The organism is Ignavibacteriales bacterium (assembly GCA_016214905.1).
Taxonomy (GTDB): Bacteria; Bacteroidota; Ignavibacteria; order UBA10030; family SZUA-254; genus PNNN01.
Genome location: JACRMQ010000007.1, coordinates 1268772 through 1376773 on the forward strand (window position 1 = coordinate 1268772; position 108002 = coordinate 1376773).

The following is a 108002-nucleotide window of genomic DNA, read 5'->3' on the forward strand; positions in this document are numbered from 1 at the left end:
AATGGAAACCAATTCGTTGATATCTTATTTTATTGAATTTGTTTTTCAAACAGAATTTGGATATACTTTTTAATAGAAATGAACACATTACTGAGAAATATCATGAAGAATCGTTTTTCAATTACAACAGTCGGATTTATTTTTCTTGTTGCATTACTTTTAGGGATGCAAATTGAAAATCTTATTTCCGGAGATAATCTTTTTGAACAATTAAGTAAATTTAAAGATGTCCTGAGCTATGCTGAAAAATATTATGTGGAAGACGTTGATACACCTAAGCTCGTCGAATCGGCTATCAACGGCATGTTATCAAGTTTAGATCCGCATTCTGTTTACATCCCTGCTTCCCAGCTTCAACGGGTAACGGAAGATTTCCAGGGAAGCTTTGAAGGAATCGGAGTGGAGTTTGAAGTCCTTCACGACACTTTAATTGTTGTGACACCCATTCCTGGCGGACCCAGCGAAATGTTGGGGGTTTTACCCGGAGATAAAATTGTTAAAATAAACGATTCCACTTCTGTGGGAATCAAGCGCGAAGATGTACCTAAAAAACTCAGAGGACCCAAAGGCACTCATGTAAAAATCAGCGTATACAGGCAAGGTGAGAAAGAACTGATCGAGTTTGATATAGTTCGTGATAAAATTCCGATTTATAGCGTGGATGTTTCGTATATGCTCGATGATGAAATCGGCTACATCGCTGTGAATAGATTTTCAGCAACAACTTATGCGGAGTTCCGGAATGCATTGGATAAGTTAGATAGCTCCGGCATGAAAAAACTTATACTCGATTTGCGCGGCAACAATGGCGGTTACATGGATCAGGCGATTCGTATGGTCAACGAATTAATTCCCGATAGCGGCAAGCAGATTGTTTATACCAAAGCTCGCAGACCTGAGTTTGTTGAAGAACATATCAGTAATGGTCGCGGCAAGTATGGAAAAATTCCGATTATTGTCCTTGTTAATGTGAACTCAGCTTCGGCGAGCGAAATTGTATCCGGTGCGGTTCAGGATTTGGATCGCGGACTGATAGTGGGCGAAACAACATTTGGTAAAGGACTGGTTCAGCGCCAATTCGATTTGCCGGATAAATCGGCATTTCGTCTGACTATCGCTCGTTATTACACGCCATCCGGCAGGTTAATACAACGCGCTTACGGAAAAGATTCAGACGCGTACAGAAGAGCCGCCTATGAGCGCGAAGAAATAGAAGGTGAGAATGTAGAACATAAAGAAGAAGGAGATTCTACAAAGCCGAAATTTAAAACTACATCGGGAAGAACGGTTTTTGGCGGCGGCGGGATTACACCTGATTATATCATCAAGGCAGAAACAACCTCTACTCTCTTCAGAAAAATTTGGGGTAAAGGGCTCTTCAGAGAATATCCGCTTAGTTATTTAGATAAGCATGGCAAAGAGATTCACTCGGAATATGGAAAAAATCTAAAAAAATTCCTCAACGAATTTAACGTATCATCGACTATGATGGATGAATTCAAAAATCTCGCTATAAAAAAGGAAGTTCCTATCGATCCGGCGCTGTTCGATAAGGATGCCTCGATTTTCAAGATGAGGATTAAAGCGGAAATTGCCCGACAACAATGGGGAAATGAAGGCGCATATTCCGTTTTTGAAAATGAAGATAATCAACTCAAAAAAGCGTTGACACTATTCCCCGAAGCCGCAAAAATTGCACGGCTCCAATAATAATTTTGGTGTTGAGGATTAACGTGAATATTATACTACGCTCGATTTCTTTATTGATTCTTTTTCTGCTGTTAACCGGTGTTTTGAATGCCGGTAATTTAAAACCGACGCGCGATCCATTACCGACCTCGACTGTTCCCGATTCGGTATTTCAAATCGGAGAAGAGTTGGTGTACAATGTAAGTTATGCCTCAATCGATATCGGTCAGGTGCGGGTAAAGCAGATCGAAGAGATAGATAAGGATGGCAATAAATTATTTAAAGCGATCGCTTACATCGATTCATATAAAGGAATCCCGTTTGTCGACCTTCATGCCGTGTTTCAGAGTTTAATTCATTCGAACGGATACTCAACATGGTTCAGCGCTCGCGATAAACAAGACGAGACATGGAAATCATTGATCTATAATTTTGATTATCATAATCATTCAATGTATCTCGAAGAAGGTATCTGGAAGAGTGGTAAAGTTGATAAAAGAGATACTGTAAGAATAGATACGTTATATCAAGATGGACTCTCATTGTTTTTTTGTGCTCGCAGACATCTCTTCGATCAGAAAAAGATTTCAATTCCCGTTGTGGTAAACGAAAAAAAATTCACAACTACCATTGATTTTCTTGGGAAGAGAACTCAAGACGAAATTGATGCGGTGAAATATCCTGTCGATCTGATTTATTTTGAGGGTGAAACCGGATTTGTAGGTATCTTCGGACTGACAGGCGGATTCGAAGGATGGTTCAGCAACGATGCAGCACGGGTCCCGGTTATTGCTAAAATGAAAGCGATTATCGGCAAAATACGTATAGAATTGATGAGCTGGAATCGTTCGGGTTGGGTTCCTCCAAAAGCAATTATCGAATAGTGATTGAGATACTTGACAAAGCGGTTAGAAATTGTTATACTTGCCTTGTATGATTCGCATATCAATATTTAAGGTAAAGCGATGAAAGTTATTTTTTGGGGGACTCGTGGCTCCATTTCAACTCCGGGGAAGCAAACCGTCCGATATGGTGGAAATACTCCTTGTGTTGAGGTTCGGTTACCGAATGATAAATTAATAATTCTTGATGCCGGGACAGGTATTCGTAATTTAGGCGAAAAGTTGATGGAGAAGGGTGAATCGATTAAAGCGTTTGTGTTAATCACCCATCCGCACTGGGATCATATCCAGGGTTTTCCGTTTTTTAAACCGGCATTCATTTCCGGGAATGAATTAACTATTATAGGCGGTACAACAGAACGGGTCTCGTTGCAGAAAATGATTTCTGATCAGATGAATAAAATATATTTCCCCGTCCAGTTGAAAGAACTGAAAGCGGCAATTAATTTTCGTTCTGTCGGCGAAGAAGAGATTTCGGTTTTTGATGCGACCGTAAAATCTATTTACGTCAATCACCCGACATTCGCAATGGGTTACAGAATTACCCACGGCGGTAAATCAATCGTTTATATAAGCGATAACGAACCGTTCGATAGAAACGTTGCGCAAGCCATGAAAAATGTGGAAAAATTCATCGTCGATAAATATGCTCGCACTAAAGGAGAACCGAACCAATGCGTTTTCGATTTCGTTCAGAACGCTGATCTGTTGATTCACGATGCCACATATACTCCTGAAGAATATGTAGACCGGGTTGGTTGGGGGCATTCACATTATCTATTCAGTTTAAAAGTTGCCGCAGAAGGAAAAGTTGAACGTCTAGTTCTTTTCCATCACGATCCTGCGCATAGCGACGATAAAATTGATGAAATTTTACAAAAATGTAAAAAAGAAATCAAAACTCGTAAATATAAATTCGACTGTGTTGCGGCGGCAGAAGGTTTAGAAATCGAAATTTAATGAAAATTTACTTGACATTAATAGTAAGCAGTTCGTATATTCCACAGTTAATTCCCTTATTCAATAATATTAAGGAGTGTTCCGCGTTATGTCAACAGGTAAAGTAAAATGGTTTGATGGTAAAAAAGGTTTCGGTTTTATTACCCCAACGGACGGATCAGCAGATGTGTTCGTTCACTTCTCTGCTATCAAATCTGACAATGAGTTTAAAACATTGAAGGAGGGAATGATGGTTGAGTATGAGCTTACTCAAGGAGCTAAAGGATCGCAAGCATCTAATGTAAAATTGGTACAATAACAAATTGAAAATCGTGATGGATGGTATTTAATAACCATTTACGTGGTACATTCGCAGATTAAGGAAGCAATTAGATTAGAAAATGTTTTCATTTAAAAAAACCGATATAAATAAGTTAGGCGCACTACTTGGAACCAAGGCGAAGCATAAAGGTAACAACTACCGATTTGAGCTAACCGCTAAAAAGAGTACGCATAAGCTTTCTTTAGAAATATATCCGGGGATTATTATTGGGAAAAAACGCGGAAATTTAATAAGCGTTTATACCGGCAATGCAAATCTCCAATTGCATTTTTGTTCCGGATATGTTATAAGTCCGATGTTGAAAGAAGTAACATTCATAGGTGAATCGGATGGTAAACTGACAGGTTTGATAGTTGAAAAGGAAGGAGGATGTTCACTCTATGCCAACGTCGATAGAGAAATTTTATCCGGAGATTTTACACGGTTAGGACCTGAAGTAATGCTGTCCGGTATAGCGCTTTCACTGACCGAATCGATTCTTCCGGAAAAGAAGGAAAAAAGAACCGGACGATGATACGCGTCGGGGTGTTTCATCCACAAAAAAAGATCAAAATTCATGTGACTGGAACCAGACGCCTTGTGAGATATGTTCTGAAAAATGAAACGCGGCATAATGCGGAGATAAATATAATTTTTATCAATGACGCAATGATGATTCAAATGAACCGTAAATACCTTCGCCATAACTATCCCACCGATGTATTATGCTTTCTACTGGATGAGACGAAAAACCTGCTCAATGGAGAAGTATACGTTAACATCGATCAGGCACGGCGCCAGGCGGTGGAATATTGCGCCACATACCGCGATGAATATGCTCGCCTTATCATCCATGGTGTGTTGCACCTCGCGGGATACGATGATGCAACGAAAAACGAACGGGAAATAATGACCGAACTCGAAAACAATTATTTATCTAAAATTAGAAAAAAAAATATTTTACTTTGAAATAGAAACAATAGATGAAAAAATCTTTAATTATCGTCGAATCTCCGGCAAAAGCCAAAACGATCAACAAATATCTTGGTAAAGAATATGAAGTCCATGCCTCCGTGGGACATATTAAAAACCTTCCCAAAAGTAATTTAGGTGTTGATATAGAGGATAACTATCGTCCCACATTCTATACTATTGAGGGAAAAGAAGAAATAGTTGAGAAATTACAGTCGATTGCGTCCAAATCCGATAAAATATACGTTGCAACCGATCCTGACCGTGAAGGAGAGGCGATAGCCGCCGATATAGCAGAAGAAATTGAAGGGAAAAATTCTAATATCTACCGTGTGCTTTTTCACGAAATCACCGAGCGCGGTGTGCAAGAGGCAATGCAATCACCGCAGAAGATCGACAACCATTTGGTATCAAGCCAGCGAGCCCGCAGGGTGATGGATCGGATAGTGGGATATATGATCAGTCCGTTTGTTTGGAAAACTCTATACTACGGATTATCGGCCGGAAGAGTTCAATCTGTAGCGCTGCGATTGATTTGCGAACGCGAAGAACAGATAATGAATTTCATACCAACAGAGTATTGGTCTGTCATCGCCGAATTTACGACCAGTAATAATGAGACTTTCTATGCGAAATTATTCAAGATCGATAAACGCGAATTAATTGTTCCTGCAAAAGATACACTCGAAGAAATACACCGCAAAGGTACCGGAGATAAATATTATTTTATCCCCTCTGAAGAAGAAGCGCGTAACTATATCTCTGAGATCCAAAAACAAATTTATAAAATTATCAGTGTCCAAAAGCGCGATACCCGCAGGAACCCGGCTGCACCGTTTATTACCAGCACGCTTCAACAAGAGGCGTCGAGGAAACTTCGTCTTTCCGCCTCCCGAACAATGAAGCTCGCACAAAAACTTTATGAAGGTATTGAAATCGGGACGGAAGGTTTGGTAGGACTTATCACATACATGCGTACAGATTCAACCCGTTTAAGCGATGACGCCGTCGCCGATGTTCGTGAATACATATATAATAATTACGGGAAGGAATATGTACCTAAGCATCCGAATGTATACAAGAAAAAGAAAACATCACAGGACGCCCACGAAGCTATCCGTCCAACATCAATAAAATATGCGCCAAATGTTATCAAGAAATATCTCGATAAAGATTTATTCCGTGTTTACGAATTAATTTGGAACAGATTTGTTGCATGCCAGATGGAAGCGGCTATTATGGAAACGACCTCTGTTACTGTTGAAGGCGGTAAATTTGAATTTAGGGCGGCTTCGTCTGTTTACAAATTCCGCGGTTTCTTACAAATATACGATGATTCAATCAACGGAGATGGGGAATTAATAGAGGAAGAAGATGCCGAGGTGAAGGATGAAAAATTACCCGCCAATTTGCGGGAAGGTCAATCAACAGGTCTGAATAGCGTTGTTCCGCATCGCCACGAAACATCACCACCACCGCGATTTACCGAGAGTAGTCTCGTAAAAATACTTGAAGCGTTAGGAATCGGACGTCCGAGCACTTATGCTATGATTGTTGGAACGATTATCGATCGCAAATATGTAGAGCAAAAAGATAGGAAGCTATACGCGCTCTCTTTAGGAATGGAAGTGAACAAACTGTTAACGACTTATTTCCCACATATTTTCAATGTAAAATTTACGGCGAAAATGGAAGAAGAACTCGACACAATCGCATCAGGAAAGTATAGTTACAAAAAAGTGATGGACGATTTTTATATACCATTCCATGAATCATTGGAAAAGGTGAGTAAGAAAACCACAGCTATAAAAAAATCTTTGCAAGAAGAAACTGAAGAAATATGTGAATTATGCGGAAAACCGTTGTTGATCAAATGGGGAAGAAACGGCAGATTTATGGCGTGTGTTGGTTATCCCGCTTGTAAAAATACCAAACCATTGCCCGAGGATAGAGAAAAAGTACAACATCTTGCGGGAATAAAGTGCGAACTTTGCGGCGGAGATATGCTGGTTCGCTCGAGTCGGTTTGGGACATTCCTTGGCTGTTCGAATTATCCGAAATGCAGTAACACAAAACCTATATCGATGGGAATAAAGTGTCCGAAATGTAAAAAGGGTGATATCATCGAAAGAAAGACGAAAAGGAAAAGAACATTTTACGGTTGTTCTCAATATCCTGAATGTGATTTTGCCTCTTGGGATAAACCGCTGGATCAACCTTGCGAGACTTGCGGTTCACTTTATGTAGTTGTGAAATATTCAGAGAAGCGTGGAGAATATATTAAATGTCCTTCATGCAAAGCAGAGATGACAAAAGTAGAGTCAGTTGTAGAGGCAAGCTAGTTTAAATATATGCAGGAATTATTTGAACAATATTTAAGGTATCTAAGCAGTGAGCGGAATTATTCACCGCATACCATTGCAGCGTATCAAGACGACTTAACGCATTTCATCGGATATCTTAGAGAATCTTGGTCAGAAAATAAAATTGATCCGACGAATATCAATCAAACGACAATTAGAAATTATTTGGGGAATATTGTAGAAAGCGGATTGGGAAATCGTACCATTGCACGGAAGTTATCTGCAATTCGCTCGTTCTTGAAGTATCTGGTCAAACTTAATAAAATTACGACAAATCCTTGTGCAAATATTATTACGCCAAAACTTCCGAAGAAATTACCTTTGTATTTAGACGAACAAGCGATAATGCGCATGATGGAATTGCCTGATATTTCAACAAATACGGGTCAGCGAGATCGAGCCATACTCGAATTATTTTACAGCACGGGTATGCGGTTTGGTGAATTGATTTCGTTGAAGACGACCGATATTGATTTTAAAAATAACACGGTGAAGGTTTTGGGAAAGGGGCGGAAGCATAGGATTATTCCAATTGGAAGTAAAGCTAAAGAGGCGATTAAGAGATATCTTACCATTCGGGAATCATTCTATACGAAACACACAGACGATCTGTCCAGAAAATTATTATTTCTCTCCCCGCGCGGTAAAATGTATTCAGTAAAGTCGCGCGGTGTTTATGATATCGTGAATAAATATATCGGCCTGGTTTCCGAGATCGAAAGAAAGAGCCCGCATATTCTAAGACATTCATTCGCAACTCATCTCTTGAACCGAGGTGCCGATCTTCGGGCAGTTAAAGAATTACTAGGGCATGAAAATCTTTCAACAACGCAGCTATACACACATGTAACTGTTGATAGGTTGAAGCGTATATACGAAAAAGCACATCCAAAAGCGTAATATTAACAGAAAGGAGATATTATGGAAGTACATTTTACAGCAAGGAAATTTAAGGCACACGATACATTGAAAGATCATGCGCTCAATTCGGTGAAAGCGCTTGAGAAATATTACGACGGAATAATGCGAGGTGATGTTATTTTAAGTTATGAACGCACGGCGAATAGTTTGAAATCCGCAGAGATAAATCTCCATGTCCATGGATCTATCCTTTCTGCTGAAGAAAAATCGGAAGATTTCGATAAGTCGATTGAACTGGCTATAGGCAAATTGGAGCGACAGTTATCGAAGTATAAAACAAAAGTTAGAAAGAAAAATAAAAAAACATTACGCCGCGTTAAAGAAACTTTGCCTGAATCGGAGAATGAATAATGAGTTTCAAGCAAGGTACTGAAACGATCAAGGAAGAAATCTCCGTCGAATTTTTATATCATACGAATAAAGACCGGCTGAAACTTGAAGCGTTAACAGGAGAAGTTGGTTTCGATCGGTCGATCAAAGATAAGAATATTCATCGGCCGGGATTGGCATTAGCTGGTTATGTTCAACTCTTCAGATTCGACCGGGTTCAGGTTTGCGGTAACACCGAGATGCGCTATCTGTCGCAGATTGATCCGAAGCAACGTGAAGATACACTTAATACGATTTTTCAGTTCAAAGTTCCGTGTTTAATTATTACGAATGATAATGAGGTTGACGAACTCTTCCTTCGGATAGCGCGTGAACATGGTGTAGCAGTTTTCAAAACACCATTCGAAACGACAAAACTTGTTTATTTCCTCAGCGATTTCTTGGATGATCAGTTCGCACCTCAGACAGCTATTCATGGATCGTTTGTAGATGTGTACGGAATCGGATTACTGCTTGTCGGTCGTTCCGGTATCGGTAAAAGTGAAATCGCTCTCGATCTTGTTGAAAGGGGACATCGGCTTGTCGCGGATGATATCGTAATGGTAACGAGGAAAGGCGAAGGAATATTGATGGGAGCCGGCACCGATCTTGTAAAACATTTTATGGAGATACGAGGACTCGGATTGATCGATGTTAGGAGTATGTTCGGGATCAGGGCTATCCGATTTCAAAAACGAGTAGAAGTTGTTGTTGAGTTGATGGATTGGGATCCAAGCGCAGATTATACACGCACCGGTCTTGATGAAGAAGGAATTTCTTTGCTTGATGTTCAGGTCTTAGGAATTAAACTGCCGATTTTTCCGGGGAAAAATGTCACTGTGATTTGTGAAGTTATAGCGTTAAATTATCTTCTAAAGCATTACGGATATGATGCCGCCAAGGAGTTCGCTAAGCGTCTTGAAGCCGTTATCTCAGAAAAGAGTAAGCAAATTGGTGAAAGAAGGGTAGATTACTTCGAACATGACTTTGAGTAAAATATCACACGTTAAAAAAAATTATCTTGACAAACATCGAAATATTTTTTAATTTTGAGCCATCATGTTCAAAAAGAATAAACATATAACATTCTATTTCTCTGATAAACGGCTCCAAATTCGCGAAATTAAGTGGTTTCGGACGAAAGTGGTTGGTATCGTCTTTAGCTCCACTACCATCGGTTTGTTATTAATTCTCTCTATTAATTATATTTTTAATAATTTCATAGGTTTTGGATCTAATAAAACTAAAGCCCTGATTCAGGAGAATCAGCTTCTACAGCAGCAATTGGTTAGAATGGAGTCTAAGATGAACGAACTTCAATCTTTTGTAGGTTCGATCTCAGATCAGGGCGATCATCTGCGGCTCATGGTCGATTTACCTTCACTTGACGAAGAAACTAAGAAAGCCGGTACAGGCGGCGCATTGATTGAGAGCGAATTTAACTCGGCATCAAATAACACTTCGCTGCTTCTACAATCGACTGAACAACTACTCACTCGTTTAACAAGCGAAGTAAAAGTACAACAGCAAAGTTATGAACAGGTTGTTAAGCAGTTGGAATTCAACAAAGAATATTTTAGGGCAATGCCGGCAATCAAACCGATGACCGGATTTTATTCGCGACAGGAATTCGGTATCCGTGTTCATCCGGTATTAGGCATAAAAAAACCGCATGAAGGAATTGATATAGTGAACGACGTCGGAACTCAAATCGCGGCAACCGGCGACGGTGTTGTTCAAATGGCCGGGCACAGTGGCGGTGGATTCGGTTTTGTAGTTGTAATAAATCATGGTTACGGATTTCAAACTATCTACGCGCATCTCTCGAAAATATTAGTGCGAGAAGGTCAACGCGTGAAGCGCGGCGATCTAATTGCCCGAAGTGGAAAGTCGGGTCTTGTCAGCGGTCCGCATCTGCATTATGAAGTACGCCGTAATGGAGTGTGCCAAAACCCGATGGACTATTTCTTCGACGACTTAACAATTCAAGAGTACAAAAAACAAATAGCCGCTGAGGAATCGTTAAAAAAATAATGATTCAATATGTTATTAATATGATCCTTGAGGAGATAGAATTATGATATGGACGATGGATCTTGCTTCGTATTTAGACGACGCCCCATGGCCCGCAACAAAAGAAGAATTGCTCGATTATGCTTCTCGTACTGGTTCACCCGCAGAAGTTATAGAGAATCTTCAGGAATTAGAAGATTCGGATGAACCGTATGAAAGCATGGAAGAAATCTGGCCCGACTATCCGACGGAGAGCGACTTCTTTTATGAAGACGAAAACGAATATTAATCAGAATCTTTGCGGCTGAGAAGAAAACACGGGATTCTCATAACACCCATCCTGCTGCGTTGGTGGATGGGTTTTTTATTTCCAATCATGACTGAAATTCGGAAAAATATCTCTATAAAATTATCACATCAAATATTATTTTCGGCAATCAGTTTTCAATTGTTATTGAGCGTGCAAAATGCTCAAGTGCTGATCGATGAAGAGACTCAGTTCGAGATCAACAAGATCGAAATAATAGGGAACCAATCTATCGATTCCGATATATTGAAAGATGTCCTTATCTCAAAAGAAACCCCTACCGGATTTTCCCAATTTATTTACAATAGCATCAGTGAAAAGCTCGGATCAAAACCTGAATATTTCAACGAAGATATTTTCACAGAAGATGCAGTCAGGTTGGAAAAATATTATCGCTCGAACGGTTATTATCATTCCATAATATCTTCTTCATTCATAAAAGATTCTACCGCAAAATCAGTGAATTTGCGGTTCACTATAAAAGAGAATCATCATTCATACGTCGATAGTATTACTTATGTCGGACTCGATTCAATTGATCCTGTATTGAAAGAAAAACTGATCGCCGACGCAGTGATAAAAAAGGGGATGCCGTATTCCGGCAACAAAGCGTCGGCTGAAATCTCCCGTGTTTTAAATTATCTGGCGAATAATGGTTATCCGACAGCCACATTCGATGCAGAAAATTCGTACGAATATGAGTTCGCATCGAGTCAAAATTTCATGCTTAAGATTGTTTTCATTCCAGGAAAACATTATATATTCGGAGGTCAAAACATACACATCGACCCTCCTCGACCCGACATTTACGATCGATTAACATTGCGTCATCTTGATTTTCAGGAAGGCGAAACATACAGTAGAGAAAAAATTAATTCAAGCGAGCGGAATTTAAATCGTTTGGGTATTCTTGAAACCGCACGAATAGATCATGGTACAATCTCCGATACTTCGTCGCAAACAACAATTCCGATTGATATTTACCTTCGTCCCCGGGCACGCAATGAATTATCTCCGGAATTTATCTTATCCGACGAGGGTGGATTTTTCAATATCGGTATCGGGTTAGGATATACCAATCGGAATTTCCTTGGTGATGCGCGAATATTCGACACTCATATCCGTTTGCGAACCCAAGATATCCAGCGGTGGGATTTTAAAAATGTGTTCGGTGGTAAAGGTTTGAAAGATTTGTCCGTACGCGGAGCCGTAGAATTGCAATTCCAAATCATTCAACCATATCTCATCACAAGAACACTCAGTGCCACATGGACATCTACCATCAGCGCCGAAAAGCAGCAACCATATATTTTATCAATCCTCAGAAATAAGATCGGATTTAATAAACAGTTTGCCACATATACTAACGGTTATTTCGATTGGACGCTAGAACGGGTCAGCCCTGAAATTCTTCAGGATACTCTAAATACGCAAGCGCTTCTTGGCGCATTGCGCGAAGAAGATCAACCGCAGTTTAACTCTATTTTTACCGTTACCCTTCAACGCGACAAAACGAACGATTTATTCTCCCCAACAAATGGATTTTATCACAGTATATCGTTCGAAGAATCAGGTATTCTTCCAAAAATTTTACCCGGTATCAGATCAGGTTTACCATTTACGCAATATTATAAAGTATCGATGTTGGGCAGGTGGTATCAAGATTTAACCTGGCGAAGGTTTAACATACTTGCTTATAAGTTGCGATCCGGATATCAAAACAAATATGGTGAAAGTCGTTCGTCCGATGTCAGAATTCCGCTTAACCGACGTTTCTATGCAGGTGGCAGCGGAAGCGTTCGAGGTTGGAACGCGCGCGAGCTTGGCAACATGCCAGCCGATTTAATTCAGTTTGGCGGTAATTTTATTTTTGAAGGAAGCGCTGAAATGAGGGTGAGTCATTTCCAGGGATATGGAAATATTTGGTTCATCAAATTGGAAAACATTTTGGGAGTTTATTTTTTGGATATCGGCAATGTTTGGAAAGATATCTCTGATTTCAGCGTTAAAGATATCGCCATTGCCGCTGGTTTCGGCATCCGCTACGAAACATTTTTTGGTCCGTTTAGAATCGATTATGGAATAAGAATTTATGATCCGAACGGAAATCCGGGACAAAAGACTATATTTCAGAAAAGATTTTTCAATGAAACACTGTCGCGCGGTGTGTTCCATTTCGGTATCGGTCATGCATTTTAAAGAAGAAATATGAGTTGGTCATCGGTCATAGGGCATGAACGGGAGAAAGAAATTATCATCGGTTCGCTTAAGAGAAATCGACTCGCACACGCATATCTTTTTACCGGACCGGAGGGGATTGGGAAATATTCGTTCGCTCTCGAGCTCACCAAAACCGTGAACTGTGAAAAACAACTTCACGAGGCATGCGATGAGTGCGCGAGTTGTAAAAAATTCGCGACGCTTCAACATCCAAATCTCCATCTAATATTCAATCTTCCTGTCGGGAAAAATGAAAACGCTGATGATTCGCCTATTGAGAAATTATCGCAAGATGAAATATCGGGAATTCAGGATCAACTCCGGTTGTTGGCGGAGAATCCATTTTACAAATTAAAAATATCGCGGGCGAATGCAATAAAAATCAATAGTGTGAGAGAAATTCGGAGAGAAGCCGCCCTTACTATGTTCGGTAAAGGTAAGAAGGTTTTTATAATAATCGACGCCGAGAAGATGAATGATCCGGCGGCAAACGCCCTTCTAAAAACTCTCGAAGAACCGCATCCTGATACGATGTTGATACTTCTCTCAAATGTACAGGACGCTCTTTTACCTACGATTGTATCTCGCTGTCAGCACTTACGCTTCGTGTCGCTTAGCGAAGATGTTATAGGGAAAGCTCTTGAAGAAACAAAACTTTTGGATAAAAAAACGGCACGTCAGATATCCCGCCTGGCTAATGGTAGCTACTCAAAAGCTCTTCAACTTGTTGGTACCGAATATCAAAATGAGCAAAAGCAAGCGTTGGACCTTCTCCGATTGTTAATTACCCGTTCACGCTCTGAGATAATAGCTGCGGCAGAACAAATCGCCAAGGAAAAAGAACGTCCGGAGATTGAAACCACAATACGATTGTTGCAGCATTGGTTTAGAGATGGAATGGTGATCAAGGAAAACATTGTTTTACCTGATGCTGAAGCCGACGATATCACCTTGAGCAAATTTATCCGGGCTTATCCTCGGTGGGATTACCAACACTCGGTGGAAATTTTAGAGAAAGCAGTTTCACTTCTCGACAAAAATGTTTATATTCCGCTTATCATAATCGACATGGCAATAAATTTAAGATCGGCAGTCGGCACAGCTTCGATTGCCCGCTAAATCATCAGTCACCGATTTTTTTTCGACACGGCAATATTTGAAAGGTTATATGTGAGTCGGCAATTCAATAAAATTCTTGTAACAGCGGCTTTGCCATACGCGAACGGCAAAATTCACTTAGGACATCTCGCGGGTGCGTATTTACCTGCCGATGTTTATGTCCGCTACCAGCGATTGCTAAAACGCGATATAATATTTATCTGCGGTTCCGATGAGCATGGCGTACCGATTACAATAACCGCCGAACAAGAGAAAACAACTCCTCAAGCTATCGTCGACCGGTACCATGAGCTGAATAAAAAAGCGTTCGAACAATTCGGGATGAGTTTTGATAATTATTCCCGAACATCCTTATCTCTTCATCACGAAACAGCAAGTGAATTCTTTTTGAAGTTGTATCAAGCGGGAATTCTAAAAGAGAAAAAAGAAAAGCAACTTTACGATATGAAAGCCGGAATGTTTTTACCGGATCGCTATGTTGAAGGAACCTGCCCGGTTTGCAGCAATCCCGATGCCCGCGGCGATCAATGCGAAAAGTGCGGAACGTTTCTGAATCCGATTGAACTGAAAAATCCGAGAAGCAAGATTTCAGGTGAGACGCCTACTGTCAAAGAAACAACACATCTGTATTTTCCGCTCGGAGATTACCAAAAAAAATTGGAAGATTACATCGCAGCGGCTGACGCGAGAGACGGATGGAAAGATAATGTGTTGCAATATTGCAGGAGCTGGTTTAAGGATGGATTGCAGGATCGCGCGGTTACAAGAGATTTACAATGGGGAGTTAAGGTCCCACTCGAAAATTTAAATGATAAAGTACTTTATGTTTGGTTCGATGCCGTCCTCGGATATATATCTTCCACGAAAGAATTATCTATGAATAAAGGAACACCGGACCTCTGGAAAGATTACTGGCTCGATCCGAAAACTAAGTATGTCGCTTTTATCGGCAAAGACAATGTAGTTTTTCATTGCATCGTTTTTCCTGCCATGCTTATGGCATGGAATGAACAAAAGGATTTAACCTACATTCTTCCTGAAAACGTTCCAGCAAATGAATTTCTGAATTTTGAAGGACAAAAATTTTCAAAGAGCAGGGGATGGGGAATTGATGTAGACGAATTCCTGGCGGAGTTTCCTGCCGATGCACTGCGTTATACATTGACAATGAATTTACCGGAATTGCGCGACGCCGATTTTTACTGGAAAGATTTTCAGGCGCGTGTCAACAATGAGCTTGCAGATATACTCGGCAACTTCATAAATCGTACCGTAACATTTGTTCACAAGAACTTCGAAGGAAAAATTCCGGAGAGGGGGATTCTTACAGAATCTGATGATAACCTTGTCTCTCTTATTAATTCTACATCGAAGACAGCCGGTGAACTTTTTGAAAAATATAAATTGCGCGACGCAACGCTTGAAATAATGAACTTAGCCCGTGCGGCGAATAAATATTTCAACGATAATGAGCCATGGAAAACGCTAAAAACCGATCGTCAGCGTTGTTCAACCACGTTGCACATTTGTCTTCATACTGTGCGGGCGTTATCGATTCTATTCGAACCGATTTTACCATTCAGTGTTGAAAAGATATGGAAGATTATGAACCTTCAGGGTTCTGTTCACAATGCTGAGTGGGAAACCGCCGGTGCGTTGGTTCTCAAAGCAGGTGATAAACTCAATCAGCCCGAAATATTATTCACCAAAATTGAAGACGAGACTATTGACAAACACATATCGCAGTTGCCGAGTAAGCAAACAACCGATAAAAAACCTATAAACTTCAAACCTACAATAGCGATTGAGGATTTTCAAAAAATAGATCTTCGAGTCGCTGAAGTTATCCAAGCCGAAAAAGTTCAAAAATCCGACAAACTTCTGAAGTTGATGGTGAGGATAGGAACCGACGAGCGACAGGTAATAGCCGGGATCGCACAGTACTATAAACCTGAGGAACTGGTGGGGAAAAGGATTGTTGTTGTGGTAAATCTGGCTCCTGCCAAGCTAATGGGGCAAGAATCGAGGGGGATGCTCCTTGCCGCATCGGATGACCAGGGACAACTTGCCGTCCTTATTCCCGAAAAAACCGTTCTGGATGGGGGTATCGTAAAATGATCGATATAAAATAAATGGGAAAAGCTTAACTTTTATCTTGACAATAGTTTGCTAATTTCTTATTATTCATAAAATAATTCCCTCTCAAGGTAGCCCGCAAATATCTACCATGACTTGAATACTCTATTTCCAATTGAGTAGTATCTCCAAAAACCTAATTAACAATTCTCATCATATATTCATGGAGGGATTATGCATAATCCTTTTATAAAATCAACATTGTTTGTTGTAGAGGTTATAGCGGCTATTGCGGTTCTGTCTATTGCGGGATGCAGTGAATCACAAGATATAAGTGGCACCGCTACATCGACTCAAATAACATCTTTCACAAAATTAAGCATAGATGATCCGGCGGTTCAGGAGGTCATGGCGGTGCAAAATAAGCATACCACCGTTTTGATGACCGACAAAAATATAATTGGAACTGCAACCGGCATGACGGCAGATGGTCGGTTAGCAATTCTTGTTTATTTAAAGGAAGGATCATCGTCACCAAAAGGCGTTCGTTCGCTTTCATCAATACCTAAAGATCTCGAAGGTATTCCCGTGCTTCCGGAAGTAACCGGAGAAATCAAAGCGATGGCAGTGCTAGATCATCAAGTAAAACAAACTCCACCGATTCAGCTTGGCACTTCGGGCGGCTGGAGGTACGATCTTGCTAACGGTTATTGTTGCGGCGGGACACTCGGCTCAATGATTCAAAAGAGCGGTGTCCAATATGTTCTCAGCAATTACCATGTTCTGATGGCAGATATAGTTGCAGGCGGTAACAGCAGAATTGCCACCGCAGGTGATCCGGTAATCCAACCGGGTCTTATCGATGTCGGATGTGTCGCAACTTCTGCACAGGATGTTGCAACGCTCGTGGGAAATTGGAGCTTACCAGGCTCTAACGTTGACGCTGCGATCGCACAAGTCATCCCCGGAATGGTGATGACTAACGGCGCTATTCTAGAAATTGGCACGATCAGTGCAACAACTGTGAATGCGTTCATTGGCCAGCTTGTGAAGAAAAGCGGCCGCACAACCGGTTTAACGAGAAGCAGTGTTTCGGGATTGAATACAACCGTGAGCATCACTTATGAAAACGAGTGTGCAGGTGGAACCGCATTTACAAAAACATTTACCGGACAGATAACGATGAAAAACCGGGCGAGCAAATTCCTTGATTCTGGTGATTCCGGCTCGTTAGCGGTAGAAGATATTGTAACAAATCCACGCGCAGTTGGATTGCTCTTCGCTGGCGGTAGTCAAACAGCTATTGCTAACCCGATCGGTGCAGTTTTAACGTATTTTGGCGCGTCGATGGTAGGCAACTAATTTTATCCCCCCTAATCCACCAACACTCACTCCAATTCCACGGAGTGAGTGTTTTTTTTATCAATTTTTGCCAAATTACCTTTTATAGGTGACATGCACAGCTTAAAACAGGGGTGGAGTTAGGTGTGGATATCGAATATATTTTTAAAGAAAATATGAGAAAAACAAAAATTTCACTTGACAAAGGTGAAATTATTTTGTATTCTTTTGATTAAGCATCTCACATGTTTGGGACATTTAGATGAGAGTCCCTTGTGCCCGCGTGGGGTGAATGTTATCAGAATTAAATTAATTAAATTTCTGTTTTACATATTTCACCTAATTCACAATCTCTAACAACCAAACAAAGGGGGTTTATATGAATAAACCTTTTTCAACGTTAATTGTTCTTACTCTAATTGCCGCATCAGCAATTATTTATTTTGTCGGATGCGAATATCAACAGAATGTAAGCGAGCCGGCATCTCAAATTACATCGTTTACAAAATTATCTGTCGATGATCCAGCCGTAAAAGAAGTAATGGCGGTTCAAAATAAGCATACGGCGAATCTGATGGCAGATAAAAATATCATCGGAACTGCAACCGGTTTAACCGAAGATGGTCGCCTCGCGGTTTTAGTATTTTTGAAAGAAGGAGCTTCAAATCCCAAAGGGATAAAGAGCATCTCTTCAGTACCTAAGAGTCTTGATGGTGTTCCGGTAGTTGTCGAAGTAACCGGAGAAATAAAAGCTATGGCAGCACATACTGCGAAACAAACTCCACCGATTCAACTGGGAACATCAGGCGGATGGCGTTATGATCTCGCGAATGGTTATTGCTGCGGCGGAACACTCGGTTCTTTGATCCAAAAGAACGGTACACAATATGTGTTAAGTAACTATCACGTTCTTTGGGCTGATATCGTTTCCGGTGGTAATGGTAGAGTCGCGGTTGCCGGCGATCCGGTTATTCAACCTGGTTTAATTGATGTTAGCTGCAATGCTGCGAACGCTCAAAACGTTGCAACACTTTCCGGTTCCGGTAGTCTACCCGGCGCCAATGTGGATGCAGGTTACGCTCAGGTAATTACCGGTATGGTTCGTACCGATGGCGCAATTTTGGAAATCGGAACGATCTCTGCTACCACAGTTGCGGCTAGTGTCGGACAGTTAGTTAAGAAATCTGGCCGCACAACCGGTTTAACCAGAAGTTCAGTAAGTGGTCTTAATGCTACCATCAGTGTCGCATATGATAATGAGTGTGCCGGCGGTGCAGCGTTTACAAAAACTTTCACCGGGCAAATCGTTATTAAGAATAAAGCAAGTAAATTTTTAGCCGGCGGTGATTCCGGTTCTCTGATGGTTCAAGATCTTGCAACTAATCCAAAAGCTATCGGTCTATTGTATGCCGGAAGTACATCTACGGCAATTGCCAACCCGATTAATTCAGTATTAAGCTGGGCTGGTAATGCAACTATGGTTGGTCAGTAACAAATTTAAGTATTGATTTCAAATCATTAATAACCCGCTCATTATTAATATTGAGCGGGTTTTTTTTTATTTAAATGATGAATTGTTTTAGGTATAAAATAAAACTTTTAAGCATCTCTATTTGTTTCTTATTGATTTTTATTTCGATTAATTGTAACGGGAAAGATGAAGTTAAAAATGAAGATTCCACCGTGGTAAAAAGCGATATAAATTTCGTAAAAGATAAATATACTGATGGCTTAATGAAAATTCCCGGAGTTGTGGGTGTTTACGTTGGTGAGACTGAGCAAAAACAACCATGTATCACCGTGATGGTTAAAGAAGAAACCGAAGTTATAAAAAAGGAAATACCTAAAGAACTCGAAGATTATCCGGTTATCATCGAGGTTACAGGTGAGATCAAGCCGATGTAAAACTTTAGTATCTCATTCCACTTAAGGCAGATAATCTTTCGGTACTTTCCAGCTAGATTGCTTCAAACGATCTATGATTAACAGTGAAGGTGGTTTTTCATCTGTTAGAATTACGCCATTTTTTTCATCAGTAATAAAACGGTTATCCCACGCATGGACTTTTTGATATCCTGGACCATATCGCCAGAAAGGATTCAAATCGTCGTTTCGTTCAAGGTCTCGAATTAAATCGTTGTGCGGCGTATTAGAAGCCATTAACACTATACTCCCGAATACGTTCGGTGGTTCGCTGATTGGATAAACATATACCTCTTTAAAATTTTGTTTCAATGTCGTAGAAACAGAAGTAACTATTTCATCGTACCATCCTTCCGATTCGAATGCTATTGCGAAGATCCCGTCGGTAGTTAGTTTACTGGAGGCAAGAGCGAAAAATTCTTTTGTCATCGATTTTACCGAATACTCCGCTGAACTAATACCGTCAATCATGATGATATTGTACGGTTCGATGGAGTCGTTCATATATTCGCGCGCATGTTGATGATAGACCGGTAAAATGCTCTGATTAAAACTAAAATAATTCTGAACCAAGTTCGTAAGAGCAGTATCTGTTTCAAATATATCGACGCTCCAACCTTTGGAATTGTATTCACGCGCTAAAGATCCAACACCTAAACCGCATAACATAATCTTTCCCGGATTGACGAACATATGCATCGGAAGTTCCATGACGGCAGTATAACGGGTATATGATTTCATGTCCGAAAGATCGATGAGTTGTTTTGCCTGTCCGTTTATGAATAAATATCTTCCATCATCTCTATCAACAACTTGGTATCGATCGGCCGAGTAAGCTCCGGTCTTAATGCTAAGTGAAGAATTAAAGAGGGAGGCGAGGGCAAATAAAGCAGTGCATACAACGATAACAAAACCGATATATATTAGATATTTCGGGGTGGAGGTTTGTGTATAATTATTTAGTGTTGAGTTATGACTATCCATTGAATGCCTTTCGTTGAAAAATAACGGTCGATATTGTTGCAATAATATAAGAAAATTCTCTGAAATGAACGAGTTACGTCATTATCTTTTTTCAAAATCACTTAATAATCATCTTGAATCTGCTAATATCATTTTGTATATTCAATCATGCAAAAACAACTGCCTAAATTAAGCATATCCCAATAAAGTTTAATTATCCTGAAGGAGAATCACATGATCCAATTCAAAGATAGTATGTTAAAATTGATTGCAGAAACATCATCCGATTTACCACCCGATGTACGGAGAGCCATTGAACAAATGATGAAAATAGAAACACCGAAAACACAATCATCACTTGCTCTTGAGACTGTTGCAATCAACGTCGATATGGCGAAGGATAGTGTTGCTCCTATCTGCCAGGATACCGGTATGCCTACATTTGAAATCCGAACACCTGCCGGCATTAACCAAATTATTATGGAAAAACAAATTGAAGAAGCGGTTGCAGAAGCCACGAAACAGGGCAAACTCCGCCCGAATTCTGTTGATTCTCTTACCGGAAAAAATAGCGGGAATAATCTTGGACCCGGCACTCCGGTTATACATTTTCATCAATGGCAAAACGATGATGAAATTGAAATCAAGCTTTTACTTAAAGGTGGCGGATGCGAAAATAAGAATATTCAATATTCCCTTCCCGCTGAGTTACCGAATTTAGGCAGAGCCGATAGAAGTATCGATGGTATCAGAAAATGTATCATGCACGCTGTATGGCAAGCACAAGGTCATGGTTGCAGCGTGGGCGCGATAGGTGTTGGAATAGGCGGCGATAGAACAACCGGTTACGCATTAGCGAAACAACAACTATTTCGTCTGCTTGATGATGTAAACCCTAATCCGGAACTTGCGAAACTTGAAAACTACATCATGGATAACGCGAATAAACTTGGTGTTGGTATGATGGGATTTGGCGGGAAATCGACACTGATTGGTTGCAAAATTGGAATGTATAACCGATTACCTGCCAGCTTTTTCGTATCGGTTGCTTATGATTGCTGGGCATTTAGACGGCTCGGTGTTGTCGTCGATGCAAAAACCGGTTCGATAAAAAGATGGTTGTATAAAGATGAAAAACCATCACCGCGCATGACAAAAGAAACTCAACTTCCGCTCACCGGTAAAGAAATATCACTGACGACGCCGCTTAAGGAAGATCAAATAAGAAAATTAAAAGTTGGAGATATTGTTTTATTGAATGGTACGATTCACACCGGGCGCGACGCATTGCATCATTATTTAATGGTGCACGATTCTCCGGTTAATTTGCGCGGCGGAGCAATTTATCATTGCGGTCCTGTTGCCTTGAAGAAAGATGATAAATGGTTTATGAATGCGGCAGGTCCAACAACCAGCGGCCGGGAAGAACCGTATCAGGCAGATGTCATTAAAAAGTTTGGTGTCCGTTTGGTGATCGGGAAAGGTGGCATGGGCGCGAAAACACTTGCCGCTCTTAAAGAACATGGCGCGGTTTATTTGAATGCGATCGGCGGTGCGGCTCAATATTATACAAAATGTATTACCGAAGTTACAGGTGTAGATTTCCTTGAGTTCGGAATACCCGAAGCAATGTGGCATATAACAGTTAAAGATTTCCCGGCAATTGTCACAATGGATTCTCACGGAAATAGTTTGCATGCGGATGTGGAAAAGGCAACTGCAGTAGAACTTGCGAAGCACGCGGAACCCGTAAAATTATGAACTAAATAAAATGAACTGATTGATTTTTAAATCATTGTTTATATTTGTTCGGAAAGGAAAATAATGTCGGATTTGATCATGATAAAAAATTTTCCAAACCGATTGACTGCTGAGATGGCACAACAATCTCTCGAAGCCGAAGGCATTCATTCGATAATTAAAGCTCCCGATTATGGCTTCGCGGGTGCAGCAGCCGGCGGGGGCTTCGATTTATTCAGCGGTCAGGGGGTTGATTTATACGTTGAAGAACAATTCGCGGAGGTTGCAGAGGAAATTGTCAGAGAACAATATGATGGAATTTAATCTATGAACTGTTTAATTTCACAAACAACCGACGATTTTCTGTATAGTGTTTGAATAGCAAGAAATGAATTAGTAATTATCGATAATGTTTTCTAAGATTCCATACAAATTAAATAAAACTTGGATTATCAAATGCGTTATTCTAAATTCTTATTATCCCTTTTGTTGGGATGCATCATGCTAAACAGCAGTTCTTGCGCAGACGCCGATGTTTCTGTAACGATTATTGTTAAAGTACCCCCAGCAACACCAGCCGAAAGTAAATTGTATATCGCCGGTAATCACAAACTCGCCGGTGATTGGAATCCCGCACAAATAAAAATGGATAAGATATCTGATTCCACCTGGAGTATCATTCTCAAATTACCAAAAGAATTCTTTTTCGAGTTCAAGATAACACGCGGATCATGGACAACTCAAGCGATTTATAACGAAGGAATAATATCATCTAATAATTCGTTATTGGTAAAATCTGATACTACATTAACTTTGGCACCTTTATCCTGGCAAGATATTAATTTCAAATTGTCGGGAGGTATCAAAGGGACTGTTGAATATCATAAACAATTAATCGGGGAAGGATTGAACTATCCCCGCGATTTGATCGTGTGGCTGCCACCTTCGTATGAAACCGATACACTTAAATATTACCCGGTTCTTTACATGCATGACGGGCAAAATGTTTTCGATCCGGCAACATCATTTATCGGGTACGATTGGCATGTTGACGAGGTTGCTGACAGTTTGATTAAAGCGGGTAAGATTCAAGAAATGATTGTTGTAGGAGTGTATAACACACCGGATCGCAGTGATGAATACAGCGATACAAAATTAGGTCGTGCTTACATGAAATTTATTATTGAAAAAGTTAAACCTTTGATTGACACAACATATCGTACCTTCCCGGATCGTGTCAATACATCCACAATGGGTTCATCTATGGGCGGATTGATTTCTTTTTTGTTAGTATGGAATCATAGCGAAATATTTTCGCAGGCTGGCTGCATATCGCCCGTATTCCGGGATGCCCTGACGAATGCAGTGGAGAAATACGAAGGTTACGATAAACAAATTCGCATTTATATCGACAATGGCGGTATTGGTTTAGATAAAGAACTTCAACCCGGTTGCGATAGGATGTTAGTATCATTACAGACGATTGGTTATTCAATCGGTAAAAATCTTGAATGGTATCTTGATGCGAACGCCGAACATAATGAGCATGCTTGGGCTGCCCGTGTATGGCGCCCATTGCTGTTTATGTACGGAATAGACAAATAGAGTAACATCTGATGTATTCGTCATCCGTCAAAGTGAAAGACCGATATCGGATAATCCTTGACAGTGTGGGAAAAATTCCGAAAGGAAAAGTTGTAACCTATGGTGATATTGCCCGACTAAGTGGCTTGATTAATTGTGCAAGGATTGTTGGTTATGCTTTGCGGTCACTGCCTGAAAATTCAAAGATCCCCTGGTATCGTGTTGTGAACTCTCAAGGTAAAATATCTTTCCCGATCAATTCATCAAACCATCAGATGCAAAGAATGTTGCTTGAGGATGAAGGAATAATTTTTAGGAATAATAAGATAAATTTAGAAAAATACGGTTGGTTAAAATATGTAAAAGGAAAAAGGAGACGGTGAAAAAAGTCGAAATTCCAATCACACACGCGGTACGCTTTCTTCGTGATAATAAAATTCCATTTGAGCCACATTTTTATACATACGAAGAACGTGGCGGAACGAAAGTTGCGGCGCGGGAGTTAAATGTTGCCGATCACCTGGTTATCAAAACAATCTTATTTATGACAGATGAGAAAAAACCGCTTATAATGTTAATGCACGGCGATATGGAAGTTTCTGCAAAAAACCTGGCGCGAAATATTGGTGTGAAATCGGTTATACCTGCGGATGCCCGGAATGCGGAAAAGCTGACCGGTTATCAATTCGGGGGGATGTCACCGTTCGGACCTCGGACAAAGATAAATATTTATGTTGAGGAATCTATTTTAAAAGAAGAAATAATTTATATCAATGGAGGAAAAAGAGGATTTCTTGTGGCAATTCAACCTCATTGGCTTGAAACGCTAAATCCGATAATGATTTCCGTTGGGATTGATGAACATCCGAAGTGCATTGTTTGAATACTTCTTTTTAGAATGCCAACCTCCCTGAGTTGTATATCACGCATAGTGATTCATATCAAATAAACAGTTTAAAAATGTCTTAAATTAATATCAGTAAAAATTTGAAAGGCACAGATGGAATTTATCAACTATATATCGATGATTGAGAATACAATTTTAATCGGAACGCTTCTGTTCTTAATCGGAAGCGGAGTGGCGAAGTTTATGAATACCGTGGTTGTACGACTTAGCAAGGATTTTGTCAGCATCTTCTTCTAACCTAAACCCTTATACGTACGAATAATCAATCCCGGAGCGAAAGATCCGGGATTTTTTATTTCCCGAAAAATCTTTGTAAATTAATCTGTTAATTATGCTTCACAGTTGTCCTGGGAGTCATTTCGATAATATTTCAATGCTGAAGTAGCTCAGTGGTAGAGCAGCTGATTCGTAATCAGCAGGTCGTGGGTTCAACTCCCACCTTCAGCTCTCATTTTATTTTGGTTCACCAATTAAATTAATTAATTAAGAATAGGTTTCGGGATAAACTGTTTCGCCATAAGCGGGATGGGTTCTCAGCCGAAGGCTGATCCGCCTCTGGCGGAAACTCCCACCTTCAGCTCTGATTCTTCCCTTATTGTTCAATTAAAACCATCTACAATAAACTTATTACTTTATGACTTTTTGAAGCTTTTGAATACGCTCATGTACTTCGATTGCCTTTCTACTCTGGGGTGGTAGAATTGCATAATATCTTTTTAATACATCAATAAGCTTTCCATCGTTCTTTTGTTCGGAAAACAATTCAATCAATTCCAGATAAGCAGGTCCAAAGTCTTGTTTGTATTCTATCGCTTTGTAAAGTGCGGCTTCAGCGGGAGGAAATTTTTTCAAACCGCGTAGAGCTTTTGACCCTAAAATATATACATAAAGTTGCTTTGGGTCTTGCTGTAAAGATAATCCTAAATGTTTCAATGCCTCTTCATATTTTTCTTCACTTAAAAGTAACTCTCCGAGCAGATTGCGGAGGGGAAGATTTTGGTATTCAACTGATAGGATTTCTTCCGTAACCTGTACCGCTTTCTCAATCTTATTTTTCTTAACAAGAATATTATCCAATCCTTTCAAAAAGTTACTTATCCGTGAGCTCTCGGGACTGGCATTGAAACGCTGGAATAGATCGCTGCTGAATTTCGCACGGTTCGAGGAATCAGGATATTTGTATATCCAAAATGATGGTCCTGTTTGATTTTCATTCGCATGAATTTCGTAAACTAATTTCCATCTCGATTGTAAACTGTCGTAAAAAGGAAGGATCGCTTTGTACTTCATCGGTTCCTGAGCATATCTTTCTTTGTCGTAAGAAGAGGTGACAAGAATATCCATATCTTCATACCAGCGAGCATCGTAGAAAGCCGCAACCCGCTCCGATTCAAAAGCCAGAAATGGAATATCGAAAATTGTATAACTTCCATCTCTGATATCAACACCGAACGGACCAGTCGCGATGACTGAATTGCATGGTACATTATTTCTCATCCATGTTTTTGTGATCGTTCGGGTATCCGGTAGTCCCAGTGATTTTAAATAATTGAACGAATAGAATAAAGGGTGAATCATTACGGTCAAACATATTACGGATAACAGGACTGTTTGACTTGTCGGATTTATTTTAAAATGTTTCCATACTTTTGATTTGCTGACTTCTATAGCTGAGAGGAATTTGTCTATACCCATCGCTCCAATCACCGCAATCATCGGAAATATTGGCAGAATATACCTCTCGGCTCGCATCACCCATGTTGATACGACTACTAAAAACAAAAGAGGATAAATTAGAAGGAGTAATTCTTTTCGTTTTTGTTCTTTCAAAATAATTATTATGCTGAGAAGTGAGACAATATAAAATATCCATCCGAAGTTTCCGGGTATTGCATCGAGGAAATAATAATAAAGTGTGCTTTTAGATTCCGGGACACCAAGGTGCCCGCCCGCCATATGTTGCTGCTCGAACGAAAAATCTTTCTCAAAAGCGTTGGGAGTCAGGAGAATGAAAGGATTCAAAATCATAAATAGTCCTAATGCTATCATCAATCCTATGATGAGTCGCTGATCTTTCAATGTCCGAATGCCGGCTCTGAGATTATCAGACCGCATTATGTGTGTTGCGATCAGAAATATAATTAGAAACGCCCCGGTATATTTCGATGAAGTAGCAAGCCCTATGCTGATGCCCGCAAGATAATACCACTTTGATTTTGGATTTGAGTATATCCTGAAAATATACAAAACAGCGAGAGTGCTGAAGAAAGTTAATATTGTATCGACCTGAATCAGATGTGAAAATTTTATATGCAACGGATTCACAGCGAGTATCAACGCGGTGATAATGGCTGTTCGTCTATTGAAAAATTCATTCGCGAATCGGTATATGACAAGAATGATCCCAATCTCGAAGATTGCATCCACTGCACGCGCCGTGCAAACGAGCGGGGTGATAGTTGCGCCGAAATCATTAATGGTTGTGTAGAAACCAAATACATTTCCGATCCCGAAATGTATCATCTGCGCCACGAACTGTATATAAAATGTGAGAGCTGGATAGTTAAAGAATTCGGGATTGAAATTGAATCCGGGATTTCCCCAATTCCAGAATTTCCATGCGATAGTGAGCGAGGTTCCTTCTTCAAACAGTTCCGGCAGTCCCCAACCGATATGCAGAAAACGCAGAAAGCCAGCTACAATTATGATTATAATTAAGGCGATTTCATTCTTCGAAATATAAGGGAATTTACTCATTGCTAATCTTTGTTTATTAGTTGAACAGGATCGGAAAATAATAAGATAAGATTTTTTTAATGAGAGAGCAATGATTTTTCTTCTTTCATATTTAGCAGGAAAGATGCTCGGTTAGTCCATCAATCTGTCTAAAATAAATTATTACTAAACTATCCGAATTAAAAATTGTTTTATTTCTTCTAATTTCCTATATTATCAATGCTTTTTCAAGGTATATGAATAATATTCATCCTTTTCAATATAGAGTTGATTCAAGAATAATTAAGGTAGCGCATGAACGAAGGTAAGATTATACAAGTTATAGGTCCAGTAGTGGATATAGATTTTTCCGGTGGGAAATTACCGGCAATTTTACACGCCGTAAAAATTCCACGAAAAAATATCGAAGGTATGGATGACGAATTGATATGCGAAGTCCAGCAACATCTTGGCGAAGAACGCGTTCGGACTGTTGCAATGGATTCAACTGATGGTTTGGTGAGGGGGATGATCGCTCACGATCTCGGTACACCGATTGAAGTCCCGGTTGGAGCGCCGACTTTAGGCCGGCTGATAAATGTTATTGGAAAAGGAATAGATGGATTACCTCCAATCAGCGAAGATAAAAAATATCCCATTCACCGTCCGGCACCTTCATTCGAAAGCTTGAGCACACGTAAAGAGATGTTCGAAACCGGAATAAAAGTCATAGATTTGCTTGAACCATATTCCAAGGGTGGCAAGACAGGATTATTCGGCGGCGCAGGTGTTGGTAAAACAGTCGTTATAATGGAGTTGATACATAATATAGCACTGCATCACGGCGGATATTCTGTGTTCGGCGGAGTTGGTGAACGAACACGCGAGGGAAACGATTTGTGGCGCGAGATGAAAGACTCAGGTGTGATAGATAAAACAGCGCTTGTATTCGGTCAGATGAATGAACCTCCCGGTGCCAGACAACGGGTAGCATTAACAGCCCTCACGATGGCAGAATATTTCCGAGATGAAGAAGGTAAAGATGTGTTGTTGTTCATCGATAATATTTTCCGTTTTGTGCAGGCAGGATCAGAAGTGTCGGCATTGTTAGGCAGAATGCCGTCAGCTGTAGGTTATCAACCAACGCTAGGAACCGAGATGGGTGAATTGCAAGAACGTATCACTTCCACTAAGAAGGGTTCAATAACATCAGTTCAGGCAATTTATGTTCCGGCCGACGATTTAACTGATCCTGCACCGGCAACCACTTTCAGTCATTTAGACGCGACAACAGTTCTTAGCCGGCAGATTTCGGAACTTGGAATTTATCCCGCGGTTGACCCCCTCGATTCAACATCCCGCATACTTGATCCGCTTATTGTTGGTGAAGAGCATTACTATGTTGCGAAGCGTGTAAAGGAAATATTGCAAACTTATAAAGATCTGCAGGATATCATCAATATTCTTGGTATGGATGAACTATCGGATGACGATAAACTTACTGTAGCACGCGCGAGAAAGATTCAAAAATTCCTTTCGCAACCTTTCTTCGTTGCAGAGGAATTTACCGGTATGCCGGGCAGATATGTAAAACTATCAGACACAATCAGATCGTTTAAAGGGATTATTAACGGCGAGTATGATCACATACCCGAAGGAATGTTTTACATGGCAGGCGCGATAGAAGACGTAGTAGAAAAATTTAAGAAAGAAAACGCTTAAGAGTTTATGTCAGAAAAGACCTTTAAGCTCGATATAGTTACTCCGGCGCGGACTGTTTTCAGCGGTGAAGTCGTTAGCTTCAGTGCCCCTGGTGTTGCCGGTGGCTTCCAAATATTATATAACCATGCTCCAATGTTAGCTGAAATCGGAGTTGGTGAAATAAAATTTAAAAATTCCAACGATCAAGAATATTTTTACGCAACAAGTGGTGGTTATGTCGATGTGGCGAATAATCGCGTTACTATGTTGGCTGAAACCGTTGAGCGTGCCGATGAAATCGATACCAAAAGGGCGGAAACTGCTTTCGATAAATCGCACATTCAAATAAGCGATATCAAATCGGAAGAGAAGCGTCTTGAAATCAAACAGGCGATTGAACGAGCTCAAAATCGGATTCGCATTGCTAAAAAAAGAAAATAATTTATCTTCTCATGTTTTTGACCCACCCGATTTTTTAATCGATGTGGGTTTTTTGTTTATTCTTACCAAAAGATGCGAATAACGCACGCCGAAATAGACGTACGAAAACTTAAGCGCAACTACCAAAATACAATAGGTGTGCTGCCGTCTAATGTTAAAGTAATGGGAATAGTCAAAGCGAACGCATATGGGCATGGTGTTCTTGAAATCTCGAGATTATTGACTGATTTCGGAATCGACTATCTCGGTGTTGGTTTTTTAGAAGAAGGAATATACTTGCGAGAAAATGGATTGACGGTGCCTATTCTAGTTTTAGGTGGTGTACTTGATAATCAAATTCGCTCTTTCCTCGATAACAATCTCGATATTACAGTTTCATCGTTGGAAATTGCTGAACGGATCGAACACGAAGTTATTAAGGATAAAAATTTCAAAGCGCGGATTCATTTGAAAATTGATACAGGCATGGAACGGATCGGCGTTCATTTGGAAAATGCACTTCCATTCATTGAACGAGTTTGCCGCATGAAGCATCTGGATATTGTGGGAATCTACAGTCATTTTGCCTCAGCCGATGAGCGCGATAAAGCATACACACATTATCAGTTAGATCGTTTCCAATCGCTTTTGAAAAAAATCAATGCGATGGGGATCGATATTCCATTAAAACATATCGCAAATAGTGGAGCGATAATAGATATGCCCGAAACTTATTTAACTATGGTCAGGCCCGGAATTATGTTGTATGGAATATATCCGTCGCTTGAAACGACTGAACGAATTCCAATAGAACCCGTTCTCTCGCTAAAGTCGAAAGTTGTCTTCATCAAAGAAGTTCCTGCAAACACAAGTATCAGTTACGGCAGAAAATATTTCACATCGAAGCGTACTAAAATCGCTACGATTCCGGTTGGTTATGGAGATGGATATAGCCGCCGACTTACAAACAACAGTGAGGTGCTGATTGCAGGTAAACGATATCCGGTGGTGGGCGTGATTTGCATGGATCAAATGATGGTCGATATCGGATATGACGCGAACATCCATGTGGGTGAGGATGTATTACTTATCGGAGATTCTGCCGGCGAGAGAATATCCGCATGGGAATTAGCGGAACGTGTTGGAACAAATCCGTACGAATTATTAACTGGCATCGCGACCCGCGTGCCTCGAGTATTTATTAATGAAAATGGAGGGGATTAAAATGCCCAATGTTTATGCAGTAATAATGGCTGGTGGAGTCGGAACACGTTTCTGGCCCCGAAGCAGAGAAAAATCACCAAAACAACTTCTTGAAATTGTTGGCAAAGGTACGATGATTCAAAATACGGTGAACCGTATAAGTGATATGATCGAACCGAAGAACATCATGGTTGTTACAAATAAAATTCAAAAGCCGATGATCGCTAAACAACTGCCGAATGTCCCGGAAGAAAATATTATAACCGAACCAATCGGCAGGAATACGGCACCATGTATAGGTCTTGCTGCGCTGTTTGTCAGGCGAATAGATCCGGAAGCAGTTATGGTTGTTCTGCCGGCAGATCATATTATGCACGATGAGGAAGAATTCAGACGTTTATTAAGATTAGCCACCTGGGTTGCATACGAATCGGGAAAGCTCGTCACTGTTGGAATTCAACCAACGCGTCCCGAGACCGGATATGGTTATATTCAGGTAGTCGATGAAGATGACGGGAAAAATCCTTATTTTCAGAAAGGCGTTTTGAAGGTTAAAACATTCGCCGAAAAACCTAACATCGAGACTGCGAAAGTATTTTTAGAAAGCGGTGATTTTTTATGGAATAGCGGTATGTTTATTTGGCGAGTGGATGCGATTATGCGAGAGATTCAAACCCATCTACCGGAGATGCATGAAGAATTATTGAAAATAGACGAAGCCATTGGCGCTGAGGATTATGATAACGTTGTAGATACAACTTATAAAATTATTCGTGGTATTTCCATCGACTACGGTGTGATGGAAAAGGCGAAAGATGTTTATGTTTTGCGCGGAAACTTCGGATGGAGCGATGTTGGTTCCTGGGATGAGGTGTACAGAATTGCAGGTAAGGACGAAAGCGGAAACTCTGTCACCGGACAAGCTTTTTTACATAATACGAAAAACACAATGGTCTATTCCGGCACAAAAATCGTCGCTACTGTAGGTGTGGAGGATTTGATAATAATTTCAACTGACGATGCTGTGCTTGTTTGCAAGCAAGGTCAATCGCAGGATGTTAAAGAAGCGGTCGATTATTTGCGTCGTAAACAAAAAGTTGACTATCTTTAAGACATAAATAAATGCAGCTAATATTATCATTTGTTGTCTGTGTATTACTTGCCGGTTGTGTTGCATCGCCGCGGTTTACATCTGAAAAATTTGACAAAAGCGAACAGTTATCCGGTGAATTTGTGAGTGAGGGTGTTGCATCATATTATGCCGATGAATATCATGGCAGAAAAACCTCGAACGGTGAGACTTATGATATGAATGATTTAACAGCCGCGCATCAGCAACTGCCGTTCAACACCAAAGTGAAAGTAACGAATCTGGATAATGGTAAATCTGTCTTGGTAAGGATAAATGATCGTGGCCCGTTCAAGAGTAACCGGATTATCGATCTTTCGTATGCCGCGGCAAAAGAAATAAATATGATAGGTCCCGGAACTGCACGTGTCCGACTCGAGATAATTGAACTGGGCAAGTAAAACAAAAAAATATCAGTGAGAGAATAATCGATGGCAAAAAAGTTATTAACAGAGCAATCTGTTATTGAAGCATCAAAAAGGCATGATAAGAAGATCATCGTCGAAGACGATACACTTATTACCGATGCCGCCCGAGATCGAGCCGCTCAATTGGGTATTGTCATCGAACAAAAAAAGCATTCTGTTGTAATCAATACGGCATCGGTGCCGCCACTTGCCTCACAACCGGGGGCAAAAGAAACAATAGCAATAGCAAGCGATCATGGCGGATATGGACTGAAAGAGCAGCTGCGGGCTTATCTTTCATCACTCGGTTATAATGTTGTTGATCTGGGTACAAATAACGAAGAGCCTTGCGATTATCCTGATTTTGCTTTTTCGATCGGATCGATGGTGAGCAAGCGCACCGCATCACGCGGTATAATGATAGACAGCTTGGGAATTGCATCGGCGATGGTAGCAAATAAAATCACCGGAGTCAGAGCTGCATGTTGCTTCGATGAATTTTCTGCACGCAGCAGCAGGGAACATAATAACGCAAATGTTCTCACGCTCGGTGGAAAGACTATCGGAGTTGAATTGGCTAAATCAATTACCAAGGTTTGGCTTGAGACGTCGTACGCAGGAGGCAGGCACCAAAAACGCCTCGATAAACTTGCCGAAATTGAGAAACGATTTTTAAAAACTTAACGATTGCTCTCACTCATGAAAGTCGCCTTGATAAAAGTTGTCGGCTGGATGATGCTTGTTGCAATGGTTGTGCTTATTACAGCCGAAAGTTATATCGCGAATCGTAGCCCGAGGGATAATAATCAATCAATTCTGAATGATGATCTTTCCGGAGATGGAACCTATCTGAAATATTCTCAGTTTGGAAGGGAATTATCATCCGATGAAATATCCCGCATAAAGCGCTTTTCAAAATATTATGGAATTGATTATCGGATCATTTTATCGATCATCAAACAAGAATCTCAATTTGATTCAACTGCCGTAAGTGAGCGTGGAGCAACAGGACTAATGCAGATGATGCCAATGACACATGCAGAAATGAACGAAGCTCTCGACCTTGATAGTTTGAATGTTACTTCCGATAATATTCAAACTGGAATATATTATTTTTCAAAATTGTATAACTTATTTTCATACATAAAAGGAGAAGACCGGCTTTGTTTTTCATTAGCCGCATACAATGCAGGTCCTTCCCGCATTTATGATGCTCAGGAAATTGCCGCTTATATGGGCGAAAATCCGAACAAGTGGTCGGTTATCGAAAACGTTTTACCGCTTTTATCAAAAAGGTATTATTCTCTTCATCAAGAAGTGTGGGGTGAGCCAAAACCGCGAAACGGATATTTCGGCAGCTGGAGGCAAACAGTGAAATATGTTCAAAATATAACAATTACATACAAAAATCTTAGCCAGCAAGAGCAGGGAAAAAATAATTAAGGAGGAGTTGCTAAAAAACCTTTCCGGTTCTTGACAAGTGGAAAGAAAATTATTATATTATCCCAAAGTTGAACCGTGGAAAGAGGCATAATAACCTCGAAGTTCTTTTCGATAAATAGATTTACCCGGATAAGAAAATGTGAATGGGTATTGGTGATTTGTATTGACGGTCGTGGGCGCTGTCAAGGCGGAACGCCGGGAGACGGTTCACATCAAGATCAGCGCCTTCGACTTTAATTTTTTATGGGAGTAGAATTGCACTTGCGACAACGGTTGTCCATAAACCGTTCTTATCGCCTTCTGCCGATTGAGTTATATTAAATGTTTTAACAATCTTCCCGCTCATTTTATATTGAAGTTCTCGTTCATCCCAAGCTATGTTCGGGTCGAACTCAACACCGAGTGTTGTTGCGAGCATTGTTGCGGCGAGATCTTCAGCGTATTCACCGGCTTTCTCATCCGTTTCACCGAATGGATGATGCTCGGATAAATATCCGTACTGCGTGTTATCAGCCGGCGTCGCTACACCGATAGAAGATGCTATAAGCCGATTAGGTTCATTCGTAGCATTTCGTGCCATCACGGCAAAAGTAATTTGACCTGCTTGGAGGAGTTTTAATCCTTCGTCAGTTGGGATTCGTTTACAACCGGGAGGGAATATACTGGATACAGTTACAAGATTACATTTTTCTATCTTTGCATCGCGGAGGGCTAACTCGAACGATTGGAGATAATCTTTATGCCTGCCTACACCTTTGGTGAAAAAGATTTTGGTTGGTACGTACACTTCTGTGACTCCTTAAGAATAATAATGATAGTTAATAAAAATAAATTGCATAAAATTCAAAAAGTAAAAAATAAAAAAACTCACAACTCACAACTCATAATTCATAACTTATTTTGCGTATTCCCGCTGAAGCTGCCGTTTGGTATCGCGCTCTTTTATCGCCTCACGTTTATCGTAACTCTTTTTTCCTTGGGCAAGCCCAAGTTCAATCTTTACAATATTCTTTGTAAAATAGATACGTAAAGGAACAAGCGTCAAACCCTTTTCGGAAACTTTACCGATGAGCCGGCGGATTTCGCGTTTGTGCATCAGGAGTTTGCGATCGCGCTTTGGGTCGTGATTGTTGATGTTACCTTTTTCGAACGGACTAATATGCATGCCGAGCAGCCAGATTTCACCATTTTTTATAAGCGCATATCCGTCTTGCAAGTTTGCCAGGCCTTGTCTGAGAGATTTTACTTCTGTTCCTTTAAGGATAATACCTGTTTCAAACCGATCTATGATGAAATAATCATGAAGGGCTTTTCGGTTAGATACGACGGTTTTTTCTTCCGCAGGACTTTCTGTGGTCATCTCGGTAGTAACATTATGGTAATAAAAATAATAAATTTGACGGGGAAATGCAATAAGAAATGTAAAAGTTAAAATTAAAAATTTAAAATGAAAAATATGACCTCTATATCACATTTCACGACTCATAGTCACTAATTCATACCTCATCCTTCATCATTCATCTTTCCCTTTGACTTTCCTACCGTATTTTCCTATATTTTTTCATCAACTTTTAAAAATAGAGAAGAAAACAATGCAAGAACGACAATTTGACGTAGTTATAATCGGTAGTGGACCGGGTGGATATGTCGCCGCAATCCGTTCCTCTCAATTAGGTTTAAAAACGGCGGTGGTTGAACGTGATAAAATCGGTGGTGTGTGCTTGAACTGGGGTTGTATACCTACCAAGGCGCTTCTGAAAAGCGCAGAGGTTTATCATCATCTTCAACGAGCAGATGAGTTCGGTATTGCCGCTAAAGATATTTCGTTTGATTTTCCAAAAATAATAAAACGTAGCAGAGATGTTGCGCTCAGAAATTCCAAAGGTGTGGAATATCTTTTCAAGAAGAATAAAATTGATCTTATCTCAGGATCTGGTAAAATAGTTGGAAAAGGTAAGATTGAAATCAGCAAAGATGGAAAACTTATCGAAACTGTTTCTACAAAAAATATACTTATTGCAACCGGCGCCCGTCCCAGATCTTTTCCGAATATTAAAATAGATGGTAAACAGGTAATCTCCAGTACTGAAGCGATGATGCTTCAACAACCGCCGAAGTCGATGATCATTATCGGGGCAGGAGCTATTGGTGTGGAGTTTGGATATTTTTATAATGCATTTGGCACGAAGGTAACTATAGTTGAAATGATGCCGAATATTTTGCCAATTGAAGATAAGGAAATTTCGAAATTACTCGAAAGTAATTTGAAAAAATCGGGAATCGAGATTTTGACTGAGAGTAAAGTGGAAAATGTAACAATAGGCAAAGAGGCAAAGGTAGTATTGACATCGAAGGACGCAAAGAAAGAATTGACCGCCGAAATCGTTCTTGTTGCTATCGGAGTGCAAGGCAACATCGAAAACATCGGACTTGAATCTGCAGGGGTCAAAATTGAAAAAGGTTGGATACAGGTTGATGATTTTGGTGAGACAAATGTTGATGGCATTTTTGCAATTGGTGATGTGGCAGGTCCGCCATGGTTGGCGCATGTTGCATCTAAAGAGGGAATTATTTGTATTGAAAAAATCGCAGGTAAAAATCCACAGCCAATAGATTGGGATAATATACCCGGATGCACTTATTGTCAGCCGCAGGTTGCAAGTATTGGTCTAACAGAAGAGAAAGCCGTTGAGCTGAGGTATAAACTGAAGATTGGAAGATTCCCATTTACGGCAAGCGGAAAAGCGCGCGCGATTGGCGAGACAGATGGTCTTGTTAAATTGATCTTCGACGATAAGTATGGCGAATTGCTAGGCGCGCATATCCTCGGCTCTGATGCGACAGAGATGATAGCTGAACTGGGGCTCGCAAAAGCTTTAGAAGCAACACCGTCAGGGATTGCGAATACGATTCATGCTCATCCGACTCTATCTGAAGCGATCATGGAAGCAGCTGAAAATGCGGAAGGTCATGCGATTCATATTTAAGTGGTGAGTATGTTAGTAGTTGAGTAGATTAGTACTAAAGGGTTAGAGCGTGGAGCTTAGAGCTAAGAACTAAGATTAATGATACTATTTAAAGTACAAAGAACAAGTAACAATGAACTAATAACGATTGACAAGTAACTATTTAAGAGATGAATCGGGGTTTAAAATGAAAGATGAAAGTGAAAAGCTATCAAACGAAACTCTAGCGATAGAAGAGTTGTATATTCAACTTCGCGCGATGAAGAAAGTGTTGGAAGAAAAAGGTTTGATGACTGAAGATGAATTCCGGGTTGCATACGCTCGCGAGTTGGTTGTAAGTCCGGGTGCGGCGGCCGGGACAAAAATTACAGATTATTTATCTAATCATAGGAAGAAGTTTTTGCGTTCATGAATGAACTTCAAATTATAAATCTCGGATTGACCGTTTATCAGCCGACGTGGGAATTGCAACAAAAAATCTTCAATCTTCGGGTTGGTCAAAAGATCCCAGATGTCCTATTACTAACTGAGCATAAGCATGTTTACACGCTCGGTAAGAGTAGCGATGAGGCGCATTTGCTCGCTGATGAAAAAGAATTGCGATCGAGAGGAGTCGATATTTACCACATCGATAGAGGCGGCGACATCACCTATCACGGTCCCGGTCAGCTTGTTGGTTATCCGATAATCGATTTGAATAATTTTTATCTCGATACGCACCGTTATCTTCATGATCTTGAAGAAGTTATCATCAGAACATTAAAAGATTTCGATATCCACGGACATCGTGAAGAAAATTACACCGGTGTTTGGGTCGGAACTGATAAAATTGCTGCAATCGGTGTGAAGGTGAGCAGATGGGTTACCATGCACGGTTTTGCGCTTAATGTTAATACGAATCTTTCATATTTTGACCGCATCATACCATGTGGAATTTTCCATAAAGGGGTTACTTCGATGCAGAAGATTATTGGGAACGGTGTATCATTCGATGATGTTATTAAATCGGTATCATCGCGTTTTAGTGAGGTTTTTGGAACTCATACCGTCACCCTTAAAAAAGATGATTTTCTTGCAAATATTAATCAGATAACAAGTGAAACAATAGAATGTCTTCAATAAAAAAATCAAAAGATAGTAAAGAGATAAGTAAAGGAGCTTTAGTTCTTCCAAAAGAGAACTTGCTCGACGCCTACCGTCTAATGTATACCGCGAGGAAAACGGACGATAAAATTTTACTTTTGTTAAAACAGGGAAAGCTGTTTTTTCATATTGGCGGTTCCGGCCACGAGGCGATTCAGGTTGCAACTGCCTTCGCATTAAATAAGGGTGAAGACTGGTCGTATCCATATTACCGCGATCTTGCGTATGTTCTTTCCATGGGTTACAGTGTGAAAGAAATAATTGCCGAGGCAATGCACCGCGCAAGTGGACCGAGCAGCGGCGGATTTGTAATGCCGTTCAATTACGGTCACAAGAAATTTAGAATTCCTTCACAATCAAGTCCAACCGGCACACAATTTCTTCAGGCAGTCGGTACTGCATTAGCTCAAGTTAAAGATGGAACGAAAGATATTGTTTATGTTTCTTCAGGAGAGGGGACAACAAGTCAGGGTGAGTTTCATGAAGCGATCAATTGGGCATCGCGGGAGAAACTTCCGGTGATATTTGTTATTCAAGATAATAAATATGCAATCTCCGTAACCAAGAAAGAACAAACTGCCGGCGAATCTATTTACGAAGTAGTTCAGGGATACCACGGATTGAGCCGTTATGAAGTTGATGGATGCGACTTTATTGAATCGTACAGAATCACATCTGAAGCTGCCGAACGTGCGCGAAGCGGCAAAGGACCAAGTTTGATACTTGCACACACAGTGCGGTTATTGCCACATTCTTCTTCAGATGATCAAAGAAAATATCGCAATGAAGATGATCTGGCAAGGGACAAAGCGAAAGATCCGATACCGAATTTTGAAAAATATCTCATCTCAAATAAATTCGCGAAAGATACTGAGATTAAAAAAATTCAAACAGAAGTTGAAAATCAAATCGACCGAGTTGTTGATGAAGTTGAAGCGGAACCTCAGCAGGATCCTGCTAATTTAATGAAGTATGTTTATTCTCCAAAGACTGTTGTAGCTGTAGAAGGATTTAAAGAACCGGAACATAAAGGCGAAAAGATTGTAATGGTCGATGCGATTAACCATGCTATGGCAGAAGAGATCGAACGTAATTCAAAAATCCTCATCTATGGTGAGGATGTTGGCGGTGATAAGGGCGGTGTTTTCACCGCGACAAAAGGTTTGACGAAGAAATTCGGATGGGATCGCGTATTTAATTCTCCCCTTGCCGAAGCAAGCATCGTTGGAACTGCCGTTGGTTTATCGGTTGCCGGTTACAAACCGATTATTGAAATACAATTTGGAGATTACATTTGGACCGCGTTTATGCAATTGCGTGATGAAGTTGCGATGATGCGTTTTCGTTCTAACAACGAATGGGCAAATCCGATGGTTGTTCGTGTTGCTGTTGGAGGGTATATTCATGGCGGCTTATATCATAGTCAGTCTATCGACGGATTCTTCACTCATATTCCCGGTCTTCGAGTTGTCATTCCATCCAATGCTGCAGACGCGAAAGGTTTATTAAAAACGGCCATTCGTTCGGATGATCCGGTGATGTTTCTTGAACATAAGGGATTGTACCGCGCAAGTTTTGCCGCCTCTCCCGAACCGGATGAAAATTATCTTGTTCCATTCGGATTAGCAAAAACGGTACGGTACGGAGATGATATCACAGTTGTAACATGGGGAATGATGGTTCAGCGTTCGCTTGAAGCTGCAAGGAAATTAGAAGAAAATGGTGTAAGTGTTGAGGTCGTGGATCTTCGCACTCTTAATCCGCTTGATAAAGATGCTATACTTAATTCAGTTCGCAAAACAGGAAAAGTTTTAATCGTTCATGAAGATACTTTAACAGGGGGATTTGGCGCCGAAATAGCTGCTATCATTGCAAATGAAGCATTTACACGACTTGATGCACCAATCAAACGAGTTGCCGCGAAAGACTGTCACATCCCGTACGGACCGACACTTGAGAATGCAATGCTTCCGCAAACAACCGATATAGTTTTTGCGCTTCAAGAGTTATCAAAATTTTAAATTGATTATTAGAAGAGAGGTTTTATGTCAAAAGTAGAAGTTGTAATGCCACAATTGGGTGAAAGTCTTACCGAAGGTACGATTGTCAAGTGGCACAAAAAGCAGGGTGATAAAATCAGGAAAGACGAAACGCTTCTTGAAATAAGTACCGATAAAGTCGATTCTGAAATACCATCTCCTGCATCGGGTGTGATTACGAAAATATTTTTTGAAGAACAAAAGACAGTGGAAGTTCGCACGATAATCGCGGAGATAGAAACAGATGCGTCAGCGGTATCGATCGATACTCCATCGAAATCTCCCGACGTACCCAAAACGGCACCGATAAAAGAAGCTACTCAAGCCCTGTCAGCAAAAACAACACCTGCCGAAAAGTCAACCGGTGGAAGATTCTATTCACCTCTCGTTCTTAGCATCGCACGAGAAGAAGGAATTTCAATGGCAGAGCTTGAACAATTACCGGGATCAGGCGAAGGCGGACGTGTAACTAAAAAAGATATACTTGCTTATGTGAATACGAGACAAGCAAGTAAACCGGCTCAATCAATTGCTCAACCACCGGTACCACTTCCGGTAGGTCATCTTGAAACAACATTAAAGCATATTGAATCGGGAGATTTAGCTCAGAAATATCCACCACCTCAATATGAAATTTTGCAGATGAGTAATGTGATCGCAAAAATGTCGGAACATATGGTGAAAAGCGTAAACACTTCACCGCATGTATGGGCTGTGCATGAATGCGACATGACCAATGTAGATAAAGCACGCAGAAAGAATGCTGAATCATTTGAAAAACGGGAAAGATTCAAGTTAACTTATACACCATTCGTCTGCGATGCTGTTATTAAAGCATTGAAACAATTCCCGCTTGTCAATGCATCAATTGATGGCGATAAGATAATATTAAAGAAGTTTGTCAATCTGGGAATTGCCGTAGCGGCTGAAAACGGATTAATTGTTCCGGTAATTAAAAATGCGGACGAAAAGAATTTCGTAGGCCTTGCTCGGTCTTTGAATGATCTTGCAACAAGAGCGCGTATCAAACGACTTGTACCAGCCGAGATTGAGGGAGGTACTTTTACGATAACCAACTTCGGTGTATTCAACACCTTGATTGGAATTCCGATTATTAACCAACCACAGGTTGCCATACTTGGAACAGGTACGGTGAAGAAACGTCCGGTTGTAATAAACGATGCAATCGCTATACGTTCAATCGCACACTTAACTCTCGCATTCGATCATCGTATTGTAGATGGCGCGTTAGGTGGAACGTTTTTGGAAACAGTTTGCAAGTTGTTGGAGAATTATGATTCGGAAAAAGTTTTATAATTAGCCACGGATATTCACAGATGACACGGATTGAATCGGTAATGGTCTGTGTTTTTTCCGTATCATCAGTGGTAAGGTTAAATGAGAATTGAGATAGAAAAAAATCATACTCTCCGCCGTCCTGATTGGCTCAAGGCGAAGATTCCTTCGGGCGAGGCGTATGCTCATCTGAAGAAATTGATAGACAGTAAGAATCTCCACACGGTTTGCGAAGAAGCGAAATGTCCCAATAGGGGAGAATGTTGGAATCATGGCACCGCGACGTTCATGATATTGGGTGATATCTGTACACGAAGTTGTGGTTTTTGCGCGGTGAAAACAGGTAAGCCCACCGAACTCGATTCTCAGGAACCATATCGTGTAGCCGATGCAGTAAAATCAATGGGTGTCCGTCATGCCGTGATTACTTCGGTCAATCGTGATGAATTATTCGATGGTGGTGCCCAGATATTCGCAGAGACAATTCGGCAGATCCGAATCAAGAATCCAAATACAAAAGTGGAAGTACTTATACCCGATTTCAGGGGTGACGAATTCGCATTGAACATCGTGCTCGATGCCTTTCCAGATATTCTAAACCATAATATGGAGACAGTCCCGCAGCTTTATCCGACTGTTAGGCCGCAGGCAAACTATAACCGATCTCTTGAACTTCTTCACCGGTCAAAGCGAAGAGGCTTTAATACAAAAACCGGATTAATGCTTGGTATCGGTGAAACAACTGAGGAAGTATTAGAAGTTATGAAAGACCTCCGCAAAATCAATTGCGATATCTTGACTCTCGGGCAATACCTCCAACCGACGAAAGAACATTTGCCCATCGATCGTTTTGTTCATCCCGATGAATTTAAGATGTTGAAAGAAACCGGTATTCAAATGGGATTCAAGCATGTCGAATCGGGACCGTTGGTTCGAAGCTCGTATCATGCCGAGGGACAAATATGAAAACAAAATTTATCCGCGAATCATTACATTAATTTCTAAACATCCACCATAACAACTCAAGAGGATTTACATTATGTGTAAGCGTTGTCACTACCTCATAATTATATCAATATTATTTTGGAATTTCATGATGGCTCAAAACGATTCAAATCCATTTTTTAAAGAATGGAAGACGCCGTTTCAAACTCCGCCGTTCGGCGAGATAAAGCTCGAACATTATATTCCCGCATTCGAAGAGGGAATGAGATTGCAAAAAGCCGCGATTGATGTTATTGTTAACATCACTGAGGAACCGACTTTTGAAAACACGATCGAATCGATGGAGTTGAGCAGTGAATTTCTGGATCGTGTTGATGATGTATTTTTTGCTTTGAATTCGGCCAATACCAACGATGAAATGCAGAACCTTGCGCGAAAAATAACTCCTATGCTATCCAAGCATAACGATGACATTAACCTTAATCTAAAATTATTCGAGCGAGTGAAGAAACTTTACGATAAACGTGCATCACTGAAGCTCTCATCCGAACAAAAGGCAGTTTTAGAAAATTATTATATCGGGTTTGTACGCGGCGGTGCGAATCTTGATGAAGGAGGGAAAGATAAATTACGCAAGTTGAATGAAGAGTTGAGCATGCTCAGTCTAAAATTCGGAGAGAATATGCTTAAGGAAACTAATGCCGTTGGATTGACAGCAGACACTGAAGAGGAACTTGCCGGACTTTCACCCGATGTTATACAGGCAGCATCAGAATTGGCGCGATCTAAAGATATACAGGAACATTACGCCTTCACACTTCAAAAACCGAGCTTCATTCCATTCCTTCAATATGCGAAGCGTCGCGATTTACGCGAAAGACTTTTTAAAGCATATATAAACCGATGCAATAATAACAACGAGTACGATAACAAAAAAATATTATCACGCATTGCCTCACTTCGGGTTGCAAAAGCGAATCTTCTGGGATATAAAACTCACGCCGATTTCGTTCTTGAACGGAACATGGCGAAGAAACCGGAAAATGTTTACAAATTCTTAAAAGAGATCTGGACACCCGCGGTTAAAAGGGCAAATAACGAAGCCGCCGATATGCAAAAGATAATTGGCGGGGAAGGAGAAGATTTCAAACTTGAGCCGTGGGATTGGTGGTATTATGCGGAGAAGCTGAAGAAAGAAAAGTATAGTTTAGATGAAGAAGTGATTCGTCCTTATTTCAAAATGGAAAATGTGCGGCAGGGTGTTTTTGATGTCGCATCGAAATTGTACGGAATCCAATTCGTTGAGCGAAAAGATATTCCTGTTTATCATCCGGATGTTAAGGTGTTCGAAGTGAAAGAAGCCGACGGAAAGCATCTTGGCATATTCTATTCCGATTATTTCCCGCGAGACGGCAAGCGGAGCGGTGCTTGGTCGAGCACATTCCGCGGTCAATCAAATATGAAAGGGAAGTTTGTTTCCCCTGTTGTGTACAATGTTGGTAGTTTTGCAAAACCAACTGCCGATAAACCGTCATTGATGAGTTTGGATGAGGTGAATACCTTGTTCCACGAATTCGGACATGCATTGCAAAGACTTTTCGCTAACACAACATATCCAACTGCTCAATGGGTGCCTCGTGATTTTGTTGAGTTACCTTCGCAGATAATGGAAAACTGGGCTACCGAACCAAAAGTATTGAAGATGTACGCCAAGCATTATCAAACAGGCGAACCGATGCCACAGGAATTAATCGACAGACTGTTGAACGCGGGTTTGTTCAACCAGGGATTTGAAACCGTAGAATATATAGCGGCATCGATTCTCGATATGGATTGGCACACATTTACCGATACCACGCAGCGTGATGTTTTGACATTTGAAAAACAATCGTTGACAAACATCGGTTTGATACCTCAGATCGAATCGCGCTACCAGAGCACGAACTTCCAGCATATATTCTCGGGCGGATATTCGGCAGGATATTACAGTTACCTTTGGGCGGCTGTGCTCGATGCCGATGCATTCAACGCGATAACGGAAAAAGATTTATTCGATCAAAAAATGGCGGCATCTTTCAGGAAGAATGTTTTATCAGGCGGCACCGCCGCCGACGCGATGGAAGCATATAAACGTTTCCGCGGTGGCGAACCGAAGATTGACGCTCTGTTGAAGAAGCGCGGATTGAATTAGGTAGTGATAGAGGGGCTGACTAAAAAGGTTCTCTCGATACTCTATGATGAAGCTATAAACTCGAGAACCTGCAAATGTAGCTGGTTTTCGAGTGTTCTTCGACGACAAGTCGAAGAATGTAACGAGAAAACAAACTTATTGGTCAGTCCCTAAAAAATTGGCGGCAGGATTTATTTAGTACTGCTGTTTACTTTAGATTTGTTGTTCCCGACTCTGACGAGATTCGTTGTTCTTCAGAACCACACCTGTTCGTGGTATCTTCTGTATGCGTCGCCGAATTTTTCTTCAAGAACACGGTTCTCCCTGCGAACGCGCCAAAAAACATTAACAAGTGCAAAAGCACAGACGACATAGGAGATGACATCGCGGGTAACCATTGCGAATCCCAGGAACAACAACATTCCGAAGAGATACATCGGGTGACGGATCTTTGAATACAGCCCTTTTGTCACGAGCTCCTTTGCCTGTGGAGTAACCGCGAGCGAATCCCCAAGCTGGAAAATTGCGATGATCAGAAGTACAAACGATGGGATGATGAGCCCAATGCCGATATACGTCATGAGATCATGCGGAAACTTTGACAGCAAACGCAAAATGATCCAAGGCAGAGCAACGAATGTGAGCAATATAAATATGATTATTTTAAATTTCAACCGGTAACAACTTTCGCTTGTATTTTATTCGGTACAAAGTACATAGGAATTGGATAAATGTCAAGAATAATATTCTTCATTTTCAATTCAATCGGTTTATTTTGGGAAAGATCTCAAAAGCTTCTCGAACGTTAGAAAAGGATAAACCTCGCGGAGGTTTTTAAAACTAGGTAAAACCTCCGGTGTCTTCTTAGGAAGTTCAAGGTAGATACCGGAGGTTTGCAATGTAACCCTCGGTTTGCATTTATATCTACGCTTTTCTATCTTAATAACATCATAATAATAAATCCAATGAATATAAAATCATTTTTATATATTATTGCTGTTTTTATAGTCGCATTCTCAAATCTCAACTGCGATAAAGGTCTTGCGCCAATAGATGAATCGCAGGGTGGCGGTTCAGTTACGAAGGGTATCAGCGGCACAATCCATTTTGTCAATTGGCCCCCCGAAAGCACGCTTGTAGATTTACGACTTGTTGCGTTTAAAAATTATCCGCCGGGTGATATCGTTGCTGAAGTTATGCAGGGGAATGCTCAGTTCACCGAAACCCTTAAACCGTATTTCTCAGATTCACTTTCATATATGCTTGTTCTTACCTCTGGTGCATGGAGCAGCATCCAGTATATTGTTGTCGCACAGCAGTTTGGTCCGAACATCCAAGCCGACTGGAAGATGGTTGGTGTTTATTACTCCCCGGGAGATAGTTCGAAACCGGGAAGCGTGAATTTACCATCCAACGGAATTGTCGGTGACGTCAACATCAAAGTTGATTTTCTAAATCCATTATCCACACGGTAACCGATGAGAAGATTTTATTTTATAATGGTCATAATTTTGAGTATGAATGTTTTCTGTTTCGCCCAGACAGAACGGCGAAGTGGAATTTCGGGGATTGTCAAGAGTGCTGATGGGAACCTATTGCTTCCGGGTGTGAATGTTGTACTTAAACAAACCGTTATCGGAACGATAACAAATCAATCAGGAGAATTTACGATCTCTCGATTAATATCAGGAAAATATACGGTTATATTTACTCTGATCGGATACAAGAAAAGTGAAGCTGCAATTGAACTTGGTGAAGGTGAGTCAAAATCCATTGAAGTTATTTTGCAACCTGTGCCCGTTCAAACAGAACCGGTGATTGTAACCGCAAGCAGAAGGGAGCAAAGTTTACAGGAGACGCCCGCAAGTGTCAGTATAATTCACGGCTCAGAACTAAATGCAAGGAATGCCGACACTATTGATCGCCTGCTTCAATATGTACCGGGTGTGAATATCACGCGTGGGCAGGTGAACGTGCGTGGCTCAACCGGTTACAGTTATGGAATTGGAACACGCGTGCTTTTACTCTTGGATGGAATGCCTTTTCTTAGCGGCGATACGGAAGAAATTATCTGGGAATCGATTCCCAGCATTGCGATAGATAGAATCGAAGTAGTGAAAGGTGCCGGCTCTGCATTGTACGGTTCGAGCGCTCTCGGTGGAGTCATCAATGTTATTACAAAACCAGTGATGGAAGAACCCGAAACATATGTCAAAGTATATGGAGGTACCTATTCTTCACCATCTTACTCGAAATGGGAATGGAGTGATAAGGCGCGAACATTATCCGGCTTATCCGCAAGTCGATTACAGAAGTTCGGCGATCTAGCGCTCGGTGTTGGAGTAAGCAGAACACTTGATGATGGTTTTAAACGAAATGATTATTGGAAGCGTTGGAACGGCTGGTCGCGTGTTGGTTATACTATTTCTCCATATCAGTCCGTTTCGGTTTCTTTCAACTATATGGATCAGCGCAGAGGCAATTTCCTTTACTGGAAAGATCTCGATCATGCTATTGAGCCGCAAGATGATCAATTAGAACAGGGGGTCCATTCAGTGCGGTGGAATTTAACGGCCGGTTATAATCATTTTCTATCGAATGATTTGTATTATACAGTCAGAGCAAGCTGGTACCGATCTGATTGGAACGATAATGTGCCGAGTATTAAATATCCTGAGGGAAGCAGTTCGATATCCGATAACATCCTTCTTGAAACGCAAGTGAACTATCAGATGAGTGATCATCATTATCTGACAGGTGGATTGCTCGGTTCTTTCAATCGCGTTGATGCGATGAAGATTTTCGGAACACATAACGTACTCGGAGGTGCGGCATATATTCAAGATGAGATTAAATTGTTAGCATCGCTTTTAACAACTGTCGGCGTACGACTCGATCTTCAGAAGATGGAAGATGCTGCGACTGTCAATAGAGTGAATCCCAAACTTGGAATTGTTTACAATCCATTTGCAACATTAACGATTCGCGCATCGGCAGGTAGCGGATTCAGAGTGCCATCCGTGGCAGAGATTTTCACGAATACAGATGCAGGCGGGTTGACAATACTTCCAAACCCGGATTTGAAACCAGAGCGTAGCTGGTCGTACGAAATAGGAGGGACGTACATTCCGTTATCTGAGATTGAAATAAATGCATCCGGTTTTGTAAACGATTTTCAGGATTTGATAGAACCAACATTCGGTTTGGATGGTAATGTTCATTTTCAAAATATCACCAGTGCTCAGATTTCGGGAGTTGAGGGATCGGTTGGTTGCTTTCTATTTGATAGGATATGGAATTCAAAAATATCTTACATGTATATTTATCCCGAAGATCGAACGAAACATGATTTACTGAAATATCGTCCGCGAAAATTATTTTACATCTCTACTGAAATTACGCCAGAACCTTTCCGGTTCGGATTCGATTACCGTTATTTAAGCCGGGTTGAGCGGATAGATCAGGAGTTCGTATATCTCGGTATCGTTCCTGATGGCGATCAGCGGGTACCGATATCAGTTTTAGATCTCCACGCGTCACTCGACTGGCAATTTGCCGGATTACCTTTAATCACTCGAATGAACATTAATAATCTTTTCCAATATTATTATGTTGATATGATTGGAAATATGGGATCGATCCGGAATTACCTCTTCACTCTCGAATCAAAATTCTAAAATATGTTAATCGATTCCCACGCCCATTTATTCTTCAAAGATTTTAAAAATGATTTGGATGAAGTTCTAGAACGAGCGAAAGATGCCGGAGTTGAATATATCATTTGTCCCGGCACCGATCTGCCAACGAGCATAGCATCCATAGAACTTGCCGAAAAATATCCATTTATCTATGCCGCGGTTGGATTTCATCCGCATGACGCATCGAAGTTGGATGAGAGGTCGCTTTCCGAAATCGAAAAATTATCGCATCACCCGAAAGTGGTTGCCATCGGTGAAATTGGGCTCGATTATCATTACAACTTCTCACCTCGTCCACAACAGATTGAGGCTTTTAATTCGCAAATAGAATTAGCTCAGAAACGCGATTTGCCGATTATCATTCATAGCAGGGAAGCCGAGGATGAGGTTATCTCGATTCTCGAAAATCAAATCAAGCATAGGCCTGGTTGGAGAAAATCACTTGCGAAAAATTATGATCGTTATCCGACTCCAAAAGGTGTTTTTCATTGCTTCCCCGGAGATTCAAAACTTGCCTGGAAAGTTATTAATATGGGATTCTATGTTTCTTTAACGGGACCTGTAACTTATGGCAACAAACCGAATAAACCTAATTCCATGATTGATGTTGCAAAAAACGTTTCTGCCGAGCATATTTTGTTAGAAACCGATTGTCCGTATCTTCCTCCCGCTCCGTTCCGTGGGAAGCGTAACGAGCCGGCGTACGTAAAATATATTGCGGAAAAAATAGCAGAGCTGCAGCATCTTTCAGTCAACGACATAGCACGCGCCAGCAGTTTTGCTGTTCATAATCTTTTTGGAATCGGAAAATATCCCGATCCGGTTTTTGCGTACACAATTCGCAATTCTCTTTATCTTAATATCACCATCAGGTGCAACGCCGATTGTGTTTTCTGTGATCGTAAGGGTGATGCAATCGTAAAAGGCAACAATCTGAAAATCACTAAAGAACCGACAGTAGACGATTTGATCAGAGAAATTTCAGATCCGAAACGGTACGATGATATTGTCTTCTGCGGATTTGGTGAGCCAACCATTCGTTTTGATGTTATGAAGGATGTGTCGCGATGGATAAAAGCTAACGGCGGTAAAGTTCGTCTGAATACTGACGGACACGGCAATGTTATCAACCACCGGAATATTATTCCGGAAATGAAAGGGTTGGTAGATTCAATTTCAATAAGTTTGAATTCAACAGATCCGGTACAGTATGGATCTTTGATGCGAATAGATGGTGTAAAATATTTTAACGCCATGGTTGAATTCGCTAAGGAATGTGTTAGGAGCGGCTTCGATGTGACTATGACAATGGTTGATATGAATGAAGTCGATGAAGCTAAGGCGTGCATATTCGTCGAGAAAGAAATCGGAGCAAAATTTAAAAATCGTCCATTATTTTAGGTGAGGTATGAAATATTTTCTCTTATCTATTTATTTTCTCATTTCAATCCATCATAAAACTTTTTCACAAACTGAAAAAGAAAAAGAATTGAAATTACAAAGAGATAAGATTGACCTCATCCAAGAAATGCAGGATAAACGCACAATTCATGATGGGAAATTGATCTCATATTTTTCCGATAACGATCCGGTGGTGCGGGAACGGGCGGTAATCGCCTTCGGTAGCATGCAAGATACCAATGTTATTCCATTGCTCATAGATAAGCTTACGAGAGATTCAGATCAAAGTGTGAACATAGCCGCCGCGTTCGCTATCGGGCAAACGGCAGGACTTTTATCACAATCCAAGAGAATCGCTCGAGCATGATTTAGTCTGGGCAAGAATGGATCAGGTTAAAGGTTCCGCGCGAGACCGACTAATAGAGGAGATAGGAAAATTTGGAACTGAACAAGCACTCAACGATTTGATTCTACGATTTGGAAATGATGTGTTAGCCGTGAGACCTAACGTCCTTTCACTGAGTATCGCCCGATTTGCAATCAGGAATATAACATCGCGCGAAGCTGTTCAGTATCTGCTGCAATTTATTAAATCGGACAATTCAACTCCGTGGGAAGTCGTTTATGCACTACAGAGAATCGGCAATCACGATGAGATAAAAAATAATATCGAATTAATTGTACCACTTTGGAAAAATTCGAATCCAAATGTGCGAATGCATCTGGCAACGATGTTAGGTAAGATAAAAAATCCAGCCATAGCTCTTGAACCTTTGCAGAAGATGTTTGAATACGATTCCGATTGGCGTGTTAAAGTAAACGCGGTTCGCGCGCTTTGCAATTATAATTTGAAAAATCAGAAAGAAATTTTAAATCGGATTAAATGGACATTCGATTCGAAGAATTTAAATCTTGCTGTAACAGCCATCAGCGCATTCGGTAACAGCTCAATGAAAGCCGATAGCGGTAATGGCGAAATGAAGAAATTATTCTCTAGACTTGAAAAAATATCTTTGAACTCAGATAACAGTTTCTCATGGCAACTGCAGGCAGAAGCGGCGAATGCTCTTGCAAAGTTGAGAGGGAAGAAAGCTCTTCCGTTTATTAAAATTGATGAAGAGATGTCGGTTAATCTGAAATCTTTGCTACTTACCGCGCTTGGTTCAGCGGGTTCACCCGCCAGCGCATCGATGCTTGAATCCTTTGTTGATGAGGATAATTATATATTAGCGCGCTCAGCGCTCGAAGGATTACAGACGCTCTGTCAGCGGAATAATACTGATTCAGCTCTGATTGCGCGAACATACAGTATCGTTGTGAGATCTTTAACTTTTGACGATCCGGCTGTTGTTACAACCGCCGCTTCGATTTTGGGAGATTCGATTTTTTTTAGAAGTTCGTCATTTGAACATCTTGCCGATGCTTTATCCGAATCTAATTTACCGAATGATATCGAGGCAGTTCAAGAAATTATTAACACTCTCGGTAAGTTGAAGGATAGACGAGCGGTAAAAATATTACAGCAACAATTCAATGCACGTGATATTACAGTTATTCGTGCCGCTGCATCCGCCCTGAAAGAAATTACGGGTCAAGATTATTCTTCTGAAATTCCAACATACATCGAACCTATCTATGTCGATTATGATACCGCTTATTTGCACTCCCTCCCCGATACTGTTGACGTAACTATGGAGACAATTCGCGGGGACGTTAAAATGGAGTTGTATAAGGATCAAGCTCCGTTCACCATCATGAGTTTCTTAAAGCTCGCAACACAAAGAGGATTTTACCGGGGATTGTCTTTCCATCGGATTGTTCCGAATTTCGTTGTGCAAGGAGGCGATCCGCATGGTGATGGATGGGGTGGACCGGGTTACGCGATACGATCTGAATTTTCTTTACTTTTCTTCGATACAGGTTCGATTGGGATGGCAAGTTCGGGTAAAGATACCGAAGGATCTCAATTTTTTATAACACAATCACCGCAACCGCACTTAGACGGTAGGTACACGAACTTTGGTAAAGTGATTTCGGGGATGGATGTTGTGAATCGATTAGAATTGGATGATCATATTTTCGATATACGCGTTATCCGATAAACATATTTATTCTCAGCGACGTTTACCGTCATATTCATCATACGATTTTTGATGTTCAGGATCGATTTTCGCAATTCGACTATAAATCGAAGGTTCCTTTGAGCGCTGGAACGTTTCACTAATCTCAAGATATTTCGTATCGAAAAAAGTTCGTATGATGATAGTTGGTTGATTGATTTTTTCACGAAGTTTTCCTATTTTATCCAACGCGAGGAAGATCCTGCGTAACGGCAGCTTCTTCTCGGTGTAGAGGGAATCGAGCCCTCTGAAATGATAGATGTGAACCGCCTTCCGGAAATCCTGGAACTTCGGATTCAGAAGTTCATCGATGATTTGTGAACGAGAGTATAAACCTTGTGTCGAGGATTCCCAACCTTTCGCATCGGATGCGGAACCGCGAGCAATGTTTGAAATCTCGTACGCCTTCTGAAAATATGGAGTTCCTCCGCCTGTCTGATATGTATCGGCATCGTATCCTAAGATCAGATAAATATAAAAATCAATGAAACTCAATAACGGATCGAATCGGGTTTCCATATGCGTGAGAGTTTGATTCCGAATATATTCGAAGTTCCACTTGTCGTCCATTATGCGAACAACTGCGGTGGATTTATCCGCCCGGTAAATCGGTCTTTGGCTGCCGATAAAAACTTGGGCTTTATATCCATGCTCTCCTTCACTTCCCTGGAACGAAATATTTATCGCGCATTTGATTCTCTGATCTCCCCGGTCTTCCTGTGTCCAGCGATGACCGTTGATATAATTTTTAAGTTGTTGAACGAAATCGTTCAAATTATCTTTCGCTTCAGATGTTGTCAACGGTTCGAGGTCGATGGTTACGTCGCAATCAATTTCCTGAGCTTGGATAAAAGTAGTCAGGCAAAACGACAGAACCGCGAATATGATTATGGTTTTCATAGAAAAATTCTCCTGTGTTGAAATATAGAGAATAGTCATCACTTGTTCAAGTTTCGAGTCAAAATTAAAATATCATGGAGGTGATATGATAAAGCTTATTGTTTCGATATTAATATTTGTTTCTGTCTGTGAATGTGGATTCGAGAAAAACAGTTTAGGAGCTCGTTCATCCGGTATGAGTTGTGCATTGACTGCGGATATCGGTGATGTCTGGTCGATTGCGGTGAACCCGGCAGGAATTGCGGGAATCGATAATTTTAAATTCGCCTGCTCCTACACTCCTCAAATATTTGGGATACGGGAATTGAGTATTCAATCATTAGTCGGTTATGTGCCTGTTTCATTCGGTGTATTCGGCGGCTTAATTCAAAGTTCCGGATTAAAAATGTATAAAGAAATTACCGCAACTATTTCATACGGAGCAAAGTTGTCAGATTTATCATTCGGTCTGAATCTGAATTATTACCATTTGTCAATCGAACGTTACGGTTCCGATGCGACCGTTGGGTGCGATGCCGGGATAAATATACCGCTATCGCAAAAAATCGAATGCGGCTTATCGATACGAAATATTAATTCACCCACAATCGGGAAAACGAAAGAAAAATTACCGCAATCGATTTCGGTAGGAGTAAATTATAAACCGTTCGATAATCTGCAAATTGTCTTCGATGCATTTAAAGAAATTTCATTCGACCCATCGCTCCGCACCGGCTTAGAGTATTGGTTGATCGATGCCTTTGCGGTTCGTGCTGGAATGATTGAATGTCCGATCCAATATTCTGCCGGTTTCGGTGTTCGAATCTCGATATTTCAAATCGATTATGCATCCAGCAGACATATCGATCTCGGATGGACTCATACATTCTCATTATCGTTTTTTTAGAAGAGGAGGAGAGATGAAAAGTATAATGTTATTTATTTCGATACTCCTGATTGAATCGATTTCCTTCTCTCAATCTGATGATTTAAATCAGATAGATTCTTTAGAGATAGATAATAGAATCGAAGAGCAGGTTGAACAATCTTCAACTTCTGATGACGATCCGAACACCGATCTGATATTCAAAAATAAACAGAAAGATGAATACAAAATATCCTTCAGGAACAGATTGAGTTGGAATTTGGATCGATCGGTAGGTTATATTCAAAAATCATACAAGGGTTCACCATATAAAATGTATCACCGAATTAAATCAAAAATCAGGAGAAATATATCCGGAGGTATATTAACAGAAAAGGATCCCGGCGAATTGCATTATGCAGACTTTCTCAGTTTCAATCTCGCAATCGCAGATGTCGGATCGATAAACAAAATTGTGTTTGGAGATTATGTCTTGAAAACGGGACTGGGACTTGTCTTTGGCGATTTGTACGGCATGACTAAAGGTGCCGAGATTGTATCTCCGGTATTAAGAGAATCGGATGTTGTTCGAAGTTATCTTTCCTCCGGTGAATCAGGTTTTTTCAGAGGTGCCGCGTTTGAATTTTCTCTGGGAAATTTTAATATAACGAGTTTTATATCAAGCATGAAAAAAAGTGCATCCATCGATTCGGCAGGTAATGTTACCAGCATTTATTCATCAGGATATTTTCGTACCGTGAATGAGATCTCTAAAAGAAATAACTTGTCGGAAAAAATGTATGGGGCTCATATAAAATTTAACGCATGGAAAGGGACCGTTTTTGGTTTGACATATTCCAGAAATTATTATTCAAATCCCGTTCTCCTTGATGATGGAAAAAAGGAGCTCGGTAGATCTAATACTGCATACTCTGCAGATTGGATGGTAATATCATCTGCGACAACATTCTTCGGAGAGTGTGCTGTTGCTAGCTCAACCCTTGCCGGACTTGGTGGAATAAAAATATCTCCTTATAACTCATTCTCCGTGATTACCGCTTACCGTAATTATCCTTACAAATTTGTCACTCTGCATGGCAATCCGTTCGGTGAACGAGGATCGGATGAGAATGGAATGTACCTTGGACTTACCGCCAAGATTTATCAGCGATTACGATTATCGATTTACGGAGATTTATTCCGGTTTAATGATTCGAATTCATCACGATTTTCCGAAGTCGGTTCTGATATTTTATCGCAGATCGAATTGGGTATCGATAAATCAACTTTACTCACAGTCAGGTATCGTCGGAAGAAAAGCCAAGATAAATTAGATGTGAGTGATAATTATGGATTTTCAAAATTGATTAACGGTGAAGTGCACAAACAACAAATCCGATTCAATATCGATCATTCAATATCTAAAAATCTTCGAGTGAAAGGGAGGTATGAATATCGACTTTTAAAACATGATTATTTTAAGATCGAATCCGGAACGTTAGTTATGAGCGATGTTGTTTATTCAGTGTCATCCTCATTTATCGTAAACAGTAGAACAATTTATTACAAGACTGGTTCGTTCGATAGCGGAATTTATGAATTCGAAAGAGACCTTGATGGTGTAATGACCCAACCGATTTTGTACGGAAAAGGATTGCGGTGGTATATCCTTCTAAAATATGAGTTGGTCGAATCGATTGAATTATCGGCAAAGTATTCAAACAACACAAGAGATGATTTGAAAAAGATAGGAACAGGAGCAGATCAGCTTCCCGATAATATCGATGAGAGAATTGGGATTCAAATAGAGATCAGATTTTAGATTTCGGATTTTATCCTTCATCCTTCATCCTTTATACTTCTGTGACCCATTGCTTCTTTTGCTCTTCCATGTAAAATTCTATATCTTAAAATAAATCTATGACAAATTCAAACAAAAATAAAACTGTAATTATCGCGATGAGCGGCGGTGTAGATTCTTCGGTAGCAGCCGCTATGTTGGTTGAGCAGGGTTACAATGTAATCGGTGTTACAATGAAAATGTTCAACTTCGAAGAGGTTGGCGGAAATGTTTATCGCGAGGCAAGTTGTTGCGGATTAGATGCATTCAACGATGCAAGAATTGTTGCGGTGAATTTAGGAATCCCTCATTACATTCTCGATTTTTCCGAGCAGTTCGGGCGCGAGGTGATCGATAATTTTGTCGATGAATATCGCAACGGACGAACGCCAAACCCATGCGTTGTTTGTAACCAGAAAATCAAATGGAGCGAGTTGCTGAAAAAAGCAGATGCGCTCGATGCTGAATTCATTGCCACCGGTCATTATGCGCGTGTTAGGTTTGATGAGGAATCGAAAAGATACAATTTGTTTCGCTCCAAAGACGCTGACAAAGATCAAACATACGCATTGTGGGGATTGAGTCAGGAATCTTTGCGGCGGACTATCTTTCCGCTCGCAGATATGACGAAGAAAGAAGTGCGAGCATTTGCTTCATCGAGGGGAATTAAAACCGCCACGAAGGAAGAAAGTTTCGAAATCTGTTTTGTCGCAGATAACGATTACCGCCGTTTCCTTAAAGAACGGTTTGCACGTACAGGAGTGAAACCGGAACCGGGTGATTTATTATTTGATGGGAAAATTGTTGGCAAGCATGAAGGCACTCCGTTTTATACGATTGGTCAGCGGAGCGGTATTGGTGCTCACGGAGAGAAAGTATATGTGACTGATATCGATCCGGGGAATAATTTAGTTCAGATCGGTAAAAATATCGATTTGATGAAAACTGAATTAATCGCTAAGAATATTAATCTGATCACACTGGAAAAACTTGACGGAGAAATAGCTGTGAAGGCAATGGTACGTTACAAAGATACGCCAACTCTGGCTATCGCTTCAGCATCTGCAGACGAGATGATAAAAATAATTTTTAAAGAACCGAAGCGCGCCATAACTCCGGGACAATCGCTGGTTATGTATGACGGCGATAAGGTTGTGGGTGGTGGGGTGATTGAAACCGTTCTCTGAATGGGTTAAAATTTTATCTTGTTTTTTAGAAATCAATGAGCTAACTTGATAAAAGTGAATCCTAATATATTAGATTCACTGGGTGAAAATATTAATAATTATGCTAAGAGGCAGGTTATGAAAGCATCGATTATATTATTAATTTTATTTCTTTCTTTAAGTGTAATATCTTTCTCACAAATTACACATCTGGGTTTGGACAGCATTTGCGTTAATGATATCAGGATCTACAATGATTACCTCTATGTAGGAACGGTTGATAGTGGTGTATACCGGTTCAATGGTGCCGATTCATCGTGGAGTAATCTTGGATTGAGAGGTAGATGGATTACATCAATATATCCTGACTACTCTTCGCTAAGAGCAGGAGTTGACCGACAAAAAAGGCCTGGCGATTCGACATTGATATATAGATTATCAACTGGAGATTGGATCGCTGATGACAGCGGAATTGTTAAATCGGAAGTTGGCAAGGTAAGTATGATTGACGGGAATGGCTACTATTTATTTGCAGCCACCGATGGAGGAATCTATAAAAAAACTGATACTTCATGGCAGAATGTATTTCCTGCATCCACGATGGCAAATATTAAAATATCTCCATATTCTCAATTATGGATTAGTGGAATGTCTGGTTACGGATTTTATCTAATCGGAAAATCAAACGACTGGGGGCAAACTTGGAACGGTGTCTCAGATGATGATACACTTTTTAATGGAAATGTTACATCATTCGCCTTTCATTCAAAAGACACGAATATTATTTATTTTGCAAATGGGAATTCAATTGTAAAAATCACTGACTCTCGTATTTCACCTGGTAATCCTTTGGTTGGTCATCGTACTCTTATCTGTGATCATAACTTAAGCACGGTAGTAATAGATCCATTCGATAATAACCATCTGCTTGCTGGCGGAGATCATTTCCAATTATACGAAACGACAAATGCGGGAGACACTTGGCAATTAATAACCGCGGTCGATAGCGGAAATAATATCACCGATCTGGAAATCAGAGAAACCAACTTGTGCAAAGTATATATCTCTACAAGTAAGAACGGTGTTTACCAGTTGACATTACCCGATGCAGGATACAGGATGAAGCTTAATTTTTGTGGATGGAATCTATTTTCGTTACCTCTGATCCCGCGCGATTCATATAAACCAAATCTAGTACCGTCCGCAATCTCAAAAGCATTTTCTTTTAAAGGGCAGTATGAAATGCAGGATTCATTAATCCCTGGTAAAGGATACTGGGTGAAGTATGACGGATGCAAAACAGAATATTTTATCGGTGAACAAATTTTTTCTTTATCAATTGATGTTCTCCCCGGTTGGAATATGATTGGTTCGATTTCCAAACCGGTAGCGGTCGCAAATATCGGATTATCATCCGGATTGACAATCGGACCAGTATACACATATACCGGTGGTTCTTATCTTCACGCAACTACAATCGATCCCGGTTTAGGATACTGGGTAAGAGCAAATCAAGCAGGCACAATAACGTTGGTTGCTTCACCTTAGAGAAAGCATAACGATGTAACATTTTCGGTGGAATTAATTTTGATATGCGATGTGCGATATGGGATACCGACATTGCATATCAAACATCCATCTGTTTTTTCTTGACATCCATCGCATCTTTCCCTATATTTCTCATCATCAATGTTAAAATTGCCAAAGGTGGTTTATGTCAAAACAAAATAAGTCGGAAAGATTAGCACAGTTACATCATCTAAAAGAAAAATCTTTACACGGTGGTGGTGCAAAAAGAATCGAAGATCAGCACAACAAAGGTAAACTTACTGCCAGAGAACGGATTGAGGTTTTGTTGGATCGTAACAGCTTTCTTGAAATTGATGCGCTTGTTGAGCATCGCTCTTATGATTTCGGTTTAGAAAAACAAAAAGTTCTTGGAGATGGAGTTGTAACAGGCAGCGGAACCATCGATGGTCGATTGGTTTTCGTTTTCAGTCAGGATTTTACGGTATTTGGTGGATCGCTTTCCGAGGCGCATGCGGAAAAAATTTGCAAGATAATGGATATGGCTTTAAAAGTTGGCGCACCTGTAATAGGGTTGAATGACTCGGGTGGTGCACGAATTCAGGAAGGTGTTGTAAGTCTTGGCGGGTACGCCGATATATTTTTACGCAACACACTTGCATCCGGTGTTATTCCACAAATATCAGCAATCATGGGACCATGCGCAGGTGGTGCAGTTTATTCTCCTGCGATAACCGATTTCACTTTCATGGTGAAAAATACAAGCTATATGTTTGTGACGGGACCGAACGTCGTAAAAACCGTTACTCACGAAGATGTATCGTTCGAAAATCTTGGCGGTGCAATCACACATGCAACAAAATCGGGTGTGGCGCATTTTGCTTGTGAAAACGAAGGGGAGTGTTTACTGGCGATAAGAAAATTGGTCAGTTTCCTTCCACCGAATAATCTAGACGACGCGCCAATGGTAAAATCTAAAGATGATCCGAATCGGTCGGATGAAAAACTTAACTCGATTGTACCCGAGAACCCGAACAAACCTTACGATATGAAAGAAGTGATCAGGTTGATAGTTGATGATAATGATTTTTTTGAAGTGCATGAATTGTACGCACAAAATATAATTGTCGGATTCGGACGACTTGGCGGACGGTCTGTTGGAATTATCGCGAACCAACCATCGGTACTGGCAGGTGTACTGGACAATGATTCATCCATGAAAGGTGCCCGCTTTGTACGCTTCTGCGATGCGTTTAATATCCCGTTAGTCGTCCTAGAAGACGTCCCTGGTTTCCTACCCGGCACAGATCAGGAATGGCGGGGGATAATCAAGAACGGTGCAAAATTGCTTTACGCGTTTTGTGAGGCAACAGTTCCAAAAGTAACTGTCATTACGCGCAAAGCATACGGAGGAGCTTATGACGTGATGAATTCGAAACATATTCGTGGTGACTTCAATTTTGCCTGGCCCACGGCGGAAATTGCGGTCATGGGGCCTCAGGGTGCTGTGGAGATAATCTTCAAAAAGGAGATAGAAAATGCGGAAAATAAAGAAAAAGCGCTTTCGGAGAAAGTAGAGGAGTACCGGACAAAATTCGCTAATCCATACATCGCTGCTGCCCGTGGTTATCTTGATGATGTAATAGAACCGAGTGAAACACGGTCGCGTTTGATTAAAGTGCTTAAAATATTAGAAAACAAAGTAGACCTCAATCCGAAGAAAAAGCATGGTAATATACCACTATGAAATGAGATTTATCACTCCCCTTTGAAATAGTGCTTGACATTTTCCGCTAAAACACCTATATTTTCAACAGCTATAATTTAAGTTAAACGAAAATATCGAGTATTTATTGAAAAAGATAACAGTTGGAATATTACTTCTCGCAGTGTTGTTTGGTTGCTCGACTGAGAAATCGGTTAAGACATCACATCAACCGTTACCACCCAACCTTCCAACAATAAATGCCGCCTACCTGGATACATTATCAAAAGATGAGATGGAATCGGCAATAAGCGACAGTTTGATTGCAGATTCTACTTATGATGAATTAACAGGCCAGTTACTGGAAGCGGCTCGTCAACATTATCTGAATGCCTTGGATGCAGAACAGGCAGGCGATTCAGTTCAAAGTATCAATGAATTTGAATATGCTATCGGAATTTTAAACGAACTTGCATTTTATCCGAATATCGAAAATAATCAGGATTTTAACGATCTATCTCATAGTCTCGTGGAAGATTATGAAAAATATATCGCGAACATCGATCGTCTTGGATCGCAAACCTCAATTTTCGCATTGCGGCAAAAATTGAATGAACTTGATGAGTTACAACCAGGACAAGACGAAGACACAACTATTAAAGTCATAACCACAACTTCAGTCCCTCTTGTTATTAATGGTCATGTTGAGAAGAATATAGAATTTTTCCGTGGAAAAGGAAGAAAGCATTTTGAACATTGGTTGTACAAAGGCGGCTTATATTTTCCGATGATGAGAAAAATCTTTCGGGAAGAAGGTGTGCCGGAAGAGTTAATGCATCTCTCGATGGTCGAAAGCGGCTTGAATCCGATCGCGCGTTCATGGGCGAAAGCCGTAGGAATATGGCAATTCATTAAAGGAACAGGAAAGTTGTACGGACTTCGAGGAAATTTTTGGTTTGATGAAAGAAGAGATTTCGAGAAAGCCACAAGAGCGGCTGCTCGTCATTTAAAAGATCTTTACACAGAATTCGGGGATTGGTATTTAGCGCTTGCCGCTTATAATTCTGGCGCCGGCAGAGTTTTTCGCGCAATAAGAAAAAGCGGCTCTCAAGATTTTTGGAAACTAAGACCCTTCCTCCCAAAGGAAACTAGAAATTATGTCCCTCAATATATTGCCGTAACGGCGATGGCGCTTGATCCGGAAGGATATGGTTTTTCAGTAGTTCCTTCGGATCCATTGGCGTATGATTATGTCACCGTTGATGGTTCGCTCGATTTATCTGTGCTTGCAAAATGTGCCGGCACTGATGTGGGAACTTTAAAAGATTTGAATCCGGAATTATTACGCTGGTGTACACCACCCGGGATCAATGATTACAATTTGAGAATTCCGGCTGGGAAACAATCATTATTTTCAGAAAACTATACCACCATTCCATCGAGTGAAAAACGTGATTGGATTGTCCACAAAGTTCGTAAACGCGAATCGCTCGCATCAATTGCGAAGCGGTATGGTATTACAAGTGATATGATCGTTGAAGCGAACAGATTGCCGTCCAAGTCAATCAAGGCGGGAAAAGAATTGATAATACCTGTTCCGGAAACCGCGAATAAATATTTAGCGTCGATCACCGATGAAGGTGGTGACAAAAGTGAAAAGTCGAACAGTGTAGAGCGGGTAAATATATCTGAAAGAAAAAAGGGGAAATCGAAAGTCTCCTACCGTATTCGCAAAGGAGATACACTCGGAAAATTAGCCGAATGGTTCGATGTTCGTATCTCTGATCTTAGGATATGGAATGGAATTCCATACGGAAGTTCAATCAAGGCGGGTGGAATATTGACCATATGGGTACCAAAAGAACGAGCCGCTGAGGTTACAGCATTAAGCAACGTTTCAGAAACCGAACATGATAAAATGCTTTCATCAGGTGAACCGGAACCAAAAAGATATTCGGAAAAAAAACACGCAGGTCCATACTGGGTGAAATATAAAATTAAATCAGGCGATAACCTTGGAAGTATAGCCAAAAAATATAGTGTGGCAATCGAAGACCTTCGGAAGTGGAACGGTTTTACATCATCTACCATTCAAGCCGGACAAGTTATCGAAGTGTTGATTGAAGGAAATGGTTCATTATCCATGGCAGCAGCCAATGATACAGGTAAGAATAAAAAAGGGTTAACATATACGGTGAGGCGGGGCGATACACTCGAGAAAATCGCCGCTACATTCGGCGTAACGATTGAACAGTTGCGTAACTGGAACAGGTTACGAACATCAAGAATAGTTGTTGGACAAGAATTGTTCATCAATTCTTGATACCGGATCGTACAAATTTCAATTCTTTTCTTATTTATAAAAATTTAAATTATCTCCGCAAACTGCTCAATATGCGTGCAACATCTATTGATCCGGAAGTTATATTTTGAATTTCATTGATCGGAATTTTTAAATCATCATTTCCGTTTTTTAAAACGACTGCCGATCTCAACGGGATGTCGCCGTTTTCAAACAATCTCCTGAATTGCATCATCTGAACTCTCTTCTCTCCAATCTTTGATAATGTTGTCAGACCGCTGATGTAAAGTTCTGCCGGTTCAGACTTCCCCTTTAACATTATGCGAATATGTTCCAAATCAAAACTTATAAATTGACCTTCCCAGACTTTATTTTCCGCAATTTTTGTGGTGATTTGGATATTCTCACCATATTGAGGTAATAGTTTGTTTAAGATCGATTGAGAAATAGTTTCGTTGTAAGAGATGGCATAATCGGGAATAGGAATATCCTGAACACCAATATATTGTCCTGTCATGATTTTTCCGGCTTTCGTGGTGATAGTAACGGCGTTCCCCTTTCCGATATCGGAACCATCCGGTATATCTTTGGTTGTCCATCCGGTTATGCTGCATCCGGGTAGTGAGAGAAATATTGTAATTGAGATTACAACCAGTAGGTAAGAAGTTTGATGTCTCATAGTTAGCTCCTTTAAAATTAATAAATATTTTGTGAGCTGTCGTATTACATATTATGATACGTAATAGATTTATTTAGTTACATAAGATGCCTGCAAGATGACCAAAGTTTAAAAATAAATCTCGGTATCGGTTAATTGTACTATCTTGTTCTGCACACGATTTAGTGTATAATCGTTATTGTTTTTCTTCCTCCTTTTTCGTAGATTATCACTGAATTTAATGCGTCCGTTTTTTTAAATTTTTAATTTTTAACTTTTTAATTGATCCGGAGAGGTGTCTGAGTGGTTGAAAGAGCCGGTCTCGAAAACCGGTGTAGGCGCAAGTCTATCGAGAGTTCGAATCTCTCCCTCTCCGCTAAACTACGTTTAGCAGTTATAACTGACGACGCTCCGCAAGGAGCATAGTCAGGAAAATATAATTCATTTTAATGATTCAATATTTAAATCATTCCAATTATTTCAATCATCCAATCATTCTATATAAATTATGAAAATCCCACTTGCAGATCTAAAAAAACAATATCAAACTATAAAACCGGAAATAGATTCCGCTATTCAAAATGTAATTGAAAACACGCAATTCATACTGGGTAAAGCTGTCAGTGATTTCGAGCAAGAATTTGCAAAAGCTCATCAAGTAAAACATTGCATTGCAGTCGGCTCTGGTACTGATGCACTCCACGCTGCTCTCTGGGCTTTAGATATTGGTGCTGGAGATGCGGTTGTAACAACACCTTTTACATTCATTGCGACCGTCGAAGCTATTTCTCTTACCGGCGCTCAGCCGCTTTTCGTCGATATAGAGCCGAAGACATACACGATGGATCCGTTAAAGTTAGACGAGTTATTGAAATCTCCTCAGGGTAAAAATGTGAAAGCCATACTGCCGATACATTTGTACGGTCAACCGACGGCTATGGATGAAATTCAGAAAATTGCTTTGAAATATAATGTAAAAATAATTGAAGATGCCGCTCAATCTCATTTGGCAATGTACGACGGAAAATTCGTAGGCAACTTTGGTGAAGCCGCCTGTTTCAGCTTTTACCCTGGTAAAAATTTAGGAGCGTATGGTGAAGCCGGCGGAATCATTACGAACAATGATGAGTTTGCAAAGAAACTCCGTCAACTTCGCGATCATGGTCAGTCTGAAAAGTATAAACATCAATTCTGGGGACACAATTACCGGATGGACGGAATACAAGGTGCTGTGCTTGGTGTTAAGCTGAAATATCTCGCACAATGGACAGCAAAGCGGAGGGAGATAGCAGCAAAGTATAAGCAGGCATTCAGCGGCATCAGCGATCTGATTGTGCCGTACGAGTCACCTAAAGCAGTTCACGTTTATCACCAATTTGTTTTGAGGACAAAGAAACGGGCGGCATTTCAACAATACCTTACAGATAAAGAAATTGGAAACGCGCTTCATTATCCTATTCCGATTCATTTTCAGGAAGCATACAAGCATCTCGGTTACAAGCCCGGTGATTTTCCTGTAAGCGAAGCGTGTGCAAACGAAAATATATCAATACCGGCGCATCCTGAGATGACGGATGAGATGGTTGGCTATGTAATTGATAATGTAAATAAATATTTTATTGGATAATCAGGTATTTCTTTCAATAAATTATCGTTTGATCTCATTCACGTTGAGTCAAATAAGATGATGAATTTTCCAATCATGAGGATTATTCCTTTCTTTGAATTTCTCCTCAAAAATCCATATACTATTCCCAATCTTGTAATCAAAAAATACTGATTATTAATCACATTAAGGATATTCAATGAAAATTAGCGTTATTGGAACCGGCTATGTAGGACTTGTTGTTGGAACTTGTTTTGCCGAGACCGGCAACGATGTAATCTGTGCCGACATTGACGAGCGAAAAATAAAAATGCTTAAAAAAGCAAAGTCACCTATCTACGAACCCGGTCTTGAAGAATTAATCAAAAAAAATATAATCGAGAAAAGAATCACATTTACAACGAATATAACCCATACAATCAAATCGACCGATGTTATATTTCTTGCGTTGCCAACTCCGCCAATGGAAGACGGCTCGGCAGACCTACAGCACGTGCTTGCCGTTGCAAAACAAATTGGACAAGGAATGAACGGTTATAAAGTAGTTGTGAATAAAAGCACCGTTCCTGTTGGCACTGCAGACAGGGTGAAAGAGGCAATCAGCAAATACACAAAACATCCGTTCGATGTCGTGTCAAATCCTGAATTTCTAAAAGAAGGCGCCGCAGTTATGGATTTTCTTAAACCCGACCGGATTGTTGTCGGTACCCGGAGTCCTCGCGCTATAAAGGCGATGGAAGAACTTTACGCCCCATTCATCAGAACAGGCAAACCATTTATCGTAATGGATGAACGAAGTTCCGAGTTAACAAAATATGCCGCAAACTCCATGCTTGCGACGAAAATCTCATTCATGAACGAAATTGCAAATTTGTGTGAGCTCGTTGGAGCCGATGTTGAAATGGTTCGCAAAGGTGTAGGCAGCGATCCGCGCGTCGGGCCACAATTCCTTTTTGCCGGAGTCGGATACGGCGGTTCTTGTTTCCCGAAAGATGTAAGCGCTCTCGTTAAAACATCTGAAGAGTACAAATATAATTTTCAAATATTGAATTCAGTCATTGATGTGAATAAAACACAGCGCCTCTTATTCACAAAAAAGATTTCCGCTCATTTCAAAAAGAATCTTAAGAATAAGAAGATTGCAGTGTGGGGTCTTTCTTTCAAGCCGAACACAGATGATATGCGGGAAGCACCTTCGGTAACAATTATCAAAGAATTACTGAAAGCCGGAGCAAAAGTTCATGCTTATGATCCTGTGGCTATGCACGAAGCAAAACGACATCTCGGTAATACCATAACATACGCGAAGCGCGATTACGATGCGCTTAGAGATGCCGACGCACTCGTTGTTGTAACGGAGTGGCACGAGTTCCGCGTACCCGACTTCAAAAAAATGAAAAAACTTATGAGAGGGAATGTAGTTTTCGACGGAAGAAATATTTACGATCCTATTGATATGCATAAAAAGGGATTTAAGTATTTCGGAATAGGTCGAGGATAAATCAATGGCAATGAAGATTGTCTCGGTTGTTACAGGCGGTGCGGGCTTTCTTGGCTCGCACCTTTGTGACCGATTGCTCGCCGAAGGCCATAATGTAGTTTGTATCGATAATCTAATTACAGGTGATACAGCGAATATTGCCCATCTCGTTGGTCATGAAAAATTTTCGTTTGTCAAACACGACATAACAAATTACATATTCATCGACGGACAGGTGGATAATGTTTTACATTTCGCTTCACCTGCCAGCCCGATAGATTATTTAAAACTTCCGATTCAAACGTTAAAAGTCGGATCTCTTGGAACACATAAAGCGCTTGGATTGGCAAAGGAAAAAAATGCTCGTTTTCTGATCGCGTCAACATCGGAAGTTTACGGCGATCCGCTGGTTCATCCTCAGGAAGAATCGTATTGGGGGAATGTTAATCCGATCGGGTTTCGCGGAGTTTACGATGAAGCAAAAAGATTTGCTGAGGCAATGACGATGGCATATCACCGATTTCATAATGTTGATACCCGGATCGTACGCATATTTAACACGTATGGTCCCCGGATGCGAATAAACGATGGACGTGCGATTCCTGCTTTCATGTCGCAAGCTATAAGAGGAGAAGATGTAACAGTTTTTGGTGATGGAAGTCAGACGAGAAGTGTTTGTTATGTTGATGATCTGATCGACGGTATCTACAAACTGCTGATGTCCGATATTACGGAACCTGTTAATATCGGTAATCCTGATGAACTGCCGATGATCGATCTTGCCAAAGAAATAATTGAACTAACAGGGAGTAACAGTAAAATCATATTCAAAGAATTACCGGAAGATGATCCGAAAATTCGGCAACCGGATATCACGAAGGCGAAGAAATATCTCGGATGGGAACCAAAAGTGAACCGGATAGAAGGACTGAAAAAAACTTTGGAATATTTTCGGAAAAAAGTATCATAATCTTGTCCAAAATATTCAAGATGGTATGATCAGTGGTATAAAATCGCCGGTTTATTTTTTCCTATTGCTGATTTTGGGGCTGGGGCAAACGAACGCTTTTTCTTCTGACAATTATTCGACTCATCCTGATCCATCGGATATAACATTCCAAAATATTCTGATCGAAAGTGACACTACTGAAAGAGTGAATTCAACTCGTCTTGCATTAGTTGGCGGCACTTTTCTTACTACGATGGCTGTGATACATATCTATCAGCAAAATGGGTGGTGGAAGGGTAACCGTGCCCCGTTTCATTTCAGAGAAGATTTAGTTTATGGTCTGTGGTTGGATAAGATCGGACATTTTTATGGAGGAGCGATTCTCGGTTATACGATGAGTAAATCGCTGGAGTGGGCTAATGTACCTGAAGAGAAAGCGGTCTGGATTGGTTCGGGTGGTGGATTGCTTTTTCAATCGTATGTTGAAATTGAGGATGGCTTTTCCAAGTGGGGATTTGACCGTGTGGATTGGGCTTTCGATCTCGGCGGTGCCGCACTTCCGGTTCTTAAATATTATTATCCTTCGTTGAAAAATTTTGATTTAAAATTCAGCTATCATCCTTCTGCTCTCCTGGGTAATCCCGGAGGTATAGGATTCAGAGGGCAAAAGCATTTAATGGTGGATGATTATGAGGGACAAACATTTTGGCTTAGTTTCAAAGTCCATAATCTTATCCCTGAAAGTGTTGAAATGTACTGGCCTTCATTTTTGTGCTTATCAATCGGATATGGCGCAAGGGGTATCGCCGATCCTAATCCGCGCCGGGTTTATTATATCGCGCCGGATATTGATATGACAAAGATAATCCCGGATAACACCAAATTTTTAAAAGCACTCGGTGAAGCGCTGAACTTTATTCATCTTCCTATGCCTGCTGTTCAATTCTCTTCTAATAAACCGATCTGGTTCGGATTGTATTTTTAATTTGTTTTCATAGGTTAAAAGTTGGACATAATCACAATCATATTGATAGCTTTTGGTTTGTCTATGGATGCCGTCGCTGTTGCGATCGGGATGGGTTTGTCTATTCACACTTTAAGAATTCAACATGGATTGATAATCGGATTATTCTTTGGCTTCTTTCAATCGATTATGCCTGTGATAGGATGGGCAGCGGGAAGATCATTTCAATCGGTAATGATGACAGCAGATCATTGGATCGCATTTGCGTTGTTAACAATAATCGGTTTGAAAATGATTTACGAATCTATAAAAATTAAATCAGAAGAAGATGATGTAAAATCTCTTACGATATATTCTCTATTTACATTATCTGTGGCAACCAGTATCGATGCATTCGCAATTGGAATAAGCTTCGCTATGCTCGAGATGTCTATTGTAACGCCGATAATAATTATTGGATGTATAACATTTATTCTCTCATTCCTGGGGGTTGGTTTTGGAAAGCACGTAGGGAAATTATTACCTAAAAAAATTGAGATTGTTGGCGGAATTGTATTGATCGCGATCGGTATCAAAATACTTATCGAGCATGTCGGGAATTTCTGACTTTGAGTAGGATGAAAATACCGTAGATTGAAACCTTTCGGGGAATTATTCTGTTATAATTGCAGATTCATATGAGACACTCGAACAGCTTTTTAAATTCTATATTATGTATCATTATCGTTACGTTTTTAGGCATATCAAGTTCAAAAACGGGAAATCGTTCTATGCAAAATCCTGAGAATCATTCTGCAATAAATCGAGAATCAGACACATTGGAAACAGTAACACTTGGTGCAGGTTGTTTCTGGTGTGTTGAGGCAATCTTTCAGAATTTGGAAGGTGTGTATTCGGTTGTGTCAGGTTATTCAGGTGGAACTGTAAAAAATCCTACATACGAAGATGTTTGCACCGGCAAAACAGGTCATGCCGAAGTTGCGCAGATAAAATATGACCCAAGAATGTTATCATTCGATGAATTGCTGGAAGTGTACTGGTCGAGTCATGATCCAACAACTCTGAACAGGCAAGGATCGGATGTTGGTACGCAATATCGGTCGGTTATCTTCTACCATAATCCGCGCCAAAAAGAGTTGGCGGAAAAGTATAAGAAGAAACTGAATTCTGAGCATGCTTTTGAAAATCCGGTTATCACCGAGATAAGTGCCATAAAAGAATTTTATAAAGCAGAAAATTATCATCAAAATTATTTCAATGAGAACCCGAATAAACCTTATTGCCAATTTGTAATACGACCAAAGCTGGAAAAATTTGAAAAGATATTTAAAAACAAAATTAAAAAGAAGCATTAATTGGTTTTGGAATTCAATTCGGGATTTGATATAATTAACCCATAACAATAATTTTGTCTGCATCTTTGAGGTAATATCTGCATCAAATGGGTATGTTTCATGGGAATCATGATTTGAGCGATTTATCAACTTTATCTTATCTTATTGAAAGGAAATATGTATGTTGTTAACAACTGGAACTAAAGCACCTGAATTTAAATTATTTGACACTGAAAGAAAAGAGCGTTCTCTTTCAGAATTTTTAACAAGTAAAACTCTTCTTGCATTTTATCCGGGCGCATTCACCGGCGTTTGCACGAAGGAACTATGCGCGTTCAGAGATGCGATGGCAAACTTTAATAATTTAAACGCGCAGGTCGTTGGGATCAGTGTTGATGGACCGTTTGCTAATAAAGCATTTGCCGATCAAAATAAATTATCGTTCCCCCTTTTGAGCGATTATACTTCCGAGGTCAGTAAAATTTACGGCGGTGTTCACTATGACTTTGCGGGATTGAAAGGATATACGGCATCGAAACGTGCTGTTTTCATCATAGATAAAAATGGAATCGTAAAATATTCATGGATTACAGACAATCCCGGGGTAGAGCCACCGTACGATGAAATCAATAAAGCTTTAGCTTCAATGTAAGTGTTAATTATTAGCTGTCAATTTTCAATTGACAATTAACTATTGACCATCGACAATACATTTAACCTAAAAACGAATTTATATGGCGCATCTCAAGATAAACGATAAAGCACCTTTATTCACACTTCCCGCAACAAGCGGGAAAGAAATATCGCTAAGCGATTTAAAAGGTAAAAAGGTGATCCTATATTTTTATCCAAAAGATGACACGCCCGGCTGTACAAAAGAAGCATGTGCGTTCCGCGATAATTTTGCGCGTGTGAAGAAGAAAGGTGCGGTTGTGTTGGGGATCAGCAAGGATTCATTGGCTTCGCACAATAAATTTAAAGAGAAATATGATTTAACATTTCCACTGCTTAGCGATGAAAAATTAGAAGTACTGAAATCGTACGGAGTTTGGAAAATGAAATCAATGATGGGGAGAAAATATATGGGAATTGAACGAACTACTGTCATTATCGATGAAGATGGTAAAATAATTCATATCTTCCCCAAAGTTAAAGTAGACGGACATGTTGAAGAAGTACTGAAAGTTATATAAATATCATTAATAAATTAAGAAGGAATAATAATGGAAAATAAACAATTGAACATCGGCGCGTCAGTGCCAGATTTTACACTCGAAACATATGATCCGGCCAAAGGTGATTTCAGCGAAATATCACTCGAAGTAATCAAGAAAAAGAAAAAGTGGACGGTTCTTTTTTTCTATCCGGCAGATTTTACATTTGTTTGTCCAACCGAGTTGGCAGACCTGGCGAATATTCACAAAGAATTGAAAGAGCTTGGTGTAGAAGTGATATCGGTCAGTACCGATACAAAATTCAGTCATTTAGGATGGGTGCAAGCTGAACACCTCATGAAAAATGTGAAGTACCAGATGGGTGCAGACCCGACCGGTAAGGTATCCAGAATGTTTGGTGTGTACGATGAAGCAAGCGGATTGGCGTTGCGCGGAACATTCATCATCAGTCCGGCAGGGATGCTCGTTGGATCTGAAATTAATTATTTCAATAACGGTAGAAATGCCGAAGAACTTCTCCGAAAGATGAAAGCAAATGTTTACTTAGCCGATCATCCAAACGAAGCATGTCCCGCGAAATGGGAAGATGGCGATAAAACATTGAAGCCCAGTGCGAAACTCGTTGGTAAAGTTTACGAGGCATTGAAATAGTAAATGATTTACCTGACCCGAAGAGAACATTTTTGTTCTTCACATCAGTTATCGAATCCGAAGTTCTCCGATAAGGAGAACTTCGAGATTTACGGTAAATGCGCGTATCCACATGGACACGGACATAATTATGAACTGGAAGTAACGGTTATTGGTGAACCCGATAAAGATACAGGAATGATTTTGGATTTGAAAAAACTTTCCGAAATAATCGACAGGGAAATTCTTGACAAAGTAGATCATAAACATCTTAATATTGATGTTGATTTCTTAAAAGGAGTGATTCCTACCGCTGAAAATCTCTGTGTAATATTTTGGAATATCCTTGCATCAAAAATTCCTGCAGGGAAACTTTATTCGATTAAAGTTTATGAAACGCCGAACAATTATGCTGAATACAGAGGTGGTAAATGAAAAAAAATAATCGAGATCCGGTGAAGCTTGAGAAAGTTGTTAAAGAGATGCTTAATCTGATTGGAGAAGATTCGCGGCGTGAAGGTTTAGCGCAAACACCTAAGCGCGTTGCTGAAGCATGGGAATTTCTCACCAGCGGTTACCATCAGGACGTGAACAAAGTTTTAAACGGTGCAGTATTTACTGAAAAATACGATGAGATGGTTATCGTCAAGGATATCGATTTTTTCAGCATGTGCGAGCATCATTTGCTGCCGTTCTATGGTAAAGCTCATATAGCTTACATTCCGACAGGGAAAATAGTCGGGTTGAGTAAAATTCCCCGTCTTGTTGAAGTGTTCAGCCGCCGGCTTCAGGTGCAGGAACGAATGACACAACAGATAGCCGATACGCTTTTCAAAACGCTTGAACCGGATGGAGTTGCTGTTGTAATTGAAGCGAGGCATTTGTGTATGATGATGCGCGGCGTGGAAAAACAAAATTCGGTTGCCACAACGAGTGCCATGCTAGGTTCCTTTCGCGATGATGAACGAACCCGCAATGAGTTTTTAAAACTCATAAATTCCAAATTAGGATAGAATGGAAGAAAAAGATATTCCCGCATTATATCGACCGGTCGTCTGGATTACCGGCGCATCGAGCGGTATTGGCAGAGAAACCGCTAAACAATTTGCACGACTCGGATGCAGAGTGTGTGTTTCCGCCAGAAGAAAAAAAGAACTAAGTGTTTTGGTGAAAGAAATAATTGGTTTGGGCGGATATGCTTACCCTTTCCCATTAGACATAACAAATCTTGCCGAAATCCAAAAAGTGGCGAAGCAGATCGCCAAACAATTTGGTCGAGTTGATGTCTTAATTAATAACGCGGGAATCACATCATTCAAATCAATTTCTGAAACGTCAATCAAAGAAATTGATGCTATTTTAAAGACTAATCTTTTAGGGCACATAGCATGTATAAAGTCGGTTCTTCCATCTATGATTGAGCGGAAGGGTGGTTCAATTTTTAATATCATTTCTATGGTTGCCGTAAAGATGTATGAAAACTCCGGTGCTTATACAGCATCTAAATCGGGTATGCTCGGTTTCGGGAAAGTATTGCGGGAGGAAGTGCGAAACCTTAATATCAAGGTTGTTAATGTAATCCCCGGCGCCACGGACACTGAAATATGGAATAAAAAAATCAGAGAAAAATACTCTGACAGAATGATGAAAGCGAAAAGTGTGGCTGAAGCGATTCTTTCCGTTTATCAAATGCCGGATGATGTAGTGATTGATGAACTTGTTATCAGACCTATTACCGGAGATATTAATTAAATCATCAGAAGGACCTCCAAGATCGACTATAAAAGAAAATACCGAATCATTGTAAATGAATCGGTATTCTCTTTTTAAAAAACTATAGATTTATTTTATGATAATCATCTTCTTTACATTTGAATAAAATCTGGCAGATCCTTCTTCCGCCTTGGATTCTGCGAGCAGACTATAGAAATAGACACCGGCAGGGAAGGAACCTGCATCAAGATCAACTTCCCACCCAGATCCCGCATCAAATTCTTCCCGATTTAATAAAGTTGTAATATCCTGACCGAGTATATTATAAATTTTCAAAGTTACCAATGATGCCTCCGGAAGATCAAATGAAAGAGTAGTAGCTGGATTAAAAGGATTAGGATAATTTTGATTTAGTGAATATTCTGTTGGTAATGGTTCCGGTGGATTATAAACCGATAAACTCGCCATGGCAGCAGCCGATTTCAGAAAAGGTATATCGTATGCTGTTCGGTAACTTCGCCATTTAAATTTACTTCCGATCCAACCAACTGATGTGTCAGTCAACACCGGACTGGAGAATGCCTCATTAATCCGCTTCACAGTTTTTAAAAGTGAATCGTAAATCCAAAATGGAACTCCCTCCCATCTGGTCATTACTGTGTCTGCATATAATGAGATGTCTTTAATAGTTTTATCAGTGCCCCACGGACCCGGCCATGTATATCTCAGCGCTCCCAGATTATTAGCAATATCTGTATATCCTTTTTCACTCGCAATCAGATTTATTTTTAACGTAAGTAATTGAGGAATAAGTAGGTCGTTCTTTTTATCGGAGCCAATAGTTTTCCATCTCTTGAGCATCGAATTTCCCCTCGTTGTTATGTCAAAACCACGAGGAGAACCATCATGCAACAAACCCCTTGAGTTGAAGGTCTTGAATATCTCTGTTTGTTTTGATGGAAAAAGATAAGCTTTTTCTTTGTTATTATTATTTAGCTGACCTGTTAAACCGATTAAAAATTTTGCGCCGTCAACTTTAATTAATCTATCTAATAAATTTGCAGTATTTGGGGCAGATACAATTGGTTTTCCATTTTTCCATTTTATTATTTTAGATTGATCGCTAGCCGCTAATTGTTCGTATGTAAATGTGCGGTACTTGATGCTGTCAGTATTTTTAAAAACACCAAAGTTAAGATTCAACTGATCTACACCACTGATAGTCTCGATCGGATAGGTGGAAGTTATTGGGAAAGTAATATTCCATCCATCCGGAGGCTGAAGAGACATAATCAATCCATCTGGATTGGGACCAACTCCATAGAAAGTATATTCACCATTCATTCCGGTAAATATTGTTTGTCCATTGCTTAATCCAACTTGCCAACCGGAGATTCCTTCCTCATCATTATTTTTTACACCATCATTATTTCTATCGCGGAAAACGATACCGCTAACGTTTATGAGTTTAAAATTACCAAAGTTGATTTCAGATTTATTATTAACTGGAATATGACCACTCAGCGCCTCAAATGTAATCACACCAGGTGGAGGTGGCATTGTTTGGTTCCACCCGATTGGAATATTTTCACTAATTGTGTGACTTCCGGGACCAATGTTTGTGAAAATATATTCTCCATTTGCTTCGGTAATCGTGCTCGAAGCGCCTTGTCCGGAAATGGCGATTGCAATATTTTCAATTCCAGGTTCACCTGAATTTTTAATGCCATTTCCATCTAAGTCATTGAAAATGATTCCACTCACATTAATGTTTTTAAAATACAAGAAATTGACATAATAAATAGTCTTGCTGGTATCAATTGGGACTATAATTTCATTTGATGTGGTTTCAATCCATCCGACCGGTAAAGCGGAGAGACGCTGAAATTTATAAGCACCTGTATCGAGAGGAGAAAATGAAGTGGTTGTATTTCCGGTCCATTCTCCAATTTTTATGTTGTTTTTAAAAACATAATACGTCAAAGATTCACCACCAAAATTTGGGGGTGAATTATCATCTGCATCTTTGATACCATTACCGTTTAAATCAGCTAAAACATTTATGTAAATTTTCCCCAAATAAAATATTCCAAAATCAATATTTTGAACATTAGCGCTAGGTTCGCCGCTGTTTCCGGATAATGATACGGAATGAGATTTTATTGATGGATATGTAATTCGGCCATAACTAGGCTGCTCTATCACTTTCACGGTATATGCACTATAAGGAGGAATGATTATGGAATAGTCCCCCAATGAGTCAGTTGTGTCGGAAGCAATTAGTGCACCGCTTGAGGAGTCTTTACGAACTTCTATCACCCATCCTGATGTGCCGGATTCACTGCCATCCTTTATTCCATTGTTGTTACAATCGCTAAATACAGTACCGTTGATAGAACCTATGAACAAACCAAAATTTTGAGATTTAGTTGTCCAATCGCCTGGACAATTAATATCATATTTATTTGAACCAAACGGCTCGGTAAAACCGTAACCATTTGTTGAGCATGTTAGATTGTATATTCCAGGTAGTTGTACATCTTTAAGATATGCACCATTGATATCGGTAATTAATGAATCAATCACTACTCCATGATATCCGAGATATAATTTAACACCTGCTTGTTCCGACTCACCAGTATCCCTTATACCATTTCCATTCGTATCAAGGTAGACAATTCCTTGAAGAAGGTTTCCACCATCACCGGTACCCTCACCAGAAACAAAAAAGTTATCAAAAGCCCAACCACCTGGATCAGGAGCGGTTGCCGGATCAGAAAATGCAATATATCGAAAACGCACGCCATGTGAATTCATGATATCTGGGTATTCCGTTGGAGTTATCTTCAATTGTGAATATACATAGCCCTCAGGTCCTGTCGACTCATTGGTGCCATTACTTGTCCATCTTCCTGGTGGTAAGTCATCCGTGTTTTCTATCAATCCGTATGAGTATAATGCTTGGCCAAGATCAAAGCACCATGGAGGCCAATCGCATGTGTCTTCAGGAATTTTTGCATTTTTGTATATTGATTCGTTATACCAATTCAAGCCATACGGGTCGTTAAGTTTACCTAAATGTTTCCATGTAACTCCATCTGTTGTGTATTGCATCCAGCTGAAATCCCATCCGGGCTCAGTTCTAAGATTATGAACGAATGCTATCTGCATTTTACCGGGAGCTATAACACATTGAGGATCAAGCCATGGACTTATCAATAAATTGGGACCCGGATATGTTGTTTCATATCCTTGACTTGATGCGTAAGCGCCTTCAGTGTATGTAGAGGTTTTATTTGGGCGTTCAGTTACCCAAGAATAGCCGTTATAGGGACCACTTAATTTTGTAAAATTATTTTTTCTTACCCAATCCCCTGTGGCTGTCCATCCTTGTGAACTCCCATCGAACGTGAATAACTGAGTTGGGAAACAATCTACCATAACGGGTACGATAATTTTAGAAATACTGTTATTGCTTGTATTGATATCCCCACTAAGAGATGTTGTTGCCGTAAATGTATAATTAGTCAATGATGGTGGTGTCCAAGATGGGAAAGAAAGTGATTTTATTTCCAATGATTGCAATGAAGTTGATACCACTTGCGTATATCCTGTGACAGGTTCAGATAGTAAAACATTAAACGTCGACGTTGGCAATGATGAATTGTTTTTTACCTTCACAATAGGGATGGTGGGTATTCCCATGGGCGGAGATGTAATTGATACTTCAATTTTATGTGGTAACACATCGGGTCCGAACGATAATGGCAGATTCGAAAATTCATCGGCACCAGCGTCTCGTTTTCCTACAGTTGTGGTATCTCGTAATTCACCGTCAATATCCTGAGCTAAGAGAACTTTTGATTTCCCGCAATTCTCAGCAGAGGAAGGTCCTGATGTAATATGTAATTCAGAATCAAAATTGATCGGTCCCCAAACTCCGTTTGTATTAATTCCTGCGACTATCGCATCGGTTATTGTAGAATGAGAGGAGGTCGGATAACCGGCAGAAAAAATTGCGTTGTTGTTAATAGTAGTGCCGGCATTCAGACCTCTCACTTTAGCCATATCAGGTTGAATAATCTCATTTGAAAGTGCGTTGTTGTAAATATTAGAAGTTAGTGATGTGGTTCGATTGACAGACAGGCAAGTTGTGGTGGGTGAGTTAGAATTTGTACCGGTCAACCGAATTGAATTATGATAAAAATTAGTATTAGTACCTCGATATCCAATTATTACACCGCTTCCGTCATCATTAGTCAAATTATATATTCTATTATTGAAAATGCTGACCGCACCGTAATCATTGTAAACTCGGAAACCATATAAACTAATACCATCATTGTTTACTGTATTGGTTGATATGTTCCGAAATATATTATTAGAGATTGTGCAGGAATCGACGATCAGGAAATGTGATCCGGTTGATTGGCCAAAGAAATAAATAAAGCTCTCATTGGTTAAAAACGCTTTATCAATGTCGTATTCAGTTACTCCGTTATCCCAATAAGTTTTTAAATATTCAACACCATCGATTATGTTATTGTTGAAATTGATATTCGAACAAAACTCAAATAATCCTCCAATAACTACCTTCTCACCAAATGCTCCGCCGATTTTACAATTGTTGATTGTTAATCCATTCGTTGAAATTGAATTTCCTTCTGTTAGAACTTTGAAAGCATATGTCGCGCTGGTTATTACGCAATTATCAAAAGTAATTGATTTATTAAAACTACTACTGGAATCTGCTGTCCAAATAAATATGGCCGGTCTGCCGTCAGTTTGATTTATCCAGATAGTATTGTTTATATTCCCATGAATAGCTGCGTTTTTTATCGAAATATTTTCAGAGCCATTAGAGATGAAAAATGTTGCACCGAATGGATCATTTGTTGGGAAGTCGCCCATTCCGAATCCAATCGTAAGAGAGGCGCCGCTATTATTACTTCCACCTATTGTAATATTCTTTGCACCGTCAAACACAAATCCTTTGCCGTCTGCAATTGTAGAGATAAAATCGATATTCACATTTAAACCTGCCGCAGGTTGAATTGTAAGATTATAAGTTCCAGAACCGGAATAGATTCCGGTAAAAGCAGGCATATCGTATTCTGTATAACTGGTATTTACAAGTTCGAATATTGCGTTGTCAGAAAGTCCCACATAATTCAAGACAGCTATTGCACTCGAGATATTTATGAAATCGCCTGGTATTTGGTAGGTACCCGATAATCCGCTGAGCGTCATCCCTTGAGGAATGGAAATGTCACTTATCGGTGTACTTTTTTCGAAACTTCCCGATTTCCAATTTAATAACCTTGAAGATATCATTTTAGGCCGATCCTTTGGTACATCCGGATCAGGTATTCTTTCGATCTCTAATGGAGAAAAATGTTTTAAATATATTTTTTTTGAAGGATCATCACTTGACAATGCAAATGATATGATAAATAAGAAAATGATGGTGAATAAAACTATAAATCCCAACCGCTTCATAATACCTCCAGATATACTTCTGATTTATTTAATTGTGAATTTCTGTGAGCAGGCATTAAGTATTTTTTTAAACCCTCTTTGAAAATCCTAATGTATAACATAAGAGCACTTGTGCTTCTACCAAGCTTAAAGTATTTATTTTATGTATGAAAGTCAACTGATATTATTAAATTCTTCTAAAATCCATGTTTTTATTACTTTAATAAAATTATCGCTTCATTTGATTAATATCCCACTTTGTTGTAAATTTCATCCATGAATTCTGTAATAAATATTGAAATTGCCAAATAAACCAATCTATTGCGATGCTCACTCAAGTAATCGGTAATATTCTTTTCATTTTCCTTCTCGTATTCGCCAACGGTTTCTTTGTCGCGGCAGAATTTGCAATTGTTAAAGTTCGCTCGAGCCAGCTCATCCAAAAAATTAAGACCGGGCACAGACGCGCTACACTAGCCAAGAGCATAGTTGATCACCTCGATGCATATCTTTCAGCAACGCAGCTTGGAATTACATTATCAAGTCTTGGTCTGGGATGGGTAGGTGAACCGTTACTTGCCGATATGATGAGAGATACTTTTATAAACATCGGTATTGTTAGTGAGAAAGCTATACACGCGTTTTCATTCGCCATTAGTTTCGGGATTTTAACATTTCTACATATAATTCTTGGTGAATTGGCACCGAAGTCGCTGGCAATCAGATACCCTGAAGCAACAACTCTAGTTGTTTCATTTCCACTTCAATTATTTTACAGGTTATTTCAACCGGTTATTTGGCTTTTAAACGGAGCGGCAAATTTTCTTTTACGACTTTTTGGCATTCCTCAAGCAAGCGCCACAGAATTACTACACTCACCTGAAGAATTACAAATCATTGTCGATGAGGGAACGAAAAGTGGAGTATTCAACAAGACTGAACAAGAACTTATTACAAGTATATTCGAATTTTCGAATACTACTGCTAAAGAGATAATGCTTCCACGTACCGATGTGATCGCAATAAACATTGATACCTCACGCGAAAAACTTATACAAGTTGTCACGGAAGAAGGATACTCAAGGATGCCCGTGTATAAAGACTCAATTGATAATATCATCGGTCTGATTTATACAAAAGACCTGATCAGTTTACTCGAGCACAGAGACCTGATAGTATTACAAGATATTATTCGTCCGGCTTACTTTGTTCCGGGGGCTATGAAGATAAGTCAGTTGATGAGAGAATTACAGGAACGTAAGCTGCACATGGCAGTTGTTGTGGATGAATTCGGAGGAACGGAAGGCATCGTTACGATGGAAGATATTCTTGAGGAAATAGTCGGTGAAATTCATGATGAATATGATGAAGTGCTCAAAGATGTAGAACAATCTACCGATGGTTCTTCACTGGTAAATGCGAAAATGAATATCACAGATTTTAACGAAAAGTTTGTTGTTGAAATACCGGATGATCCGGAATACGAGACCATTGGCGGATTCTTGGCAAAACTCACCGGACACATCCCGGAACAGAACGAGGAAATACGATTTGATAATCTGCATTTCACCATAGTGAAAAAAAGTCAGAGACGTTTACGGCAGGTTCGGGTTTCAAAGAATGTTTCTCATATAAAGCAGGAGCGGGAATGAATTCCCCGGTAAACGATTTTTGTAATTCATCTTATCGATGATTAACCTCCTTCATTGTTTAACACATAGCGATGCCGGAGGTGGGCAGGCGGCAGTTTTCACACTCGCTAAATCGATTGTTCGTTTTCATCCGGATGTTCGAATAACAGTCATGTTGCCGGTTAATGGTATATATGTCGATCGGTTCAAGGATGCCGGATTTGAAGTTATTCCATTTCCGTTCGAATCGATTTCTTTAAAAAATATTTATTTATTCAAACGATTAGTAGCAAACATAAAACCTGATATCATCCACTCACACGGTAAAGGTGCCGGTTTTTATTCCCGCATGTCCACCTATCTTGGTTTATCCTGTCCGCGAATCCATACTCACCATGGTTTTCATCTTCCACCGGGATCATTGAGGAAGAATATCTATTTACGACTGGAGCAAAATCTTACATCAAGAACAGACACAATTATTGCAGTATCGCCAAGCGAGCAGAAAGAGTTGTGTTCAATATTTGAAAAATATTCCAAGCGGATAATTAATATTTCAAACGTAATAGATTCGGATGAGCTAATTCGTTCTTCAGTCTCGGATCTGCCATCGAATGTCGATGCTTTTCTGAATGCATCCAATGATAAAATTGTCTTGATGATTGCAAGAGATGATGAGGTTAAGAATTATCCTCTCGCTTTGAATGCTGCTGAAATCGTATTAAAACAAAATAAAAAAGCAAGATTCATTTTTGTCGGATTACGCTCCGATAATCAATTGTATTCATCGATCAAGCTTAGTTTCGGTGGTAAAATATTAACAGTTGAGAAGATGGAAAATGTTATTCCTTTATTCAAAAGATGTGATATCCTTTTGCTCACCTCACGGAAAGAAGGTGGGTTGCCACTAGTAATTCAAGAGGGATTTTATTTCGGAAAACCGGCAGTCGGAACGAAGGTCCCGGGAATAACCGATTTAATTGATGATAGGATTAACGGGTTGTTATCTGATGAGACTCCTGAATCTGTTGCGAATGCAATTATTCGATTGGTTGAAGACGATAATTTATATAGGATGTTATCGGTGAATGCCAAAAAGAAAATGGATTCATTTAATTTACCGGATTGGGCTGAGAAGTATTACAACCTTTACAGGTCTTATGTCGGCAAATGAAAAAAATGATATGAGAGAAGCGGGAAGTCTGAATCCTCTACAAATCTTTCTCAACATCTTCAAGCGGAATGATATGGAGAGTGTTGTTAAAAATACCGGATGGTTGGTGCTTGATAAAATATTCCGGCTGGTGGTGGGATTATTTGTAAATGTCTGGATTGCCAGATATCTAGGTCCTGCTCAGTTCGGAATTTTAAGCTATGCTCTGAGTTTCGCAGCAATAATAGGTGCTATCGCTCCGCTCGGACTTGACAGCATCGTGGTGCGTGAGTTAGTCAAAGATGCAGGTCGAAAGGAATATCTCCTCGGTACAACATTGGTCTTGCGATTTACCAGTGGAATATTCGTAATGCTGATTGCAACATCGATTTATCTTTTCAATACTTCAGTTGATGGACAAACATTAACACTAATACTAATTATATCTGCCGGATATTTATTCCAAGCATTCGATGCGATAGATTACTGGTTTCAATCCAAAGTTAAATCCAAATTTACAGTTATTGCGAAAGATAGCGCCTTCTTTATTATATCGTTATTAAAAGTAATTGCTTTGATAGCTAATGCGCCGCTTATTGCATTTGCCATTTTAGCAACAGTTGAAATAATGCTTGGATCGATTGCGCTTTGGATTGCATACAGGTATGACGGATTCAAATTAAGAACATGGAAATATAACTTACATTACACACGTGTCTTGTTGAAGGATAGTTTTCCTTTGGCAATCGCGAGTATAGCAATAGCTATCTACATGCGAATCGATCAGGTTATTTTGGGGAGTTTATTAGGATCAAGCGCGGTTGGGATTTATTCTGCGGCTGTCAGACTTGTTGAGATTTGGTACTTTATTCCAACATCATTTACAATCTCGATTTTTCCGATGATTGTAGAAGCAAAAAAAAATAATATGAAATTATACCATCGCAGGTTGCAGCAGCTTTACGACATCATGTCGTTTATCAGTATCCTATTGGCAATTGGTGTCACAATCTTCTCAAAAGAAATTATACTATTATTTTATGGGGTCAAGTATATTGAGTCGGCATATATACTGAGTATTTACGTGTGGACCGGTGTGGCAGTATTTCTTGGGGTTGCATCGAGTCAATATTTAATGGCTGAGAACCGAACGTCTATTTCTCTGTATCGGACTTTGCTCGGTATGTGTGTTAATGTGGCAGCGAATATAATATTAATACCCCGCATTGGAATTATCGGATCGGGTATTGCTGCATTGCTTGCACAATTGACGGCTACATTCTCTATCATTTTATTTCCATCGACGCGATCTCAATTTAGTATGATGATTAAGTCGTTATTTATTTTTCGATTTTATATTTATTTTAGGACCAGATCGAATGCTTAGTAAACTTAAAAAAACATTATCGTTTGTTGCAAATCCATCGAAACTGCACGGACTTGGGCAACTCGGCTCACAAGGATATTTATTGCAAAACGGATGGTTTAAATCTTTTAAAGATAAACTTCCTGTGGATGCCGAGGGGAAACCGCTTCCATGGTTTACATATCCCTCGATTCTTTTTCTAAATGAACGCTTGAATAAAACAATGAACCTGTTTGAATACGGCACGGGGAATTCAACTTTGTATTTCGCATCTCGTGTCCAGCAAGTTATATCCGTAGAACACGATCAAAGGTGGTACGATAAATTTCATCCAGTTTTACCGAATAATGTTCATTCAAAATTCATCGAAGTAGATTCAATAAAAGTAGATTATACCCAAGCTGCTAAAAATGCGGGGATTCGGTTTGATGTTTTAGTAATAGACGGACGAAGAAGAAAAGAGTGTATGATGAATTCGCTTGAGTCGCTAACCCCCGAAGGGATCATTATTCTGGACGATGCCGAACGAACTGAATATGAACCGGGAATTCGTTATCTTTTTAAAAACGATTTCCATATAATTCCGTTCTGGGGTATCGCACCCGGTATGGTGGACTTAAAATGCACGGCAATATTATACCGAAAAGTAAATTGTTTCAACATCTGAAGGATCGAAGATGAAAGATCTTGCTCCGATCGTTCTTTTTGTTTATAATCGGCCTGCGCATGTGAAAAAAACTATCGCTGCTCTTCAAAATAATCATCATGCATCTGATAGCGATCTGATTATTTATTCGGATGCGGCAAAGGATGAAGATAACCTACAACAAGTCAAGGAAGTCAGAGTCTTTCTTAAGTCGGTTACGGATTTTAAATCTGTCAAGATAATTCACCGGTCTCATAACTTCGGACTGTCAGAAAATATTATAAATGGAGTGACGGAAGTAGTCTCAACTTACGGCAACGTAATAGTCCTTGAGGATGATCTTGTAACTTCACCATATTTCCTTCAGTTCATGAACGATGGATTGTCTATGTATCAGGATAATCATGAAGTCGTTAGTATTCATGGATATGTTTATCCGGTTTCTGGAAAATTACCGGACACATTTTTTCTGCGGGGCGCCGATTGCTGGGGCTGGGCAACATGGAAACATGGATGGGATATTTTTGAATCTGATGGTAAGTATTTATTGAACGAAATCAAAAATAAATCATTGGAGAAAGAATTTAATTTTAACGACAGTTATCCGTATCTTCAAATGTTAATCGATCAGGTTACAGGCAAAACAGATTCCTGGGCTATCAGATGGCATGCGTCTGCTTTTCTGAAAGATAAGTTTACGCTGTATCCGGGGAAATCATTGGTTCAAAATATCGGGATTGATGATTCTGGGACTCATCATAAATATTCGACTATAATGAATGTCGCCTTGGAAACAGAAATGCCGAACATTAATAAATTAGAAATAAAACAAGATGAGATAGCATTTAGATTAATCTCACAGTTTATGGAAACTATTCATCCTCCAATTTGGAAAAAAATATTACGCAGGATTGGTGCTGTTTAAATTATTCATAATATGTCTATTAAGAAAATAATTAAATCAATCATACCGCCTATAATTACTTCTTCTTATGGCGAGATTCGAAATCCTGTTTCGTTTCATGGCAGTTATGAGTCATGGGCTGAAGCTGAACAAAATTCTACAGGATATGACGCCGATGTGATAGTAGAGAAAGTTCGCGATTCACTTTTAAAAGTGAAAGAAGGTAAAGCGGTTCATGAACGCGATTCTGTTCTTTTTGATAAAATCGAATATTCGTGGCAGTTGCTTGCGGGTATTTTATGGATTGCGGCACAGCGCGGTAATCGTTTGAATGTTCTTGATTTTGGCGGTTCATTGGGAAGTACATACTTCCAGAATCGGAAGTTCCTGAAAGAGATCATTAATCTAAACTGGAATATAGTTGAACAACAAAAATTTGTTGAAATCGGTAAAAAATATTTTGAAAACGAAAGATTGAGATTCTGGTCGTCGATTTCGCAATGTTCGAAAATGGTATCTCCCGATCTCATAATTTTATCGAGTGTTCTTTCTTATATAGAAAATCCAATCAATCTGTTCGATGAAATATTCGGCACCGGAGTTGAGTTCTGTATAATTGATCGAACATTAATCACTGACGGGAAAAAAGATATTATTACTGTTCAACATGTGGAACCTCCAATTTATCATGCGAAATATCCCTGTCGTATTTACGCGAAAGCTGAATTGTTACACTACCTTGGACAAAAGTATGATTTGATCGAAGAATATTCGAATGATGAAGGAAGAAGTATCCGTATACCGGGTGGTGTAGCGGCTTATAAAGGATTCATTTTCCGACGAAAGAAATAGATGCTAACGTTTTGTACGCTATTCGATTCTAATTACTTGTCGCGCGGATTATCGATGTATTATTCTCTGCAAAAACATTGCAAAGATTTTCAGTTGTTTGTTTTCGCGTTTGATGAACGTGCATATAATATTTTGGAAAAGCTGGAGTTGCCATCAGTGAAATTAATATCATTAGCAGAATTTGAAGATCAGCAGCTTTTACAAGTTAAACCAACACGAAGCAAAGCCGAATATTGCTGGACGGCTACATCATCGACAATTTTATTCATTCTGGAGAAATACGGCGTCGAATCTTGTACATACATCGATGCAGATCTGTATTTCTACGATTCACCTAAAATATTGATCGATGAAATGGGAGATAAGTCGATCCTTCTCACCGAGCACCGTTACAGCCCAAGTCGGGATTTATCTTCTTTATCCGGAAAATATTGTGTCCAATTTATTACATTCAAAAACGACGAAAAAAGTTTGAAGGCATTAAAATGGTGGCGATCGGCTTGTCTGGAGTGGTGCTACGCCCGGGTTGAGGACGGAAAATACGGTGATCAAAAATATTTGGACGATTGGACAACTAGATATGAAGGCGTTCATGTGTTGCAGCATCTTGGCGGAGGGGTTGCTCCGTGGAATGTTCAGCAGTATAATTTTTATCTCGGTGACAACATCATTAGGGGAAAGGTAATAAATTCAAAAAAAGATTTCAATGTTGTGTTTTATCATTTCCATCATATTCGTTATTTTACAGATCAAACTATCGACCTGGGTGATTATTATTTAACAGATAATGTGAAAAATATTTATTATTATCCTTATCTGTCAGACTTAGAAAATTCGAAGGATTTTATAAAAAAGTTCGATGATTCATTTGACCCGCATGGTCCGAGAGAGAAAGAAATTATATGGAAAACACCATTAATCAATCTAAAAAGACGATTCTATGATCGATACAACATCTTCCCGATAAATGAGATTGAGAGTAAACTAATTAAGTAATATTATGGCAGAATTGATAAATTTGAAAACGATGTGCGATAATCGGGGTAAACTCACCGTCATTGAGAAAATAATACCATTCGATATAAAACGTATTTTTTATATTTATGGTGTGGATGATTCGGTTAGAGGAAAACACCGCCATAAAAAAACTCGGCAAGCCGCGATATGTTTGCAGGGAAGTTGTATAGTATCTAATGATGATGGAAAGGATAAAAAAGATTTTCTGCTCGATTCACCCGATAAATGTTTATTGTTAGAACCGCAAGATTATCATTCCATGCATCATTTCACACCGGATGCGATATTGATGGTGCTTGCGTCTGAATATTTTAACCGGGATGATTATATTTTTAATCCTTATGAACGTTGAATATGAAAATCTGAAAGTGGTTAATAATCAATTCCGTGAAAATATCATGGATGAATTAGCTGCGATTCTTGACAGCGGCTGGTTTATTCTCGGTGAAAGAGTAAAATCATTCGAGGGTAATTTTGCCTCATACTGCGGATCCAAATATTGCGTAGGTGTTGCGTCGGGACTTGACGCGCTGATACTTTCTCTTTTAGCTTGTGGTTTTGAGAAAGGAAGTAAAATTATTGTTCCCTCTAACACTTATATTGCGACGATACTTGCTGTGATTCACGCCGGATTAAAACCAGTCTTGGTTGAGCCCGATCTTCAAACATACAATATCAATCCTGAACGGTTAGAAGAAGCCATCAACGCGAAAACAAGAGCAATCCTTTGCGTTCATCTTTACGGTAAGACGTGTGAGATGGATACGATATTGAGTGTTTGTAAAAAATATAATTTGAAATTGATCGAAGATTGCGCGCAGGCGCATGGTGCTAAATATAAAGGAAGAATGGTCGGTTCATTCGGAGACGCAGGGGCATATAGCTTTTACCCCACTAAAAATTTGGGCGCATTAGGTGATGCCGGTGCTGTGATAACATCCGATGAAGGTATGCATGATAAGGTTCGGATGCTGCGGCATTATGGGCAGAATCAAAAATATTACAACGAAGTTATCGGCTACAACTCTCGACTCGACGAATTGCAGGCAGGTATTCTTCTTATCAAACTGAAATATCTCGATGAGATCACAAAACATAAAAAGAAACTCGCTGAAATTTATCACAGAGGATTAAAAAATGATTTTATAAAACCTGTCGTAGATCCAAACTTTTCAGATGTGCATCATATCTATCCCATCCGGCATCCTAAACGCGATTCATTACGCGAATATTTATTGAGCAATGGTATCAAAACAGAAATTCATTATCCTGTACCGCCTCATTTTCAAATTGCTATGAAGGAACATTTCGCGGGGAAACAGTATCCAATATCTGAAGAGATTCATAACACAATTTTGAGTTTACCAATTTCATTCGGTCACCGTGAAGAAGAAATTGAGTATGTTGTTGAGGTGATGAATAAATTCTGATGGCAGCAATAACTCCACTCGTCAGCATCATTACGGTTTGTTTGAATTCGGCATCAACAATCAAGCAGACAATAGAAAGCGTAATCAATCAATCTTACTCAAATATCGAATATATTGTAATTGATGGGGGCTCAATCGATGGTACTTTGCATATCATCGGGGAATATAAAAATAGAATTTCTCACTTGGTCAGCGAAAAAGATAACGGTATTAGCGATGCCTTCAATAAAGGTTTGAGGATAGCAAAAGGAGAATATATTCAGTTGCTTAACGCTGATGACCTCATACCTCGCGATAAAATCGCTAACTCCGTATCTGAGTTAATATCACATCCTGAATGTGGTTTCGTTTTCGGTGATATCATATTGCAATCAGGTAAAGGTGAGGATAAAAGAATCCCTGGTAATCCTGATTACAGGCAATCGATTTCGCGAATCATGAGGCGCATCAATCATCCGACTGTTTTAGCAAGAAGATCGCTTTATGAAAATTATGGATTGTTTGATGTCAGATGGAAAATCGCGATGGATTATGAGTGGCATCTTCGAATCGATAAAAAAGGTGAATACGGATTTTATTCTCCCGAAATCGTTGTCATGATGTCTCCTTCGGGAGTTTCAAATATTAATACTGACGCCGCTATACGGGAAGTGCGTGATATATCAATAATGCATGGGTATCCTAAGATGTCTGCACAGTTGTATTATCTTGGGCGGATATTCAAGAATAAAATTTATTCTGTTCTTGGATTGAGATAAAATTTTAAAATGACAGATATGAGGAAATTGATTCGAAGGTTAATTTGCTTTTTTTCTTCATCCTTTCTATTATGTAGAAGATACTAAAATTTAAAAATTCTATGCCACAGTCAAACGCCTTAATTATTTTTGCAGTCACCAACCAAATCGATAGGAGTAATCAAGCCGATCCTCTCGCAACACTTCCGTGGGACGATTTAGACGCCCTCTATACCGCGTTCCTGAGCGATACTCTTCGAGTCGCAATCCAGCTTTTCGATGTTGATGTATTGGTTTACCGGAATACGAAAGAAATTTCAGATGATTTTTTTCTTTCTTATAAATACCGGGTTAAATTATTCGAACTGGATGAAGAACCTATGGCTGAACAAGTTCAGCAGGCAGTGGAAGATGCCTTTCAGGTCGGTTATCAGCGTGTTACCGTATTATTGGAAAATAATCCTCTTATTACCGATAAATTATTGCGGCTTACTTTCACTCAGCTCGGATTCGAGGATGATTGCATCGTCTATGGACCAACAGATGAAGATCGATGTTATCTTGTTGGAATGAAAGCTGATCATAGTTCAATTTTTAAGATTATTGAATCAGATCCTTTAAAAAATCGGCAAACATTATTAAAAGCGATCATGCAGAATGATGTGATGGTTTTTCCGATGGTCGCGCTAAACGCTCTCGATTCAGGTTCAGGTCTGCTTAATTTGAAAAAGACACTCGAAGAAGGCAAGTTGAACGGAGACACACCATCAAAAACACTCAGCGTGTATAAAATGCTCGAGAAGAAATACCGTTTTCGAAAGATCTTTCAATGAAGGTAGGTATATTCGGCGGATCATTCAATCCTCCTCACATGGGGCATCTGATCGTGATTGAAGCGGTACGCGACCAACTTCAACTCGATAAAGTGTTGTTTATACCGGCGGCTCAAAATCCTAACAAACCCAATTCGCTCCTCACTTCATCTCAAGCACGATTAGATATGACTGAATTAGCAGTGAAGGGAAGTAACGGATTTGAAGTATCGGACATAGAAATTGAGAGAAAAAGTATTTCATATACCGTGGATACAATTCAGGCGTTATCATTGTTATATCCGCGCGCGACTTTGTCGCTTATAATCGGTGCGGATAATTTACTTGAATTTGAAACGTGGAAATCACCCGAAGAAATTATCGCTAAAGCCGAACTTGTGGTAATGCGCAGACCCGGGTTCGATATAAACACGAGCAAGAATAATTTTGTCCGCACGGCAAGGATTGTAAATGTACCGCAAATCGGGATTTCCGGCACCGATATCAGAAGAAGAGTAAAACTTGGGCAGTCTATTCGTTTCCTTGTTCCGAGGCAGGTGGAGGATTACATATACTCAAAGAGATTGTATCGAAATTAGCTTGTCATTGAAAAAATAATTCTTTAGATTCTATCTACCGTTATCATTATAACTTAGGATAATTATGAAATTAATCAAGTTCCTTCTATCAATAATATTGATATACTCCTTAACGACTATTGATCTCTATGCTGCGGGTACCCAACCTTTTACTAAAGTGAAACCGATTGATGGCTTATCGAACGTTGTTTTAAAAACGCGAGAGAACAGTCATTACCTGCCTGACCGAATAATTGTCAAGCTCGTCGATGGTGTAAATATCTCCGGGAGTAAACAGATTTCAGGTATAGCCGGGCTCGATAAGATTTCGTCACGCTACGGTATTACATCCATTGAACAAATATTTCCATCTGTCACCTCGACAAAAAAAGGGCAATCGGTCGAATTATCAAATTATATCACTTTGAAATATACTTCACCATTCGATCCTTTCTCTCTCGCGGAAGAGTTGTCTAAACTTCCGGAAGTGCAGTACGCCGAGCCATGGTTTATATATCCGGTAAACGACAACCAAACATGCCGACCAAATGATACTTACAGGAATACTCAGGCATCTCTCAACAGAGTTTTAGCTGATACGGCTTGGTGCACCGAACAGGGCGATACAAATGTTGTCATTGGTATCATTGATACAGGTGTTGAGTGGAATCACTCCGATCTGCAGGCGAATATCTGGACTAATCCGGGTGAATGGGGTGATAATAAAGAATCGAATGGCGTTGATGATGATGGAAATGGAAAAATTGATGATTATCATGGTTGGGATTTTGGCGGCTACGCATATACATCACCAACTGAAGACAACAATCCTGCGCCAACATCAGTTACTTTAACACACGGAACTCATGTTGCGGGTATAGCATCGGCAGTTACGAATAATGGAATTGGTGTGGCGGGAATGGGGTATCGATGCAAGATTCTACCTGTGAAAGCAGCATCGGATAATGATACACGAAGTGGCGGACCATATATCGTTTTTGGTTTCGAAGGAATTGTTTACGCGGCAGTTATGGGAGCCGATATAATTAGTTTAAGCTGGGGAGGAGATGGTGCATCGCAATTTGAGCAGGATGTTATAGACTTCGCACTCGCTCACGGATCTCTGGTTGTTGCCGCTGCCGGTAACACATATGATAACAGCATTCAATATCCTGCTAGCTACCCGGGAGTTATATCGGTTGCGGGTACACTTTCAACTGATGATAAAAAAGCAGTCTATTCAACTTATAACGAATATGTTGATGTCTCGGCACCGGGGGATTATGTTCTCAGTACATATTTCGCGAACACGTACAATTATATGTCCGGTACATCGATGGCAACACCTCTTGTGGCAGGTTTAGCTGCTCTTGTTAAATCTCATTTCCCAACATATTCACCGCTGCAGGTTGGTGAACAAATCCGTGCCACATGCGATGATATTAATTCTGTCAATCCATCATATGTAGATATGTTAGGTAAAGGACGAGTAAATGCTCTCAAGGCATTAACCACGTTTACGCCATCAGTGAGAATGATAGATTTTACAACGAGCGATTCAATAGGGGGAAACAACAACAAAATATTGCAGCCGGGCGAAACGTTTTCAATGGTTGTGAATATGAAAAATTATTTATCACCAACAAGCGCGGGCACGGTAATAAGTTTAAGCGAAACCGATTCTTATGTCTCGATAACAAACGGATCTTTTCCGATCGGAATTCTCAGTACGATGTCTGAAAGCAACAACAGTTTATCACCTTATAGTGTAACGATAGCAGGTAACACTCCACCAGCGCACTCAGTCCGATTTAAATTAACAATAACGGACGGGAGTTACAGCGATGTGCAATTTTTCTGGGTATTGATTAATCCGACATACGCAACTCACAATGCCAATAATATACAGGTAAGTTTAACAAACATTTCGCGTGTTGGCTTTGTAGATCTAAACAACACGATCGGTGTCGGTTTTATTTGCGGCGGAGAAAATCAATTATACGAGGGTGGTTTAATGATTGGTTATTCTTCTACTAAACTTGTGGATGTTGTACGAAATGATACATGCCAAACATGCCAGAACCATGATTTCTCATCTCAGCAAGTTTATAATATGACATACCCCGGATCGTTCTCAGCACAGGATGGGAGTGCGTCGTTCTCAGATTCGTTAGCGAATCCGACTAATAAAATCGGAATATCGGTTGATATGTATTCTTATGCTTATACAAGTGTGGATGACAGCAATTATTTAATCATACGTTATGATATAACTAACAAATCCGGTGCGGACATTAATAATCTATATGCGGGATTATTTATGGATTGGGATATCACCGGAGGTCAAGCTGAATATTGGAAATTCAACCGTACAACCTTTCAGCAAGATATGGATATGGGTTACGCATGGAACAGTGGAAATCCCGCAACGGTTTATTGTGGTGTTAGAGCATTGGATGGGGCAGGAGCTTATCGGGCCTTATTGAATAACTCGGCGATCACTCTTACGCGTTCTTCGAAGTATAATTGGTTGAGCGGGGGTTATGTTACCGTTGATAGCGTGCAGGATATTCATTTTGTAATCTCAAGCATTCCATTATCGTTGCAGGATGGCGAGAAAAAAATGATCGGTTTCGCTTTGCTGGGAGCTAAAAATTTAGATCAACTATGGGCAGCATCAGATGCGGCAAAATCAAAATGGATCGCGATTAAAAAATTATTAGACGTAACAAACGAGGGAGAAGGTGTCCCGACAAAATTCGCGCTTAGCCAAAACTATCCGAATCCGTTCAATCCTTCTACAAAAATCAATTATGAATTGCCAACTGCCGGCTGGGTAACACTTAAGGTGTTTGATGTACTTGGGCGTGAAGTTGCAACTTTGGTTGATGAAACTAAGAGGATCGGAAGATATGAAGTTGAGTTTGACGGCTCTGAACTAACGAGCGGAGTTTACTTCTATACTTTACGAGCAGGCAGTCTTATATCAACCAAGAAGCTCTTGCTGATGAAATAGGAAATTAACAAATTCAGCAGATAATGAGCATTTTTGTATAATGTTTTTATGCGGAAGGGATATCGTTACCGTGAAGTTTGCTTTCCAAGAATTCTTTTCATATTTTAGGCAAAATTGAATAGAGCGTATTAATTAAAAGATTTGGTTTCACGGGTAAAGATATTTCTTATTTTAAAGATAAATCAAATAACCACTAATTAACTCAACAATAATATTGGAGAAGTATTATGAAAGTTAGATACATTGCATTACTCATGCTTCTGTTTGTAGCGGTTGGTTCGGTAATGCCGAACGGTCTTAGCTTGAACAGCATCGGACCGAAAGCGTTCGGCATGGGCGGAGCGTTTGTTGGATTAGCAAACGATTATTCTGCCATCTACTGGAATCCGGCAGGTTTAACGCAGATGCAAAAGAATTTTATCGGTGTATTTGCAACCGATGTTATTCCTATGGGAAAATATAAATTTTATCTAGCCCTTCCTTCACCCTATCCAACAATCGACATCGATACAAAAACCAAATCAAATCATTATATTTCACCGAATCTCATGGGATTTTATCATTGTCAGCTTGTTGATGGCCTAACCTGGGGCTTAAGTGTTTATGTCCCAGCCGGATTAGGTTCGGAATGGGATGGAGAAGATTTAAAATTGCTCAGTGGCGGACAGGCGATGAAATGGAAGAGCAAAATCGCGGTAATTAATATCTCTCCAGCGATATCATATAAATTTTCTGATCAGTTCTCTGCAGGCGTAGCCATGAACATTTTCTATGGAATGTTCGATATGGATCGGCCTGGACCAATTGGTCAATATACCGAAAGTTCGGATGGAATGGGTTACGGTGTAACATTTGGCTTATTAGCAAAACCGCATGAAATGTTCAGCATTGGTGCATCATTCCGTACGAAGACTTCCGTCACGATGAGTGGAACTGCGAAGAATGGATCGCTAGAGAGTGAATTTGACAGAGATGTAGATTGGCCAATGTGGATTGCCGGCGGCATTGCTTTTTATCCAATTCCGGAACTGGTTATCACTGCTGATGCTCAATTTAGTCAATGGTCAAAGAGTGAAGATGAATTTGTTACAAAGTTTAAAGCTCTTGGATGGGGAACAGATACGATCACTCTAAATTGGAAAGATGCAACACAAATTCGTTTTGGCCTTGGGTATTCTCTTTCCCCGTCGATTGATTTAAGAGCAGGATTTTATATTGATCCGGCTCCGGGACCTGACGAAACTTATAATATATTATTCCCAAGTATAAGTAATAATGTGGTAACTGTTGGTGCGGGATATAAATATGATAGTTTTGTATTTGATTTAGGTTTAGAGTACCTGATTGGTAAAGATCGCGAGATCGATCCTATCGCCCATCCTGATGCGATGCCAGGAACACACGGTATGGATATATTTGCGTTCAGTTTCGGTATCGGATACGAGTTCGAATAACATTAAAGAATTCTTTTTTAAAATTAAAACTCCATCGATCACCCGATGGAGTTTTTTTTGTCATTTATATCCGTTTTTGAAAGTCACCATTTATCAATCTGCAACTTTAACTTCAATAGAATCGTAAGCAGAGGGAGACAAAATATACGATTTAGATAAAATGACTTCACAAAATCAAACCAATGCTACCGAACCGGGAATCGGCAAGACGGTTATCAACGATATCCGCAGCGGGGGATTCTTCGACAATATTCTAAATGAATATCGTGAACTCAAAGAATTTATGTTGACCACGGAGAGAAAAGATCAACTCCAGAAGATGGGTCGCGTGAAACGGTGGTTTTTCATTACATGGTGGTTATTGAAAAGTATGTTCTTTAAACTTACTCCAACGCGAAGAATTCTTCTGCTGCTTGCCCTCATTTTTCTTATTCAGAATTCACAGACAGCAGCAGATAATCGCTCTTATATTATCGGAGGTATAATTTTAATATTTATAATCATGCTTGAACTTAAAGATAAGTTGACAGCCAAAGAAGAACTTGAAGCGGGGCATGCAATACAAAAAGCATTGATGCCGGATAGATCGCCGAAGGTGCGTGGCTGGGATCTCTGGCTCTTCACTCGCTCTGCTAATGAGGTTGGCGGCGATCTGTTAGATTTCCAAAAAGTAACGGATGATCGTTTTGGATTTGCTCTCGGTGATGTTGCGGGTAAAGGACTTAAAGCCGCATTACTTTCCGCGAAGCTTCAGGCAACATTGAGAGCGCTTGTAGTTGATTATTCATCTCTCAGAGAATTGGGTGTAAAATTAAATCAGTTGTTTTACCGTGATAGAGTTCCTTCAATCTTCGCATCAATTGTATATGCAGAAATTAAACCGGGTGATGGATTAATCCGCCTGATAAATGCCGGACAATTTCAACCGATAATTGTCCGTGGAAACTCGATTGAGAAAATGGAAAAGGGTGGAGCCGCGCTGGGGATTGTCCCCGATGCTCAATACGATGAACAAAATACAATTCTTGATGCGGGAGATTTGATGTTATTTTATTCAGATGGATTATCGGAAGCGCGTAATCAGATGGGTGAAGATTATGGAGAAAAGCGATTGGTATCTTTACTGCCGTTGATAAGCCAATATTCCGCCGATAAGATTGGCGAAAGAATAATTTCCGAGGTTGATAGATTTGTTGGAAAGGCGAAAGCGCATGATGATTTATCTATGATCGTTGTAAAACGGGAAAAATCTTGAGTGTTCATTCCAGTTTTGATATCTTATCAAGCTTTTAAAGTCAGATAGGTGACTATCATTGTGGCTATTTAAGATTTCCATGCAACCTTTGGCCGTCAGATTTAACAATCATCTTGCAATCCTTGTGATATAAAATAAAATTGATAACATTTAAAGATTCAAGACTTTACCAAAAAAGAGATAGTATATTCTTACTTGAGCATCCGAAAATATTTTGGTATATTGTTCATGGTTAGTAGTTAGTAGTTGTAACAAATCACCAATCGCCAATCACCAAAACGCCCCCGTAGCTCAGTATGGATAGAGCGTCGGTTTCCTAAACCGCAGGTCGGCAGTTCGACTCTGCCCGGGGGTACGAATCAAGATCGTTCAAGAAGATTGATGCAAAAGAGGTTTCTCCCGTTTCAAGCTGTCGCTCGAAACGGGATCCGCAAAGTTATATACAAGTTAACTGCACTTCGTTTGTTAACTTGTGTAACTTTGGGACTAAACCGCAGGCGGCAGGGAGTTTATCCCGCTGAAGTGAAACAAAAGCGGGAACTCTGCCCGGGGGTACAAATCAAGTTAAATAGAAAAAGTAAAAAATAGTTTGGATTAAAGGTATTTCAGTATTCACCTTAATTAGGATAACTGTTTTACGCTCAATGATCTGTAATTATGATCGTTAATCCCGAAACCGCAAGGTTCGGGATTTTAATTTAAAATATACTTGAGACTCCTCAATAATTTTGGTATATTAACCAAGTCTTTTTTCGATTGTTTCGCAAGACTGATTCAATTTATAAGAAAATAATATCAATCAATTACATTTAATTAAATGAGATTAAGTAAAAATTTTATTCCGACTGTCAAAGAAGTCCCATCAGATGCTCTTATCCCAAGCCACCAACTAATGTTACGAGCCGGTATGATACGCTCGTTGAGTGCAGGAGTTTATTCATTCCTCCCATTGGGTTATAAAATCATGAAAAAAGCGATGGAGATAATCCGTGATGAGATGGATGCCATAGGGGGACAGGAATTTCATCTACCCGCTCTTAACCCGATAGAGTTATGGGAAGAAACAGGTCGCGTGAAAGCATTTGGCGATACGATGTTTCATATTAAAAATCGAGCACTGGTTCTCGCTCCAACACACGAGGAAGTTATCTGCTCCATTGCCAAGAATCATCTTAAATCGTACAGAGATTTACCGCAGATTTGGTATCAAATTCAAATGAAGTTCAGGAATGAGCCGAGACCACGATCGGGTGTAATACGCGGCAGACAATTTATTATGAAAGACTCTTACAGTCTTGATGCGACGTGGGAAGGACTCGACCAGAGTTATGATTATCACGCCGAAGCGTATAAAAAAATGTTCACGCGTGCCGGATTGAAATTTTTCATCGTGGGTGCGTCGAGTGGTGCCATGGGCGGCAGTGCATCGCAAGAGTTTATGGTGGAATCTGAATCGGGTGAAGACACTTGTGCTGTTTGCGATGGATGCGGATATGCCGCCAATATTGAAGTTGCAGCATCGGCGATGCAAAAAGCACATCGCGATACTGAAAGTAAAACAATGGAGGAAATTTCAACTCCAAACGTCGGCACAATTGATGAGCTTAAAGATTTTTTAAAAGTCGATGAAAAATATCTTGCAAAATCGCTGGTGTTCATGCAAGATAAAACACCGATACTTGTTTTGATGATGGGGAACGACCAGTTAAACGAATCGAAATTATTGAGCGCACTTGGTGCGGATGTACGTCCTTGTCATGCCGATGAATTGAAAGCGCTGACGGGAGCCGATGCCGGTTCTATCGGCCCGATTGGATTGGAAGGATTTAAAATTATTGTCGATAAAAGATTGCAGGGTGGCAATAACTTAATCAGCGGTGCGAATAAAAATCATTTTCATATCTCGAACATCGATTTGAACAGAGATGTGAAAGTTAACGGTTATTTTGATCTCAGGACCGTGAATGCAGGCGAACAATGTGTTAAATGCGGTAAACCTCTGCGTGTTGTGAATGCAATTGAACTTGGGCATATTTTTAAATTGGGGACAAAATATTCCGATGCCCTTCACGCATATTATCTTGATGAAAATGGAAAAGAAAAACCAATTATCATGGGAAGTTACGGAATTGGAGTGGAGAGGATTGTTGCATGTTTCATCGAACAAAATAACGATCAGCACGGGATAGTCTGGAACAAAGCACTTGCGCCATACCATGTTCACCTGATAATGGTTAACTCCAACAATGAAAAAGTTGTCAGCACTGCAGAAAATCTGTATAAGAAGTTGCAGGAATCACTCATCGAAGTTTTGTTCGATGATCGCGATAATGTGAGTCCGGGATTTAAATTCAAAGATGCCGATCTCATCGGGATTCCTCTCCAGATAATAGTTGGTGAGAAGAATGTATCATCGGGCAATGTTGAAGTGAAAATGCGCAGCACGGGTAAACGTGAAATAATCGAAATACCGAAAGTCTGCCATTACGTTGAAAAGTTTTTAGAGTCTTAGTCCAGAAATTCGCAATATAATCGGGCGGAAAAAGCTGGACGCAATTCCGGCTTTTTTCTTGCCGGTAATATTTATTTTATTGTATTTGAAATTGAGCATGTCTGAATTTATTCATCTTCATAATCATTCCCACTTTAGTTTACTCGACGGTGCCGCGTCTGTTGACGGATTAATCCAGGCTGCCGTTGATAACAAGATGTCTGCTGTGGCTCTTACAGATCATGGTGTTATGTTCGGAGCAATTGAATTTTACAAAAAAGCTCAGAGAGCAGGAATCAAACCGATTCTTGGGTGCGAAATGTATATCGTAACCAAAGGATCAAGGTTCGACAAAGATATCACTTCGATCAAGAATAAACAGGGACAGGGAAGGGGAATTTATTACCACGTAGTTCTGCTGATAAAAAATTATGAGGGTTATAAAAATCTGATTCGTTTATGTACGCTTGGTCATACCGAAGGATTTTATTATAAACCGCGAATCGATATCGAGCTTTTGCAGAAATATTCGAATGGTCTTATAGCATTATCGGCTTGCCCCAATGGTGTGGTGGCTCATCAGTTGGTTCAGGGTAATTATGAAGAAGCGCGGGAAACCACTTCATTATTCGTTGATATATTTGGGAAAGATTTTTATCTCGAACTGCAGAATCATGGACTTGAAAAAGAGAGACCGATTTTGGAAGGAATGCCGAAACTTGCGAAAGAATTCAATATAAATCTTGTTGCAACAAACGATGTCCATTACATCAAACCAGAACACGCTCTTGCTCATAATGTTTTGCTGATGATACCCGATGCTTCACAAACGAACACGACCGATTATCATCAATTGCGTTATCAAACAGATCAGTTATATTTTAAATCGGCAGAAGAAATGTCTCGGACTTTCAAAGATTTCCCAACCGCGTTATCTTCAACAATTGAGATTGCCGAAAAAATAGAACAATACCGGCTCGAACCCGATAAACCGAGCATGCCCGACTTTCCCGTTCCTCAAGACGCGGGGACTAAGAAGCTTGATGAGTATTTGAATCATCTCGCTCAGCGTGGATTGGAGCGAAGGTATAAAGAAATAACTCCCGACATTAAACAACGATTCGAGCATGAACTTGCTGTTATCAACAAAATGGGATATGCCGGTTACTTTCTTATCACACAAGATTTTATCAATGCGGCACGTGAGATGAGCGTTCTTGTTGGTCCCGGACGTGGAAGTGCCGCCGGAAGCATCGTATCATATTGTTTGGGAATTACGAATGTCGATCCTTTAAAATACGATTTACTGTTCGAGCGATTTCTTAATCCAGATCGCGTGAGTATGCCCGACATTGACATTGATTTTTCCGACAGTAAACGTGATCGTGTTATTGAATATGTCAAAAAGAAATATGGCAGTGAGTCTGTCTCTCAGATTATCACCTTCGGTACACTATCCACACGCGCGGTTCTGAAAGATGTTGGCAGAGTGATCGGGGTTCCGCTTAGTATTGTTGAATCGATCACTAAACAAATTCCTGTGATACAGGGAAAAGTAACTCCTCTTGCCGAAGCGTTGGAAACAAATCCCGAGCTAAAATGGATAAAAGAAAGTCCCGATGAAAAAATTCGTGAGTTGGTAGATATTTCATTAGTGCTCGAAGGATTCAATCGCAATGCGTCTACACACGCCGCCGGAGTTGTGATCGCTCCGGGACCGTTAATTGATTATGTGCCGCTGTACAAAACTCCGACGACTGAAATCATGACTCAGTACAACATGATTGATCTTGAAAAAGCCGGACTGCTCAAGATGGATTTCTTGGGACTTCGTACCTTGACGGTTGTAGAGAACGCTCTACAACTTATCAAAGAAAATCACGGTGTTGAAATCGATTTAGACAATATTCCTGAGAATGATGCGGATACCTTTGAATTATTCGGTAAAGGACAAACGATAGGCGTTTTCCAATTCGAATCATCGGGGATGCAAGATTGGTTGAGGAAATTGAAACCGACGAGCATCAGCGATCTTGTGGCGATGAATGCTTTGTATCGCCCCGGTCCCATGGAAATGATTGGAGATTTTATCCGCAGAAAGCAAGGGGGTAGAATAGATTACTTGCATCCGGCTTTAGAACCGATACTGAAAGAAACATACGGAATCATAGTTTATCAGGAACAGGTGATACGGATAGCGAGTGAAATAGCAGGATTTACGCTTGCCAAAGCCGATTTAATGCGCCGCGCGATGGGGAAAAAAGATAAAGATTTGATGACGAAGCAAAAGAAAGAATTTATCGACGGTGCATTGAAAAAAGGATTTGCAAAGAAGGTCGGTTCCGATATTTTCGACATGATTGAAAAATTTGCATCATATGGTTTTAATAAATCGCACAGCGTAGCATACAGCGTATTGGCATATCAAACTGCATACATCAAAGCGCATTACCGGCCTGAGTTCATGGCAGCTAATATGTCGGCTGAGATTGGCGATACAGATTATGTTGTTCAATTGATTGAAGAATGCCGGCGGATGAAGCTTCCCGTTTTACCACCCGATATTAATGAAAGTGGTGTTCAATTCATTGTAACGAAAGATGGAATTCGATTCGGAATGAGCGCGATAAAAAATGTTGGCGTTCATGCGGTTGAAAATATAATAAGGACTCGTACGGAACATGGACATTTTGATAACATATTCGATTTTTGCCGTCGGGTTGATTTACGGTTAGTAAATAAAAAAACTCTTGAAGGTTTGATTCAAGCCGGGGCGTTCGAACGATTGCACAAAAATAGATCATCGGTATTCGACGTAATCGAGTCTGCAATCCAGTATGGGCAGAATTATAAGGAGCAAGTCGCAAAAGGACAGTCGTCTTTATTCGAGGGCGGTTCTTCCGTGAAGAAGCAGGAACAATACCCGGCTCTGCCAAAAATAAACGACTGGGCAGAGAGCGAAAAGCTATCACGTGAAAAGTCTGTACTTGGATTTTATGTTTCGGGACATCCATTAAGAAAATATGAATTAGACATTCAAGCTTTCACAACAGCACAATTTGGGACGGGTGCCGCTGTTAAGCAGGGTACCACTCTCCGTGTTGCGGGAATTATCTCAGCATTGAAAAAGAAAGTGGATAAAAAGGGGAACATGATGGCGTTCCTTACGTTGGAAGATTTCAGTGGCAAAGGAGAATGTATTGTCTTCTCGGATGCATATAGAACTTATCAGCAGCTATTGATAGAAGATGCTATGATCATGGCGATCGGAACGGGTGAGCAAAACGGAGAGACGATTAGGATATTCATCAAAGACGTTATTCCGATAGAAAAAGTGAGAGAAAAATTCGCGAAGAGCGTAATAATCTCCATCCGTTTAGATACTACACAGGAGACAGCCATCTCTGAATTAAAATTGTTAGTTGATAATCATAAGGGAAAATATCCCTGCTACTTTCATGTAATCGATTCAGATGGTGTCAATGCAAAATTATATCAATCCACAACGGCAAACGTGGATATTTCGAATGAATTCATAATGGGAGTTGAACAATTGCTTGGACCATCTAGTGTAAGAATATCTCAATAAAATTTTGTATATTTCCAAAGTTTTACAATAACTATTTTATAAGGATTATTAAATGAAACCAATCGAAGTAAATGACACGAATTTTCAAAAAGAAGTTCTCGAAGCTGATAAACCAGTTCTCGTTGATTTCTGGGCTGTATGGTGCGGCCCTTGCAAAATGATCGCACCGCATATTGATGAACTTGCAAAGACATACGATGGACGATTAAAAGTTACCAAATTAGATGTTGATTCAAATCCCAAAACCGCGATGCAATTTGGTATACGAAGCATACCAACATTGCTAGTGTTTAAAGGCGGGCAGGTGGCTGAACAAATTATAGGAGCTGTATCCAAATCTCAACTTGTACAGAAGGTTGAATCTCACTTGTAATATGTTCTGTTAAATATTAATTGATTCAATTACTAGGGTTACCACAAGTAACCCTTTTTTTTATTATTCGAGTTGACGATAAAATATATAACCTAATATTATGAAATTTGAATTAAGATATTTTGAAATATTCTACTTTATAACTGTTTTTTGAAATTTTGAACCGAGTGAATTTTCTCGATATCACTTTTTAAAAACGAAAATTGGATTAGATTTGCCAGTTCGAGCAGATGTAATTCTTACTCTCTTTCTTGCCGGATAAAAGAATTTACATTAATTGGTCGACGATATATATAGTTGAAAATCTAACAATTCAATAATCACGAATATATTTCGATTATATGCATATTTTTTACAGGTTATAACGATTTCAGCTCGGCTGGAAGTAAAATTTGATATTTCGGAAAAAAATACAATCGTATGATTACTTTAAAAAATAGTCTTTTCAGCCGAATATTAAAAAATTTAGTAAAAAATTGTAATTGATGAGTTGTAATATTTGCAACGATCGGCAATATTTACTGCGTGTTTTTTTCTTTTTTACTAAATTGCTTTAATACTTGATTATTTAGGCACCTACCTGATCCAAAGTTAATGGTATAATGTTTGTAACCTTCCTCTGAGATTGTAAATATTTCTAAAATATAATTGAAAATAGATAACAAGGTAAAATGAACCATTTCTGTGAAAAGGGCACTCAAATGAAAACCATTCTTATCTTTTCTGAAAATATCATTCCAAGATTCACGGAAATTATTTCTAACTCTTCAATGCAACAAAAAAATGCAAGGAATAGAATTATGAATAATAAATTATTTAGAATATTCCGAAAGCACTCTGTATTTGCAATATTATTATTGGTCACTTTTACATTTGGAGAACAAATCATAGCACAAACCAGTTGGAAGGGTACTGCAAGTAGCTACTGGAGTAATTCGAGTAACTGGACGGCTGGAGTTCCAACAGCAAGTGTAGATGCCATTATCGGTGATGCGAATTTTACAGGGTCGTACCAACCTTCTATTACTTCATCTTCAAGTTGCAAATCGTTGACTATTGGGGCTGGATCCAAATCTTCAACACTTACACTTGGTTCACAAAGTAAGAACCTCACCGTTTCTGGATCTGTGACTATTGGTGCTGTCGGCACAATCACTCAATCACAATCAAATACCATCACGTTAAGTGGGAACTTCAGTAAATTCGGAACGTATAACGCGACCAACAGTAGTGCCAAAGTTACCTTTTCAGGTATATCGCAAACAATCAGTGGATCGAGCACAATAGTATTTAAGCGACTAACGATTAACTCCAGTAGTACAACAACTCTTCAGGTCAACTGCACTGTAACAACTTTGACGGTGAGTGGTGTGCTTAATCCTGGTGAATCAAGCACATACCAAATCACCAGTATTTCGACACTAACTGTTAATTCCACTGGTACTTTACAGGTTAGGGCAACTACCTTTACCGGTAACTATTCTGCTTCAACCGTTTCACTTTCTGCTGGTAGTACGGTTGAGTATGCATCTACAACGAGAAATCAGACGGTGAGTAACTCATATACATACAGTACATTACGCATCAGCGGTGCAATGACAAAAAGTATAACAGGTAATTTACCTGCATTAAATTCGAGTAGTTCCACTTACGGAAAAATATTTGTTGATGGAGGTACATTTGATATCTCTTCATATACGGTAAACCGCGGTACATCCGTTATGGGTGGAAGTTTCTCTGTTGCGAATGGTGCCACTTTTAAAATTGGTGGGCTGAATAGTTTTCCAATAAACTACTCCACCATTTCTCTTGGAACTTCATCGACTGTTGAATATTCCGGTACCAACCAAACCGTTACCACACTTTCGTATGGTCATTTGACGTTGAGTTCAAGTTCGGGATCGGCGATAAAAACAATGCAAGCCTCGGCAATGGTAATAGCTGGCAACCTGACTTCAAGTACAGGAGCAGGCACATCTGTCAGTTTTACTGCAGGCAACTTGCTAACTGTTAATGGTAATATTTCGATTGGTGCTTCAACAACATTTAATGGTGCTACTTTTACACATACTCTTCTTGGTGATTGGACAAATAATGGCACATTTACCGGCAGTACCAGCAAAGTAGTGTTAATTGGGACTTATCGCACCATTAGCGGTACAGGTGTGAATAATTTTTATGATTTAGAAATTGGAGGATCAGGCATAAACGTATCTGGAACAACAAACATATCGGTCGCAGGAAATTTAACAACGGTGGGCGCCGGCACTTTTACTCATTCAGTTGGTGGTACATTAACAATGTCCGGGACGTCAAAAAAAATCAATGGTTCTGGAATAACCCTTGCAAATCTAATAATAACAGGAAGTGTTACAGATTCAACGAGTCTTACCATAAGTGGTAATTTACTGTTGAGCGGGTCGGGATCGTTTAACGCAGTACTCGGAACAATCACGTTGAGTGGACCTTCAAATATGATGACTAACTCGGGATCGGGTTCGTTTATTCTGAATGCTTTGACAGTTACCGGTAATATTACTACGTCAAGCGATTTTTCTATCCGTGGCAATTTTGCTGTACCCAGTGGTTCATTTACCGCAACTGCTGGAAGAGTCACATTTATAGGATCAACAACCATATCCGGCACCGTGAACATCTTTAATGGTACTCTTAATGGAATATTATTACAACTTGGTGGAAATTCGGTATTAGGATGCGCCGGCGATACTCCGACACTCGTCGCAGGAACGTTTGATCCGACTACTTATACTCCAAATACAGTAAATTACAATGGTACTTCAGCGCAAGTTATCGTTCCTGTAACGTATTACAATTTGACTTTTACAAACGGTGGGCTAAAAAGTACGATAGGTCCGATGACAGTGACGAATCATTTGACAATTAATGCAGGAGCTACATTCAACGCGGGTAGCTACACACACATTGTGCATGGGGATTGGATTAATAACGGGACATTTATCTCGAGCACCGGAACTATCGAATTTGCAGGATCGAATGATGAGTATGTTTCCGGATCGAGTAGTACAGCTTTTAACACTTTAACTCTGAATAAGTCGTTTATGGAATCTAAGGTCATACTTTCGTCATCCGTAAATGTTGCAACATTAAATATGACATCAGGCAAAATATATATTCCGGATACCACAAAATCAATTACAATTACAACTACGCGTACAGGCAATGGTGTAATCGAAGGTACGATCACCCGTACTCATACGTTTATAAATGGGATATTTTATGCGTTTGAGGGACCCACTAATTTTATTAGATTTACAGGCGGTGGAATAAATCCTACATCGATAACGATAAGAGTTGTCATGCAGGCACCACCGGATTTCGTACCTAAAGGTACTTCAGGGCTTGAGATGTATACAATCAGTCAAATAGGTGGTTCCGGATATACGGCGACTCTTTGTCTTTCTTACGAAGCGGAGGCGCTTAATGGTAATGATCCTGCAATGTTACATTTATATAAATATGTTGCTGGATCTTGGATCGATTGTGGTGAAACATCCAGCGATATCCCTAATCAATGTGTTGAGTTGTCGGGCGTGACTGATATAATTGGCAGATGGACTTTTATGTCAAGTATTTCCGGTACACTCGAATGGATCGGAGCTTTAAGTAGCGATTGGGATAATTCCTATAATTGGTCAGTTGTAAATGGAACCCCATCTATTCCACCTGACAGTGCTACTTATGTGCAACTTGGTTTCAGGGCATGCACAAATCAGCCCACTATTACTTCTGTTGCCAATGCTCGGATAATCAGTTTTGGAGCTGAACAAGGAATAACACTTACATTATCCAGCGGTGGATCTCTTAATATAGAAGGCTCCTTCGGTTATTCGGGTTCATGGACTTCGGATATCACACACACGATTGTGATCGGCAACCAAACAATGACGATTGGAGGAGACCTAAATCTTGGTCCTACTGTCAATAATAGACGTATCAATATGACAATCAGTAATGGTTCATTGAGTGTGGATGGGCATATTGACCAAACAACTAATTCAGAAATCACCGTAAATGGAAGTGGTACAATTTTAATAAAAGGTAATTGGCTAACTTCAGGTTCGGCAACATTCACTTGCGGATCGGGAAGTGTTATATATAATGGAAGTGGAAGTCAAATTGTTGCGCCATGGACATATTATCATTTAGATATCAGAAAACCGAGCGGGAATGCCACGCTCAGCGCAAACGCTGTAGTAGCAGGAAACTTAGATGTTGATTCAACGGGGGGATATTTCCAAATAGCAGCAGACACATTGTCAGTTAGCGGTAATGTTACGATTGCTGCGGGTAATACGTTTGACGCAGGTTCAGCAATCATCAGAGTTGGCGGTAATTGGACAACTAACGGAACTTTTGCTCCGGCTGGAAGCACATTAACTTTTAATGGTTCCGGAACACAAACGTTGACTTCTGGAAATATTAATAGATTGATTATAGCGAAATCGTCAGGCACTTTTAGCCCTTCCGGCAATTTAATCACTACTGGAAGCTTTACGATTACATCTGGAACCGTGGATCTCTCCACTCACACAATAAGCCGAAGTTCTTTCGGAGGAACAGTGAGTATGGGTGCAGGGTCTTTATTAAAAATGGGAACTGGCAGCAACATACCATCGAATTTTTCTACATACATTTTTGATTCAACAAGTACACAAGAATTTTATGGTACCGATGCCCAGCCGATTGTTTCCGCTACTTATGGAAATCTGACGCTGACGAATGGTAGCACAACGGCAAAAGTACTTAATGGTCATATCGCTGTAAAAGGAAATCTGTTGGTAAATAGTTCTGCATCATTGAATGCCGGTTCGTATAATGCCACTATTAATGGAAATTGGATCAATAACGGGACTTTTACTCCAGGCACTGGTTCAATTTTACTTAGCGGCTCAAGTAAAACTCTATCATCATCGGGAAATCTTGATCTATACAATTTATCCGTTGGAGGCAGTTACACCTTTTCTGCTCCGCAGATGCACATAAGGGGCGACGCAGATGTGATGAGTGGTACGCTGAATGTCGGAACGACAACAATGATACTCGATGGGAACATTACTCTTTCCGGAACTTTATACACAGATGGGATTATAACGGTATCTGGTACGCGAGCACAAACTATTCAGATTTCATCACCTATAGTTGGTACCGTAAATAATGTATTAAATTTTAATGGAACCGTGCGGCCATCGCTAAATACTAATGCAGCGCCAACATTTGGCACTGTTAATATAAATAATACCGGTGGTATTGTTGCCAGTGCTAATTGGTCGGTTTATGGACCGCTAACAATTGCGGCGGCTTCGTCTTTCGATGGTGGGTATCTGACACATACATTCTATAGAAGTGTAAATAATCAAGGTATTCTGACGAGTGAAGGGAATTTGAATTTTCTTCCCATGTCTACATCTATTATTCGTCTAAGTGGAGTAGCATTTAACAGTAGGGGAAGAGTAACCTTTGGTGGAACCGGCAGCACTACAATTGTTGGTACTGCGCCAATTTTTCAAAATGTTAACATCCTGAATACCAATGCTGTTGGAATTACGCTACCGTCAGGTTGGACTATAGTGGGTGATCTCTCTATTGGCAGTGGTGCTACATTCCATGCCGGAACGGGCATTATAGATTCCATTGCGGGATCATTGACTTGCGATGGAATCTTTGATGGCGGCACTTCCACGATAGTTATGAGCAACGCAACCTTAGGAGAGATTGGTGGTGGAGGGACTATCAATTTTTATAACGTTAAAATTGCTGGAACCATCACTGCTATGTCTGATTTTAATGTCGGCGGCAGTTTCACTTATGACGGTATATTCGATGGGTCGGCTGTAGATGTATATTTCACTGGCAATACTCCTTCTACCATTACTGGAACACAGGCAACACCTTCATTCCCGTCATTGATAAATATGAAATCCAATGCTACAACAACGCTTGGTATGAATCTCGTTGACATTATTTCATTGATCGATTCTACCGGAACGTTAAACCTTTCGACGTATACACTTACGCAGGATGCTGGTGGTGGAATTTTATCGATTGATGCTGGTGCGACTTTGCAAATTGGTGGTACAAATTCTATGCCGACATTTAATACATACGATCTTCATTCATTGAGTACAGTCGAATACAATGGCTCTGGTGCACAAACAGTCAGCACAATGACATATGGAGGGCTCAAGATTAATAATACAAATGGTGTTACTCTTGCCGGAAGTACGACGGTCAATGGTACGTTAACATTTGCATCTGGTAAAATTACAACTGGTGCTAACAATCTCATCATAGGATCATCTGGATCCGTTAGTGGTGCAAGTGTAGGAAAATATGTGTACGGCAATTTACAAAAATTATTTTCACCCGGGGCACAATCATTTACATTCGATGTAGGTGATGCAACTAATTATACACCGGCTGCTATATCATTTGCTAATGTATCTACACCTGGCAATGTAACGGCTAAAACAACATCGGGTGATCATTTGAATATTTCAACATCGGGAATTAATTCATCAAAGAGTGTCAATAGGTATTGGACACTGACGGCGGGCGGAGGATTGACCTATTCAATGTATGATGCAGCATTCACATTTATTAATCCGGGTGATATCGATGTTGGTTCAACTCCCGGAAATTATACTGTTAAGAGATATAATGGCTCAAGTTGGTCATCACCAACGATCGGCACAAGGACATCAACAACGACAGGAGTTACCAATGTATCAGCGATGAGTGACTATGCAATTGGAGAACCGTTGAGTCCAATAATAACCTCAAGTGCAGGCTCGAACGGAAGTATCAGTCCGACACCAACTGCGATAGTGAACTACGGCGGAAGTCAGACATTTACAATTACACCAAGTACCGGTTATCATGTAGATAGCTTGATAGTCGATGGAGTGAAGGTAACATCGGC

Annotated in this window: 89 protein-coding genes and 3 tRNA genes (1 of these 92 only partly in view); 84 read left to right on the forward strand and 8 right to left on the reverse strand. The window is 40.0% G+C overall.

The genetic code is table 11. The features are described from left to right. From HZB59_12445 to HZB59_12535, 19 genes are all read left to right on the forward strand, one after another. On the forward strand, positions 1-20 hold the final stretch of the coding sequence (locus tag HZB59_12445) for a glycosyltransferase (protein ID MBI5022238.1). Its footprint begins 718 nt before the window's first position; only the last 20 of its 738 coding nucleotides appear in the window; the start codon falls outside the window, past its left edge; its stop codon occupies positions 18-20. Between the two features lie 82 nt (positions 21-102). Beyond that, positions 103-1710, forward strand: a complete 1608-nt coding sequence (locus HZB59_12450) for a S41 family peptidase (protein MBI5022239.1) — start codon at positions 103-105, stop codon at positions 1708-1710. 23 nt (positions 1711-1733) lie between these two features. Continuing rightward, a complete protein-coding gene (locus HZB59_12455) occupies positions 1734-2573 on the forward strand; it encodes a DUF3108 domain-containing protein (protein ID MBI5022240.1) in 840 nt (279 codons plus the stop codon). Between the two features lie 81 nt (positions 2574-2654). Beyond that, positions 2655-3551, forward strand: a complete 897-nt coding sequence (locus HZB59_12460; GenBank protein ID MBI5022241.1) for an MBL fold metallo-hydrolase — start codon at positions 2655-2657, stop codon at positions 3549-3551. A gap of 88 nt (positions 3552-3639) precedes the next feature. Further along, positions 3640-3849: a cold-shock protein gene (locus HZB59_12465; GenBank protein MBI5022242.1), complete on the forward strand. Its 210-nt coding sequence runs from the start codon at positions 3640-3642 to the stop codon at positions 3847-3849. A gap of 82 nt (positions 3850-3931) precedes the next feature. Continuing rightward, complete coding sequence (locus tag HZB59_12470) at positions 3932-4387, forward strand: hypothetical protein (GenBank protein ID MBI5022243.1); 456 nt, start codon at positions 3932-3934, stop codon at positions 4385-4387. After that, positions 4384-4821 (forward strand): rRNA maturation RNase YbeY, encoded by a 438-nt coding sequence (gene ybeY, locus HZB59_12475; protein MBI5022244.1) that lies wholly within the window; start codon positions 4384-4386, stop codon positions 4819-4821. The genes HZB59_12470 and ybeY overlap by 4 nt, the downstream gene beginning before the upstream one ends. A gap of 14 nt (positions 4822-4835) precedes the next feature. Then, the gene (gene topA / locus HZB59_12480; GenBank protein ID MBI5022245.1) at positions 4836-7166 is read left to right on the forward strand and encodes a type I DNA topoisomerase; all 2331 of its coding nucleotides are present in this window, start codon (positions 4836-4838) and stop codon (positions 7164-7166) included. Between the two features lie 9 nt (positions 7167-7175). Then, positions 7176-8087 carry a tyrosine recombinase gene (locus tag HZB59_12485; GenBank protein ID MBI5022246.1) on the forward strand — a complete coding sequence of 304 codons (912 nt, stop codon included), beginning with the start codon at positions 7176-7178 and terminating at the stop codon, positions 8085-8087. A gap of 21 nt (positions 8088-8108) precedes the next feature. Next, the gene (gene raiA, locus HZB59_12490) at positions 8109-8459 is read left to right on the forward strand and encodes a ribosome-associated translation inhibitor RaiA (protein MBI5022247.1); all 351 of its coding nucleotides are present in this window, start codon (positions 8109-8111) and stop codon (positions 8457-8459) included. Then, positions 8459-9472: an HPr kinase/phosphorylase gene (locus HZB59_12495; GenBank protein MBI5022248.1), complete on the forward strand. Its 1014-nt coding sequence runs from the start codon at positions 8459-8461 to the stop codon at positions 9470-9472. The genes raiA and HZB59_12495 overlap by 1 nt, the downstream gene beginning before the upstream one ends. 64 nt (positions 9473-9536) lie before the next feature. Further along, complete coding sequence (locus HZB59_12500) at positions 9537-10511, forward strand: M23 family metallopeptidase (protein MBI5022249.1); 975 nt, start codon at positions 9537-9539, stop codon at positions 10509-10511. 43 nt (positions 10512-10554) lie between these two features. Beyond that, the gene (locus tag HZB59_12505) at positions 10555-10779 is read left to right on the forward strand and encodes a DUF2795 domain-containing protein (protein MBI5022250.1); all 225 of its coding nucleotides are present in this window, start codon (positions 10555-10557) and stop codon (positions 10777-10779) included. A gap of 87 nt (positions 10780-10866) precedes the next feature. Beyond that, entirely contained in the window at positions 10867-12996 is a 2130-nt protein-coding gene (locus tag HZB59_12510) for a BamA/TamA family outer membrane protein (protein ID MBI5022251.1), read from the forward strand. Positions 12997-13005: 9 nt separating this feature from the next. Further along, positions 13006-14136, forward strand: a complete 1131-nt coding sequence (gene holB / locus HZB59_12515) for a DNA polymerase III subunit delta' (GenBank protein MBI5022252.1) — start codon at positions 13006-13008, stop codon at positions 14134-14136. Positions 14137-14187: 51 nt separating this feature from the next. After that, complete coding sequence (metG, locus tag HZB59_12520) at positions 14188-16254, forward strand: methionine--tRNA ligase (GenBank protein MBI5022253.1); 2067 nt, start codon at positions 14188-14190, stop codon at positions 16252-16254. Between the two features lie 192 nt (positions 16255-16446). Then, the gene (locus HZB59_12525) at positions 16447-17574 is read left to right on the forward strand and encodes a hypothetical protein (GenBank protein ID MBI5022254.1); all 1128 of its coding nucleotides are present in this window, start codon (positions 16447-16449) and stop codon (positions 17572-17574) included. 358 nt (positions 17575-17932) lie between these two features. Next, positions 17933-19045 carry a hypothetical protein gene (locus HZB59_12530; protein ID MBI5022255.1) on the forward strand — a complete coding sequence of 371 codons (1113 nt, stop codon included), beginning with the start codon at positions 17933-17935 and terminating at the stop codon, positions 19043-19045. A gap of 74 nt (positions 19046-19119) precedes the next feature. Continuing rightward, on the forward strand, positions 19120-19458 hold the full coding sequence (locus HZB59_12535; protein ID MBI5022256.1) for a hypothetical protein: 339 nt from the start codon (positions 19120-19122) through the stop codon (positions 19456-19458). A gap of 21 nt (positions 19459-19479) precedes the next feature. Here the strand turns inward: HZB59_12535 and HZB59_12540 are convergent, their stop codons facing one another. After that, a complete protein-coding gene (locus HZB59_12540; GenBank protein MBI5022257.1) occupies positions 19480-20460 on the reverse strand; it encodes a fused MFS/spermidine synthase in 981 nt (326 codons plus the stop codon). 213 nt (positions 20461-20673) lie between these two features. Here HZB59_12540 and HZB59_12545 point away from each other — a divergent pair, with 213 nt between their 5' ends. The 7 genes from HZB59_12545 (at position 20674) to HZB59_12575 (ending at position 25117) form a co-directional block, all read left to right on the forward strand. Then, positions 20674-22200: a fumarate hydratase gene (locus HZB59_12545; GenBank protein ID MBI5022258.1), complete on the forward strand. Its 1527-nt coding sequence runs from the start codon at positions 20674-20676 to the stop codon at positions 22198-22200. Positions 22201-22263: 63 nt separating this feature from the next. Beyond that, positions 22264-22503 (forward strand): DUF2007 domain-containing protein, encoded by a 240-nt coding sequence (locus HZB59_12550; GenBank protein MBI5022259.1) that lies wholly within the window; start codon positions 22264-22266, stop codon positions 22501-22503. A 177-nt stretch (positions 22504-22680) separates the two neighbouring features. After that, positions 22681-23784, forward strand: a complete 1104-nt coding sequence (locus HZB59_12555; GenBank protein MBI5022260.1) for a histidine kinase — start codon at positions 22681-22683, stop codon at positions 23782-23784. Positions 23785-23795: 11 nt separating this feature from the next. Then, entirely contained in the window at positions 23796-24146 is a 351-nt protein-coding gene (locus HZB59_12560; GenBank protein MBI5022261.1) for an MGMT family protein, read from the forward strand. Beyond that, positions 24143-24646, forward strand: a complete 504-nt coding sequence (locus HZB59_12565; GenBank protein MBI5022262.1) for a Cys-tRNA(Pro) deacylase — start codon at positions 24143-24145, stop codon at positions 24644-24646. Before HZB59_12560 ends, HZB59_12565 begins: the two co-directional genes overlap by 4 nt. A gap of 117 nt (positions 24647-24763) precedes the next feature. After that, positions 24764-24907 (forward strand): hypothetical protein, encoded by a 144-nt coding sequence (locus HZB59_12570; protein MBI5022263.1) that lies wholly within the window; start codon positions 24764-24766, stop codon positions 24905-24907. A gap of 138 nt (positions 24908-25045) precedes the next feature. Next, positions 25046-25117, forward strand: a tRNA-Thr gene (locus tag HZB59_12575). Between the two features lie 180 nt (positions 25118-25297). On the opposite strand, the gene HZB59_12580 is transcribed toward HZB59_12575, so the two are convergent. Beyond that, positions 25298-27427, reverse strand: coding sequence for a glycosyltransferase family 39 protein (locus HZB59_12580; protein ID MBI5022264.1), 2130 nt, complete (start codon positions 27425-27427; stop codon positions 25298-25300). A gap of 273 nt (positions 27428-27700) precedes the next feature. Here HZB59_12580 and atpD point away from each other — a divergent pair, with 273 nt between their 5' ends. The 7 genes from atpD (at position 27701) to HZB59_12615 (ending at position 33688) form a co-directional block, all read left to right on the forward strand. Then, positions 27701-29107: a F0F1 ATP synthase subunit beta gene (atpD, locus tag HZB59_12585; protein ID MBI5022265.1), complete on the forward strand. Its 1407-nt coding sequence runs from the start codon at positions 27701-27703 to the stop codon at positions 29105-29107. A gap of 6 nt (positions 29108-29113) precedes the next feature. Beyond that, positions 29114-29527, forward strand: coding sequence for an ATP synthase F1 subunit epsilon (atpC, locus tag HZB59_12590; protein MBI5022266.1), 414 nt, complete (start codon positions 29114-29116; stop codon positions 29525-29527). A 72-nt stretch (positions 29528-29599) separates the two neighbouring features. Next, positions 29600-30730, forward strand: coding sequence for an alanine racemase (alr, locus tag HZB59_12595; protein ID MBI5022267.1), 1131 nt, complete (start codon positions 29600-29602; stop codon positions 30728-30730). Next, positions 30717-31820, forward strand: coding sequence for a mannose-1-phosphate guanylyltransferase (locus tag HZB59_12600; protein ID MBI5022268.1), 1104 nt, complete (start codon positions 30717-30719; stop codon positions 31818-31820). The genes alr and HZB59_12600 overlap by 14 nt, the downstream gene beginning before the upstream one ends. Positions 31821-31831: 11 nt before the next feature. Beyond that, entirely contained in the window at positions 31832-32239 is a 408-nt protein-coding gene (locus tag HZB59_12605; GenBank protein MBI5022269.1) for a septal ring lytic transglycosylase RlpA family protein, read from the forward strand. A gap of 30 nt (positions 32240-32269) precedes the next feature. Then, positions 32270-32929 carry a ribose 5-phosphate isomerase B gene (gene rpiB / locus HZB59_12610; GenBank protein MBI5022270.1) on the forward strand — a complete coding sequence of 220 codons (660 nt, stop codon included), beginning with the start codon at positions 32270-32272 and terminating at the stop codon, positions 32927-32929. 15 nt (positions 32930-32944) lie between these two features. Next, the gene (locus HZB59_12615; protein ID MBI5022271.1) at positions 32945-33688 is read left to right on the forward strand and encodes a transglycosylase SLT domain-containing protein; all 744 of its coding nucleotides are present in this window, start codon (positions 32945-32947) and stop codon (positions 33686-33688) included. A gap of 241 nt (positions 33689-33929) precedes the next feature. On the opposite strand, the gene HZB59_12620 is transcribed toward HZB59_12615, so the two are convergent. Both HZB59_12620 and smpB read right to left on the reverse strand, forming a co-directional pair. Continuing rightward, positions 33930-34475 (reverse strand): arginine decarboxylase, pyruvoyl-dependent, encoded by a 546-nt coding sequence (locus HZB59_12620; GenBank protein ID MBI5022272.1) that lies wholly within the window; start codon positions 34473-34475, stop codon positions 33930-33932. Positions 34476-34583: 108 nt separating this feature from the next. Continuing rightward, positions 34584-35048, reverse strand: coding sequence for an SsrA-binding protein SmpB (gene smpB / locus HZB59_12625; protein ID MBI5022273.1), 465 nt, complete (start codon positions 35046-35048; stop codon positions 34584-34586). 232 nt (positions 35049-35280) lie between these two features. Between smpB and lpdA the strand changes: the two genes are divergently transcribed. The 7 genes from lpdA to HZB59_12660 all read left to right on the forward strand — a co-directional run bounded on the left by lpdA (position 35281) and on the right by HZB59_12660 (position 44268). Further along, the gene (gene lpdA / locus HZB59_12630) at positions 35281-36675 is read left to right on the forward strand and encodes a dihydrolipoyl dehydrogenase (GenBank protein ID MBI5022274.1); all 1395 of its coding nucleotides are present in this window, start codon (positions 35281-35283) and stop codon (positions 36673-36675) included. A 166-nt stretch (positions 36676-36841) separates the two neighbouring features. Then, positions 36842-37066, forward strand: coding sequence for a hypothetical protein (locus HZB59_12635; GenBank protein ID MBI5022275.1), 225 nt, complete (start codon positions 36842-36844; stop codon positions 37064-37066). Then, positions 37063-37776, forward strand: a complete 714-nt coding sequence (gene lipB / locus HZB59_12640) for a lipoyl(octanoyl) transferase LipB (GenBank protein MBI5022276.1) — start codon at positions 37063-37065, stop codon at positions 37774-37776. The genes HZB59_12635 and lipB overlap by 4 nt, the downstream gene beginning before the upstream one ends. Before the next feature lie 80 nt (positions 37777-37856). Beyond that, positions 37857-39818: a dehydrogenase E1 component subunit alpha/beta gene (locus HZB59_12645; protein MBI5022277.1), complete on the forward strand. Its 1962-nt coding sequence runs from the start codon at positions 37857-37859 to the stop codon at positions 39816-39818. 24 nt (positions 39819-39842) lie between these two features. Next, positions 39843-41153 carry a 2-oxo acid dehydrogenase subunit E2 gene (locus HZB59_12650; GenBank protein ID MBI5022278.1) on the forward strand — a complete coding sequence of 437 codons (1311 nt, stop codon included), beginning with the start codon at positions 39843-39845 and terminating at the stop codon, positions 41151-41153. An 81-nt stretch (positions 41154-41234) separates the two neighbouring features. Next, on the forward strand, positions 41235-42098 hold the full coding sequence (gene lipA / locus HZB59_12655; GenBank protein ID MBI5022279.1) for a lipoyl synthase: 864 nt from the start codon (positions 41235-41237) through the stop codon (positions 42096-42098). 73 nt (positions 42099-42171) lie between these two features. Next, positions 42172-44268 (forward strand): M3 family metallopeptidase, encoded by a 2097-nt coding sequence (locus tag HZB59_12660; protein ID MBI5022280.1) that lies wholly within the window; start codon positions 42172-42174, stop codon positions 44266-44268. A gap of 233 nt (positions 44269-44501) precedes the next feature. On the opposite strand, the gene HZB59_12665 is transcribed toward HZB59_12660, so the two are convergent. Further along, complete coding sequence (locus HZB59_12665; protein ID MBI5022281.1) at positions 44502-44921, reverse strand: isoprenylcysteine carboxylmethyltransferase family protein; 420 nt, start codon at positions 44919-44921, stop codon at positions 44502-44504. Positions 44922-45212: 291 nt separating this feature from the next. Here HZB59_12665 and HZB59_12670 point away from each other — a divergent pair, with 291 nt between their 5' ends. The 5 genes from HZB59_12670 to HZB59_12690 are packed head-to-tail and all read left to right on the forward strand — an operon-like array spanning position 45213 to position 51448. Next, positions 45213-45722, forward strand: a complete 510-nt coding sequence (locus HZB59_12670; GenBank protein ID MBI5022282.1) for a hypothetical protein — start codon at positions 45213-45215, stop codon at positions 45720-45722. Positions 45723-45764: 42 nt separating this feature from the next. Further along, the gene (locus HZB59_12675; GenBank protein MBI5022283.1) at positions 45765-47924 is read left to right on the forward strand and encodes a TonB-dependent receptor; all 2160 of its coding nucleotides are present in this window, start codon (positions 45765-45767) and stop codon (positions 47922-47924) included. Positions 47925-47927: 3 nt separating this feature from the next. Further along, a complete protein-coding gene (locus tag HZB59_12680) occupies positions 47928-49346 on the forward strand; it encodes a YchF/TatD family DNA exonuclease (protein MBI5022284.1) in 1419 nt (472 codons plus the stop codon). 7 nt (positions 49347-49353) lie between these two features. Continuing rightward, positions 49354-49713, forward strand: a complete 360-nt coding sequence (locus tag HZB59_12685; GenBank protein MBI5022285.1) for a HEAT repeat domain-containing protein — start codon at positions 49354-49356, stop codon at positions 49711-49713. A 16-nt stretch (positions 49714-49729) separates the two neighbouring features. Then, complete coding sequence (locus tag HZB59_12690; GenBank protein ID MBI5022286.1) at positions 49730-51448, forward strand: peptidylprolyl isomerase; 1719 nt, start codon at positions 49730-49732, stop codon at positions 51446-51448. A 12-nt stretch (positions 51449-51460) separates the two neighbouring features. Here the strand turns inward: HZB59_12690 and HZB59_12695 are convergent, their stop codons facing one another. After that, positions 51461-52366, reverse strand: coding sequence for a DUF4835 family protein (locus HZB59_12695; GenBank protein MBI5022287.1), 906 nt, complete (start codon positions 52364-52366; stop codon positions 51461-51463). A gap of 85 nt (positions 52367-52451) precedes the next feature. On the opposite strand from HZB59_12695, the gene HZB59_12700 reads away from it, so the two are divergent. The 6 genes from HZB59_12700 (at position 52452) to HZB59_12725 (ending at position 61771) form a co-directional block, all read left to right on the forward strand. Beyond that, complete coding sequence (locus HZB59_12700; GenBank protein MBI5022288.1) at positions 52452-53252, forward strand: hypothetical protein; 801 nt, start codon at positions 52452-52454, stop codon at positions 53250-53252. 13 nt (positions 53253-53265) lie between these two features. Continuing rightward, complete coding sequence (locus tag HZB59_12705) at positions 53266-55032, forward strand: hypothetical protein (GenBank protein ID MBI5022289.1); 1767 nt, start codon at positions 53266-53268, stop codon at positions 55030-55032. Positions 55033-55130: 98 nt separating this feature from the next. Then, the gene (mnmA, locus tag HZB59_12710; protein MBI5022290.1) at positions 55131-56237 is read left to right on the forward strand and encodes a tRNA 2-thiouridine(34) synthase MnmA; all 1107 of its coding nucleotides are present in this window, start codon (positions 55131-55133) and stop codon (positions 56235-56237) included. Positions 56238-56354: 117 nt separating this feature from the next. Beyond that, positions 56355-57764, forward strand: a complete 1410-nt coding sequence (locus tag HZB59_12715) for a hypothetical protein (protein MBI5022291.1) — start codon at positions 56355-56357, stop codon at positions 57762-57764. Between the two features lie 166 nt (positions 57765-57930). Further along, positions 57931-59490 (forward strand): acyl-CoA carboxylase subunit beta, encoded by a 1560-nt coding sequence (locus tag HZB59_12720; GenBank protein MBI5022292.1) that lies wholly within the window; start codon positions 57931-57933, stop codon positions 59488-59490. A gap of 106 nt (positions 59491-59596) precedes the next feature. After that, positions 59597-61771: a LysM peptidoglycan-binding domain-containing protein gene (locus HZB59_12725; protein ID MBI5022293.1), complete on the forward strand. Its 2175-nt coding sequence runs from the start codon at positions 59597-59599 to the stop codon at positions 61769-61771. 49 nt (positions 61772-61820) lie between these two features. Here the strand turns inward: HZB59_12725 and HZB59_12730 are convergent, their stop codons facing one another. Next, the gene (locus HZB59_12730; protein ID MBI5022294.1) at positions 61821-62429 is read right to left on the reverse strand and encodes a hypothetical protein; all 609 of its coding nucleotides are present in this window, start codon (positions 62427-62429) and stop codon (positions 61821-61823) included. Positions 62430-62697: 268 nt separating this feature from the next. Between HZB59_12730 and HZB59_12735 the strand changes: the two genes are divergently transcribed. The 13 genes from HZB59_12735 to HZB59_12795 all read left to right on the forward strand — a co-directional run bounded on the left by HZB59_12735 (position 62698) and on the right by HZB59_12795 (position 72298). After that, a tRNA-Ser gene (locus tag HZB59_12735) sits at positions 62698-62784 on the forward strand. Between the two features lie 132 nt (positions 62785-62916). Continuing rightward, the gene (locus HZB59_12740; GenBank protein MBI5022295.1) at positions 62917-64035 is read left to right on the forward strand and encodes a DegT/DnrJ/EryC1/StrS family aminotransferase; all 1119 of its coding nucleotides are present in this window, start codon (positions 62917-62919) and stop codon (positions 64033-64035) included. Between the two features lie 178 nt (positions 64036-64213). Beyond that, a complete protein-coding gene (locus tag HZB59_12745) occupies positions 64214-65515 on the forward strand; it encodes a UDP-glucose/GDP-mannose dehydrogenase family protein (protein ID MBI5022296.1) in 1302 nt (433 codons plus the stop codon). Between the two features lie 4 nt (positions 65516-65519). Then, on the forward strand, positions 65520-66464 hold the full coding sequence (locus tag HZB59_12750; protein MBI5022297.1) for an SDR family oxidoreductase: 945 nt from the start codon (positions 65520-65522) through the stop codon (positions 66462-66464). A 25-nt stretch (positions 66465-66489) separates the two neighbouring features. Further along, a complete protein-coding gene (locus HZB59_12755) occupies positions 66490-67428 on the forward strand; it encodes a DUF2279 domain-containing protein (protein ID MBI5022298.1) in 939 nt (312 codons plus the stop codon). Positions 67429-67449: 21 nt separating this feature from the next. Then, positions 67450-68013, forward strand: a complete 564-nt coding sequence (locus HZB59_12760; protein ID MBI5022299.1) for a manganese efflux pump — start codon at positions 67450-67452, stop codon at positions 68011-68013. Between the two features lie 71 nt (positions 68014-68084). Then, positions 68085-68762 carry a peptide-methionine (S)-S-oxide reductase MsrA gene (gene msrA, locus HZB59_12765; GenBank protein ID MBI5022300.1) on the forward strand — a complete coding sequence of 226 codons (678 nt, stop codon included), beginning with the start codon at positions 68085-68087 and terminating at the stop codon, positions 68760-68762. Between the two features lie 163 nt (positions 68763-68925). Further along, positions 68926-69393 carry a peroxiredoxin gene (locus HZB59_12770; protein MBI5022301.1) on the forward strand — a complete coding sequence of 156 codons (468 nt, stop codon included), beginning with the start codon at positions 68926-68928 and terminating at the stop codon, positions 69391-69393. Positions 69394-69475: 82 nt separating this feature from the next. Beyond that, the gene (bcp, locus tag HZB59_12775; GenBank protein ID MBI5022302.1) at positions 69476-69934 is read left to right on the forward strand and encodes a thioredoxin-dependent thiol peroxidase; all 459 of its coding nucleotides are present in this window, start codon (positions 69476-69478) and stop codon (positions 69932-69934) included. Between the two features lie 30 nt (positions 69935-69964). Further along, a complete protein-coding gene (locus HZB59_12780; protein MBI5022303.1) occupies positions 69965-70567 on the forward strand; it encodes a redoxin domain-containing protein in 603 nt (200 codons plus the stop codon). Between the two features lie 3 nt (positions 70568-70570). After that, the gene (locus HZB59_12785; GenBank protein MBI5022304.1) at positions 70571-70981 is read left to right on the forward strand and encodes a 6-carboxytetrahydropterin synthase; all 411 of its coding nucleotides are present in this window, start codon (positions 70571-70573) and stop codon (positions 70979-70981) included. Beyond that, on the forward strand, positions 70978-71559 hold the full coding sequence (folE, locus tag HZB59_12790; protein MBI5022305.1) for a GTP cyclohydrolase I FolE: 582 nt from the start codon (positions 70978-70980) through the stop codon (positions 71557-71559). Before HZB59_12785 ends, folE begins: the two co-directional genes overlap by 4 nt. A gap of 1 nt (position 71560) precedes the next feature. Further along, a complete protein-coding gene (locus HZB59_12795; protein ID MBI5022306.1) occupies positions 71561-72298 on the forward strand; it encodes an SDR family oxidoreductase in 738 nt (245 codons plus the stop codon). 90 nt (positions 72299-72388) lie between these two features. Here HZB59_12795 and HZB59_12800 read toward each other — a convergent pair whose 3' ends face one another. Then, positions 72389-77758, reverse strand: coding sequence for a T9SS type A sorting domain-containing protein (locus HZB59_12800; protein ID MBI5022307.1), 5370 nt, complete (start codon positions 77756-77758; stop codon positions 72389-72391). 305 nt (positions 77759-78063) lie between these two features. On the opposite strand from HZB59_12800, the gene HZB59_12805 reads away from it, so the two are divergent. From HZB59_12805 to HZB59_12900, 20 genes are all read left to right on the forward strand, one after another. After that, positions 78064-79389 (forward strand): HlyC/CorC family transporter, encoded by a 1326-nt coding sequence (locus tag HZB59_12805; protein MBI5022308.1) that lies wholly within the window; start codon positions 78064-78066, stop codon positions 79387-79389. Between the two features lie 37 nt (positions 79390-79426). Then, complete coding sequence (locus tag HZB59_12810) at positions 79427-80542, forward strand: glycosyltransferase (protein ID MBI5022309.1); 1116 nt, start codon at positions 79427-79429, stop codon at positions 80540-80542. Continuing rightward, positions 80529-81908: a flippase gene (locus HZB59_12815; GenBank protein ID MBI5022310.1), complete on the forward strand. Its 1380-nt coding sequence runs from the start codon at positions 80529-80531 to the stop codon at positions 81906-81908. The genes HZB59_12810 and HZB59_12815 overlap by 14 nt, the downstream gene beginning before the upstream one ends. Beyond that, positions 81901-82554: an FkbM family methyltransferase gene (locus HZB59_12820; GenBank protein MBI5022311.1), complete on the forward strand. Its 654-nt coding sequence runs from the start codon at positions 81901-81903 to the stop codon at positions 82552-82554. The genes HZB59_12815 and HZB59_12820 overlap by 8 nt, the downstream gene beginning before the upstream one ends. Positions 82555-82564: 10 nt before the next feature. Then, entirely contained in the window at positions 82565-83458 is an 894-nt protein-coding gene (locus HZB59_12825) for a glycosyltransferase (protein ID MBI5022312.1), read from the forward strand. A gap of 12 nt (positions 83459-83470) precedes the next feature. Beyond that, positions 83471-84289, forward strand: a complete 819-nt coding sequence (locus HZB59_12830; GenBank protein MBI5022313.1) for a methyltransferase, TIGR04325 family — start codon at positions 83471-83473, stop codon at positions 84287-84289. Next, positions 84290-85285: a glycosyl transferase gene (locus HZB59_12835; protein ID MBI5022314.1), complete on the forward strand. Its 996-nt coding sequence runs from the start codon at positions 84290-84292 to the stop codon at positions 85283-85285. A 4-nt stretch (positions 85286-85289) separates the two neighbouring features. Continuing rightward, positions 85290-85658, forward strand: a complete 369-nt coding sequence (locus tag HZB59_12840) for an FdtA/QdtA family cupin domain-containing protein (protein MBI5022315.1) — start codon at positions 85290-85292, stop codon at positions 85656-85658. Beyond that, on the forward strand, positions 85648-86736 hold the full coding sequence (locus HZB59_12845) for a DegT/DnrJ/EryC1/StrS family aminotransferase (protein MBI5022316.1): 1089 nt from the start codon (positions 85648-85650) through the stop codon (positions 86734-86736). Before HZB59_12840 ends, HZB59_12845 begins: the two co-directional genes overlap by 11 nt. Beyond that, on the forward strand, positions 86736-87494 hold the full coding sequence (locus HZB59_12850; GenBank protein MBI5022317.1) for a glycosyltransferase: 759 nt from the start codon (positions 86736-86738) through the stop codon (positions 87492-87494). The genes HZB59_12845 and HZB59_12850 overlap by 1 nt, the downstream gene beginning before the upstream one ends. A 101-nt stretch (positions 87495-87595) precedes the next feature. Continuing rightward, positions 87596-88306, forward strand: a complete 711-nt coding sequence (locus HZB59_12855; GenBank protein ID MBI5022318.1) for a hypothetical protein — start codon at positions 87596-87598, stop codon at positions 88304-88306. Beyond that, positions 88303-88884, forward strand: a complete 582-nt coding sequence (locus HZB59_12860) for a nicotinate-nucleotide adenylyltransferase (GenBank protein ID MBI5022319.1) — start codon at positions 88303-88305, stop codon at positions 88882-88884. Before HZB59_12855 ends, HZB59_12860 begins: the two co-directional genes overlap by 4 nt. 64 nt (positions 88885-88948) lie before the next feature. Continuing rightward, positions 88949-91879 (forward strand): S8 family serine peptidase, encoded by a 2931-nt coding sequence (locus HZB59_12865; protein MBI5022320.1) that lies wholly within the window; start codon positions 88949-88951, stop codon positions 91877-91879. Between the two features lie 227 nt (positions 91880-92106). Next, positions 92107-93333, forward strand: coding sequence for an outer membrane protein transport protein (locus HZB59_12870; protein ID MBI5022321.1), 1227 nt, complete (start codon positions 92107-92109; stop codon positions 93331-93333). Positions 93334-93493: 160 nt separating this feature from the next. Then, positions 93494-94588, forward strand: coding sequence for a serine/threonine-protein phosphatase (locus tag HZB59_12875; GenBank protein ID MBI5022322.1), 1095 nt, complete (start codon positions 93494-93496; stop codon positions 94586-94588). A 280-nt stretch (positions 94589-94868) separates the two neighbouring features. Beyond that, positions 94869-94943, forward strand: a tRNA-Arg gene (locus HZB59_12880). Between the two features lie 462 nt (positions 94944-95405). Continuing rightward, entirely contained in the window at positions 95406-97100 is a 1695-nt protein-coding gene (locus HZB59_12885; GenBank protein ID MBI5022323.1) for a proline--tRNA ligase, read from the forward strand. Between the two features lie 97 nt (positions 97101-97197). Then, entirely contained in the window at positions 97198-100668 is a 3471-nt protein-coding gene (gene dnaE / locus HZB59_12890; GenBank protein MBI5022324.1) for a DNA polymerase III subunit alpha, read from the forward strand. A 52-nt stretch (positions 100669-100720) separates the two neighbouring features. Continuing rightward, on the forward strand, positions 100721-101041 hold the full coding sequence (trxA, locus tag HZB59_12895; GenBank protein MBI5022325.1) for a thioredoxin: 321 nt from the start codon (positions 100721-100723) through the stop codon (positions 101039-101041). A gap of 800 nt (positions 101042-101841) precedes the next feature. Further along, the coding region (locus HZB59_12900; GenBank protein MBI5022326.1) for a hypothetical protein at positions 101842-108002 on the forward strand (6161 nt) is incomplete at its 3' end.

Bases quoted from the DNA above. Each gene is read 5' to 3' on its own strand.
- HZB59_12450 (MBI5022239.1), top strand. From the start codon at position 103: ATGAAGAATCGTTTTTCAATTACAACAGTCGGATTTATTTTTCTTGTT.
- HZB59_12460 (MBI5022241.1), top strand. From the start codon at position 2,655: ATGAAAGTTATTTTTTGGGGGACTCGTGGCTCCATTTCAACTCCGGGG.
- HZB59_12465 (MBI5022242.1), top strand. From the start codon at position 3,640: ATGTCAACAGGTAAAGTAAAATGGTTTGATGGTAAAAAAGGTTTCGGT.
- HZB59_12470 (MBI5022243.1), top strand. From the start codon at position 3,932: ATGTTTTCATTTAAAAAAACCGATATAAATAAGTTAGGCGCACTACTT.
- ybeY (MBI5022244.1), top strand. From the start codon at position 4,384: ATGATACGCGTCGGGGTGTTTCATCCACAAAAAAAGATCAAAATTCAT.
- topA (MBI5022245.1), top strand. From the start codon at position 4,836: ATGAAAAAATCTTTAATTATCGTCGAATCTCCGGCAAAAGCCAAAACG.
- HZB59_12485 (MBI5022246.1), top strand. From the start codon at position 7,176: ATGCAGGAATTATTTGAACAATATTTAAGGTATCTAAGCAGTGAGCGG.
- raiA (MBI5022247.1), top strand. From the start codon at position 8,109: ATGGAAGTACATTTTACAGCAAGGAAATTTAAGGCACACGATACATTG.
- HZB59_12495 (MBI5022248.1), top strand. From the start codon at position 8,459: ATGAGTTTCAAGCAAGGTACTGAAACGATCAAGGAAGAAATCTCCGTC.
- HZB59_12500 (MBI5022249.1), top strand. From the start codon at position 9,537: ATGTTCAAAAAGAATAAACATATAACATTCTATTTCTCTGATAAACGG.
- HZB59_12505 (MBI5022250.1), top strand. From the start codon at position 10,555: ATGATATGGACGATGGATCTTGCTTCGTATTTAGACGACGCCCCATGG.
- HZB59_12510 (MBI5022251.1), top strand. From the start codon at position 10,867: ATGACTGAAATTCGGAAAAATATCTCTATAAAATTATCACATCAAATA.
- holB (MBI5022252.1), top strand. From the start codon at position 13,006: ATGAGTTGGTCATCGGTCATAGGGCATGAACGGGAGAAAGAAATTATC.
- HZB59_12525 (MBI5022254.1), top strand. From the start codon at position 16,447: ATGCATAATCCTTTTATAAAATCAACATTGTTTGTTGTAGAGGTTATA.
- HZB59_12530 (MBI5022255.1), top strand. From the start codon at position 17,933: ATGAATAAACCTTTTTCAACGTTAATTGTTCTTACTCTAATTGCCGCA.
- HZB59_12535 (MBI5022256.1), top strand. From the start codon at position 19,120: ATGATGAATTGTTTTAGGTATAAAATAAAACTTTTAAGCATCTCTATT.
- HZB59_12540 (MBI5022257.1), bottom strand. From the start codon at position 20,460: ATGGATAGTCATAACTCAACACTAAATAATTATACACAAACCTCCACC.
- HZB59_12545 (MBI5022258.1), top strand. From the start codon at position 20,674: ATGATCCAATTCAAAGATAGTATGTTAAAATTGATTGCAGAAACATCA.
- HZB59_12550 (MBI5022259.1), top strand. From the start codon at position 22,264: ATGTCGGATTTGATCATGATAAAAAATTTTCCAAACCGATTGACTGCT.
- HZB59_12555 (MBI5022260.1), top strand. From the start codon at position 22,681: ATGCTAAACAGCAGTTCTTGCGCAGACGCCGATGTTTCTGTAACGATT.
- HZB59_12560 (MBI5022261.1), top strand. From the start codon at position 23,796: ATGTATTCGTCATCCGTCAAAGTGAAAGACCGATATCGGATAATCCTT.
- HZB59_12570 (MBI5022263.1), top strand. From the start codon at position 24,764: ATGGAATTTATCAACTATATATCGATGATTGAGAATACAATTTTAATC.
- HZB59_12580 (MBI5022264.1), bottom strand. From the start codon at position 27,427: ATGAGTAAATTCCCTTATATTTCGAAGAATGAAATCGCCTTAATTATA.
- atpD (MBI5022265.1), top strand. From the start codon at position 27,701: ATGAACGAAGGTAAGATTATACAAGTTATAGGTCCAGTAGTGGATATA.
- atpC (MBI5022266.1), top strand. From the start codon at position 29,114: ATGTCAGAAAAGACCTTTAAGCTCGATATAGTTACTCCGGCGCGGACT.
- alr (MBI5022267.1), top strand. From the start codon at position 29,600: ATGCGAATAACGCACGCCGAAATAGACGTACGAAAACTTAAGCGCAAC.
- HZB59_12600 (MBI5022268.1), top strand. From the start codon at position 30,717: ATGGAGGGGATTAAAATGCCCAATGTTTATGCAGTAATAATGGCTGGT.
- HZB59_12605 (MBI5022269.1), top strand. From the start codon at position 31,832: ATGCAGCTAATATTATCATTTGTTGTCTGTGTATTACTTGCCGGTTGT.
- rpiB (MBI5022270.1), top strand. From the start codon at position 32,270: ATGGCAAAAAAGTTATTAACAGAGCAATCTGTTATTGAAGCATCAAAA.
- HZB59_12615 (MBI5022271.1), top strand. From the start codon at position 32,945: ATGAAAGTCGCCTTGATAAAAGTTGTCGGCTGGATGATGCTTGTTGCA.
- smpB (MBI5022273.1), bottom strand. From the start codon at position 35,048: ATGACCACAGAAAGTCCTGCGGAAGAAAAAACCGTCGTATCTAACCGA.
- lpdA (MBI5022274.1), top strand. From the start codon at position 35,281: ATGCAAGAACGACAATTTGACGTAGTTATAATCGGTAGTGGACCGGGT.
- HZB59_12635 (MBI5022275.1), top strand. From the start codon at position 36,842: ATGAAAGATGAAAGTGAAAAGCTATCAAACGAAACTCTAGCGATAGAA.
- lipB (MBI5022276.1), top strand. From the start codon at position 37,063: ATGAATGAACTTCAAATTATAAATCTCGGATTGACCGTTTATCAGCCG.
- HZB59_12645 (MBI5022277.1), top strand. From the start codon at position 37,857: ATGTATACCGCGAGGAAAACGGACGATAAAATTTTACTTTTGTTAAAA.
- HZB59_12650 (MBI5022278.1), top strand. From the start codon at position 39,843: ATGTCAAAAGTAGAAGTTGTAATGCCACAATTGGGTGAAAGTCTTACC.
- lipA (MBI5022279.1), top strand. From the start codon at position 41,235: ATGAGAATTGAGATAGAAAAAAATCATACTCTCCGCCGTCCTGATTGG.
- HZB59_12660 (MBI5022280.1), top strand. From the start codon at position 42,172: ATGTGTAAGCGTTGTCACTACCTCATAATTATATCAATATTATTTTGG.
- HZB59_12670 (MBI5022282.1), top strand. From the start codon at position 45,213: ATGAATATAAAATCATTTTTATATATTATTGCTGTTTTTATAGTCGCA.
- HZB59_12675 (MBI5022283.1), top strand. From the start codon at position 45,765: ATGAATGTTTTCTGTTTCGCCCAGACAGAACGGCGAAGTGGAATTTCG.
- HZB59_12680 (MBI5022284.1), top strand. From the start codon at position 47,928: ATGTTAATCGATTCCCACGCCCATTTATTCTTCAAAGATTTTAAAAAT.
- HZB59_12685 (MBI5022285.1), top strand. From the start codon at position 49,354: ATGAAATATTTTCTCTTATCTATTTATTTTCTCATTTCAATCCATCAT.
- HZB59_12690 (MBI5022286.1), top strand. From the start codon at position 49,730: ATGGATCAGGTTAAAGGTTCCGCGCGAGACCGACTAATAGAGGAGATA.
- HZB59_12695 (MBI5022287.1), bottom strand. From the start codon at position 52,366: ATGAAAACCATAATCATATTCGCGGTTCTGTCGTTTTGCCTGACTACT.
- HZB59_12700 (MBI5022288.1), top strand. From the start codon at position 52,452: ATGATAAAGCTTATTGTTTCGATATTAATATTTGTTTCTGTCTGTGAA.
- HZB59_12705 (MBI5022289.1), top strand. From the start codon at position 53,266: ATGAAAAGTATAATGTTATTTATTTCGATACTCCTGATTGAATCGATT.
- mnmA (MBI5022290.1), top strand. From the start codon at position 55,131: ATGACAAATTCAAACAAAAATAAAACTGTAATTATCGCGATGAGCGGC.
- HZB59_12715 (MBI5022291.1), top strand. From the start codon at position 56,355: ATGAAAGCATCGATTATATTATTAATTTTATTTCTTTCTTTAAGTGTA.
- HZB59_12720 (MBI5022292.1), top strand. From the start codon at position 57,931: ATGTCAAAACAAAATAAGTCGGAAAGATTAGCACAGTTACATCATCTA.
- HZB59_12730 (MBI5022294.1), bottom strand. From the start codon at position 62,429: ATGAGACATCAAACTTCTTACCTACTGGTTGTAATCTCAATTACAATA.
- HZB59_12740 (MBI5022295.1), top strand. From the start codon at position 62,917: ATGAAAATCCCACTTGCAGATCTAAAAAAACAATATCAAACTATAAAA.
- HZB59_12745 (MBI5022296.1), top strand. From the start codon at position 64,214: ATGAAAATTAGCGTTATTGGAACCGGCTATGTAGGACTTGTTGTTGGA.
- HZB59_12750 (MBI5022297.1), top strand. From the start codon at position 65,520: ATGGCAATGAAGATTGTCTCGGTTGTTACAGGCGGTGCGGGCTTTCTT.
- HZB59_12755 (MBI5022298.1), top strand. From the start codon at position 66,490: ATGATCAGTGGTATAAAATCGCCGGTTTATTTTTTCCTATTGCTGATT.
- msrA (MBI5022300.1), top strand. From the start codon at position 68,085: ATGAGACACTCGAACAGCTTTTTAAATTCTATATTATGTATCATTATC.
- bcp (MBI5022302.1), top strand. From the start codon at position 69,476: ATGGCGCATCTCAAGATAAACGATAAAGCACCTTTATTCACACTTCCC.
- HZB59_12780 (MBI5022303.1), top strand. From the start codon at position 69,965: ATGGAAAATAAACAATTGAACATCGGCGCGTCAGTGCCAGATTTTACA.
- HZB59_12785 (MBI5022304.1), top strand. From the start codon at position 70,571: ATGATTTACCTGACCCGAAGAGAACATTTTTGTTCTTCACATCAGTTA.
- folE (MBI5022305.1), top strand. From the start codon at position 70,978: ATGAAAAAAAATAATCGAGATCCGGTGAAGCTTGAGAAAGTTGTTAAA.
- HZB59_12795 (MBI5022306.1), top strand. From the start codon at position 71,561: ATGGAAGAAAAAGATATTCCCGCATTATATCGACCGGTCGTCTGGATT.
- HZB59_12800 (MBI5022307.1), bottom strand. From the start codon at position 77,758: ATGAAGCGGTTGGGATTTATAGTTTTATTCACCATCATTTTCTTATTT.
- HZB59_12805 (MBI5022308.1), top strand. From the start codon at position 78,064: ATGCTCACTCAAGTAATCGGTAATATTCTTTTCATTTTCCTTCTCGTA.
- HZB59_12810 (MBI5022309.1), top strand. From the start codon at position 79,427: ATGATTAACCTCCTTCATTGTTTAACACATAGCGATGCCGGAGGTGGG.
- HZB59_12815 (MBI5022310.1), top strand. From the start codon at position 80,529: ATGTCGGCAAATGAAAAAAATGATATGAGAGAAGCGGGAAGTCTGAAT.
- HZB59_12820 (MBI5022311.1), top strand. From the start codon at position 81,901: ATGCTTAGTAAACTTAAAAAAACATTATCGTTTGTTGCAAATCCATCG.
- HZB59_12825 (MBI5022312.1), top strand. From the start codon at position 82,565: ATGAAAGATCTTGCTCCGATCGTTCTTTTTGTTTATAATCGGCCTGCG.
- HZB59_12830 (MBI5022313.1), top strand. From the start codon at position 83,471: ATGTCTATTAAGAAAATAATTAAATCAATCATACCGCCTATAATTACT.
- HZB59_12835 (MBI5022314.1), top strand. From the start codon at position 84,290: ATGCTAACGTTTTGTACGCTATTCGATTCTAATTACTTGTCGCGCGGA.
- HZB59_12840 (MBI5022315.1), top strand. From the start codon at position 85,290: ATGGCAGAATTGATAAATTTGAAAACGATGTGCGATAATCGGGGTAAA.
- HZB59_12845 (MBI5022316.1), top strand. From the start codon at position 85,648: ATGAACGTTGAATATGAAAATCTGAAAGTGGTTAATAATCAATTCCGT.
- HZB59_12850 (MBI5022317.1), top strand. From the start codon at position 86,736: ATGGCAGCAATAACTCCACTCGTCAGCATCATTACGGTTTGTTTGAAT.
- HZB59_12855 (MBI5022318.1), top strand. From the start codon at position 87,596: ATGCCACAGTCAAACGCCTTAATTATTTTTGCAGTCACCAACCAAATC.
- HZB59_12860 (MBI5022319.1), top strand. From the start codon at position 88,303: ATGAAGGTAGGTATATTCGGCGGATCATTCAATCCTCCTCACATGGGG.
- HZB59_12865 (MBI5022320.1), top strand. From the start codon at position 88,949: ATGAAATTAATCAAGTTCCTTCTATCAATAATATTGATATACTCCTTA.
- HZB59_12870 (MBI5022321.1), top strand. From the start codon at position 92,107: ATGAAAGTTAGATACATTGCATTACTCATGCTTCTGTTTGTAGCGGTT.
- HZB59_12875 (MBI5022322.1), top strand. From the start codon at position 93,494: ATGACTTCACAAAATCAAACCAATGCTACCGAACCGGGAATCGGCAAG.
- HZB59_12885 (MBI5022323.1), top strand. From the start codon at position 95,406: ATGAGATTAAGTAAAAATTTTATTCCGACTGTCAAAGAAGTCCCATCA.
- dnaE (MBI5022324.1), top strand. From the start codon at position 97,198: ATGTCTGAATTTATTCATCTTCATAATCATTCCCACTTTAGTTTACTC.
- trxA (MBI5022325.1), top strand. From the start codon at position 100,721: ATGAAACCAATCGAAGTAAATGACACGAATTTTCAAAAAGAAGTTCTC.